The sequence below is a fragment of the Microvirga arsenatis genome, from assembly GCF_009910705.1.
GTDB classification, from domain to species: Bacteria; Pseudomonadota; Alphaproteobacteria; order Rhizobiales; family Beijerinckiaceae; genus Microvirga; species Microvirga arsenatis.
This window is the reverse complement of the sequence record NZ_JAAAXJ010000007.1, coordinates 111,521-222,600: the sequence shown is the minus strand read 5'-3', so window position 1 is coordinate 222,600 and position 111,080 is coordinate 111,521. Positions and strand designations below refer to the sequence as shown.

Genomic DNA, 111,080 nt, shown 5'->3' with positions numbered 1-111,080 from the left:
CGGACGGCACGGCTGAAGGCTTCTCCCTGGAACTGGTACTGGTCCAGGACCGGAAAATCGACAGCCTGTGCCGAGAGGCCGCCATGCTGGGAACCGTCATCCAGGAAGATGCGGGTCGGCCGATCCGGAGGCGCGTTGAAGGGGATCTCGATCTCGATCCTCCCCTTGGTTCCCAGGACCTGGACCCGCTGGAACGGAACCAACTGCGTGGAAACCGTGAACGTGAGTTGGCGCCCCCCGCCAAAGTCCATCAGGGCGCTCGTGGTGCGGTCGACTCCGAAGGAGGGATCGCGATCCACCAGCGAGACGACGCGCAGAGGCTCGGCCTCGAAGAGGTAGCGTCCTGCAACGACCGCATAGCATCCGATATCGAGGAGCCCTCCCCCGCCGATGTCAGGTCGGTTGCGGATATTGGCCGGGTCGACGTTGAAATACGAAAAGATCACCTGGATCGCCCGCGCCTCGCCGATCCGCCCTTCCCGAACGATCTCGCGGGCGCGGTGCCATTGCGGATGGTGGCGCACCATGAAGGCTTCGGCGATCAGCACCTGGGCTGAAGCCTGGGCGAGTTGCTCCGCCTCGTCGGCGGAGATGGCGATCGGCTTCTCGCACAGGACATGCTTGCCGGCCGCGGCCGCGGCAAGCGTCATGGGCACGTGCAGATGGTTCGGCAACGGGTTGTAGACGGCCTCGATCTCGGGATCGGCCAGCAGCGCCTCGTAGGATCCGTAGGCCTTGCGGATCCCAAGCTCGCCGGCCATGGCGCGCGCGGATGCCTCGTCCCGCGATGCAACGGCCACGACGTCGCAGAGCGGGCTTTTCATCATCCCCGGAACGACCTTGAACCGGCCGATCTTTGCGGTGCTCAACACTCCCCAGCGCACAGGCTTCATCGTGGTCTCCTCAAGACAGGAACGAGATTGAAAGATGCTGCGCCGTCACATCCTGGAGCGGCGCAGCGATGCAAAATCCTTGTGCAGGACCGGGCCCGTGGTGCCGCGCTCCAGCAGGGTCGGCTCCAGGCGGATGCTCCAATCCTCAGGCCTCATCTCGCCCCCGATCATCCTCATCAGCACATCCGCGCCGGTGCGACCCAGCTCGTAGAGGGGCTGCCGGAAGGTGGTGAGCGCGGGCTCGGTGTAATCGGCGAACTCGATGCCGTCGAACCCGATCACCGACACGTCCTGCGGCACGCGGATCCGCTCGGCTCGGACACGCTTGATGAAGCCGATCGCGCTTTCGTCGCAGGCGGCGAAGATGCCGGTCGGGCGTTCCTTCATCTGCAGGAACCCCTCGGCCGCCGCAACGCCCGTGGAGAAGACGAACGGCCCCTCCCACCGCACGAAGTCGGCTGCGCCCAGGCCTGCTTCCGCGATGCCTTCGCAGAATCCCGCGTAGCGCTCCGTCTCGATGATGGAGCCGATCGTGCCGGAGATGTAGCCCAGCCGCCGATGGCCGAGCCGCACCAGGTACTCCACAGCCCTGCGGGCGGATTCCCGGTCCTGGACGACGACGTTGGGAATCGACCTGTCGTCGATGGCGGCGCACATGCCGACGATGGGAAGCCCGGCCTCCTTCATGCTGCGACGCCCGTTTCCCGGAATGTAGCCTGTCAGGAGGAGCACCCCGTCCACCTGCCGGGACAGGGCCAGATCGACGTAGCGCGCCTCGCGCTCCCTGCGGTTGTCCAGGTTGCCGATGATGATGCCGTAGCCTGATTCGGTCAGCTCGTCGTCGACGCCGCGAAGCACCTCGGCAAAGACGGGATTGGTGAGCCGCGGCGCCACCACCAGCACGTTCATGGTGCGGCGGGTGCGCAGCTTCTGGGCCGTGCTGTTGGGGATATAGCCGCTGCGCCGCACCGCCTCCATCACGAGATCGTGGGTTTTCTTCCGGACCTTGTCCGGGTCGGAAAGGACGCGGCTGACCGTGGCCGTTGACACGCCTGCAAGTCGTGCGACGTCGGCAATGCGTATCTCCTTGACCGAACGCCATCTTTTCCGGCTCATGCAGGTTACCTCTAGGGTCCGGAGAAGATGTGTAACCTTCTCTCAGGACCAAAAACTTACATCAACTAGTCTCTTGACTAATCCAAAAACCGACTACAACCTATACCTCAAGATGTAATCGATTACAAAAATCGATAAAACGCTTCTGGGAGGAAGCCATGCGCCTGAAGACACGCGTTTCCGCGTATACCCTTTCTATTGCCCTCGTCTGGAGCTCTGGAGCTCTCGCACAGCAGATGAAGGCCGAGGTTCTCCACTGGTGGACGTCGGCCGGAGAGTCCGCGTCCGTGAAGGTCTTTGCGGACCAGTTCACCAAGGCCGGCGGCACCTGGGTCGACAATGCCATCGCCGGCGGCGCCAACGCCCGCACGGCCGGCATCAACAGGATCGTGGGCGGCAATCCCCCGACCATGATGCAGTTCAACACCGGCAAGCAGTTCGACGAACTGGTCAGCAACGACCTGGTGCGCGATGTCGATGCACAGGCGAAGGCCGGCAAGTGGCGCGAGCTCATGCCCAAGCCGATCGTCGACGCGACGGTGCGCCAAGGCAAGTTCTACGCCGTTCCGGTGAATATCCACGGCCAGAACTGGATGTTCTACAACACCAAGGTCTTTGCCGATGCTGGCCTCGAGCCCCCGAAGACCTTCCCTGAGCTGATCGCCAGCGGCGAGAAGCTGAAGGCCAAAGGCATCATCCCGCTGGCCCTCGGCGGCCAACCGACCTGGGAGCACAACCTCTTCCGGGCGGTCATGGTCGGCCACGGCGGCGCCGACATGTTCCGCCAGCTCTACGGCACCCGCAAGCCGGATGTCGTGAAGAACCCGAAGTTCAAGGAGACGGTGGAGATCTTCGGCAAGATGCGCGGCCTCGTCGACCCGGGCAGCCCCGGCCGCAACTGGAACGACGCGACAGCTCTGGTGATCACCAACAAGGCAGCCATGCACTTCAATGGCGACTGGGCCAAGGGCGAGTTCATCGCTGCGGGCCAGACGGCCGGCAAGGAATATGGCTGCACCGTCGTAGGCCAAGAGCCGAAGCTGGTCATCGGCGGCGACGTCTTCGTCTTCCCTCAGACCAAGGACAAGACGGCCCTGGCCACCCAGGACAAGCTGATCCAGGTTCTGACCGATCCCACCAGCCAAGTCGAGTTCAATAAGAAGAAGGGCTCGATCCCGGTGCGGATGGACGTTGACGTGTCCTCCATGGACGTCTGCGCTCAGAAGTCTCATTCCATCCTGAAGGATCCGGCGAACCAGGTGGAAAGCATGGAGATCCTGAGCCCGCCGAACTTCTCGGGCGCCATGCAGGATGCGGTCACGCAGTTCTGGAACAACCCGAACATGACGGCAGACGCCTTCATCGAGAAGATCGTCAACGCTATGCGCGACGCAGGCTAAATCCTTGCGGCTCGCCTCAGGGGCTGGGGCGAGCCGCCTTTTTTTCACGGCCAGTTCTCTCTCGACGGGATCTCCCGAATGGAAACCATCTCGATCCGCGCCCCAAGTGTCGCATCGAGCGGCACAAGAATCCGGCGCAGCGTGCGAACACGCCTGCCGGCAGCTTTCGCGCTCCTGCCGACCGCGCTCGTCGTTCTCGTCGTCTATATCGGCTGCATGCTCTGGACCGTGCGCCTGTCGTTCACTAGTTCCACGCTCCTGCCCAAGCTCGACTGGGTGGGTCTTGCGCAATACACCCGCCTCTTTGCCAATGACCGCTTTCTGACCTCGGCCTCGAACATCGTCATTTTCGGCACGCTCTTCATCTCCGGCTGTCTCATCATCGGCTTCCTGCTCGCCGTCTTCATCGACCAGAACGTGCGCGGCGAAGGCCTCTTCCGCACGGTCTTCCTTTACCCCTATTCCATGTCCTTCGTGGTCACGGGCGTGGCCTGGCAGTGGTTCCTCAATCCGGGGCTCGGCCTACAGAAGCTCGTCCGCGACATGGGCTTCGAGAGCTTCACCTTCGACTGGCTCGTAAACCAGAGGATGGCGATCTACACCATTGTGATCGCGGGGCTGTGGCACGGTGCGGGGCTGACCATGGCCATCCTGCTCGCAGGCCTGCGCGGCATCGACTCCGACCTGTGGAAGGCCGCCAGGGTCGACGGCATCCCCACCTGGCGCGTCTATACTTCCGTCGTTCTGCCTCTGCTGCGCCCGATGGTCATCACCGCGACCGTGCTTCTCGCCACCGGCGTGGTGAAGCTCTACGACCTCGTGGTGGCCATGACCCTCGGCGGGCCCGGCATTGCAACCGAAGTGCCGGCCAAGTTCGTGATGGACCATCTCTTCGAGCGCAACAACATCGCGCTCGGCACAGCCGCCGCCACCATCATGCTGATCACCGTCGTGAGCATCCTGGCTCCGTGGATCTACGTCCGCTACATCCGTCCGCAAGGGAGGCACGCATGAACGCCGTCGTGCCGCAGGGGCGACGCCCCCGCCATCTCACCGCCGGGCGCATCGGGATCTATGCCTTCCTGGCGACGGCCGCCCTGTTCTTCCTGCTGCCGCTCTGGATCATGGTCGTGACCTCCCTCAAGCCGATGGAGGAGATCCGGATGGGCAACATCCTGGCCCTGCCAGCGGCCATGACCTTCGAGGCCTGGACCAAGGCCTGGTCGTCCGCCTGCACCGGCCTCGAATGCAACGGCATCAGCGTCGGTTTCTGGAACTCGGTGCGCATTCTCGTGCCCTCGGTGATCCTGTCGATCATCGTGGGCGCCATCAACGGCTACGCCCTGTCGTTCTGGCGGGTCCGGGGAGCCAACGTCATGTTCGGCGTGCTCCTGCTCGGCGCCTTCATTCCCTATCAGGTCTTCCTCTACCCGCTGGTGCGCATCTTCTCGCTGACGGGGATCTACAACTCGCTCACCTGCATCGTGCTGGTGCATGTGATCTTCGGCCTTCCGACCATGACGCTGCTCTTCCGCAACTACTACGCGGGACTGCCGATCGAGCTGTTCAAGGCGGCTCGGATCGACGGCGGCGGCTTCTGGTCGATCTTCCTCCGGGTGATCCTGCCCATGTCGACGCCGATCCTGGTGGTCGCGACCATCCTTCAGGTCACGGGCATCTGGAACGACTTCATCTTCGGCCTCACCTTCGCGGGCCGGCAGAACCTGCCCATGACCGTGCAGCTCAACAACATCGTCAACTCGACGCAGGGCGAGCGGGCCTACAACGTCGACATGGCCGCCACCATGCTCGCGGCTCTCGTTCCGCTCGTCGTCTACTTCGTCTCCGGACGCTGGTTCGTCCGCGGCATCGCCGCCGGCGCTGTGAAGGGGTAAGGAATGTCGTCCGTTTCCGTTCGTGATGTGACCGTCGCCTTCGAAGCCGTCCAGGTTTTCGACGGCCTTTCCCTCGACATCCAGGAAGGCGAGTTCATCGTGCTGCTCGGCCCCTCGGGCTGCGGCAAGTCCACCCTGCTCAACGCCATCGCGGGGCTCCTCGACGTGGCCGAGGGGCAGATCTGGATCAACGGGAAGAACGTCACCTGGGAGGAGCCGAAAGACCGGGGCATCGCCATGGTGTTCCAGTCCTACGCGCTTTATCCGCGCATGAGCGTTCGCGAGAACATGTCCTTCGGCCTGAAGATGGCGAGAACGCCCAAGCCCGAGATCGAGAGGCGCGTCGCCAGGGCTGCGGAGCTGCTGCAGATCACTCCCCTCCTCGACCGGCGCCCCGACCAGCTCTCCGGCGGCCAGCGCCAGCGCGTCGCCATCGGCCGCGCCCTGGTGCGCGATGCCGCCGTGTTCCTCTTCGACGAGCCGTTGTCCAATCTCGATGCCAAGCTGCGCAACGAGCTGCGGGTCGAGATCAAGCGGCTGCATGCCCGCCTCGGCAAGACCACGATGGTCTACGTCACCCATGATCAGATCGAGGCCATGACGCTGGCCGACCGCATCGTGGTGATGAAGGAGCAGAAGATCCAGCAGATCGGCACGCCCGACGAGATCTACCACCGCCCGGCCAACCTCTTCGTCGCCGGCTTCGTCGGCTCGCCGCAGATGAACTTCATCAAGGGCAGGATCGAGAACACCGGAGAGGGCCTGAGCTTCCTTTCCGGCGAGCGCCGGCTGTCGCTCGCCGGCTACCAGTTTGCCGCCACCCCGTTGCCGGGCCGGGAGGTCGTGCTCGGCATCCGCCCGGAGCATCTGAAGATCTCAGGCGCCGGCACCTGGCCCGGTTTCAAGGTCGACATCGTCGAACCCATGGGCGCCGACACCGTGATCTGGTGCAGCGACGGCGCAGGCTCGGTCCAGGTTCGCATCGCCGGCTCCCGGCGCCCTGCGCCCGGCGAGAGCGTGACGCTCCATGTCGATCCCACAGAGGTTTCTCTCTTCGCCGCGGATTCCGGCGAGCGCCTCTGACACAACGTCCTGCAGCGGGTCCCTCCACGATCCGTCGCGCCCGTTTTTTCGAACCTCTGAGGGCCTTATGAGCGTCACGGACATCCTTTCGATTCAACTCTACACCCTGAGATCCCTCGAGGATCTCGACCTGATCCTCGACACCGTCGCCGATGCCGGCTACCGCTACGTGGAAGCGGTCGGCTCTCATCTCGACAAGGCTTCGGAGGTCCGGGCGAAGCTCGATGCGCGCGGCCTCAAGGCCTCGTCCAGCCATGTCAGCATGGCGGCCCTGCGCGAGAAGCCCGATGCCATCGTGGATGCGTGCAAGACATTGGGTTTCACGAACCTCTACATGCCGGCCGTGCCCCCGGAGGAGCGCGACATGGCGGCGGATGGCTGGCGCGCGCTCGGCCGTGAGCTCGGGCAGATCGCGGAACGCCTCCAGAAGGACGGCATTCGTCTCGGCTACCACAACCATCATTGGGAGCTGAAGCCGAAGGACGGGGCGAAGACAGCCCTCGAGCTGATCTTCGAGGCTGCCGGCTCGAGCCCCCTCGCCTGGCAGGTCGACGTGGCCTGGCTCGTGCGCGGCGAGGCGGATCCCAAGGACTGGATCGCCCGCTACCGCGACAGGATCACTGCGGCCCATGTGAAGGATATCGCCCCTGCGGGCCAGAACGAGGACCAGGACGGCTGGGCCGACGTGGGCTCCGGCACCCTGAACTGGCGCGAGCTCTGGCGCGTGTGTCGCAGCGCGGGCGCCGAATGGATGGTGGTCGAGCACGACAAACCGGCGGATCCGGCCCGAACGGCCCGCGCCAGCTTCGACTTCCTGCGCTCCATCGAGGATTAGCGATCATGAACTCCCTCAATGTCGGCATCATCGGATGCGGCAACATCTCCGGCATCTATCTCCAGAATATCCCCGCCTACCGCGGCCTCACCCTTCGGGCCTGTGCGGACATGCGGCCGGAGGTTGCTCAGGCCCAGGCGAGCCGCCATGGTGTCGAGGCGCTCACGGTAGATGAGCTTCTCGCCCGCGACGACATCGATCTTGTCGTCAACCTCACCGTGCCGGCGGCCCATTTCGGCGTGTCGCTGGCAGCCCTCAGCGCGGGCAAGCACGTGTTCTCCGAAAAGCCGCTCGCGGTCGATTTCGAGCAGGGGCGCAGGCTCGTGGACGAGGCGGAAGCCCGCGGGCTGCATCTCGGCTGCGCTCCCGATACGTTTCTCGGCGCCGGCGGGCGGCTCGCCCGCAAGCTGGTCGACGACGGCGCCATCGGCCGCATTCTGTCCGGAACGGCCTTCCTGATGTCGCACGGCATGGAGCACTGGCACCCGGACCCGGAGTTCTTCTTCAAGCCGGGCGGCGGCCCCATCCTCGACATGGCGCCCTATTATCTGAGCACCCTCGTCAACCTGATCGGGCCGGTGCAGCGTGTCGTCGCCATGTCCAGCATCGGTTTCCCCGAGCGTGTCGTCACCTCGGACTCGCCGCGCAAGGGACAGCGCATCGCGGTCGAGACACCGACCCACGTGATGGCCCTGCTCGAGTTCGCCTCCGGTGCGCAGGTCACCTTCTGCATGAGCTGGGACGTGTGGAAGCACGGCCACCCGGCCATCGAGATCTACGGCTCGGAAGGATCGCTGCGCGTGCCGGACCCCAACTTCTTCGGCGGCCAGGTGGAGCTCACCGAGCGCGGCGGCGATTGGCGCGCGGTCGATTCGGGCGAGATGCCGCTGGGCGCCCCCAACTGGCGCTCGCCGAACTGGGCCCCCGAGATGCCGAACAAGGCCAATTACCGGGCGCTCGGCCTCGCCGATCTCGCAAGCGCCGTTCTCGACGGCACGCCGCACCGCTCCAGCGGCCGGCTCGGCCTGCACGTTCTCGAGGTCATGCACTCCATTCTGGAAGGCGCGGCGACGGGGCAACCCAAGGCGATCACCACCACGCTCGAGCGCCCGGCCGTCCTGGATGACGCCGATGCGGCCAATCTCTGGAAGGGCCTGCCTCAGACGGCTTCCGCCGCCTGAGGTCCTTCATCGCCTGAGGGGAAGAACGCAACGATGCGGGAAGCGCTCATCGTATGGGGCGGCTGGCACGGCCACGAGCCGGAGCAATGTGCTTCGATCGTCGCCGGAATGCTGCAGGAAGAGGGATTCAAGGTCCACCTCGAACCCTCGACCGAGGCCTTCGCCAGCCCTCGGCTCCATACGATGAGCCTGATCGTGCCGATCTTCACCATGTCGAAGATCGAGAAGGACGAGGCCGCCAATCTCTCGCAGGCCGTTCGCGAAGGCACGGGACTCGCCGGCTACCATGGGGGCATGGGCGACGCCTTCCGCGAGGCGGTCGAGTACCAGTTCATGTGCGGCGGCCAATGGGTGGCGCATCCCGGCAACATCATCGACTACCGTGTGACGATCACCCGGCCCGACGATCCGGTGATGCAGGACATCCGGGATTTCGATTATCGCTCCGAGCAGTACTACATGCATGTTGACCCCTCGAACGAGGTCCTCGCGACGACCACCTTCTCGGGCGAGCACGCCTTCTGGATCGAAGGCGTTGTGATGCCCGTCGTCTGGAAGCGGCGCCACGGGCATGGCCGCGTCTTCTACAGCTCCCTCGGGCATGTGGCAAAAGAGTTCGAGGTACCGGAGATGCGTACCATCCTGCGGCGCGGAATGGTCTGGGCCGCTCGCGCCTGACGAGAACGTCAGGCCTGTCGCGGCCTGAGCGGCAGGACGTTCGAGCCGAATTCCGGCTGCGCAATGACGGCTTTCAAGGCGCGATGCAGCTCAGAGGGATGATACGGTTTCTTCAGGATCGGAAAGCCCTCCTTGACGGCCCGCTCGACGGATTCGCTGTAGCCGGTCGCGAGCAGGATCGGCATGGCAGGCCAGCGCTCGCGGATCACCCGCGCAAAATCCAAGCCGTCCATGCCGCCAGGCATGACCAGATCCGAGAAAACGACGTCGAAGGCGGAGTCCTGGTCCAGGACTCGGAGGGCATCGGGTGCCGATCCGCAATGAACCACGCCGTGCCCCTGTTCGTGAAGAAGCGCCATGGCGAGCTGGGCCACCTGCGCATTGTCCTCGACCAGCAGCACCCGGAGCGTCGCATGAGGGCCGGAGGGATTCGTCTCCTCGATCGGGTTCTGATCCTGACGGGAACCCCGGGCCCGCTCGAGGGTCAGGGTCACGCTCGTTCCTCGCCCGACTTCGCTCTTGATGTCGATCGTTCCCCCGGACTGCTGAACGAAGCCGTAGACCTGCGCGAGCCCCAGCCCTGTTCCGTGCCCGACAGGCTTCGTGGTGTAGAACGGCTCGAAGACACGCTGGAGAGCCTCGGGCGGAATGCCGGTTCCCGTGTCGCTCACCTCGATGGAAACCGTCTCGACCGTCCCGATGCTCTGCGAGACCGTGTTGCGCGCCGAGAGCGTGAAAAGGCCGCCCTTCGGCATGGCGTCGCGGGCGTTGGCCGCGAGATTGATCAGCGCCGCCTGAAGTTGCGCCACGTCGACCTCCACCGGCCAGAGGCCCTGCGGCAGGTCGATGTCGACAACGATGTCGTCGCGCAAGGATTGGCTGAGCATGTCGCGCATGCCGCCGATCATGGTGCCGAGGTCCACGATTTCGGGCTTCAGCGGCTGGCGGCGCGAGAAGGCGAGCAGTTGCGCCGTCAGCCGCCGTCCATGCTCGACCGCGCTCAAGGCGTTCTCGATCAGCAGTGGCACGCGTTCCGGCTTGGCGCGCTTGAGCAGGTCGAGATTGCCCATCACGACCGTGAGCAGGTTGTTGAAATCGTGAGCGATGCCGCCCGTCAATTGACCCACGGCCTCGAGGCGATGCGCTTGACGCAACCGCTCTTCCATGCGGCGCTGCTCCGTCAGGTCGATGGAGGTCACAAAGATCTTCGCAACGTGACCATCCGGATCCAGCAGCGGCACGAGAACCGTCCGCCGCGTAACCTCGCCGACCGGCACCTTGCCCGTCACCTCAAAATCCATGCTCGACTTTGTCGCAACGCAGGTCCGGTAATGGCTTTTCACGTAAGCCGCAGTCTCCGGCAGGAAGATCTCCTCGGGAGCCCGTCCGACGAACTGATCGCGGGCAAAGCCGAGCGACTCGAGCAGCGGAGGGTTCGCATCCTCGTAGACGAAGCGGTCGTTCGGATAGACTCCGATGACGGCGAGATTGAAGGGGGAGCGCTCGAAGAGCGTGCTGTAGCGATCCCGGCTCCTCCTCAGCTCGGCCTCCACGCTCCTTTCATGAGTGACGTCGCGCAGGGAGCCGAGAACCCGGGTGACCGGAATCCTGTCCTCGCGAATCGGGACGAGCGTCACCATCCAGGTGCCTTTCCGCGTCGGGAAGGTGTGTTCCTGCTCATAGACGATCGGATGGCCCGCCGTCAGGCACTCGCCTACCTTCGATTCGAGGAGGTGCCACTGGCCTGCGGGAAAAACTTCTCTCAGGGGTTTTCCGGTCGTCTCGGCAGCGGTCTTCCCGAGAAGATGCTCGATTGCGGGATTGCACGCCTCCACGGCGATGTTCCCGCTCGGGGCGGGTCTGAGCACCAGAAGCCCATCCGTGCTGAAGCGGAAGACGCCCGCATAAAGCGCCTCCCGCTCCGCGAGAGCCGACTGGCTTTCTCTGAGGCTGGCATTCGCCTGTTCGAGTTCCTGGGTGCGCTCTTCGACTCTGAGCTCCAGGCTTTCGTTCGTGGTTCTGAGGCTGTCGTGGGCCCGATCGCGCTCGGTCTCGCGCTGGCGCAGGATCTGCCGGGTCTCGTCGAAGGCCTGCCGGAGCGCCGCGGTCTCCCTGAACTCCCATTCGGATGCAAGAAGATCAGAAGGCGCGAAGGTGCCGCTCTGCATCGCCTGCACCTCGCTGACCAGCGTCTCTACGGGCCGCGTGATGCGACGTGCAAGATGAAAGGCCAGAGCTGCTCCCAAAGCGAGAAGGATGCTGCCCGTACCGGCGAGCGCCAGGGCAAGATCGCGCGCCCCGGCCGTGACCTCCGATTGCGGAACGGCAACGAGGGTGGACCACCCTGACGAGGGCGAACGGGAGAGAGCCATCACCGTCGGAGTCCCGTCCAGCGAAATGCCTTCGAACACACCCTGAGTCGTCCCGGCTTGCACGCGTTGCACCGTGCTTTCCGTTGCGGGCTTGCCGACGAACGCATCCGGATTGTGGGAACGGGCGACGACGGTGCCGTTCCGATCGAGAATGGCACCCGTCCAGGGCGCGGGCAGCCCCTGATCGGACAGGATGCGGCTGACGGCATCGGCCGGCATGAGCACCGACAGGTAATGAGGCGTGCCATCCTGACTGATCACAAGGGAATCGACGGCCACGGCTGGTGCCTTGGCAACCAGTCCGATGAAGAGATTGCTGACCCTGGCCTGACCGGGGGCAAGGCCGTTCCAGTGGGCCTGGGGGCTCAGTTTGGGCAGGATGGCGCCGGGCGGAAGGCGGGTGTTCACCACCTGCCGTCCGGGCTCCTCGACGAGAATCCATGCATCCGGCAGCCGGATAGCCTTGCGGGCAAAAGCATCGAAAGCATTGTAATCCCGTGCCTGGAGTTGGGGCGAAGCCGCCAGGGACCAGAGCAGCGCCTCCGCTTGGCCGAACTGGCGGTCCACGACAAGGGACAGGGCCCGTGCCGTCTCGAGCAGGTGGTTCTCCACCTTCTCCCGGTCATGCAGGTATCCGACATAGAGTATGAGGCCTGCAGCCAGGAAGGCCGGCGCCAGCAGCGCCACGACCATCAGGAGAAGGCGGGCGCGCAGGGATGGCAGGCGAAGCTCCACCTGACCTGTCCTCCCGTGGGATACCGGGCCTTGATCGTATTCCACGGACGCCCCGGCGGATTATCATGGTAATTATGTATTCTTAAGCGAAGCTTCTCCCTCCGTCGAGGCGGAAAGAGCCTGCCGGCGGCAAAGTTGAAGCGGGTTCGATTTGGGCTCGGGGCGGGCCTCTCGGCGAGGCCAGGATGCATCCGGCGCGGCTTTTGAAGCGATGGGCAAAGGCGAGCCAGCTTCAAATTGCGAGGAGCTTTGTTGGAACGCAGGAGAAATGGCTGGGGCGCCAGGATTCGAACCTGGGAATGGCGGTACCAAAAACCGCTGCCTTACCGCTTGGCGACGCCCCACCGGGTGTGGGCGTGTACATAATCGGCCGGGCGACCGCTGGCAACAGCGTTTTACGGGGCAGCCCAGATCCTCGAAAAGGCGCAATTCTCCCCTTGCGGCGCTCCCCCCTCGCCGCTATAAGACCGGCCTCCCGGGAATTTCTCGGTGTCGGAGTGTAGCGCAGTCTGGTAGCGCACCACGTTCGGGACGTGGGGGTCGCAGGTTCAAATCCTGCCACTCCGACCATTATTCTCCCGCACCTTGCCAAAGCATGACGACGCCCCTCTGCGACGGAGCGTCATTCGCTGTCCTCCCAGCGCCTCAATGGGTCGAGAAGCGCCCATCCTCCTGATAGGTCTCGTAATGGAGCGTCTGGGCCGGAATGGCCTCGAGTTGGCGCGGGGCTCTCGGCCAGTCCTGCGGGGCCTCGTTGACCTGGGGCATGTACCGGGGCCGGAAGCGCAGATCGACCAGACTGCGCAGTTCGGGCGCTGCCAGGTCGAGCACATTGGCATCCCGCCAGCGGCGGCGCAGCCTGGGCCTGCCGATCATGCGGCCCCAGAAGCCAGTCGCTTCCTCTTCCACCTGCAGGATGATGCGTCCTGTCCAAGTCTTGCGAAGGTTGAACCGTCCCGTCAGAGCCATCAGACGCTCCTCAATTCTTCATCTCTGTTCAAACGGCAGATGCTTAAGCTTTCGGCAGCCAGTTCCAAAGCTGGTCAGTTCTGAGCCGCAGCGCCTGCGCTGAATCCATTCCTTGAGCCAATGTCTTTGCCAGCCAAGGGTTCCAGAGTGCGTTCTTTGTGACCAGAGGGACCGAAGCTTGCAAGTGCGGCGAAACACAAGACAAGTCGAATGAAGAACATTCCGGCGTTGCAGAAAAGGGCAATGAAGAAAGATTACAGACGAAGAAGAAATAACCCGAACGCTCCCGATGCGCTTTGTCAGCAAAAAAGGCAATGCGAGCCATCAGCCTCGGCGCGGCTTCGTCGTGAGATCGATGGTGACAAGCTGCCCCGTCTTCGGATCGAGGATGGTCATGAAGGCCTCCCATTCTGTTGGCACAGGAGAAACGCCCAAGGAGACCGGAGGATCAAAGCGTCTTGGGAACGTGGTAAGCAATTCGTTACCGGGAAGCTGCGCCTTAGCCTCTGGGATAATCGGCATCGAGCCTGTATGAGGCCTCGCTCGCGAATGCGGCCTTGGAGCCGATCGCATGATCCCCAACCATCTGGAGAATTGCCGAATGAAGACCACTCAGCTCGAATCTGTCTGGGCTCCCCGCCTGCTCAGCGTCCTGCGCATCGTTGCGGCGCTGATCTTCATGGCCCATGGCACGCAGAAGCTGCTCGGGTTCCCGGCCTCTCCCAATCCTGCTCCTGCGGCCTTCAGCTTGCCCTGGATTGCAGGCGTGCTCGAACTCTTCGGCGGGGCGCTCCTCATCGTGGGCCTATTCACCCGGCCCGTGGCCTTCGTGCTGTCCGGCCTGATGGCGGCGGCCTACTGGATCGCCCACGCGCCGCGCAGCTTCTACCCGGTGCTGAACGGGGGCGACGCGGCCATCCTCTACTGCTTCGTCTTCCTCTACATCGTCGCCGCCGGCGGCGGGGCCTGGAGTCTCGACCGCCTCCTGCGCCGGAGCTGAGCCCTAATCCCAGGACGAGGGTCATTGAGGGGCCCCGTCCTGAACCCGACCGCTAATCGGTCGTGCCCGTCGGCCGGCGCAGGCGTTCGTCCTCGAGCTCCACATGGAGCGTGTGCCCGTCCTGATCGAGGGGAACCGGCATCAGGTCAGTGGTCAGGCCGGTGGTGGTGGACCCCGCAGCGCCGATGGGCGGCGCCGGAGCATCGTGCGGTTCCTTCTCCTGCGCGCCGGATTCGATCTCGCCCTCGTCGTCGAGGATGCTCACCACCCGGTCCATCTGGCTTTCGTCCACCTTCACGGTCACCAGCGCACCGCCGCGGCGCACACCTTCGGCATAGCCCTCGGCCTCCTCACGGCTGAGGCCCGCATCCGCCAGCGCCCCCGCAAGCCCTCCGATCGCGGCCCCGGTGCCGGCGCCGACAAGGGTCGAGACGATCCACCCCGCCGCAACCACGGGCCCGAAGCCGGGAATGGCCACCGTGCCGAGCCCCGCCAGAAGGCCTGCACCGGCCCCGGTCACCGTTCCCGCCGCCGCGGTGGCGCCGGCGAAGGGATGAGCCGTTTCCTCCCCGTCGAAGGAATGCGCCGCATGATGGGTGTAGGCATCGTTGAAGTTGTTGGAGATGAGGCTGATCTCGAAATCCGGCACCTGAGCAGCCTCGAGCCGCCGCACCGCCCGTGCGGCCTCGTCATAGGTGTCGAAGAAGGCAGTGATCCTGCGCTCCGCCATGCAGCCCTCCTGTTTTCGCCTGCTCCCGGGCTAATGAGCGGCCCGCGGAGGGGTTCCCTGCGCGTCCATGCCACCTTCCATGGCTGAGCATGCGCTGCTAGGGTCAGGCAAAAGGTGCCCGGAAAGGGCTGATTTGGGGGCTGCTTCCATGCGACACATCCATCTCGACGACGGGCTGAGACTGCGTTTTCCGGGCCGCAGCGAAGATTTCGACCAGGGAGTCGAGATCGGCATGATTGCTGTTTTGATGGATCAGGGCCTGACGGAATTCTCGCGCTGGATCGCCCGGTCGAATCTCGGCCAGGTTCAGGCGATCGCCAAGCAGATGGGCTACCGCATCGAAGAAGGCGGCGGCGACGAGGAGTGGGTGGACGTCACCTTCCTCCATGGCACCGTCAAGGCCAAGCCGAAGCTCAGGCTGGTTCACTCGGCCGGCTGACGCCCACGCCCGGCGCCTTTTGCGCCAACACCATTCCCGAAAAATGAAGAAGCCGCCCGAAGGCGGCTTCTTTAGATTCTAAGCTTGCCTATGGCCGATCACGCCTTGCCGCCGCGGCGGGTGACGGACCAGGCAGCCTGCATCAGGGCGACCGCCAGAGCGGTCTTGACCAGGGTCGCAGCCACGAACGGCGCGGCGCCGACGGTCCAGGCCTTGGCGAACGGCATCACCAGGGAGAGCTGCGCAAGGCCGAAGACGAAGATCAGCGCGTGGCCGATGCTCATCATCACGGTGACGCGCAGGAGCGAACGGTCCCAGCCCCGCTCGGCCATGAAGCCCATGACCAGGGCCGCAACCAGGAAGCCGATGAGGAAGCCGCCCGTCGGCCCCATCATATAGCCGATGCCGGCCGTGGGGCCCGCGAAGACGGGAAGGCCCATGGCGCCTTCGGCCAGGTAGAGGGCCACGGTCGCACCGCCGAGGCGCCAGCCATAGGAGGCGCCGATGATCAGCACGACGAGGGTCTGCAGGGTCATCGGCACGTAGGGCAGCGGCACCTGGACCTTGGCGGAGATGGTGAGCAGCGCCGTTCCGGCAACCATCAGCACAAGGGCGCGCAGCGCAGCGAAACGGGAATCGTCCCGGGACGGCCAGAGGAGGCCGACGAGGGTCGACGAGGGGGACAGCGAAGGGGCGCTGGTCGACATCAATGCAATCTCCAGGTCATTCCGCCTTCCGCGAGGCGGCTCACCAAGCCTTATAGGGACGTCGCGCCGATGCCTCAAGCCATCCGCTTCCGTCAATGCCGTCGATTGTGGACACCTTTGGTCGAACACGCCCGGCGAAAAAGCTTGCGGGTCCATTGTCCTCCGCTAGGAAGCGCCAGATGTTCCCGTTCCGCCTGGTGGAGCCCTTGCATGGCCGATGATCTCACCTTCGATACCCGCCCGCCCGCAGGGCCGGGGGAATGCGTGCGCGTGAGCCCGCTCATCCGGCGGATCGTTGCCGGAAACCCGGGGCCGATCACCTTCACGGGCACCTGCAGCTACATCGTCGGATCCGGCCAGGTGGCGATCATCGACCCGGGCCCCGACCTGCCGGAGCACGTCGAGGCTCTTCTCCATGCCGTGCGCGGCGAGACGGTGACCCATATCCTCGTCACCCACACGCACAAGGATCACTCGCCGGCCGCCGCCGCCATCAAGGCCGCCACGGGCGCCCCCATCGTCGGCTGCGCGCCCCATCACAGCGCCCGCCCCCTCTTCTCGGGAGAGGTCAACAGCCTCGAAGCCAGCTCCGACAAGGATTACGCGCCCGACCGGGAGCTGCGCGAGGGCGACGCCGTGGAAGGCCCCGGCTGGACGCTGGAGGCCCTTGCCACGCCCGGCCACATGGCGAACCACCTGGCCTTCGTGCTGCCCGAGGAGAAGGCCCTGTTCTCGGGCGACCACGTGATGGCCTGGTCGACCACCGTCGTCGCGCCGCCGGACGGCTCCATGAGCGAGTTCATGGCCTCCCTCGACAAATTGCGCGGCCGGCCGGAGAGCCTCTACTGGCCCGGCCACGGCGGTCCGGTGCAGGAGCCGCAGCGCTTCGTGCGCGCGCTCGTCCATCACCGCCGCCAGCGGGAGGCCTCGATCCTCAACCGCCTGAGGGAGGGCGACCGGACGATCCCCGAGATCGTGGCCGCCATCTACCAGGGCCTGAACCCCGCCCTCGTCGGCGCGGCAAGCCTCTCGGTCTTCGCGCATCTGGAGGATCTGGTGGCGAAGGGCCAGGCCATCGCAGAGGGAATTCCCGCTCTCGACAGCGAGTATCGCCCCGCCTGAGGGCGCCCGTCAGCGCACGGCGAGGGCGAGGTTGGAGGCCTCTTCGAGGAAATCGCGGATATGGGCCGCGTTGGCGCCGAGGTCGTGGCTGCCGAAGCGGGAGGCCGAGCGGATGTCGATGCGCGTGCCGTCGACCCGCGGCCGGACCCGCACGGTGATGTCGTAGGGCATCTTGAGGATGCGCGAGCGGTCGACAGCCTCCAGGCGCCCGAGCCCCACACGCCCGCCGGGCGGCACCGCCTCGACCACCTGCCAGCCCAGATTCTCCGCCGCCTTGCGCACGATGGCGAAGGCCTCGTCCGGACCGATGTCGAGGGTCAGCGGCGCGATTTGCACGTAGGAAGCCCGCTGCATCTCGCGCACCTCCGGCGGAACGTCCGGCGGCACGCGCCCGTCGCGGGCCTGGAGGGCGGCGCGGGAGCGGGAGAAGAGGGGCGGATCCTCCGTGTCGGTGCTGACGTCGCTGATCGGCGGGAGGGTCGCGGCCTTGAGCGCCATGAAGCCCGGATAGGCGAGAACGATCGTCGCGAGGATCAGGCCCCTGATCGCGCTTCCCAACCCGCGCCGCCCCTCCTGCCAGATGCGAATGAAGCCCATCAGGGACAGCACCACGGCCACGAGCGCGATGACCACACCGGCGCCGAGCACGGTGAAGCCGGACTGGTAGTCGATGCGGCCGAAGCGGATCAGCAGCACCGCGAGAATCGTCACCGCGAGAGCGAACCATGCCAGCTTGGGAGACCACTTCGCCGGGCGCGAGACCGGCTCTTCGATGATGAGGCGACGCATCAGGTGGTCTTACAAATCTCTTTGAGGGCGCGCCACTGCTCTTCGTCGAGAAGCGGGGCGCCTTGGCGGGGCGGCACCTGTTTTTCCAAAGCTTTCAGCCGTTGATCGGTGACCGGGTGGGTGGAGAGAAAAGCCGGGATGCCGGAATCGTTCCCATCCCCTCTCCCACCCCCACGGGCTATCCGGCCGCGACGACCTCATCGACCATCCTTTATCACGGCATAACTTTGTTGCGCCAAGACAGATAAACCTTTCCCAGCGCCAGATTTCAGAAATCTCCTGCGGACGGGCGCTGCCGCGGGGGATCGGTGGGGTGACGGCAGAGACGGTTTTTCTGTAAACTACCCAGCCTGCTCCAGGAGCCCAGATCCTTGTCGTCCTCCCCGCCCGTGCATTCCTCCACTGAGACTGTCGATCCGCTGCGGATCTGGTTTCGCTTCATCCGCCTGAACCGTCGGGCGACGAATGCCGTCGCGGGGGAGCTGAGAGCGCTGGGCCTGTCGATCCCTCAGTTCGACCTGCTCTCCACGCTCACGGAGCGCGAGGGCCTGAGCCAGCAGGAGCTGGCGGAGCGGCTCTACGTGACCAAGGGCAATGTCTCCGGCCTCCTCGACCGCATGGTCGAGGCCGGTCTCGTGGAGCGGCGCTCGATCCCGGGCGACCGGCGCTCCAACGCCCTGTATCTGACCGACAAGGGACGCGCCCTCGCCGACCAAGGCATCTCCGCCCAGCGCGCCTATGTCATGCGCACCCTGGGCACCCTTCCGGCCCAGGATCTCGCCGAGCTGGAACGCATCGTCCTCGCCTGGCGCGACCGGGCGCGGGCCGAGGAGGATGCGTCCTCGAGCCGGGATCGGTAAGCGCCGATGTTCGACGCGGTGGCCTTCGCCGGCGGCGGCAACCGCTGCTACTGGCAGGGCGGCTTCTGGGAGGCCGCGGCCCCGCTGCTGGGCCTGAAGCCGGAGATGGTGGTCGGCGTCAGCGCCGGCGCCTGGTCCGCCTGCTACAGCCTTCTCGGTCTCGGCCGGCGGGTCAACGGCATGGTGGCGGAGGGCTGCAGCCTCGGCCGCCGGAACTTCGAATGGAGCGCCTGGCGCCGCGAGGGGTCGCCCTGGCCCGTCGCCCTCATGTATCGCAGCCTGATCGAGGCGATCATCGACGAGGAGGCCCTGGAGCGCCTGAAGCAGGGCCCGAACGTCCTGATCGGGCTTGCCCGCAAGCCGCGGCGCCTGCCCCTCTCGCTCGCGATCCCGCTGGGCATCGCCACCTACCAGATCGAGAAGAAGTGGCGCGCGCCGGTCCACCCCCGAGGCGGTCGCGCCCTCGGGTTCCGGCCGGAATTCGTCCGGGTGCAGGACCTGTCCTCGCCGGCGGAGCTCTCGGCGGCGCTGATGGCGAGCGCGAGCGTGCCGCCCTTCATGCCGGTCGGCCGCATCGGCGGCATGGCGGCCCTCGACGGCGGGCTCGTGGACAACGTGCCCACGGAGCCCCTCCTGCCGGTGGAGGAGCGGGGCGGCAGGACGCTGGTCATCCTCTCGAGGCTCTACCGGACCTTTCCGGCGGTGCGGGGCCGCACCTATGTCCAGCCCTCGAAGCCGGTTCCCATCGGGCAGTTCGACATCACCAACCCCGCCGGCATCCGGCAGGCCTACGAGATGGGCCTGCGCGACGGGGAGGCCTTTGCGCGGCGGATCAGGACGGGGATTCTGTAACGCTGTTAAGCGGTCATTCACCTTGATCGGCTCATGTGCGGCCAAGCCAGCACATGATCACGGGTCTGCCCCAAAGCGGTCACAGCCCTGCGGATCATGGGGTCAGGTTGTCGAGACAGCCTGCCACTTTTTCAGAGAGGACCCATGAACCAGCATGCTTCGGACCGCGACGTCCGCCAACGCCAGCAGAACGCCGCCCCGTCGATCCCCGTCTTCAAGAACGTCGCCCTCCCCGCCCTCGCCGCAGCGGTCCGGGCGGCCAAGATGGAGCAGAAGCGCCCCAAGGTCTCCGACCTTCCGGCCTTCCTGCGCAAGGAAGGCATGCTGGGCTGACGGCCTGGACGAAGAGCGCCTCACGGGCGCTCTTTTCGCGAGGGGCCGTGCCGCCTCAGCGGACGATGACCTTCGTGTTGAGCGGCACGCGGTTGTAGAGGTCGATCACGTCGATGTTGCGCATCCGGATGCAGCCCGAGGACACCGCATAGCCGATCTTCTCCGGCTCGTTGGTGCCGTGAATGCGGTAGAGGGTGTCCCTGTTGCCCTCGTAGAGATAGAGCGCGCGGGCGCCGAGCGGGTTGTCGGGCCCGCCCTTCGTGTACTGCACGTGGGGCCAGCGGGCCTTCATCTCGGCCGGCGGGTTCCAGTCGGGCCATTCCGCCTTGCGCGCGATGGTGGCCGTTCCGGTCCAGCCATAGGCCTCGTCGCCCACGGCCACGCCGTAGCGGATCGCCTTCCTGTTGGGCTGAACGAGATAGAGCTGGCGCTCCTTGGTGTCGACCACGATGGTGCCCGGCGCCTCGCCGGTGGGGTCGTCGATCAGATAGCGCCCGAAGCGCGGGTCCTCTTCGGCCTTCGGAACCTTCGCCATCCACTCGGCGTCGCGGGCGGAGACCTGCGGGTCCGGAACGCCCTTGAAGTTGCAGCCCGCCAGGGCCGCGATCATTGCCAAAAGAAGGGGCAGACGGAAGAGACGCATCGTGCAAAGCTCTGAGACCTCGGCCAAGGCCGAGGCGCGGGAGGGGTCGGGCGGGTTTTAGACCGGCAGGTCACCGAGTCGAATCGAAACCCACCATGGCACGGCTTCGCCTTGAGATGTGTTGCATCGCAACAACATAGACAGGCCGATCTGACGCTGCGACACTGGCCCAGACCCATTGCAAGAAGACGCATGTCCACGCTCTACATCACCCACCCGGCCTGCCTCGACCACCAGACCCCGTTCGGCCATCCCGAACGGCCCGACCGGATCCGCGCCATCGAGCGCGCCCTCGAGAAGGAGCGCTTCATGCCGCTCATCCGGGAGCAGGCGCCGATGGCGGAGGTGGAGAGCCTCGCCCTCGCCCATCCGGAGGCGCATATCCTGCGCCTGCGCGATATCGGCCCGCGGGAAGGGCTCGTGCGGATCGACGACGACACCACCATGTCGCCGGGAACCTACGAGGCGGCACTGCGCAGCGCGGGCGGCGCCGTGCTGGCGGTGGACGAGGTGATGACCGGCAAGGTGAAGAACGCCTTCGTGGCCATGCGCCCGCCGGGCCACCATGCCGAGCGCACGCGGGCCATGGGCTTCTGCTTCTTCAACAATGCCGCCATCGCCGCCCGGCATGCGCAGGCACGCCACGGGGCCGAGCGCGTCGCGATCTTCGACTGGGACGTGCACCACGGCAACGGCACCCAGGACATCTTCTGGTCGGACAGGAGCGTGCTCTACTGCTCGACCCACGAGGCGCCGCTCTATCCCGGCACCGGCGCGCTGTTCGAGACCGGCGAGCACAACACCATCGTCAACGCTCCCCTGCGCTCGGGCTCCGGCAGCGACGCCTTCCGCGAGGCGGTGGAGACCGCGATCCTGCCGCGCATCGACGGCTTCGCGCCCGACCTCATCATCGTCTCCGCCGGCTTCGACGCCCATTGGCGCGACCCGCTCGCCAGCCTGAATCTCACGGAATCGGACTTCGCCTGGGCGACCCAGAAGCTGATGGACCTTGCCGACCGCCATTGCGGCCAGCGCATCGTCTCCGTGCTCGAGGGCGGCTACGATCTCGAAGGCCTCGCGAAGTCGGCGGCGTTCCATATCGACGCGCTCATGGGGCGGGAGATCGGCGCCTGACCACGACAACACGGAAGCGCTGCCCTCATCCTGAGGAGCAGCCGCGAGGCCGCGTCTCGAAGGAGCCTCCAGTGCTCTCCGGATCCTCCTTCGAGACGGTCGCTCGAGCGACCTCCTCAGGATGAGGTTGAGTGTGTGGGAGAGCGCCGAAATCCGATCACCCCTCGATCGATTCCTCGCTCAAGAGCTCGATGCCGAAGCCGGAGAGGCCGACATAGGAGCGGCTCGACGTGGCGAGGTTGCGGATGGAGACGACGCCGAGATCCTTCAGGATCTGGGCGCCGAGGCCGATCTCCCGCCACTGGCTGGAGCGCATGGCTTCCGATCCTGTCTCGTCGGTCTCCGTGAAGGACGTGGTGGGCACGCCCGCCGTGCCGTCCCGCAGGTAGACGAGGACGCCCCTGCCCTCCTTGACGAAGCGCTGCAGGGCCGCGTTCACGGTCTTGCCGCCCTCGAACACGTCGGTGAGCGCATTAGCCCGGTGCAGGCGCACGGGCAGGTTCGTGCCGTCGCCGATGCGGCCATGGACGAGGGCGATGTGCTGCACGCTGTCGAAGGGGGTCGAATAGGCATAGCCCGTGAACGAGCCCCATTGCGTCTCCACCGGGAAGGTGGCGATGCGCTCGACGAGCTTTTCCCGCGCCTGGCGGTAGGCGATGAGATCCGCGACCGAAATGCGCTTGAGGTTGTGCGTCTTGGCGAAGGCGTCGATCTGCGCGCCCTTCATCACCGTGCCGTCGTCGTTGGCGAGCTCGCAGATCACGCCCACGGGCGGGAGGTTCGCCAGCTTGCAGAGATCGACCGCCGCCTCCGTGTGGCCCGAGCGCATGAGCACGCCGCCATCCTTGGCGATGAGCGGGAAGATGTGCCCGGGACGCACGAAATCCGCCGCGCCCATGTTGTTGTTGGCGAGCGCCCGCACCGTGTTCGAGCGCTGCTCGGCCGAGATGCCGGTGGTCAGGCCGTGCCTGACGTCCACGGACACCGTGAAGGCGGTGCCGAGCGGCGCATCGTTCGAGGCCACCATCGGGTCGAGCCGCAGGCGGCGGGCCTCCGCGGCGGTGAGCGGCGCGCAGACGATGCCGCAGGTGTTGCGGATGATGAAGGCCATCTTCTCCGGCGTGCAGAGGGAGGCCGCGACGATGAGATCGCCCTCGTTCTCGCGGTCGTCGTCGTCGGTGACGATGACGATCTCGCCGCGGGCGAAAGCCTCGATGGCATCGGTGACGGAATGGGGCATCAGGGCCTCCTTGGCGGATGCGGGCAGGAAGTCGTTGGGGGTCACGGCCCCGCGGGTCTCACGGGCGATGAGTTCCGCCGTGTCGCGGGAGAGCCAGGCCTGTTCGGAGTTGCACATCTGGGTGATGGCGCCGGGAGTCACGCCGATGCGGCGCGCGAATTCCACGCGCGAGACGCCATTGCGGGTGAGCCACTCAGCCAGCTTCATGGCCGTGACTTAGCCGAAGGCAGGATTTTAGTAAAACTAAAATCTGCAATCGGGTGTTTGCATAAGATGCTGTCCTCATCCTGAGGAGCAGACGAAGTCTGCGTCTCGAAGGAGGATTCAGAGAGCACTGGAAGCATCCTTCGAGACGGCTCTTGCGCGCCTCCTCAGGATGAGGGCTGCGTGTGATTGTCTGCTAAAGCTTCAAGCCCCGAACGGCCAAGCCGCGCTCTGCCCCACCTGGCCCCGGTGGCGCAGGACGTGGTCGGCGAGCACGCAGGCCACCATCGCCTCCCCCACCGGCACGGCGCGGATGCCGACGCAGGGGTCGTGCCGGCCCTTGGTCATCACCTCGGCCTCGGCGCCGGAGCGGGTGACGCTGGCCCGCGGCGTGAGGATCGAGGAGGTCGGCTTCACGGCGAAGCGGCAGACCACGGGCTGGCCGGTGGAGATGCCCCCCAGGATGCCCCCGGCATGGTTCGACAGGAAGGTGGGCGCGCCGCCGTTGCCCGGGCGCATCTCGTCCGCGTTCTCCTCGCCGCGCAGGGCGGCCGCGGCGAAGCCGTCGCCGATCTCGACGCCCTTGACCGCATTGATCGACATGAGCGCGGCGGCGAGGTCGGAATCGAGCTTGCCGTAGATCGGGGCGCCGAGGCCCGGCGGCACGCCCTCCGCCACCACCTCGATGACTGCGCCGATGGAGGAGCCGGCCTTGCGCAGGCCGTCGAGATACTCCTCGTAGAAGGCGGCGGCCTTGGCGTCGGGGCAGAAGAACGGGTTGCGGGCGACCTCGTCCCAGTCCCAGTTGCCCCGGTCGATGGCGTGCGGCCCCATCTGCACCAGGGCGCCGCGGATCGTCACACCGGGCAGGATTTTTCGGGCGATGGCGCCGGCCGCGACGCGGGCCGCCGTCTCGCGCGCCGAGGAGCGGCCGCCGCCGCGATAGTCGCGGATGCCGTATTTCACGTCGTAGGTGAAGTCGGCATGGCCGGGCCGGTACGCGTTCTTGATCTCGGAGTAATCCTTGGAGCGCTGGTCCACGTTCTCGATCATCAGCGCGATGGGCGTGCCGGTCGTGACCTGCCGGCCCATGCGCTCGTCGGTGAAGACGCCGGAGAGGATCTTCACCTGGTCCGGCTCCTGGCGCTGGGTGGTGAAGCGCGACTGGCCCGGACGGCGCCGGTCGAGCTCGGCCTGGATCTCGGCGGCCTCCAGGGGAATCAGGGGCGGGCAGCCATCGACGACGCAGCCGAGCGCGGGCCCATGGCTCTCGCCGAAAGTGGTGACGCGGAACAGGTGACCGAAGGTGTTGTGGGACATGGCGCTTCTTCGACGTTCACGGCGTCTTAGAGCCAAAGCGCGCAGGTGTCACGCCTGCCCTGCGAATGGGACTTCTCAAAGATCCAGCGCCTTCGGGCCCGCAGCGTGAGCTGCGAGCCGTCAGGGTTGCTCGAGGGTGGCGCTTGGGGCAGCCCGGCTCGATGGATGATGGTGGTGAGTGTGAGAGCCGGACTGCCCGTCACGCGCGGTTCTTTTCAGGCGGACCTGGAACAAGCCAGGATCGGCCTCCCGCGACCACAGGATTGCGAGACCTGCGGCGGGACCGCGCCCCGTCCCGCATCTGCGACGCCTCGCGAGCGCGCCCCTCACCGGACGAGGATGTCTGTAGCTATAGCCGAGCTTGGAGCAACTGTCAAGAACAAAGTGAGAACGAGCCCTGCAACCTCCCCTCTCCCGGGCGGGAGAGGGGCAGGGGTGAGGGTATGACGCTTCATCAGCCAAGCGCCCTCGCCCACGCTGCAGCACGTCAGCCGTCACACCCTGTTCGGCACCGGCCTGCCCTCACCCCAACCCTCTCCCAAACGGGAGAGGGAGAGGCGCCTCCTGTGCTCTCTGGACCCTCCTTCGAGACGCCGCTTCGCGGCTCCTCAGGATGAGGGATGAGGGAAGACGCAGATGACCGCAACAAGTCCAGGATGGGAAGAGCGCCCGAACCGCTCACCGGTAGGGATAGCAGCGGCTCCGGTCGAGGGTGAGGCCGAAATGCTCGCCCAGCGCCTCGATGGCTTCCTCGTGCTCGGAATAAGGGTCGCGGTTCTCCGGGCCGACGACGATGATCCGGAAAGCCGGGTCGCGCCGTCCGCCCGGCGGCAGCATGGCCGTCGCGAGCGCCTGCCCCTCCGCATCGCGCAGGGTCAGGAACAGCGGCATGGTCCGCCGGATGTGGGCTTTCAGGCCGATATTCTGCTCGATCACCGGAATCGGCCCGGGCCGGTAGCTTGTCTGCGCGGCCTCCCAGGCCTGCCGAAAGTATTTCTCGACCGCATGGCCCATCGCATCCGATTCCAGCGCGGCCTCGCCCTCGGTCTCGATCCGGAACCAGGCTTTCGATCCGGGTGCGTCGCAGATGTATTGCATACGCATCAACGCGGGAACGCGGCGATGGTTGTCGATCCCGACCGCGCTTTGCGGGTGAAGCGGCCTTCTCGTCGGCACCGCCGTTGGCGGAGCCTGTGGACCGTCACTCCACCTTGATGCGGTAGGTGTAGGTCAGAATTGTCGCGCGGCCGCTGTCCGTGGAGTTCCACGGCACGTCGATGGCGACCTCGTCCGCTCCCTTAAAACCTTTGGCCGGCGTGTAGACATAGGCCAATCCGCGCACCTTTGTGCCCGGGCAGCGGGAATCCTTGCCCAGAACCTGCTCGTGGGGAACGACCCGGAGCGTGCCATGAGCGGGCGTCTGCCGGATCTTCACCTCGGGAACGTCGGACGGATAGCAGGTGTCGACCTCATAGCCGAGGAAGCCGCCGATGGCCGCTACCGTATTGGCCTTGACGGTCCGCTCCAGGGTCTCAGCATGGGCCGGGCTTGCCAGAAGGAGAATTCCTGCGAGAGCGGAAACGGCGCGAAACATCGTCAACTCCATCGCGAAACGATGTTCCATCATGAGCATAGTTTCTCACGAAGCTCAATCTCCGGTTCGCGGCTACACCCAGCGGTAGCTGCGCCCCTCGATCACGAGCACCCGCCCCTGCCAGATGTCGAGGCTCGCCGCCTGGCGGGCGTTGACGCCGCAGGCGATGGCGAGGAAGGCGCGGGCGACGCCGCCATGGGCCACCACCACCGCGTCGCGGGCGAGATCGTCCAGGAAGGGGCGGATGCGCTCGGTCAGCATGGCGTAGCTCTCGCCGCCGCCGGGGGGAGCATAGTGCCACTTGTCCTGCTCGCGGAGGGACGCGAGCTGGGGCTCCGCCTTGCGCACTTCCTTCCAGGTCATGCCCTCCCAGGAGCCGAAGGTCAGCTCCACCAGGCGGTCGTCGAGCCGGTAGGATTCCGGGTGCAGGCCCAGGGTGCGGCGCAGGATCTCCATGGTCTCGCGGGTGCGGGTCATGGGGCTCGCGATGTAAGCCAGGTCCTCGTAGTGCGGCACGAGGGAAGCCAGGCGCCGCGCCGCCTCCTCGGCCTGGACCCGGCCCACGTCGTTGAGCGGGATGTCCTTCTGCCCCTGGAGCCGCCCTTCGAGGTTCCAGTCCGTCTCGCCGTGGCGAATGAAGTAGATCGTGGGGCGGGACGGGGTCACGGCTCGAACTCGGTTACGCGGTACAGGCTTACTCTTTGTCGAGGGAGAGGTCCGGCGCTTCCGGGTTCTTCATGCCGACCACGTGGTAGCCGGCATCCACGTGCAGGATCTCGCCGGTCATGCCGCGGGCCATGTCGGAGACGAGATAGGCCGCCGTCTCGCCGACCTCCTCGATGGTGACCGTGCGGCGCAGCGGCGAGTTGTACTCGTTCCACTTCAGAATGTAGCGGAAGTCGCCGATGCCGGAGGCCGCGAGCGTCTTGATCGGGCCTGCCGAGATGGCGTTGACGCGGATGTTCTTGGGGCCGAGATCGGCGGCGAGATAGCGCACCGAGGCCTCGAGCGCGGCCTTGGCCACGCCCATGACGTTGTAGTGCGGCATCCACTTCTCGGCGCCGTAATAGGTGAGCGTGAGCAGGGAGCCGCCCTCGTTCATCAGCTTCTCGGCCCGCTGGGCGATGGCCGTGAAGGAGTAGCAGGAGATGAGCAGCGACTTGGTGAAGTTGCCCTCGGAGGTCTCCACATAGCGGCCGGTGAGCTCGTCCTTGTCCGAGAAGGCGATGCAATGGACCACGAAGTCGAGGGAGCCCCAGAGGCGCTTGACCTCCTCGAAGACGGCATCGATGGTGGCGCCGTCCGTCACGTCGCAATGGCCGACGACGGCGGCGTCGAGTTCCTTCGCCAGGGGCTCGACGCGCTTCTTCAGCGCCTCGCCCTGATACGTGAAGGCGAGCTCCGCCCCATGCTGGCGGGCTGCCTGCGCAATGCCCCAGGCGATGGAACGGTTGTTCGCCACGCCCATGATCAAGCCGCGCTTACCGGACAGGATGCCGGGGGCCTTCGTCTCCGCCATGATTCACCTAGATCGTCGCTGGACAGGTCAGTTGAGGAACGGCCTCTTTAGCCGACCCGGCGACCACGGGGAAGCCCTCTTGGCATGACGAAGCCTCGGACCCGGCGATGCACACCGCTTTTGGGGTCTGGTCCCTACTTCGCCTTGGCCGAGCGGCGCTGGCGGGCGTAGTCCATGAGGCTCTCGTCCACGACCTGCGGCAGCCTGATCTCCGTGGTCACGAAGAGGTCCCCGTGCCCGGTCTTGGTGGGCAGGCCCTTGCCGCGCAGGCGGAAGGTGCGGCCGGAATCGGTCATGGCCGGGATCTTCATCTCCACCGAGCCGGTCAGCGTCGGCACGCGCACGGCCCCGCCGAGGATCGCCTCCTCGATCTCGATGGGCAGTCGCAGGCGCAGGTCCGAGCCCTCCGCCGCGAAGCGCTCATGGGGCGCGAACTTGATGGTGAGCAGGGCATCGCCCGGATCGACGCCCGGAGCCCCCGCTCCTAAGCCGCGCAGGCGGATCACCTGGCCGTCGCTCACGCCCTTGGGAATCACCACGTCCACGTCGCGGCCGGTGGAGAGCCGGATGCGCTTCTTGGCCTCCTGGGCGACCTCCTCCAGGGTCACGGTGAGCGTGGCGGAAACGTCCTCGCCCTTGCGGGCCTGCGCACGGCCCTGGCGCGGGGTCTCGCCGGCCATGCGGAAGGCGTCGCCGAAGAACTGGGAGAAGATGTCGTCGCCGAGGTCCGCCCCGAAGCCGCCGCGGCCCGAGCGGCGCCCTCCCCCGCCGAAGCCGGCAAAGCCCGCGAAATCCTCCGCCCGCGCGCCGCCCCGGCCGCCGCCGAACCCCTCGAAGCCCTGGAAGCGCGGCTTGCCTTCGGCATCGATCTCGCCCCGGTCGAACTGGGCGCGCTTGCCCGCATCGCCCAGGATCTCGTAGGCCGCATTCACCTCCGCGAACTTGTCCTTGGCCTTGGGATCATCCTTGTTGCTGTCCGGATGATAGGTCTTGGCAAGCTTGCGAAAGGCCTTCTTGATCTCCGCCTCGCTCGCAGAGCGGGACACGCCGAGAACGTCGTAAGGGTTGCGCATCGTGGAATCCATGAACCGTCGGATTGGGAGCTGATGAGCTCAACGGGTCTGACGGTCATATGGGCAAGGTGTTGCCCGCTTGCAACGCCTGAGCCGCTGAACGCTAGACCTTGGCCGAGCCCTTCAGCGGCTTGACCTCCTTGAGCGCCCATTCGCCGCCGGAAGGCCGGCAGGCGGTGCCCTGCAGGGCGGAAGAGGAAGGCCCGCTCAACGAGGCCGAGAAGGCGCGGCAGATCTCGTCGTTCTTCACGAAGGGCGCCCCGGTGGGGGTGAAGGTGCCCTTGCGGCTCGTGGAGGGATTGTCCCAGGACACCTGGGTGCCGGGACCCTGCGGATCGAGGGCGACCGCGAGCGCCGCCTTGGCGCGGCGCCAGTCCTCCTCGTCGAGGTCGGGAGAGAGGGCGACGGCGGCCTTGGCGGCGATGGCGCCCGTGGCCTTCGGCTCCTCGTCCTCGAGGGCCGAGAGCCCGAGGGAGAAGCTGCAGGCGCTCGTGGACAGGGCGATCAGTCCCGCAGCCAGGATTTTCATGGCTTCGCTGGCGATGCCATCTGATCTATAACGGCGCGGATTGATCCACGTCACGCGTCGGGTCCCCCAGATCCCAAAGTCACAGAACGAGATAAAACCGTGAATCCGTTAACAACCGGTGACTTCACCGAGTCGGACGAGCCCTTCGCCCTGTTCCGGGAATGGCTGAAGGAGGCGGAGGCCTCGGAGCCCAACGACCCCAACGCCATGGCGCTCGCCACCGTGGACGAGACGGGCCTGCCCAACGTGCGCATGGTGCTCCTCAAGGGCTTCGACGAGAACGGCTTCGTGTTCTACACCAACACGGAATCCAACAAGGGCCGCGAGCTCCTGGGGCAGAAGAAGGCGGCCATCGTGCTGCACTGGAAGAGCCTGCGCCGGCAGGTGCGCGCCCGCGGCCCGGTGACGCTGGTGAGCGACGCGGAAGCCGACGCCTACTTCCAGAGCCGCCCCCGGGACAGCCGCATCGGCGCCTGGGCGAGCCAGCAATCCCGCCCCCTCGAGAGCCGCTTCGCGCTCGAGAAGGCGGTGGCCGTGCATGCCGCGAAATTCGCCGTCGGCGAGATCCCGCGCCCGCCCTACTGGACGGGCTTCCGCATCGCCCCCGTCTCCATCGAGTTCTGGCAGGACAAGCCGTTCCGGCTCCACGACCGGGTGGTCTTCACCCGCGAGGGCGAGGGCTGGCGGAAGGTGCGGTTGTATCCCTGACGTGGCCTCGGGCATGGACCCCGCCCCTGAACCGGGTTAAGGGTCTGCCCCGCTTGCGAGAGATCTCCCATGTCCTCCTCAGCCTCCCATTCCCGCCGCATCATGCTGCTCACCGGCGCCAGCCGCGGCATCGGCCATGCCACGGTCAAGCGCTTCTCCGCGGCCGGGTGGCGGGTCATCACCTGCTCGCGGCACGGCTTTCCCGAGAACTGTCCGTGGGAGATGGGTCCGGAGGATCACCTGCAGGTCGACCTGGCGAATGCGGAGGACACCCGCCGCGCCATCGGCGTGGTGAAGGAGCGGCTCGCCGCCGAGGGCGGCTGCCTGCATGCGCTCGTCAACAATGCGGGGATTTCCCCCAAGGGCGAAGGCGGCTCGCGGATGGGCACCCTCGACACCCGCTACGAGGACTGGCTGCGGGTGTTCCAGGTGAACTTCTTCGCCTCGATCATGCTCGCCCGCGGCCTGCAGGACGAGCTCACCAAGGCCAAGGGCTCGGTGGTGAACGTGACCTCCATCGCGGGCTCGCGCGTCCATCCCTTCGCCGGCGCGGCCTATGCCACCTCCAAGGCGGCGCTCGCCGCGCTGACCCGCGAGATGGCCGCCGATTTCGGGCCGCTGGGCGTGCGCGTGAACGCGATCTCGCCGGGCGAGATCGACACCTCGATCCTGTCGCCGGGCACGGAGAAGATCGTGGAGCAGATCCCCATGCGGCGCCTCGGCACCCCGGACGAGGTGGCCAAGGCCATCTACTTCCTCTGCACCGAGGCGAGCTCCTACGTGAACGGCGCGGAGCTGCACATCAACGGCGGGCAGCACGTTTGAACGGGTGCGCCATGGCCCTCCGGCTTTCCCGACGCCTCCCGCACATCCTCGCAGCCCTGCTGGCGATCGCCGCGGCGCCCGCCCTCGGCCAGGAAGAGCCCGAGAAGAACCCTTTTGCCGATCCGGACATGCAGCCCTCCTACCGGGCGCAATGCCATGAGGTGCGGGCGCTGACCAAGGACCGGGAGACGGGCATGGCGCGGGTCGACTTCAGCGTCACGGGTCCCCTCGCCCTCGTCCATTTCGACGGCACGCTCGCCTATCTCGGCCTGTGCGGCACGGCCCCCGACCCGAAGGTGCTCTGCATCACCTACCAGACCAACGACATGAAGGTCGGCGAGGTGGTGACGGTGGCCGGCGGCTACAGCCGGCCGAACCCGGACTTCATCGTCCTCGACCCGTGCCTCGCCACCCGGCCGGAGGAGCCGGCGCAGTAGATAGGCTCACGCCGCTCGCGGGCCGGGCCATGACGCATCACGACGGGAGGTCGTGACCACATTGACAGGCGAGAGCTTCAGCAGCGTTGTTAACATAAGCTATGATTTTGGCAGCGCGGCGCCTGGATGCCTCCTGACAATCAGCAATAGGCCTGTCCGGCAGGCATGGGACATTCCCTCACCTGATCCCATGAGACCGCGACGACCCTTCGGGACGATACCTCAGATGGGCACCTGCGATTAAGCCGCCGTTAATCGGATCAGGCGGAGACTCGGGTGTCATCTGGAGGAAACCAGAATGGTCTCCGCGTCCCGTTCCAAGGCTACGGTCCTTGTCGTCGAAGATGATGCGCTCACCCGCGAGTTCCTGACTCAACTGCTTCGTGCAGGTGGTTTTGATGTCATCGCCGTGCCTGCAGGAGATCGGGCCTTGCTGATCCTTTGCCGGCTGGGCGAAGAGATCGACTGGCTCGTGAGCAAGGTCAGCCTCCCGGGCCTCGTCTGCGGATGGATCCTCGCTGACGAGTACCACGAGCATCACCGCGGTCGGCCTGCGCTTCTGCTCTCAGATCTGGATCCGGCGGAGAAACGGTCTGCACATGCAGTCTTCATCCCGCCGCTGGCGCCCATGAGGGTCCTTGAGGTCCTGCAGGCTCTGAAGAGCCCTGAACCCGCTCAGGTGCTCCAGGTCCCGATCGCAAAGGCAGCATGACCTACTCCCGCGCACCGTCGCCATCCAGAGCTTACCGGCCAGCCATCACCCGGAATTCCCCTGTCACATCGCCAAGTTCGAATGTTAGGTTCGCCCGCAGGCTCCACATGCGGCGAGATCCAAAAGGCGGGATGATGAGCAACGGTTCGGGAGAAGGAGCGCTCGTCCGGCGCGCTGGCGAGGGCACCGGCAATCGGGCCTTCGATCTGCCCCGCACATTCATCGTTCGGTCCGACGAGGCAGGAGGCAGCTTCTCTCATTGGATCGAGAATGTCCCGGCCGGGGCCGGTCCGCCGATGCATGTGCATCACAGAGAGCAGGAGATGTTCCGCATCCTCTCCGGCCAATTCCGCTTCTGGTGCGCGGGAGAGGCTCAGGACCTGACCGACGGCGACACGGTCCTGATCCCGAAGGGCGCTCCGCATACCTTCAAGAATACAGGCTCCAGCGAGGGGCAACTGCTGATCACCCTGACCCCTGGCACTGGCGACGGCTTCTTCATCGAGGTCGAGAGGCTGGGCCTCCACCCGTCGCGGGATATGCCTCGGATCGTGGAGATCGCAGGACGCTACGGTCTCGAATTCGTCGGACCGCCTCCGGCGTGAGACAGGGGCAGGACGAGCCTATTCCACGCTCCTCGGAAAGATTCGTGCACCCTTTCATGCCTTAAGCCCCGGCATGACCTCCTCCAGCGACACACCAGCCGCGGAGAAGCTTCAGCGGCGCTGTTAACATAAGTTAAAATATGTGATGGCGAGGCTGGAACGAGCACCAGCCCGCGCAGTTTGCTTGCCAAGCGCCTCAAGGGGCCGGCTGGAGGAACCGCATGCAGGACTTAGGGAGTGAGGATTGGCAAGACGGCGATCTTGTCGTGGTTCCGCTCGCCTGGAGGGATTACGGGCTCTGGTCCCAGATCCAGTCAGCCGCTCAGGATCAGATCGGAATCAAACTTCGAACCATGTACAGCGAGTTGCTTCAGCAGCCTTTGTCACCGGGCCTCCTGGATGTGGCCCGCGAGGTCGAGCAGCGCCTGGCCGCTTCCTGAGCAGCGGACAAAGAAAGAGCGCCCGCGCGGGGCGCTCCGAAGGGCCTGTTCCGTAGGGGCAAAAATGGATCAGGGGATCTTCCACGTCGGCCGTGCCGTCCGGTTCCCACAGAATGACCAGATAATTTTCGAACCTCGGCCGCATTCCAGCCAAGGTTAACTTTACGTTAACTTCCACCCGTAGGGGCAACTATGGGCCGGGGGCCGCGCTCAGAGTTCAAGAGAACCTAGGCGCGGCCTTTTCTTCCTGCTCTCCTGACAAACCGCTCGGCCGGTCCGCCCGTCAGTGCTGGTGCTCAGGCGGTGCGAACAGGATCAGTTCGGCTCGTTCATCGCCTTCAACGTAAGCATCGTGACCCGGTGGGATCTCAAAGAAGTCGCCGGCGCCGATGTGTGTCTCGATGCCCGTATCGACCATGCGGACCACGAGCTTACCGCCGATACAATAGCCGGTGTGGCGCATCGGGCATGAATCGGGATGCCCGAGCAGCGGCTTCTCATCCGCCTCCCAGGTCCACCCTGGTTCGAAGACCGCGTGCATGCCAGCCGTTCCATCAGTCATCTTGATGATGGAAATTCGGCCATGATCCTTCATATCGAGAAGTTGATCGGGATGCTCGAAGCGCCTGATCTCGATTGCAGAGGTCATTTCAGATCCCTCCGTCATGGCTCATTGGATGAGCCACGGAGCACAGTATCTTGCAGTTCATGAAGCGGAACAAGCAATCTTCCGGGATAGGGGTCTCTTGGCCCGTCCCCGCTATACCCTGCCCATGGACTCCTCCCGCAGCACCACCGCCGTCTCCGAGTTCATCGGCCAGCCCGTCAGCACCTGGTCCGAGGAATGGCGGATCGAGCCCGAAACTTGGACCCTCCTGAAGATGTCCAAGGCCGAGCGGGACGCCTTCTTCAACGGCCGCAAAGACGAGGACGGGAAGACCATCGACCGGACCTGATCGGCATCCGAGGACGGAAGGCGGCCGAGGAGATCCGGGCGACCGGGGAGCACCTGCCCTGATCAGGCGTGGTTTGCCGGGAACGGCAGGTGAGCGACGGCATAGCCGTCCTGGTCATGAATGCTGACCTGCCAGCCCGACCAGTCGACCTGGGGCGGGGCTTTCTGCATCAGCTGCTGGGCCCGGCTCAAGGCCTCGGGCTCGAGTTCGCGCCTGGCTCTGGCCCGGCGCCCTTTCCGGTCCACGATAAGGTTCATCCCGTCCGTCATGTGGTAGAAGTAGCGGCGTCCCATCGCCAGCCTCCCCTTGCCATCACGCCCCTGCGTGAAATCAAACCTCCTGACCTGTGACAGGTTTTCCTTCCCAAAGGCGAAATTGCGGGTTGCTCCCGCTATCCACTGTCTCCACAGGGACTGAACTGCCTAGGCTCCCGTGACGGGGCGCCTCGACTCTTTCGCGAAGCAATAGGGCGCGGGTCTCACGCCGCCTCGGCGGGCCAGGCGCCCACATAGCGCGATTGCGGCCGGATGATGCGGCCGGTGCGGGTCTGCTCGATGGCATGGGCCACCCAGCCCGCCGTGCGGCCGGCCGCGAAGAGCGGGGTGAAGCCCTCGCGCGGGACGCCCAGCGCGTCGAGCAGGATCGCCGTGTAGAACTCCACATTGGTGTCGAGCCGGCGCCCCGGCTTGCGGCGCCCCAGCACCTTGAGGGCCGTGGCCTCGACCGCCTCCGCGAAGGCGATGCGGTTGCTCTTTCCCTTCAGCCGTCCGACCGCCGCCTTCAGCACATCCGCCCGCGGGTCGCGCACCTTGTAGATGCGGTGGCCGAAGCCCATGAGGCGCTCGCCCCGGGCCATGGCATCGTCGAGCCAGGGCTCCGCGTTCGCGAGGGTGCCGATGGCATCCAGCATGTCGAGCACCGGTCCCGGCGCCCCGCCGTGCAGCGGCCCCTTCAGGGCGCAGAGCCCAGCCACCACGGAGGACAGGATGCCAGCCTGGGTCGAGGCGACCACCCGCGCGGTGAAGGTGGAGGCGTTGAGACCGTGGTCGATCACCGTCACGAGATAGGTGTCGAGGGCCCGGGCCTCCTCCGCCGCGACGGGTGCGTCGCGCATCATGCGCAGGATGTCGGCCGCGTGGCTCGAGGATTCATCGGGCGCGACCGGCGCGAGGCCCTGCGCGCCCCGCACGGCCATGGCGGCGGCGACACCCGCCGCGCCGACCACGAGGGAGGGGTGGTCCTCCTCCGCATCGAGCAGGCTCGCGAGCAGCAGGCGCATCCCCTCCACGGGCGTGAGGCCGGCAAGCCGGGGGCCGAGCGGCGCGAGATGCGCGTAGGCCCTCGCCCGGGCCTGCCCGAGCAGCCCGGCCGGGTCGGAGGCTTCCGGCACGAGCCCCCGCCAGAGCAGGGCGACCGCATCCTCATAGGCCAGACGGCCGGCAAGCTCCTCCAGGTCGTGCCCGGCAATGATCAGGCGGCCTGCTTCCCCGTCCACATGGCTCAAGCCGGTCTCGGCAGCCACCACGTCGTCAAGTCCGATGGTCATGGGATCTCTCCTTCGTCGAGGAGAGCTTCGCGCCGGCCTTGCAGAAGCGTCAATCTTGAATCAACATATCAACATATGAGTGCCGCATCCCTCGATCTCGCCTCGGCCGAAGAAGCATCGTCCCGGCTCGGCATCAGCCGCGCCAGCCTCTATGCCTATGTGAGCCGGGGGCTGATCCGCTCCTTCTCCTCGCCGCACGATCCGCGCCAGCGGCTCTATGCCCTCGAGGACGTGGAGACCCTCGTCGAGCGCAAGGCGCGCTTCCGCCGCCCGGCGGCGGCGGCCGCCACCGCCCTCGACTGGGGCCTGCCGGTGCTGGAGACGAGCATCACCCAGATCCTCGACGGGCGGCTGCTCTACCGCGGCCATGACGCCCTCGCCCTGGCCCAGCGGGCGACCCTCGAGGAGGCTGCCTGCCTGCTGATCGGCGCCCTCGACGGGGAGGCTTTCCGCCGCCCCTCCCGGATCCCCGAGCCCCTCCCCGGCCCCGCCTTCGGCCCTCACGCCTTCACCGCCCAGGCCATCCGCCTCCTGTCGGAGCCGGCACCCCGGGAGGCCCGGGCGACGGAGGTGGCCGCGATCCTGCGTCTCGCGGCAGCCGCCGCCAGCGGCGCCGATCCGGGCACCGAGCCCCTCCACCGGCACCTGGCCCGCGCCTGGGGCGCTCCCGATGCGGCCGCCGAGGCGATCCGCCGGGCGCTCGTGCTCTGCGCGGATCATGAGCTCAGCTCCTCGGCCTTCGCGGTGAGGGTCACGGCCTCCACCGGCGCCTCCCTGCGCCATGCGGTGATCGCCGGCCTCGCCGCCCTGAGCGGCCCCTATCACGGGGGGATGACCGAGCGGGTCAGGGCCTTCCTGGAGGCTCCCGGATCCCTGCCCCGCCCGGGCTTCCGGCACCGCCTCTATCCGGCGGGAGACCCGCGGGCCGGAGCGCTCCTGGAGGGGGTGCCCCTCCTCGCCTCGGACAGCACCACCCTGCAGGCCGTGGCCGCCGCCTCCGGCGACAGGCCCAGCCTCGACGCGGCGCTCGTGATGATGGAGCGGGCCTATGGACTGCCGGTGGGCGCTGCCTATACGCTCTTCGCCATCGGACGCACGGCCGGGTGGCTCGCCCATGCCATCGAGCAGCGCAGCCAGGCGGCCCTCATCCGGCCGCGGGCGCGCTACGTTGCGGCCGCCCCTTCCTCCGACCCAGCCTCCTCATGAGCCGCAACCGATTCTATCCCGACCGCCCCGTCCTCGCCGCCTCGGTTGCCGTGATCCGCGACGGGCGCATCCTGCTTGCGGCGAGGGGCAAGCCGCCGAGCGAGGGGCTGTTCTCGCTGCCGGGCGGCATGGTGGAGGTGGGCGAGAGCCTAAGCGAGGCGGCCCTGCGGGAGCTGCGCGAGGAGGTGGGGGTCGAGGCCGAGATCATCGGCCTGATCGCCCCCGTCGAATTCATTGAAAGGGACGAGAAAGGCCATATAAAGCATCACGTCGTCATCGCCGCCCATGCCGCCCGCTGGGTTTCGGGCGAACCCCAGACAGGTCCGGAAGCAAAGGAAATCCGTTGGGTCACGGAACGGGACATCGCCGATCTGCCCATGACGGCAGGGCTCGACAGCATCCTGGAGCAGGCCTTCGGGATCGCCCGGCGGGATCCGGCCGCATGAGACGGGCGGGCCTTCTCCTCGTCCCGGTTCTGGCCCTGGCCTCCCCCCAGCCGGCCGCGGCCCAGGGCTTCTTCGAGCGCCTGTTCGGCCCTCCGCCGGGCCAGCAGCCGGGGGTTTCGCCGCAATACCGTCCGCCGCCGCAGTACCGCCCGCTGCCGCAGCCGCTCCCCCAGCCTCAGTACCGCCCGCCGCAGCCCGCACCCCAGACCCAGCCGCAGCGGCGGACCCAGCCGCCGCAATCGCAGCAGCGCCCGGCCGCGCCCCAGGCGCCGCAGCAGCAGGCGGAGCCCGCTCCCGTGGTCGAGCCGCCGCCCGCTCCCTACGAGAAGGAGCTGCTGCGGCTTGCCGAGATCATGGGATCGCTCGCCATGCTGCGCCCCCTCTGCAGCGCCCCCGACGGCTCCGAATGGAGCCGGCGCATGCAGGTCCTGCTCGAGGCGGAGGGCACCACGCCCGGCCGCCGGGAGCGGCTCGCCGGCGCCTACAACAAGGGCTACCAGGCCTATGCCCTCACCTACCGGGCCTGCACGCCCTCGGCGCAGGAGGCCTCCGTCCGCTTCCTCGCGGAAGGCGAGCAGCTCGCCCGCAACATCACCGGACGCTACGGCGGCTGATCGGGAGGCATGCCCCTCCGTCTGGAGGTGTTGCATCGGCGCCTCTTATCCACATTTTTCGGCCTCCCCCCTCTCGCGTTAACCTCCTTGCAAGGTGATGCTGGCGGCGGGTCGGCGCGATGTCTAAGAATGATTCAACCGAACTCGCGCGCCGCCCCTCAAAGGGGCCTGGATCATGAACGACAACGACGTGCCTCTCACCGAGCTGCCCGACCTCAGCGCCCTCAAGCAGGCGGCCCTGAGCTATGTGACCGAGGCCTTCGCCGAGGCCGAGCTCGACGGGCTCGACGCGGATTGCATGGCGCAGGCCGCCCTCTTCGCCGCCTTCACCGAACTCGTCGCCACCTATGGCGAGGAGGCCGTCGCGGAATACGCCGCCACCCTGCCGGACAAGATCCGCACGGGGGCGTTCTCCATGGCGATGTCGCTGAAGCATTGAGCTGACGCCGCCCTATGAGAAAGGACGCCGTCCTGCGAATCGCGCGGCCCACGGACCGACTGCACGAGGTCGTCCGCTTTTACCATGACGGGCTCGGCTTCGAGATCATTGCTGCCTTCGACGATCACGACGGCTTCGACGGCAGGATGCTGGGTCACCCGCACGCTCCCTGGCATCTGGAGTTCACGCAGCACAGAGACCATCGCGCCGGCCGCGCTCCGACGCAGGACAACCTGCTGGTTTTCTACCTGCCCGACCGTTCGGAATGGGAAGCAGCCGTGCAGCGCATGCGCGCCAACGGCTATTCGCCCGTTTCCTCCTTCAACCCCTACTGGGATCGGCAAGGCGTCACCTTCGAGGACCCGGACGGCTACCGGGTTGTTCTGCAGAATATGGCTTGGGTGAAGTAGCCTCTTCAAACAATATCTTTGAGGATTTCGAATAACGGCTTTTCAGCTCTCCATAGGACTGCTTTCCAGCCAGCAATCTTAGCCCCTTGAACATTCTCAACACTATCATCGATCAGAAGGATCTCGTCTGGCGAAAGACCAGTTCGCGATGCCGCAGTGCGGAAAAACTCCAACTCAGGTTTTTTGGCACCAATTTGAGCCGAATATTGAATGCTATCAAAATGAGCGGCTAAACCGAGTTCATCCCAAAGATATCTGGCCCTTAGGTGTTCCTGGTTAGTGGCAAGATGGAGCTGAAACCCAGAGGAACGGAGCTGTATGAGATCACGCAGTAATTTTTCGTCCAAGCATGCATCTGTTGCGAACCAGTAGCTGATCAACTGATCCGCAGTGAGATGAGGGGCGATCTTTTGCAGAACGGCTTGCAAGTGATCTCTCAACATGGCGCGGCCAGTTATGATCTCATTCCAATGCGAGTCGAAGAATTCCCGGCGAAGAGCTTCAGCAGATACTCCGAGATCTGCCTCAAGAGATGTCGACCAATGCCGCCCGTCCTCCAGTCTCCCATGGACGAGAACACCATCAACGTCCACCATGATGGCCTTGGTCAAAATGTTGCCTCTCTGCGCTTAAGCTGAAGTCAGCATCTACGGTTTCACCGTCTCCTCGAACCGCACCACCTCGCCCTGCGACGGCGTCTCGAGCGAACCGTCCCACATCACCACGTTCCCGCGCACGATCGTGCCGACAGGCCAGCCGGTGACCTTCTTGCCGTCATAGGGCGTCCACTGCGACTTCGAGGCGATCCAGTCATTCGTGATCGTCTCCATGCGCTTGAGATCGACCACGGTGAAATCCGCGTCGTAGCCCACGGCGATGCGGCCCTTGTTCGCGATGCCGAAGAGGCGCTTGGGGCCGGCGCTCGTCATGTCGACGAAGCGTTCGAGCGTGAGACGGCTCGCGTTCACGTGGTCGAGCATGATCGGCACGAGGGTCTGCACGCCGGTCATGCCGGAGGGCGTGTTGGGATAGCCCCTGTCCTTCTCCTCGCGCGTATGGGGCGCATGGTCCGAGCCAAGGATGTCGGCGATCCCCTCGTCGAGCCCCTGCCACAGGGCGGCGCGATGAAGCTCGTCGCGCACGGGCGGGTTCATCTGGATGTAGGTGCCGAGCCGCTCGTAATCCTCCGGACCCGCCAGCGTCAGGTGATGCGGGGTGACCTCCACCGAGACGAGATCCTTGTGGTCCTTGAGGAGCGCCATCTCCTCGGCGGTGGTGATGTGGAGCACGTGGATGCGCGCGCCGGTTTGCCGGGCGATGCGCACGAGGCGCTGCGTACAGGCGAGCGCCACCTCGGCCGATCGCCACACCGGATGCGAGCGCGGATCGCCCTCGACGCGAAGGCCTTTGCGCTCGCGCAGCATCGCCTCGTCCTCCGAGTGGAAGGCGGCGCGGCGGCGGGTGCGCCGCAGGATGTTGGCGATGCCCTCGTCGTCCTCGACCAGCAGCGACCCCGTGGACGAGCCCATGAACACCTTGATGCCGGCCGCGCCCGGCAGGCGCTCCAGCTCCGCCACGTCGGCGGCGTTCTCGTGCGTGCCCCCGACCCAGAAGGCGAAGTCGCAATGCATGCGGTGACGGCCGCGCCGCACCTTGTCGGCGAGCGCTTCCGCGCTGGTGGTCTGCGGGTCGGTGTTGGGCATCTCGAACACGGTCGTGACGCCGCCCATGACGGCGGCGCGGGAGCCCGATTCGAGATCCTCCTTGTGGTCGAGACCCGGCTCGCGGAAATGCACCTGCGTGTCGATGACGCCCGGCAGGATGTGCAGGCCCCGGCAGTCGATCTCCCGCCCGGCGGAGGCCCGGGACAGGTCCCCGATGGCGGCGATGCGCCCGCCTCGCACGCCGATGTCGCGCTCCACGCGCCCGTCGTGGTTCACGACGATGCCGCCTTTGAGGATCAGGTCGAAGGTCTGGGGCATGGCAATCTCATCCCTTGAGGCCGCTGCGGAAGGGGCATATGTCACGCTGGACGCAAAGAGCAACGGGAGCGGGGCACATGCCGTCTGTCCATCTGGCCGACCGGGGCGTGGTAAGGGTTTCGGGCGACGACGCCAAGACTTTTCTCGACAACCTCATCACCTGCGACCTCGACCGGATCACGCCGGAGGCCGCGCGGCTCGGCGCCCTTCTGACGCCCCAGGGCAAGATCCTGTTCGACTTCCTCGTGTTCCAGGCGCCGCAGGAGATCGGGGGCGCCTATTACCTGGACGTGCTCAAGGTCTTTGCGCCGGATCTGGCCAAGCGCCTCGGCTTCTACAGGCTGCGGGCGAAGGTGGCGATCGAGGATCTGTCAGACTCCCTTGCCGTCGTCGCCGGCTGGGACGCGCCGCGGCCGAGCGACGAGGCGGGCCTCGTGGCCGAGGACCCGCGCCTGCCGGCCCTCGGCTGGCGCGCCATCGTAGCGGCCGAGGATGCAGGGGAGTTCGCGAAGGACCCGGCCGAGGCCTACCATGCCCGCCGCATCGCGCTCGGCGTGCCGGAGGGCGGCCGCGACTTCCTGTTCGGCGACGCCTTCCCGCACGAGGCGCTGATGGACCAGCTTCAGGGGGTCGATTTCGACAAGGGCTGCTATGTGGGCCAGGAGGTGGTCTCGCGCATGCAGCACCGGGGCACCGCCCGCACCCGGATCGTTCCGGCCCGCTACGAAGGCGGCTTCGCGGCCGATCTCGGCGTCGAGGTGACGGCCGGCGGCAAGGTTCTGGGCAAGACGGGCACCGGCGCCAATGGCCGCGGGCTCCTGATGATCCGCCTCGACAGGGCGGAGGAAGCCCTGAAGGCGGGCGAGACGATCCGGGCCGGGGGCATCCCGGTCCGGCTCGAGAGGCCCGCCTGGATCCGCTTTCCCTTCCCGGGCGAGCCAAGCTCCGTTACGTAAAATAAAGCCAAGCTTCGACGGAACAACGCTCTCACGAAAACGTTACGCTTTGACGGCCTGACGACGGCGCCGCCTCAAAGAGCGCCTCCGTGGCCGCTGGGGAATTCTCGATGGGCGCAGTGCAAAGGACCGGGACGACGGCGCAGGAAGGGCGTTTTCAGCTTCTTGTCGATGCGGTCACCGACTATGCCATCTACATGCTCGACCCGACCGGCATCATCGCGAGCTGGAATGCCGGCGCTCAGCGCTTCAAGGGTTATTCGGAAAGCGAGATCCTCGGCGAACACTTCTCCCGCTTCTACACGGAGGAGGACCTCGCGACGAACCTGCCGCAGCGCGCCCTCGAGACGGCCGCCCGGGAGGGCAAGTTCGAGGCGGAGGGCTGGCGCAAGCGCAAGGACGGCACCCGCTTCTGGGCGCATGTGGTCATCGACCCGATCCGCGACTCCCGCGGCAACCTGCTCGGCTTCGCCAAGATCACCCGGGACCTGACGGAGCGCAAGAAGGCTCAGGAAGCCCTGCGCGAAAGCGAGGAGCGCTTCCGCCTGCTGGTCCAGGGCGTGACGGATTATGCGATCTACATGCTCGACCCGCAGGGCCGCGTGACCAACTGGAATTCCGGAGCGCAGCGGATCAAGGGCTATTCCGAGGAAGAGATCGTCGGAAAGCACTTCTCGCAGTTCTACACCGAGGAGGATCTGGCGACGAACCTGCCGAAGCGCGCCCTCGAGACGGCCGCCCGGGAGGGCAAGTTCGAGGCGGAGGGCTGGCGCAAGCGCAAGGACGGCACCCGCTTCTGGGCCAGCGTGGTGATCGACCCCATCCGCAACGAGATGGGAGAGCTCATCGGCTTCGCCAAGATCACCCGCGACATCACCGAGCGCCGGCAGGCCCAGGAGGCCCTGGCGCAGGCCCAGGCCGCCCTGTTCCAGTCCCAGAAGATGGAGGCGGTGGGCCAGCTCACGGGCGGCATCGCCCACGACTTCAACAACCTGCTGACGGTCATCGTCAACAATCTCGACCTCCTGACCCGCAACGCGAGAGATTCCCGCGACATGAGGCTGATCGAGAGCGCCCAGCGCGCCGCCGAGCGCGGCGCCAAGCTCACGCAGCAGCTGCTAGCCTTCTCGCGCCGCCAGCCGCTGCAGCCGGCGCTCCACGATCCGAACAAGCTCATCGAAGGCTTCGAGGCGATCCTGCGCCGGGCCTGCGGCGAGCTGATCCGGCTGCAGCTCGCGCTTGCTCCCGGCGTAAGGCCGATCTCCGTGGACGCGCCGCAATTCGAGGCGGCTCTCCTCAATCTGACGGTCAATGCCCGCGACGCCATGCCGGAGGGCGGAACGCTGCGGATCGCGACGGGCAACGTGACCCTGAGCGAGAAGGACGGCAACGCGGCCGGGCTGCAGCCGGGCCAGTACGTGTCGGTCACCGTGCAGGATTCGGGAATCGGCATGCCGCCCGAGGTGGTCAACCGCGTCTTCGAGCCCTTCTTCACCACGAAGGAGGTCGGCAAGGGCACGGGCCTCGGCCTCAGCCAGGTCTACGGCTTCGTCACGCAGTCGGGCGGGCACATCGCCATTGACAGCACCCCCGGCCAGGGTACCACGATAACCATGCTGCTGCCGGCCCAGGCGGGAGAGGGCGATGCCATGGAGAACGAGGACGCAACCGAACGACCGGCCCGCGACACCGCCGGCACCGTGCTCATCGTGGAGGACGAGCCCGCCGTCCTGGAGGTGGCCTGCGACATCTTCGAGAGCCTCGGCTACGACGTGCTGACGGCGACCGATGCCCATCAGGCGGTCTCGGTTCTGGAGCGCACGCCCTCCATCGACGTGCTGTTCAGCGACGTGGTGATGCCCAACGGCATGAACGGCGTGGAGCTCTCCCGCAAGGCCCGCGAGATGCGGCCCGACCTGAGGATCCTGCTCGCCTCTGGCTACCCCATGTCCGCCCTTCCGGCCGAGGGCTTCGGGGCGGGGATCTCCTTCATCAGCAAGCCCTACCGCTGGACGGAGCTGGCGGAGAAGCTGCGGGCGCTTCGTACCGGGGCGTGAACGGCCATCGCCCTGCGTGATGGGCGGCATCCGCATTTTTGATTGGTCCGCCCAACCGCTTGCCATTAGCATCCCGGCCCGACCAGACCGGGAATGCCATGTACCAGCCGCCGCACTTTCGCGAGGACAGCCTCGCGGTCCAGCACGCTCTCATGCGGGCCCATCCGCTCGGGCTTCTGGTGACGCTGGGCGGCAGCGGAATCGTGGCCAATCCCCTGCCCTTCGTGCTGGACGCCCAGGCATCGCCCAAGGGCACCCTCAAGGCCCATCTGTCGCGCGCCAACACCCAATGGCAGGATTTCGACCCGTCGCAGGAAGCCCTCGTGGTCTTCCAGGGGCCCGAGGCCTACATCACCCCGTCCTGGTACGCGGCCAAGCGTGAGCACGGCAAGGTGGTGCCGACCTGGAACTACGCCATCGTGCAGGCCTATGGCCGCATGCGCGTGATCGACGATCCGAGCTGGCTCCTGCAGCAGATCGCGGCCATGACCGATGTCCAGGAAGCCGCGCAACCCGAGCCATGGGCGGTGGACGATGCGCCGGCCCCCTTCGTCGCGGCGCAGCTCAAGGGCATCGTCGGCGTGGAGATCGAGATCACGCGGATCGAGGGCAAGTGGAAGGTGAGCCAGAACCGGTCCGAGGCCGACCGGCTCGGCGTGGCGGCGGGCCTGCGCCTCGCGCAGGACGAAACCTCCCGGCACATGGCCGACCTTGTGGATTCGCGGGGAGCGAGGTCCGGTGACTGACGTTCTCGAATGCCGCGTCGAGCCCTGCACGCTTCAGGCCGTCGAGGAATGGGTCGCCCTGCGGCACGCCCTCTGGCCGGAGGGCTCCGAACAGGAACACCGGGCCGAAGCGCAGGCCATGCTCTGGGAGCAGAAGGAGGCCATCGCGCTTCTCGTGCGCCTGCCCGACGGCACGGCGGCGGGTTTCGCCGAGGCGGCCCTGCGCCATGACTACGTGAACGGCTGCTCCACCTCGCCGGTGGCTTTTCTCGAAGGGATCTATGTGCGGCCCGAGCACCGCAGAAAAGGTCTCGCGCGCCTGCTGTGCAAGGCCGTCGAGGACTGGGCGAACCGCCTCGGCTGCCGCGAACTGGCCTCGGATGTCCTCATCCGCAACACCGCCTCGCAGAGCATGCACGAGGCCCTCGGCTTCGAGGAGACCGAGCGGGTCGTGTATTACCGCAAGCTCCTGTCATCGCCCTGAACACTCTGGCCCGCGAGCTGTGCTTTCACCCACCGACCTCATCCTGAGGAGCCTGCGCAGCAGGCGTCTCGAAGGAGCCTCCAGAGAGCACGGGATCCTCCTTCGAGACGCAGCCTGACGGCTGCTCCTCAGGATGAGGTCGGGGATTGATGAATCTGCTTCCTGACGTCAGGAGCCCGTCTTCCCGTTTCTCCGCAGGCCCGCTACACACGTTCCATGACCGACGGACTGATCCTGCACCCCGACAACAAGGCCCGCTGCTGGTGGCCCGGCACCGATCCCTTCTATGTGGAATACCACGACACCGAATGGGGCGTGCCGGAATTCGATGACCGCGCGCTGTTCGAGAAGCTCATTCTCGACGGCTTCCAGGCGGGCCTGTCCTGGATCACGATCCTGCGCAAGCGCGAGAACTTCCGCCGCGCCTTCGCGGGCTTCGATCCGGCGGTCATCGCCCGGTTCGATCAGGCGCAGGTGGAGACGCTGATGCTCGACCCCGGCATCGTGCGCAACCGCGCCAAGATCGAGGCGACGATCGCCGGCGCCCGCGCCTGGCTCGTCATCCAGGAGCGCGGCGGCTTCTCGCGCTTCCTGTGGGATTTCGTCGGCGGCCGGCCGGTTCAGCCGAACCTGAAGAGCCGCAGGGACGTGCCCACCGAGACCGAGATTTCGCGGAAGATCTCGAAGGTCCTGAAGGCGGAGGGCTTCAACTTCGTCGGCCCCACCATCGTCTATGCCTTCATGCAGGCGGTGGGCATGACCAACGATCACCTCACCGGCTGCTACCGCCACGCGGAATGCGCGGCGCTGGCGAAGGGCCTGTAGATGCCCAAGGAACCGCGCGTCTGGCAGCGGATGCTCTCCGGCCGCCGCCTCAACCTGCTCGACCCCTCGCCCCTCGACGTGGAGCTCGACGACATCGCCCACGGGCTCGCCCGCGTCGCCCGCTGGAACGGGCAGACCCTCGGCCCGCACATCTTCTCGGTCGCCCAGCACAGCCTGCTCGTGGAGGCGATCGCGAGCCACATCGATCCCGGCATGAACCGCGAGCGGCGCCTCGCCGTGCTGCTGCACGACGCACCGGAATACGTGATCGGCGACATCATCTCGCCCTTCAAGGCGGTGATCGGCGATGCCTACAAGGCCATCGAAGCGGGCCTGCTCGGGGCGATCCATCTCCATTTCGGCCTGCCCGCCCAGCCGGCCGCGGCCCTCAAGCGCTTCATCAAGCAGGCCGACCGGCAGGCGGCCTTCCTGGAGGCGACGCATCTCGCCGGCTTCTCCCGCGAGGAGGCGCTCAAGTATTTCGGGCGGCCCGAGCCCCTGCCCCGCACGGCGCTCGCCCTGCTGGAGCCCTGGCCGGTCTCGAAGGCCGAGGAGCGCTACCGGGACGCGGTGAATGCCGCTCTTTCGGCCTGAGGCCGCCATGCCGACCCTGCATGTCTGCCCCCTGTCCCGCCTGCACGAGACCGCCGCCGCGATCCGCCCCAGCCACCTGGTCAGCCTGATGGGCGCGGGCGCCCGGGTCGAGCGGCCCGCCGCCATCGCGGCGGAGCGCCATCTCGTCATCGGCGTCAGCGACATCGTGGAGCCTCTCGACGGGCATGTGCTGGCCGGTGCCGAGCACATGGAGCAGCTGCTCGCCTTCATCCGCGCCTGGGACCGCGAGGCTCCCCTCCTCTTCCATTGCTGGGCGGGAATCAGCCGCTCCACGGCCGCCGCCTATATCGCGGCCTGCGCCCTGGCCCCGGAGCGAAGCGAGGCCGAACTCGCCCAAGCCCTGCGCCGGGCCTCTCCCAGCGCCACCCCGAACGCCCGCTTCGTGTCCCTCGCCGACGGCCTCCTCGGCCGCCGGGGGCGGATGGTCGATGCGATCCGGAGCATCGGGCGCGGAGCCGAGGCTATGGAGGGCACGCCCTTCATGTTACAGCTTAACCGCCGCTAGCCGATTCCAGCCTGGACCGGCCGCGGCCCCGATGCATCTTCCGAGGCCGCCTCTTGGAAATTCCTCTGCTCGTTCTGCTGGCCCTCAGCATCCCCGTCTGCGCCATCGCAGGGCTGGTCCTCGGTCTTTCGGCACGCAACAGGCTCACCGCTCTGCAGCACCGCATCGGGGCTCTCGAAGGCGAGCTGCGGCAGCTCCGGACCGGGCCCGTTCCGACGGCCTCCGCGGCGGATCCCTTCGCGCAAGCCCCCGCGCCTGAAGCCCCGGTCGAGGAAGCACCTGCCGCCCCTCCGCCCGAGACGCCGGACAGCGAGGCTCCCCCCGCCGCCGGGACCGTCCCGTCCATCCCGCCGGCGATGCCGCCTTCACCGCCCCGGAATGCGGATCTCGAGGCGACGCTGGGCTCCCGCTGGGCCGTCTGGGTCGGCGGCGTGGCGCTGGCCCTCGGCGGGATCTTTCTCGTCCGCTATTCGATCGAGCAGAACCTGCTGAGCCCGGCCACGCGCATCGCCCTGGGCGGTTTGTTCGCCCTCGCCCTGACCGGGGCGGGCGAATGGCTGCGCCGCGGCGAGCGCAGCCTCGTCCTGCCCGGCATCCCGCACGCGAACGTGCCTGCGATCCTGACGGCGGCCGGGACCTGCAGCGCCTTTGCCTCGGCCTATGCGGCCTATGCCCTCTATGGACTGATCGGCCCTGCCGCGACCTTCGTGATCCTGGGCGCGATCGCGGCCCTGGCCCTGTTCGCCTCGACCCTGCACGGGCCGATCCTGGCTGCCCTCGGCCTGCTCGGCGCGATGGGAAGCCCGCTCCTCGTCTCCTCCGACAGGCCGCAGCCCTGGGCCCTGGTGATCTATCTCGCCTTCGTGGCGCTGCCCGCCTACGGGGTTGCGCGCCTGCGCCTCTGGCGCTGGCTCGCGCTGTCCGCCGCGGCCGGTGCGCTGGCCTGGACGCTGCCGGTCTTCCTCCTGGAGGCAACGGACGCCCTGCCGGCCATGGTCCATCTGGTCGTGCAGGGCGGCCTCGCCGCCTTCTTCCTCGTCGTCCTTCCCTATCGCTCCCTGGCGAACACGGATCTCGGGATCGACCATGCGGCCAGCATCGTCCTGCTGGCCTTCGCGCTGGCGGCGATCGCGATATCGGCTACGGTCGCGGCGGGAGACGGCCGTCCGGTCTTCGTCTCGGTCATGGCGCTGGTGCTTCTCGCCACGGGGTTCCGCTTCGCCGCCGCGGCCCCCGCCGTCGCCTGGGCGGGCCTCACCGTCTTCGGAGCCCTCCTGCTCTGGCCCATCGGGACCGAGCTCGGCACCGCGCCCGAGAGCCTGCTCTACCAGAGCGGCGATGTCTTCGCGGTGCGCCCGCATGCGGTGGAGGTTCATCTCGGGCTCGCCCTGCTCGCCCCCGCCGTCATCGCCGGCGCGTCCCTGGTCAGGCTGGCGCGCTCGCCCCATCTGCGCCTTTCCGTCGCGAGCTGGTACGCGGGAGCGGCCACGATCGGCCCGCTCCTCGCCCTCCTGGCCTCCTATTGGCGGGTGGCGGAGCTGGAGCGCAGCCTCTCCTTCGCCCTCGTTGCAGGCGGGCTCGCCCTGGCCTTCGTGGTTGCCTTCCAATGGCTCCTGCGCAACGGGCGCGAGGAGGGAACGGCCCTCAGCCTCGGCGCGGGCGCGACCGCCTCCGCAGCCCTGGCGGCCTTGGCGCTCGGGCTCGTCTTCGCCCTCGAGAAGGGCATGCTGACGGTGGCCTTCGCCCTCATGGCCCTCGGCACCGCCTGGGTCGCCGAGCGCATCGCCGTTCCGGCCCTGCGCCACGCCGTGGGGGCCATCGGCCTGATCGTCCTGGGGCGGCTCGTCTGGAATCCCACCATCGTGGACGGCAATCCCGGCCCGCTCCTGATCAACTGGCTGCTCTGGGGCTACGGCGTTCCGGCCGCAGCCTTCCTCGCCGCGAGCCGCCTGCTGGAGCGGACCGGCCGCGACCGGATCGCCCAGCTCACCGAGAGCCTCGGCATCGCCTTCGCGGCATTCCTGATCTTCTTCCAGATCCGCCATGCTCTCTATGCAGGCGATCCGCTGGCCCAGGATTTCAGCCTGATGGAGGCGGGCCTGGTTGCGACGGAAGCCCTGGTTTTCGCGGCCCTCCTGACCCGGCTCGATCTCGGGAAGGCCGATCCGGTCTACAGGTGGGGTTCGCTGATCTTCAAGGCGGTCTCGTTCGGCCTCTCCGCCATCGGGCTTCTGCTTGTCGAGAACCCGTTTTTCTCGGAGCGCGAGGTCTCCGGAGGGGTGTTCTTCAACAGCCTGATCCTGGCCTATCTCCTGCCAGGGATCCTGGCGGGGGTGCTGGCCCGGGTGGAGCAGCATGCCCGGCCCCGGGCCCATGCCCTGTCCTCGGCGATCCTGAGCCTCCTCCTCCTGAGCGCCTATATCGGCCTGGAAATCCGCCGGATCTTCATCGGACCTCAGCTGGCCGTCTGGAAGGGCTTCACCCAGGGCGAACAATGGAGCTATTCCGTCGCCCTTCTGGCGACCGGCATCCTGCTCCTCGCCCTGGGACTTCTCGGCAGCAACCGCTTCGCCCGCCTCGTTTCGGCGGGCTATCTGGTGCTGGCGGTGCTCAAGGTCTTCATCGTCGATCTGGCCAATCTGGAGGGCGTCATGCGCGCCGTGTCGTTTATCGGCCTCGGGCTTGTTCTCATCGGCATCGGTCTCGTCTATCAGAGACTCCTTGCTCACCGACCCAGCAATGCCGCAATCCCATCGTGACATTGCGCAACGACATTCATTCGACGGAAAGCCGCATGACCGACACCGCTTCCATCAAGTCCCTCCCCTTCGAGAAGGCCCTGGCCGAGCTCGAGGAGATCGTGCGGCGCCTCGAGCGCGGCGACGTGCCGCTGGAGGATTCGATCGCGATCTACGAGCGCGGCGAGGCCCTGAAGAAGCATTGCGAGCAGCTTCTCAAGAAGGCCGAGGCCCGCATCGAGAAGATCACCATCGGCCCCGACGGCGCAGCCTCCGGAACGACCCCGCTGGACGTGGCGGAATAGCCCTTGCGCCCGTTCGGCGGCTCCTAACCTGGTGCCGCCAAGAATGGGGATTCCGAACACGGGGCGGCTTGAGGCCCCCGGGCACCTGTGCCAACGTCACTGGGTTACAAGAGGGCGCACAATGACGGCTGCACAAGAAATCACCGCAACACAACCGTCCGAAGCCGATTCGGCATCCGGGTCCGACCGTCTCCTGGCCGCCTTCGTCGGCCCCAACCACGAGGTCTACCGCCGAGCCCTGGAAAAGATGCGGGCCAAGGATCCTGCTTTGCGAAAGCTGCCTTTGACGTGGTGCTGGCCCGCCTTCCTGATCACGCTCCCCTGGCTTCTCTATCGCAAGCTCTATGGCTGGGCTGCAGGCCTGATCGGAGCGGTCCTTGCTTTGTCCATCATCTTCCCATCGCTCTCGAGCACCGGCACCCTCGGTGCTTACGCCGGTCTCGCGATGATGGCGAAGCCCCTTTACGTGCAGTACGCCTTAAAGCGCATCGGAAAGTTGCGCAGCCGTGCCGCCAGCGAGGAAGAGCTAGAGGCCCTGGTTCAGAAGGCCGGGGGCGTTTCCGTGCCGGGGGCGGTGATCGGAACCTTATTGTTCATCGGCTTCAATGTACTCGCGTTCCTGGGCAGCCTCGCCGAGCGTGGCTGATGCCTGTGCCGGATGCTCTGCTGCGGTTGTCTGCTCTTCTCAGTGCCATCGCCCCTGCCATCTGGCTGGGCTTGCTGCTGGTCTATGCAGCCCGGAGACGCGTGACGGCGGAGGCTGTGAACATCGCCGTTGTAGGGGGCTCCCTGTCGGCCCTGACGGTCGCAATCTCCTTCCTTACGCTGTCTTCCGTTGCGGCAGGCAGTGATATCATCGGGATCAAGGGAGCTGTCGCCATCAGCTTCCTCAGCGCAGCCTTGCCTGAGGAGGCGGCCAAGCTCGCCGTTCTCCTAACTATTGTCTATCGACACGAAGACGTGCGGACACCTCTCGACCTCATCCTGACGGCTGGCTGGGTCGGCTTGGGATTTGCCGGGCTCGAAAATGTCTTCTACGTCCTGTCGGAGCTGGATGGAGATCGCCAGTGGCCGATCGTGGCCCTGGCACGGGCCGTTACAGCGGTCCCGAGCCATACGGTGATGGGACTGCTGATGGGCCTCCTGCTGGCGCGAGCCGCCGAGAAGGACACCCGGAAGGGGTGGTGGATCGCAGCCGCGTTTCTAGGCCCCTTCCTTCTCCATGGGATATACGACGTCTTCGTTCTCTCCCACCGCGATCAATCAAGCGGTTTGCAGGTTCTGCTGAAGCGGTGGGAGGTTGCGTTCGGCCTCGGCGTCGTCATAGCGACAGAGACTTGGCTCTTTGTTGCTCTCCTTCGCCAGGCTCGCGCACGATGGAGCGGTGACGCCGCTCCGTCCGCTCGATCCACGGGGGCCGGATGGACCAGGCTTTGGTTCGTGCTCGTCGTGTTTCCGACCGTTCTCGTCGCCCTCTGCATGACGGGTCTCGGCGGCTACGGGATCTGGACCCAGCACTCTCTGTCCAGCTTGATGGGGACCGGCATTGCTTGGCTCGGGATCGTTTTCGCCATGAGGATCCTGCGCCAACCCGCCGAAGGTGCAGTTTCGGGTTTGACCCCCTCGCCTCAAGTCCCTATTTCAAAGGATCTGGCCTCCGGCTGAAGCTTGGCGAGAACAACCTTGTCCACACCCCTCCTCGACACCATCAAGACCCCCGACGACCTGCGCCGGCTGCCCGAAAACCAGCTCAGGCAGGTGGCTGACGAGCTCCGCAGCGAGACCATCAGCGCCGTCTCGGTCACCGGCGGGCACCTGGGGGCGGGCCTGGGCGTGGTCGAGCTGACGGTGGCGCTGCACTACGTGTTCGACACCCCGCGCGACCGGCTGATCTGGGACGTGGGACATCAGGCCTATCCCCACAAGATCCTCACCGGCCGCCGGGACCGGATCCGCACCCTGCGCCAGGCGGGCGGCCTGTCGGGCTTCACCAAGCGCGCCGAGAGCGAGTACGACCCGTTCGGCGCGGCCCATTCCTCCACCTCCATCTCCGCCGGCCTCGGCATGGCCGTGGCGCGGGATCTGGAGGGTCGGCAGAACAACGTGATCGCGGTGATCGGCGACGGCGCCATGTCGGCGGGCATGGCCTACGAGGCCATGAACAACGCAGGCGCCATGCATTCGCGCCTGATCGTGATCCTCAACGACAACGACATGTCCATCGCGCCGCCCACCGGCGCCATGCGCTCCTATCTCGCCCGCCTCGTCTCGGGCGGCGCCTATCGCGGCCTGCGCGAGACGGCCAAGCAGCTGGCGAAGAAGCTGCCCAAGTTCTTCTACGAGAAGGCCCAGCGGGCCGAGGAATTCGCCCGCGGCTTCTGGACCGGCGGCACCCTCTTCGAGGAGCTCGGCTTCTACTATGTGGGGCCCATCGACGGGCACAACCTCGACCACCTCCTGCCGATCCTCAAGAACGTGCGCGATTCCGAGACCGGCCCGATCCTCGTCCATGTGGTGACGAAGAAAGGCAAGGGCTATGCGCCGGCCGAGGCCGCCGCCGACAAGTATCACGGCGTCGTCACCTTCGACGTGGTGACCGGCGCGCAGACCAAGGCGAAGGCGAACGCGCCTTCCTACACCAAGGTCTTCGGCGAGAGTCTGGTGAAGGAAGCGGCGAAGGACGACAAGATCGTCGCCATCACCGCCGCCATGCCCACGGGCACCGGCATCGACATCTTCGAGAAGGCCTTTCCCGATCGGACCTTCGATGTCGGCATCGCCGAGCAGCATGCGGTGACATTCGCCGCCGGCATGGCGACGGAGGGCTACAAGCCATTCTGCGCGATCTATTCCACCTTCCTGCAGCGCGCCTACGATCAGGTGGTGCACGACGTGGCGATCCAGAACCTGCCCGTGCGCTTCGCCCTCGACCGCGCCGGCCTCGTGGGCGCGGACGGCCCCACCCATGCGGGCTCCTTCGACATCGCCTATCTCGGCTGCATCCCGAACATGGTCGTGATGGCGGCCGCCGACGAGGCGGAACTCGTGCACATGGTAGCCACCGCCGCAGCCTATGACGACGGACCCGTCGCCTTCCGCTACCCGCGCGGCGAAGGCGTGGGCGTCGACATGCCCGAGCAGGGCGTACCGCTCGCCATCGGCAAGGGCCGCATCGTGAAGGAAGGCAGCCGCATCGCCATCCTGTCCCTGGGCACGCGCCTTGCCGAGGCGCTCAAGGCGGCGGAGGAGCTGGAGGCCCGCGGCCTCTCCACCACCGTGGCCGATGCCCGCTTCGCCAAGCCTCTCGACGAGGAGATGATCCTGAGGCTCGCCCGCGACCACGAGGTGCTCATCACCGTGGAGGAAGGCTCCGTCGGCGGCTTCGGCTCCTACGTCCTGCAGCTTCTCGCCGACAAGGGCGCGCTCGACCGGGGCGCCCTGAAGGTGCGCTCGATGGTGCTGCCCGACACCTATCTCGACCAGGACAAGCCGGAACGCATGTATGCCAAAGCCGGGCTCGACGCCCCAGGCATCGTCACCAAGGTGTTCGAGGCGCTGGGACACGAAGAGACCCGCAAGGCGCGAGCATAGGCTCCCGAGGCTTCCATGACCCGCAAACGCGCCGATGTGGCGCTCGTCGAGCGCGGCTTCTTCGCAAGCCGCGCCCGGGCGCAGGAAGCGATCGCGGCCGGTCTCGTCACGGTGAACGGTGCCGTCATTCGCAAGGCCTCCGACACGGTGCCGGAGGAGGCGACGATCACGGCCGAGCAGCCGCACCCTTACGTCTCCCGCGGCGGCGTGAAGCTCGCGGCGGCGCTCGATGCCTTCGCGATCGACCCGAAGGGCAAGGCCTGCCTCGACATCGGCGCCTCGACAGGCGGCTTCACGGAGGTTCTGCTCCAGCGCGGCGCAGATCATGTCTATACGGTGGATGTGGGCCATGGCCAGCTGCATCCCTCGATCCTCGGCAATGCCCGCGTGACCAATCTCGAAGGCACGGATGCGCGCGCCCTCACCGATGCGCTGATCCCTCACAAGGCCGATCTGCTCGTCTCCGACGTGAGCTTCATCTCGCTCAAGCTCGTGCTGCCGCCGGCCGTGGCCTTCCTGAAGCCCCGGGCCGAGCTCGCGGTTCTCGTGAAGCCGCAATTCGAGGCCGGGCGCGACCATGTGAAGAAGGGCATCGTGCGGGACGAGGCGGTGCATCGCGCCGTGTGCGAGGATCTTCAAGCCTTCGTTGCCTCGCTCGGCTTTGACGTCATCGGCCTCGTCCCCTCGCCCATCGAAGGCGGGGACGGCAATCGTGAGTTCTTATTGGGAGCCCGCCGTGGCTGAACAGGTCGTCATCAGGCGTCTCGGCGCGAAAGCCGACGGCATCGCGGAGGGCGCCTCCGGCGCGGTCTTCGTGCCGAAGGTGCTGCCGGGCGAAACGGTCACCGTCGAGCCGGATGGGACGCACGGGCGCCTCGTGAGCGTGGATGCGGCTTCCCCTGAACGCGAGACGCCGTTCTGCCCCTATTTCGATGCCTGCGGCGGCTGCGCGACGCAGCACATGAAGCACGGCTTCTACCAGACCTGGAAGCAGGACATTCTCGCGCATACCCTGCGCCAAGCGCGCATCGAAGCGCCCGTCGAGCCGCTGGTCGACGCCCATGGCGAGGGGCGGCGGCGCGTGACGCTCCATGTGCGCTTTCCGGATCGTGCCATGCATGTGGGCTACATGGCGCCGCGCAGCCACCAGATCGTCGAGATCGCCTTCTGCCCCATCGCGGTACCGGGCCTGAGGGAGGAGGCGCCCGCCATCGCGCGCGCCATCGGCGAGCATATGAAGGCCGCCCGCAAGCCGCTCGACATCCAGATCACGCAGACCGAGACCGGCTTCGACGTGGATGTGCGCGGGCATGGCCCGGTGAAGGATGCGGATCGCCTCGGCCTCATCGATCTCGCCGCAAGGCTCGATCTCTCGCGCCTGTCGCTGCATGGCGACGTGGTCGTGGAGCGCCGCCCGCCCGCGATCGCGATGGGCCGCACCGCAGTGGTTCCGCCGGCCGGCTCGTTCCTGCAGGCGACGCGGCTCGGCGAAGAGGTGCTTGCGGGCCTGGTCGTGGAGGCCTGCGCCAGGGCCAAGCGCGTGGCCGATCTCTTTGCCGGGTCGGGGCCGTTTTCCTTAAGGCTCGCGGAAAAGTCAGAAGTTCACGCGGTCGAGTTCGACAAGGGCTCCATGACAGCCCTCGACAAGGCCTTTCGCGCGACGCCGGGCCTGCGGCGCATCACGACGGAGGCGCGCGACCTCTTCCGCCGCCCGCTTCTCGCGCCAGAGCTCAACGCCTTCGATGCCGTCGTGCTCGATCCGCCGCGCGCCGGGGCGGAGGCGCAGGTGAAGCAGATCGCCGCCTCGAAGGTTCCGCTCGTGGTGAGCGTCTCCTGCGATCCCGCCACCTTCGCCCGCGACGCAGCCATCCTCATCAGCAGCGGCTACCGGCTGGAGCGCCTCGTTCCGGTCGACCAGTTCAAGCACTCGCCGCACCTGGAGGTGGTCGGCATCCTGCGCAAGGACGTGGCGAAGAAGAGGCGATGAAACGAATAGCGTCATCCCGGACGGAGCGCAGCCGATCCAAGATTGCTGAGCGAGCGTAGCGGGGGTATTCCCTCCCCCCTTGTGGGGGAGGGCTAGGGAGGGGGTACGGCGCCAGCGGAATGATCGATGCACCCGCTCGACCCGTTTGCACCCCCCTCTCCAACTCTCCCCCACAAGGGGGGAGAGGGCGGGTTGCGTCTCACGCGTCGGACGATCCCGGATCGGCTTCGCCGTCCGGGATGACTGCGCTTGAAAATCTAAAACAGGCTTCCCTGCTCGTCCTCGTCGCTGGAGAGCGGCTTCTTCGCCTTCGGCTTCCGCTCCTTGACCGGCGCAGGCTCAGGCTCGGCGAGAGGCTTCATCAGGTCTGGATCGTCGTTCTCGACCTTGTTCACGCGGCTCGAGACCGGGACCATGTCGAGCCACTCGTCGGGGCAGGGGCGCACGAGGCGCATCACGTCGGCGCGCTCGTCGCGCACGTCGAGCCAGGAACCGATGTCGTCGGGAGAGAGAATCACCGGCATGCGGTCGTGCACGGCCGAGAGCGTGCCGTTGGCGTCCGTCGTCACAATGGCGGCGGTGTCGATCTCGGCCCCGTCAGGGCTGCTGTAGGTTTCCCACAGGCCTGCAAGCGGCATGGGCTTGCGGTCGCGCGGGCGGATCAGGAACGGGGTCTTCTCGCGCCCGTCCCGCCGCCACTCGTAGAAGCCGTCGGCGAGAAAGATGCAGCGCCGGCGCTTCAGCGCCGCCTTGAAGGTGGGCTTCGTCTGCAGGGTCTCGCCCCGCGCGTTGATGACGAGGGGAAAATCCTTCGGGTCCTTTACCCAGGAGGGCAGGAAGCCCCAGCGCACCAGCATGAAGCGCCGCTCGCCCCGGTCCTCCAGCACGACGGGCACGGGCTGGGTCGGCGCCACGTTGTAGCGGGGAGGAAAGTTGGGCTGTTCGGAATAGCCGTAGAACTCCCGGTAGGTCTCGGGAGGAAGCGTGATCGCATAGCGTCCGCACATGGAGCTCTCCTAAAGCCACCTCTTCCAGCGGAAGAAGAGATAGGGCAGCACGGCGGCGAGGATGATGAGGGTGAGCGCCCACGGATAGCCGAGCTGCCATCTCAGTTCCGGCATGAACTCGAAGTTCATGCCATAGACGGACGAGACGAGGGTCGGCGGCAGGAAGATCACCGACATGACCGAGAAGATCTTGATGATGTCGTTCTGCTCGATGCTGACGAGGCCCAGCGTCGCATCGAGCAGGAACTGGATCTTGTTGGACAGGAACGTGGCGTGCTCCTCGATGGACTGCACGTCACGGAGCGCCGTTCGCCATTCCGACTGGTAGCCGGCCGTCTTCTGCGGGCGCGGCACGCTGGCCGACAGGAAGAGCAGCATGCGCTCCACCGATGCCATGCTTTGGCGCACGTTGGAGATGATGTCGCCCTTGCGCCCGATGGACTTGAGCGCGGCGCGGTAGGACGCAGCGCGCCGGGCGCCCTGCCGGTCGTTCTCGAAGATCGTCTGCGACAGACGGTCGATGCGCGATCCGATGGTTCCGAGGATTTCTGCGGCGCGGTCGATGATGGTCTCGATGAGGCCGTCGAGCACGGCCTCCGGCCGGTGCCGGCAGCCGCCGGGCTTGACCGCGCGGGCCATGAACATGCTGAAGGAGCGCGGCTCGCCGTAGCGCACGGTCACGAGCGCCCGCTCGGTGAGGATGAACGAGACATCGATGAGCCTGGGCGCATCGGTCTCGGAACTGCAAAGGACGCGCGCCGTCATGTAGCGCGCATTGTTCTCATGGTAGAGGATCTCGGAGGGCTCGATATCCGCCATCTCTTCCCGCGTCGGGATCTCGATGTCGAGATGGGCTTCGACGAGCCGGTCCTCCTCGCGGGTCGGCTCGATCAGGTCGATCCAGAGAGCATCGTCGGGAATGGGCTCTCCCGGCGACAGGACGAAGCGATCCAGGGACTCCCCCGCCGGCCCGCTCGTCCGTGCTGGCTTGTGAATCACAATCATACGCGTCCTCGCCCCTCAGCAATAAGCCTTCCCATCATAGGAGTCCCTTGTCATCCCCGGCTGGAGCGTAGCGAAGGGGAAGGGGATCCACAATCGCGCTCGGCGCTATGGATCCCCATCCCTCGCCTCCGGCTCGCCGGGGATGACAATGAAGCCTTACGCTTATCGCAAGGATGACAGGGGCGGCGTGTCGTCGGGCACGAAGAAATCCGGCGCGAGGGGTTTTGTGGGGTCGACCCGGTACTTCTCGAAATCCCTGACGCCCTCCCCGTGCAGGAACACGTCGTCGATGAGGAACTGGCCGGTGAAGCTCCTCGACGGCTTCCGGAAGATCGCATAGGCCGCATCGGCCAGGATCTCCGGCGTGCGGCTGGCCTGGACGAGGGCATCGCCGCCGAGAAGGTTCTTCACCGCAGCGGTCGCAATGGTGGTGCGCGGCCAGAGGGCGTTGACGGCAATGCCCCGCCCCCGCAATTCGCCCGCAAGCCCCAGCACGCACAGGCTCATGCCGTATTTTGCGATGCTGTAGGCCAGATGCGGAGCGAACCACTTCTCGCTCATGTCCAGCGGCGGCGAGAGCATGAGGATGTGCGGGTTCTCGGCCTTCTCCAGATGCGGGATCGCGTATTTCGAGACCATGTAGGTTCCGCGGGTGTTGATCTGGTGCATCAGGTCAAAGCGCTTCATCTCGGTCTGCGGCGTCGGCGTGAGGCTGATGGCGCTCGCGTTGTTGACCACGATGTCGAGGCTGCCGAAGGTCTCGACCGCTTTCCCGATCGCGCCCTTCACCGCCTCCTCGTCGCGCACGTCGACGACCAGCGGCAGCGCCTTGCCGCCCGCCGCCTCGATCTCCTCCGCGGCCGTGTAGATCGTGCCGGGCAGCTTCGCATGGGGCTCCGCGGTCTTGGCCGCGATGACCACGTTCGCGCCGTCCTTCGCCGCGCGCAGTCCGATGGCAAGGCCGATGCCGCGGGAGGCGCCGGTGATGAAGAGGGTCTTGTTCTTGAGGCTCATGATCTCAACTCGCGAGGGCCAGGGTTGCGTCCTGCAGGAAGCCTGCACCGTTCATCACCGTGTCTTCCAGCCCTTTCGCGCCCACCGCAATGTTCTCGGCGAAGAACCGGCAGAGCGCGATCCGGCCGGCATGGCCCGGGTCGCCGTCGCCTGCAGCCGCCTGCGCGTTCGCTGCAAGCGCCATCTCGGCAAGGGCGGCCCCGCCCTGCGCTAGCGCGAAGAGCCTCAAGTAAGGCGTCGCGCCCGCGAGCGCCTCGCCCTGCGCATTGGAGGAGACCGCCTGCAGCATGTAGCTCGTGGCGCGGTCGAGGCTTTCGATGGCATCGCGCAGGCGCGGCGCGGTGGCGCCGAAGGCGGGCTTTCCCTCTTTCAGCAGGCGCGCGACCGTGGCGCGCATGGCCGCGATCTGCGCCCGCACGGTCTCGCCGCCGGAGAGCGGCAGCTTGCGCACCACGAGGTCGATGGCCTGGATGCCGTTGGTGCCTTCGTAGATCGGCGCGATGCGCGCATCGCGGAAGTGCTGCGCCGCGCCCGTCTCCTCGATGAAGCCCATGCCGCCATGGATCTGCACGCCGAGGGAGGCCACCTCCACGCCGATATCGGTGGAGAAGGCCTTGGCCACGGGCGTGAGCAGGGAGGCGCGCTCATGCGCCTTCTTGCGGCGCGCGGGATCCTGTTCCAGATGCGCGCGGTCGATGGCCTCCGCGGTCATGTAGCAGATGGCGCGCGCCGCGGCGGTGAGCGCCTTCATGGTGAGCAGGTTGCGCTGCACGTCCGGATGCACCGCGATCGGGCTCATGCCCTCCGCGGCGCCGATGGCGCGGCCCTGCCTGCGCTCGTTGGCGTAGCCGAGGGCCTGCTGATAGGCGCGATCCGCGATCGCCACGCCCTGCAGGCCGACCGCGAGGCGGGCGTTGTTCATCATCGTGAACATGCAGTTGAGCCCGCGGTTCTCCTCGCCGACGAGCCAGCCGACGGCACCGCCGTTGTCGCCGAAGATCATGGTGCAGGTGGGCGAGGCATGGATGCCGAGCTTGTGCTCGATGGAATGGCAGCGCACGTCGTTGCGCGTGCCGTCGGGGAGGAATTTCGGCACGAGGAAGAGCGAGATGCCGCGGGTGCCGGCGGGCGCGTCGGGCAGGCGCGCGAGCACGAGGTGGACGATGTTGTCGGTGAGATCGTGCTCGCCGTAGGTGATGAAGATCTTTTGGCCCGTGATCCTGTAGGTGCCGTCGCCGGCGGGCTCGGCGCGGGAGCGCAGGGCTGCGAGGTCGGAGCCCGCCTGCGGCTCCGTGAGATTCATGGTGGCGGTCCACTCGCCCGAGACGAGCTTTTCGAGATAGCGGCTCTTGAGGTCCTCCGAGCCATGCCGGACCAGCGCCTCGATGGCGCCCATGGTGAGCACCGGCCCGATGCCGAAGGCCATGGAGGCGGCGTTCCACATCTCGACGCAGGCCGAATTCAGCAGCGTCGGCAGCCCCTGCCCGCCGTACTCCACCGGGCCGGGCAGCGCGTTCCATCCCGCCTCGGTCCAGGCCCTGTAGGCCTCCTTCCAGCCGGGTGCCGTGGTCACGGCGCCATCCTTCAGGGTCACGCCGTGCCGGTCGCCCTCGCGGTTCAGGGGTGCGATCACGTCGTTGGCGAAGCGGCCCGCCTCCTCCAGGACGGTCTGGGCGAGATCCGCCGAGAGGTCGCCATAGATCCCGTCGGCCACCGCCCGGTCGAAACCTGCCGCGTGTCGCATGGTGAAGACGATGTCCGGCACGGGCGCGCGGTAGGTCATGGCGATTCCTCTTGAGGCCTATGGGCTTTTGATGTTGACGCGGATCGGGGCGCCGTTAAACCCCCCAGGAGGTTCAAGGCTCCTCGGGCAGGGAATAGTTTAGACGTGAACGATCCTGGGTCAATGCTCCAAACGGCGCGGCTTCGGGCCGATGCGGCGGGTCTGGCCCGGGCGGCGGACATTCTGCGGCGCGGCGGCCTCGTGGCGTTTCCGACGGAGACGGTCTACGGCCTCGGCGCGGATGCCACGGACCCGCAGGCGGTGGCCCGCATCTATGCCGCCAAGGAGCGCCCGAGCTTCAATCCGCTCATCGCCCACCTCGACAGCTTGGAATCGGCGCAGCGACAGGGCGTGTTCGACGAGACCGCCCGGCGTCTGGCGGAAGCCTTCTGGCCCGGCCCCCTGACCCTGGTGGTGCCGGTGGCGCCCACCTGCACGGTCTCCCACTTGGCGCGGGCTGGCCTCGACAGCGTGGGCCTGCGCGTGCCGGCGCATCCCCTCGCCCATGCGCTCCTGCAGGCGACCGGCCGCCCGGTCGCCGCGCCCTCGGCCAACCGCTCGGGCCGGGTGAGCCCCACCGATGCGGAGCACGTGCTGGGCGACCTCGACGGGCGTATCGACGCGGTGCTCGACGGGGGAGCCTCCCAGGTCGGGGTCGAATCGACCATCGTCGCCTGCCTCGAGGGCCCGCCGCGCCTGCTGCGCCCCGGCGGCGTGCCGCGCGAGGCCATCGAGACGCTGATCGGGACGAGGCTGGAAAGCGGGGCGGAGGGCGGCAGAAGCCCGCTTGCCCCCGGCATGCTCGCCTCCCACTACGCGCCGCGGGCGCGGGTGCGCCTGAACGCGACGCATGTCGAGGCGGGCGAGGCCGTCCTGCTGTTCGGCCCTGACGCTCCGAAGGGCGCGAAAACCGCGCGCATGACCCTGAACCTCAGCGAAAACGGCGACCTCATGGAGGCCGCCGCTCATCTGTTTTCGTATCTGAGGCAGCTCGACGCCTCCGGCGCCGCGACGATCGCCGTGAGCCCGATCCCGGAGACGGGCCTGGGCGAGGCCATCAACGACCGCCTGAGGCGCGCCGCCGCGGAACGGTGATCGGCTCCGCCCCTTATGGCCGCTTACTTCGCCGCCAGCTTCGCCGCGATCTGCGCCACGTGACGGCCCTGGAAGCGGGCGCCCTCCAGGTCGATCTCGCTCGGCTGGCGCGAGCCGTCGCCACCTGCCACCGTCGAAGCGCCGTAGGGCGAGCCGCCGCGGATCTGGTCGACGCCCGACTGGCCCTGGAACGAGTAAGGCAGGCCGACGACCACCATGCCGTGGTGCAGGAGCACCGGCAGCGTGGTGAGGATGGTGGCCTCCTGGCCGCCGTGCTGGGTGGCGGTGGAGGTGAACACGGAGCCGACCTTCCCGATGAGCGCGCCCTTGGCCCAGAGACTGCCGGTCTGGTCGAGGAAGTTCTTCATCTGCGCCGTCATGGTGCCGTAGCGGGTGGGCGTGCCGATGATGATGGCGTCGTAGTCCGGCAGCTCCTCGACGGTGGCGATGGGCGCCTTCTGGTCGGTCTTGTAATGGGCGGCCTGGGCGATCTCGGCCGGCACGAGCTCGGGCACGCGCTTCACGACCACCTCGGCACCCGCCTCGCGGGCGCCCTCGGCCGCGGCATAGGCCATCTGCTCGATATGCCCCCAGGACGAATAATAGAGAACCAGAACCTTGGTCATGCGAACCTCAATGGTTGGGATGGAGCGCAGCCCGGCCGCCCTTCAGCCCCTCTCGGCGAGGGTTGAAGGCGCACCGCTCTGCAAGGACGTGACACCCAAAAGGATAAGCTTTCCGACCTGCAAAACCAGTGGTACAGATGCAGGGTCCCTCTTGCGTGAATGCAAAAAGATGGCCAAGCAGCAACAGCTCGACTGGGATGACTTCCGGCTCGTGAAGATCATCGCCGAGGCGAACGGCCTTGCGGGTGCCGCGGAGCGGCTCGGGGTCAACCATTCCACGGTGTTCCGGCGCCTCGGCCAGATGGAAGAGAACCTGGGGGTCAAGCTCTTCGAGCGGCACCGGACCGGCTATGTGCTCACCACCGCGGGCGAGGAGATGACGGCCCTCGCCGAGCAGATGGAGGAGAACGTCACCTCCTTCACCCGCAAGCTCGCAGGCCAGGCCGTCGCGCCCGCCGGCGAACTGCGGGTCACCACCAACGATACGCTGCTCGTCCATCTGCTGACGCCGATCTTCGCCCGCTTCATCAAGGCCTGCCCGGAGATGCGGCTCGACGTGGTTCTCGCCAACCAGGCGCTCAACCTGTCGAAGCGCGATGCGGACGTGGCGATCCGCGCCACGGACGACCCGCCGGAAACGCTGGTGGGCCGGCGGGTGGCGACCATCGCCTGGGCGATCTACGGGCGGGCGCAGGACTTCCCCGGCATCCGGGGCCCGGAGGACGTGAGCATCGCGGCTCTCTTCGACCGGCACTGGCTCGCGCTGGGGGACAACCTGGCCCAGCTCAAGGCCGCCCGCTACGTGCGCGAGCACGTGGCGCCGGAGAACATCGTCTACAAGGTGAACACGGTGCTCGGCCTCGCCGAGGCGGTGGAGGCCGGCATCGGCATCGGCCCCCTGCCCTGCTTCATCGCCGACGAGAGCCCCAACCTCGTCCGGCTGTCGGACCTCAATGCCGACTTCTCGGCGGGGCTCTGGCTCCTGACGCATCCGGACCTGCGCCAATCCGCCCGGGTGCGGGCCTTCATGGACTTCATGGCAGCCGAGATCGCCAAGCAGAAGCGGCGGATCGAGGGGGCCGGGGCACGCGCGCCCAGCCTCGTCTCGGCAGGCTAGAGCTGTTTCCATTGGCATGGAAACAGCTCTATTGTGCTTGCCGCATTTTTTGACGGCGAACCGGATCCACTTCGCCGAAGAATGCTCTAGCCGATCTCCACCACCACCCGGCCCTTGATCCGGCCGGCGACGATCTCCCGGCCCGCTTCCAGCACGCCGTCGAGGGGGATCGTGGAGGTCATCGCGGCGAGCTTGCCGTGATCGAGCTCGCGGGCGATCCGATTCCAGGCCTCGAGCCGCAGCGCCCTGGGCGCCATCACCGAATCGACGCCCAGCAGCGCCACGTTGCGCAGGATGAAGGGGGCGACGGTCGCCGGCAGGTCCATGCCGCCCGCAAGGCCGCAAGCCGCGATGGCGCCGCCGTACCTGGTCATGGACAGGGCATTGGCGAGGGTGGTGGAGCCGACCGTGTCGACGCCGGCCGCCCAGCGCTCCTTGGCAAGCGGACGGCCGGGGCCGGCGAGTTCGCTCCGGTCGAGGATCTCGGCCGCTCCGAGTCCTTTCAGGTAGTCGGCCTCCTCGGGCCGGCCGGTGGAGGCGATCACGTGCCAGCCGGCCTTGGCGAGCAGCGCCACCGCAACGGAGCCCACGCCGCCGACGGCGCCCGTGACGACGGCCGGTCCGCGATCCGGGCCAAGGCCGTGGCGCTCCAGCGCCATGAGACAGAGCATCGCCGTGTAGCCCGCCGTGCCCACCGCCATGGCCTGAAGCGGCGTGAGGCCTGCCGGGAGCGGGATGAGCCAGTCGCCCTTGACCCGCACCTTCTCCGCATAGGCGCCCAGATGCGTCTCGCCCAGGCCCCAGCCGTTGAGGATTACGGCGTCGCCGGGCTTGAATTCGGGATTCGAGGAGGCCTCGACGGTGCCGGCGAGGTCGACGCCGGGGATCATCGGGAAGCGGCGCACCACCGGCGCCTTGCCGGTGAGCGCCAGCCCGTCCTTGTAGTTGAGGGTCGAAAGGGACACGCGGACGGTCACGTCCCCGTCCATGAGATCCGCCTCGTCGAACGCGCGGATCCCGACATTCTGCCCGGCTTCGGACTTGTCGATGACGACGGCCTTGAAGGTGCTCATCCCGATTCCTCCCCGCACCCATTTGTGGCGCGTAAGGAGGCAAGAGCAAGCGCCTCCGGCTTAGCCCTTCGCAGCAGAGACGGGGTTACTCCGCCGGCTGCAGGGCGGGCTCGCGCACGACCGGCTGCTCCTTGATCGGCAGGTTGATCAGGGCGGAGGCGAGGCCGAGCAGGACCGAGAGCCACCAGACCATGCCGTAGCTGCCGTTGATCTCGTAGAGCACGCCGCCGAGCCACACGCCGAGGAAGCCGCCGACCTGGTGCGAGAAGAACGCAAAGCCGTAGAGCATGGCCATGTAGCGGGTGCCGAACATCAGCATCACCAGGGAGGATGTGGGCGGCACGGTGGAGAGCCAGAGCAGGCCGATGGAGATGCCGAACAGGATCGAGGTGACGGGCGTGGCCGGAATCAGGATGAAGGCCGCGATCGCCACCGAGCGCCCGAGATAGATCCAGGCCAGCAGCCAGCGCTTCGACATGCGGGTGGAGAGCCAGCCCGAGCCGAGGGAGCCGACCGCGTTGGCGAGGCCGATGACGGCGAGCGTCCAGCCGCCGACCGCGGCCGAGAGGCCCGCATCCTTCAGGTAGGCCGGAAGATGCACGGTGATGAAGGCGAGCTGGAAGCCGCAGGTGAAGAAGCCGAGCACGAGCAGCACGTAGGAGCGGTGCTGGAAGGCTTCCGAGAGAGCCTGGCGGATCGACTGGTTCGGAGCCGCAGCCGGCCCGGACTGAGCCGTATCGCCTGTCGGCCGGGTCGCGAGCGCCAGGGCCAGGGGCATGACGAGGAGGACGCTGGCCGCAAAGACCAGAAGCGCCTGCTGCCAGCCGAGGGAATCGATCAGCACGTTGCCGATGGGCGGGAACAGGAACTGGCCGAACGAGCCTGCCGCCGTGCCGGCGCCGAAGGCCATGGGGCGCCACTTCTCCGGCAGGAGCTTGCCGAAGGCGCCGAGCACGAGGTTGAAGGAGCAGCCGGAGAGGCCGAAGCCGATCAGGACGCCGGCGCCGAGATGCAGGAGGCCCGGCGTGCTGGCATAGGCCATGACCACGAGGCCCAGCGCATAGAGAAGGGCGCCCGCGCAGAGCACCCGCAGGGCTCCGAACCGGTCGGCCACGGCCCCGGCAAAGGGCTGCCCCACGCCCCAGAGAAGGTTCTGGACCGCGATGGCGAAGCCGAAGGTGTCGCGCCCCCAGCCGTATTCCGTGATCATCGGCAGCTGGAACAGCCCCGAGGAGGCCCGCGGCCCGAAGGTGATCAGGGCGATGAGGCAGCCGCAGACGACGATGATTTCCGGAGAGACGCGGGAGCGGGCGGGCGAAGCGGACATGATCACGGCCTCAAGGCGAGAAGCAGGGTGCGCACCCTAGCTCAAGTCGCGGATCGGCAGAATTGAAAGTTTGTCGCCTTTGGCATGATGAAACGTGATGGGTGCGGCGTTCCCGCCGCTCTCCGAGCGTCGCGCTCAGACCACGAAGAACTCCTGGTGGGTCATCTTGAGGCCCTTCGCGAGGGCGGCGATCTCCACCGGCTTGTATTTGGAGCCGGTGCCGTCGGCATCGTAGGAGAGCACGCCCTTCTTAGCATCGTAGATGATCCGGTCTTCCCGGTCCTGCGCCCGGGACGCCTTCACGAACATGTCGGAGCCCAGCGTCTTCGGGCTGCCGTAGCTGCCCTTGCCCAGCTTGAAGGCCTGGTTGTCGAGCCAGATGGAGTCCAGCGATATGCTGTAATCGGCGATCCTGTCCTTGTTCGTGACCGTGTTCGGCCTCGCATCGAACACGAAGGTATCCCGGCCGGTGCCGCCATAGAGCACATCGTTGCCCGCGTCGCCCCAGAGGGTGTCGTTGCCGCCCCCACCTTTCAGGACGTTCGCGGCGCCGTTGCCGATCAGGTCGTCGCTCCGGCTGCCGCCGGTGGCGTTCTCGATCGTCACGCCCTTGGCGATGGTGAAGCCGCCGGCCACGAAATGCTCGGACGAGATGAAGCCGCCGGCGTTGGGATCGCCGTTGCGCAGCGTCGCGGGGCGCAGGTCGATGGTCACGCCCGCTGCACCCGTTGCCGCCTTGATCGTATCGTTCCCACCGGCATCCCAGATGCAGAACCAGCCGCCGTAGCCGGCCGCATTCGGCAGTTCGTAGGTGTCGTCGCCTGTAGCCGCGGCATAGTTGACGCCATAGAGGGCCTGGAGCGCCGCGATGTCGAAGGCGCCGAGGCCTGCCTGGTTCCCATAAGCTAGATTGTAGCCGGCCCCGTCCCACCCGGTGTTGTAGGACATGACGGTCCAGACGCCCTGGTTCAGGCCGTGAGAGCCGATCGAGGACGAGCCGTAGACGCCGGGGAAGGTCGATGCGTCCCATTCCATCCCGCCGTCATGCGGATGGGCGAGCCCAAGGCCGTGACCGATTTCGTGCAGGACGGTGTTGAGGCCGTCGCCGCCGAAATGCATGTTCGCCCAAGACTCCGAGGTGGGATTGAAGTAGCCCCAGACCTGTCCGTCATAAGGCGTCTCGTGAACGCCGAGATCGCCGTCGCCCAGAGGTGTCTTCCACCAGACGATGTCGGCGTCTGTGACGTCGGCGGCGTAGGTGAAGGTCAGGCCGCAGACGCTCTGGTAGAGATTAAGGGCATAGACGAAGGCAGAGGCTTCGGCGGGCGTCCACTCATCCGTGGCGCTGTTTTCGTGCAGATATTCTGTCCCGCCATGCACAGATAGGGCCGGGTCGAGGTCCGTCAGACCGCCGAACCAGATCTTGATCGGGCCGGCAGCCGGATCCCAGGCTGTGGAACCCCAGACCAGGGAGTCCACGTAAACGCTCCCATAGCCGGAGCCCGGCACAAAATTTCTGACCCCGCCCATGATCCCCCCAGCGGATTAGCAGGACTCGTTATAGCAATTCCGCTCCGCCATTCGTAGTGCCGCAACGCACATGAACGGGTGATGCTTAAGTCTGCCCCGGCTTGAGCTTATAGAAGATGTGGCGGCCGATCACGTCCATCTTCTTCAGGCGACGCGACCAGGAGGGCCGGACGTAGTCCGCGTGGTAGTGGGTCGCCCCGCCGACATCGGCGAGATAGGTCTTGCCCTCCAGCACGGCGCTCGCCACGCGCTTCGCCCGCTCCCAGGACTCGCTGTCGCGGATGCGCAGGGCCTTGCCCTCGCAGGCGAAAGTGAACTGGCAGGCCAGATGGCGGTGGCGGTTCTGGTAGACCACCCCGCAGATGCTGGAGGGGTAAAGCCCGCTCTTCACCCGGTTGAGCACCACCTGGGCCACGGCGGCCTGCCCCTCGAGCGGCTCGCTGCGGGCTTCGAAATAGACGGCCTCCGCCAGGCAGCGCTGCTCCTTGCCCAGGTCGTCCGGGTCGATCAGGTCGGCATAGCGCGGGCGATCCGGATCCTCGCTCTTCGGCAGGATCGTGACCTCGCCCCGGTCCAGGCGCGGCGACTGCAGGGATACCGGGGCGGCCGCGATCTCGATGGGCGTGGAGTCGATCGGAGCCGGGGTGGTCGAGGACAAGGCGACGGCACGCTTGACCATGGGCGTGGTGGGGCTCGCGGCCGCACCCGTCGATCCCGCAGCCGCCGCGGCCGGAGACTGGACCGAGGTCGCCTGATGGGTCGTGGTGTATTCGGGCACCTGCCAGGGCTCGAAAGCCTGCTCCGTCTCCGGCGCCTCGAGCTGGCCCTCCATGAGGACGGTGGGCGGCAGGAGCCGCTCGTCGTGGCTGTAGAGCAGCCGGGCGCTGCCCACCTGGTTGAGAACCGGGCGCAGCTGCCGGGCGCGGCGGGAGAGCGTGACCTGCGGCGCCACCAGCGGGTTGCCCTTGAGCGAGCGGTCGACGACGGCATCCGCGCCCGCCTCGGCCTTGCGGTCGGCCTTGAGGGGCTCGGAGGCGGCCTCATCCGGCAGGTCGTAGCGCGGCAGGGAGCGGAGGATGTCGCGCTCGATCCCGAGCCTGCCCCCGGCCAGGGCGGCGCCGGTCGGCGGGACGAGGGCCGTGTCGACGATGCGGGCGGTGGGGCTGCGCGGGGCGAAGCTGACGCCCGAATGGAGATCGTTGCTGGCCGAGGCGGTGAACGAGATCAGCAGGCCCGTGGCCAGCGCCCAGGGGGCGGTGGTGGCGCAGATCCATTTCACCCGAGATCGACGATACGGAAGACGCACGCGCTACACCCTGCAACACTCGAACCACCCGGAGCATCCGGCAGGAGGGCTCCGAGGCTTGAAGTTATCGCGGGTTAAGGTTGATGGCTGGTTAAGGCGGGCTCGGGCCTACCGGGCACCGCCTGCGTCAGGCTGCCGCTTCCCGGCCATGCGGCGCAGGGCACCGGCGGTTTCCGGATCGGCCGGAAAGAAGGCTTCGATGGCAAGCTCCGACAGGGTCACGTCGACGGGCGTGCCGAAGATCGTGGTCGTGCTGAAGAGAGTCAGGATCCCCTCCCCGGTCGTGAGCTGGAGCGGCACGACGATGCCGGCGTAGTCAGGGCTCGCCTTCGGACCGCGTGCCGCCGCATCGGGGATCGGATACGAGCGCAGTTCCTCGACCAGCTGTGCGAGCGTCGCATCGCCCGTGGCATCGACCTGCTTGAGCAGGCGATGGACCAGGTGGCTTCGCCATTCGGTGAAGTTCACGATCCGCCGCGCGAGGCCGGCGGGATGAACGCTCAGGCGCAGCACGTTGACCGGGGGCTTCATCAGGGCCGGATCCACCTCGCCGATCAGGGACACGAGCGCCTCGTTGGCCGAGACCAGCGACCAGTGCCGGTCGACGGCGAGCGCCGGATAGGGATCGTGCCCCTTGAGCACCAGATCGACCGCCTGGCGCATGCTTGCCAGCGCCGGATCGTCGAGGGAGCGCTCGGAATAGACCGGCGCGTATCCGGCTGAAACCAGCATGATGTTGCGCTCCCGCAGGGGCATGTCGAGTTTCTCCGCGAGCAGCAGCACCATCTCGCGGCTCGGCTGCGAACGGCCCGTTTCCAGAAAGCTCAGGTGCCGCGTGGAGATCTCGGCCTCGAGGGCAAGGTCCATCTGGCTCATGCGCCGGCGCTGGCGCCACTCGCGCAGGTAATCGCCCACAGGCAGGGTGCTGTTCACAGGTGTCCTCGCGGTTTTCATGAGCGGACCATAACGCGGGGCGAATGCATCTTCCATGACCTCGGAGGTAATCGACGGCATGTCCGGCTTCCGCGATCCTGCCATCACGGTTGAGGCCCTCAGCCGCCGAACACAGGAGAGAACCATGATGACGATCCATTCCTCCCCGCTCCTTCGCCAGGCTCTCGTGGCCGATGCCACCACCAGCGCCGCCTTCGGCCTGCTGATGCTGATCGGCGCCGGACCGGTGAGCGGCATCCTGGGGCTGCCGGAGATGCTCCTGCGCATCTCGGGCCTCGTGCTTCTGCCCTATGCCGGCTTCATCGGCTGGCTCGGCGTGCGCGAGACGATCGGCAAGCCCATCGCCTGGGCGGTGGTGCTGGGCAACGCCCTCTGGGCGGCGGACAGCATCCTGCTTCTCGTGAGCGGCTGGGTCGCGCCGACAAGCGCGGGCACGGCCTTCGTCGTCGGCCAGGCGCTGGTGGTGCTGATGTACGCGGAGTTCCAGTATGTGGGGCTGCGGCGCTCCGCGGAAGCGATGGCGTGAAATGCCGAGTAAGCACTCGTCATCCCGGACGGCGACAGCCGATCCGGGATCGCTTGCAGGATATGGCGCGTACTCCCTCTCCCAGAGGGAGAGGGTTGGGGTGAGGGGTTACAGGTCTATCCGGACAGGACACCAACCCCTCACCCGGACCTTGCGGTCCGACCTCTCCCACTGGGAGAGGTGTTCCCGCGCTTCACTTGTCCCACGATCCCGGATCCCCGCTGCGCTTTGTCCGGAATGACAGCGTGAACTAACCCCTCGCGTCCCGCCCGTTGAACGGCACCGGCTTGATGTCCGAGAGGTCCACCGTCTCCAGGCAGCGCACATTGATGGCGGCCATCGCTTCCCCCGTCGGCTGCTTGCCTTCGCCGAAGGTGGCCGTGCCGCAGGTCGAGCAGAAGCGGTGACGGATCGTGTGCGTGTTGAAGGTGTAGGTGGCGAGATCCTCCTCGCCGCGGATCACGTTGAGCGCGCTGCGCGGCACAAAGGTCAAAAGATAACCCTTGCGCCGGCAGATCGAGCAGTTGCACTCGATCACCTGCGCGAGATCCGTCTCGACCTCGTAGGCAACCTTGCCGCAATGGCACGAACCTTTATGAAGCCCCATCCTCCCCCTCCCTGTCAGGCTGCGTAGGCCACCATTCCCGTGACGATGAGGCCGGCGCCGAGCACGGCGACGAAGCGGTCGCCCATGGTGAGCGGCTCCGTCCTGCCCTGCGCCGCCATCTGGCCGATCGCGAGATCGAGCACAAGCGACACGGCGAAGGGCCAGGCGGCGGGCGGCACCGCCAACTGCTGCAGCGCAGGGTTTCGTGCCGCGATGAAGCCGATCACGATGCCGGAGACCAGCACCGCGCCGATGTAGAGCAGGCGTGCGCGCGACAGAGCCATGCGGATTTACGCCTGGCTCGCGGCTTTGCTGCCGAGCGCCGCCTGCGCGGCGGCAAGGCGGGCGATCGGCACGCGGTAGGGCGAGCAGGACACGTAGTCGAGCCCGGTTGCTTCGCAGAAATGGATCGAGGCCGGATCGCCGCCGTGCTCGCCGCAGATCCCGAGCTTGATGTTGCCCCGCGTCTTCCTGCCGCGCTCCACCGCGAGCTTCACCAATTCGCCCACGCCCTCCTGATCGATGGTCACGAACGGATCGGCGGGCAGCAGGCCCTTCTGCGTATAGGGGCCGAGGAACGAGGCTGCGTCGTCGCGGGAGATGCCGAGCGTCGTCTGGGTCAGATCGTTGGTGCCGAAGGAGAAGAACTCCGCCGATTCCGCGATCTCGGCCGCGCGCAAGGCGGCGCGCGGCAGCTCGATCATCGTGCCGACCTGGTACTCGATGGCAGCGCCGCTCTCCTTCTTGACGGCTTCCGCCATGGCGACGATGCGCTCCTTCACGAGGTCGAGCTCCGGCTTCGTCATGACGAGCGGCACCATGATCTCCGGAACCACCGGCTGGCCGGTGTTCTTGGCGGCCTCCACGGCCGCCTCGAAGATGGCGCGCGCCTGCATCTCGGCGATCTCGGGGTAGGCGACCGCAAGGCGGCAGCCGCGGAAGCCGAGCATCGGGTTGAACTCGTGCAGCTCGCGGGCGCGGTGCCTGAGCTTGTCGACGGAGGCGCCCATGGCCTTCGCCACCTCCTCCATCTCCTCCTCCGAGTGCGGCAGGAACTCGTGCAGCGGCGGGTCGAGCAGGCGGATCGTGACGGGCAGGCCGCTCATGATCGTGAACAGCTCCACGAAATCGGCCCGCTGCATGGGCAGCAGCTTGGCGAGCGCAGCCCTGCGGCCCGCCTCGTCGTCGGAGAGGATCATCTCGCGCACCGCCACGATGCGGTCGCCCTCGAAGAACATGTGCTCCGTGCGGCAGAGCCCGATGCCCTCCGCGCCGAAATTGCGCGCGGTCTTTGCGTCGAGCGGCGTCTCCGCATTGGCCCGCACCTTCATGCGGCGCACCTTGTCGGCCCAGCCCATGAGCGTGGCGAACTCGCCCGACAATTCGGGCTCCAGCATCTTCACCTGGCCCAGCAGCACCTGGCCGTTGGAGCCGTCGATGGTGATGATGTCGCCCTTCCTCAGGGTCTGTCCCGCCACCGTGAGCGTCTGCGAGGCATAATCCACGCGGATCGAGCCCGCGCCCGACACGCAGGGCTTGCCCATGCCGCGGGCGACCACCGCCGCGTGCGAGGTCATGCCGCCGCGGGTGGTGAGGATGCCCTCGGCCGCATGCATGCCGTGGATGTCCTCAGGCGAGGTCTCGACGCGCACGAGGATGACCTTGTGCCCGGCCTTCTTGGCCGCTTCCGCGTCGTCGGAGTTGAACACGATCTCGCCCGACGCCGCGCCGGGAGAGGCCGGCAGCCCCGTGGCCAGGATCTTGCGCTCGGCTTTCGGGTCGATGGTGGGATGCAGGAGCTGGTCGAGGGCCGCCGGCTCCACGCGGGTGACGGCCTCCTCCTGCGTGATCAGGCCCTCGCTCGCCAGCTCCACCGCGATGCGGAGCGCCGCTTTCGCCGTGCGCTTGCCGTTGCGGGTCTGGAGCATCCAGAGCTTGCCCTTCTCCACCGTGAATTCCATGTCCTGCATGTCACGGTAGTGCTTCTCGAGGATGCCGTAGATGCGCACCAGCTCGGTGTAGGCCTCGGGCATGGCCCGTTCCATGGAGGGCTTGTCGGAGCCCGAGGCGATACGTGCCTTCTCGGTGATGTCCTGCGGGGTGCGGATGCCCGCCACCACGTCCTCGCCCTGGGCGTTGATGAGGAACTCGCCGTAGAGCTCCTTCTCGCCGGTGGAGGGGTTGCGGGTGAAGGCGACGCCCGTGGCGGAGGTCTCGCCCATGTTGCCGAACACCATGGCCTGCACGTTCACCGCCGTGCCCCAGCTCGCCGGAATGCCGTGCAGCTCGCGGTACTTGATGGCGCGGCTGTTCATCCAGGAGCCGAACACGGCGCCGATGGCGCCCCAGAGCTGCTCCTGCGGATCCTGCGGGAAGGGTTTTCCCAGCTCCTTCTCCACCAGCGCCTTGTAGCGCGGGATCAGGCTCTTCCAATCGGCGGCGGAGAGATCGGTGTCGAGGCTGAAGCCCTTGCGGTCCTTGAACTCGTCGAGGATCTCCTCGAAATGGTGATGGCCGATATCGAGCACCACGTTGGAATACATGGTGATGAAGCGGCGGTAGGAATCGTAGGCGAAGCGCTCGTCGCCCGCGCCCCTGGCCAGCGCCTCGACGGTCACGTCGTTGAGGCCGAGATTGAGCACCGTGTCCATCATGCCGGGCATGGAGGCCCGGGCGCCGGAGCGGACGGAAACCAGAAGCGGATTCTCCGCATCGCCGAAGGTGCGGCCCGTGAGCCTGCCGACGAAGTCCAGGGCCTTCTCGACCTGGCCTTTCAGCTCCTCCGGATAGGAGCGGCCGTGATCGTAGTAATAGGTGCAGACCTCGGTGGTGATGGTGAAGCCCGGCGGCACCGGCAATCCCAAGTTGGACATCTCGGCGAGATTCGCCCCCTTGCCGCCCAGCAGGTTCTTCATCCCCGCCTGGCCCTCGGCCCTACCGTCTCCGAAGGTATAGACCCACTGCGTCATCACTCGATCCCTTGGCTGAAGAAACGCCCTGCTGCAGCGCAGGTGTTGGCTTGAAACATTTGGAACCCAAACGCAAGGTGAACAGCCAAGGTTCCTTCGCCGAAAGGAGGTGGGCGACATCGCCTTAGTCCTCATCGGCGCGGCTCCAGGGCTGCGGCCGATCATAAGAGAACCTGCCGCCTTGCTGCCAGCACCTGCAGCGCGCCAATCCCAACGCCCCGGCCCCGATGCCCGTAACCACAAATATCCGGAAGGGTTCGCCGAATACCCGGTCGCCGGCCTCGTGAACCCGGCAGGCATGAGGCACACTCAATTCCGCTCAGGAATCGAAGCCCTGTCGCTATGGGGAGACGACCATGGCCGTGTTCACCGTCACCGTGACCAATCCCGCAGGCGTGGATCTGTCGCTGTTCTTTCCCGGTCTGTCTGCGACGCGGTGGAGCTCGGCCGGATACAATCCCAGCAGCGGCAATGTGAGCTACGAGCTCATCACCAATGGCATCACCGACAACTCGCAATACTATAGCATCGACTCGCTCGGAAAGGACTATTCCTTTCCGAAGGGCGACGGCGGCCTCGCCGGAACGATCACGTCGGCCACCCTGTCCGTGACGCCGACGGGCGGAACCAAGGCCCAGCTCGCCACCCTTTCCATCGACCTCGGCACCAACATGGCCACCCTCGGCGGCGTGCCGATCCCTTCCATGATGGACATGACCCCCAGCTCCATGATGCGCCTGGCGGCCCGGTTCGATCCCGACGGGGCAAAGCTGATCCTGAGAGGCGCCGACGGCAACGACAGGCTGCCGGGCAGCCAATGGGGCGACACCCTCGACGGCGGGCGGGGGATCGACTGGCTCGCGGGCGCGGGAGGCGACGATCTCTACTACGTGGACAACCAAGGCGATACGGTCAGGGAGGACGGCGGAGGGGGCCTCGACACGATCCTGTCGACCGTGAGCTACCGTCTCGCGGAAGGAAGTTCGGTCGAGATCCTGCAGGCCTTTCCCAGCGCCGGCCGCATCGGCCTGACCGGCAATTCCTTCTCCAACCAGCTCTTCGGGAACGAGAGCGCGAACCGCCTCGACGGCGGCGCGGGAAACGACGCCCTCACCGGCGGCCTGGGCAAGGATGTCTTCCTCTTCACGACCAAGCTCAGCAGGACGGCCAATGTCGACCAGATTCTCGATTTCAGGGTCGTCGACGACAGCATCTGGCTCGAGAACGGCATCTTCAAGGGCCTGGGCAAGGCCGGCTCCCTCACCAAGCCCGCCAAGCTCGACACCGATGCCTTCGTGACGGGCAGCCGCGCCCAGGACAGGGAGGATCGCATCATCTACAGCAAGACGACTGGCGCCTTGAGCTACGACCCCGACGGGACGGGCTCGGCATCCCAGGTCAAATTCGCCCAGCTCGCCAAGGGGCTGACCATCAAGGCCTCCGATTTCTTCGCGGTCTGACGGGAGAACAAAAAGGAGCGGCCGGGACTGAGCCCGGCCGCCGATGATCTCCGCTCCCCGATCCGAAGATCAGACCCGGTACCGTCCGTTGCGCTTCACATAAACGGTGGTGCCCACCGGCACGCGCTCGTAGAGGTCGGCCACGTCCTCGTTGAGCATGCGCACGCAGCCGGAGGAGACCTGCTCGCCGATGCTCCAGGGCTCGTTGGTGCCGTGGATGCGGAAGAGGGTGTCGGCGCCGTTCTGGTGCAGGTAGAGGGCGCGGGCGCCGAGCGGGTTGTCGAGGCCGGCCTCCACGTAGCGCGGCAGATCCGGCTTGATGCCGACCATGGTCTTGGTGGGCGACCAGTTCGGCCACACCGCCTTGCGGCCGATCGTGGCGACGCCCCGCCAGGAGAAGCCCTGCTTGCCGACGCCGACGCCGTAGCGGATCGCCTTGCCCTCGGGCTGGACGAGGTAGAGCATGCGCTCGTCGATATCGACCACGATGGAGCCCGGCTTCTCGGGACCTTTGTACTCCACCGTCTGGCGGGCGTATTTCGGGTCCATCTTGCGCCGGTCGACCAGCGGGATGTTGTGCGGCTGATCCGGAATCGAGCCCACATACCAGTTGTCGTCGTCCATCGAGGCGACGGGCTGTTGCTGGGCGGTCTGGCAGGCAGCGAGCGGCGCGCCCAGAAGAGCGGCGATCAGGAGGCGTCGAATCATCGTCGGACTTCTGAAGTGAATCGGTTGCCGCCTAGGTAGAGCCTGAGAGGGCGATTGGCTGTGCCTCTCAGGCAACACCTTAACCTGAATTAACCGTTGAGGGCCGTCCCATGCACCGGGCGCAACCCTCAGGACTGGCCGAACCCTGATTACCCCTCGATGCGGGAGAAGTCGGCCACCGTGCGGGTCGCCTCGCGGATGCTGTTGAGGAGCCGCAGGCGGTTGGCCCGGAGCGCCGGGTCTTCCGCGTTGACGGTCACCTTGTCGAAGAACGCATCCACCGGCTGGCGCAGGCGGGAGAGAGCCCGCATCGCGCCCTCGAAATCCTCCGCCTCGACGGCCGCCGCCGCCTCGCGCTTGGCCCCGTCGAGGGCCACCACCAGGGCCTTCTCCTCGATCTGCCCCTGGGCGTTCACGATTTCGAGATCGGGCGCCTCGCCGTAGGAGCGCCCGTCCTTCTTCTCCTCGATGCGCAGGATGTTGGCCGCGCGGCGATAGCCGGCGAGCAGGTTCCTGCCGTCCTCGGTATCGAGGAAGCGGCCCAGCGCCTCCACGCGGCGGACGATCATGAGCAGGTCTGATGAACCGCTGAGAGAAAGTACAGCATCAATTAGATCGTGCCGCGCCCCTTGATCACGCAGGGCAACTTTCAACCTATCTGCAAAGAATTCCAGCAGGTCCTGAGTTTTGAAATACGAGAGATCAGGCTTTTCGGCCGGATCATCAATCTCCGCGAGCTTTGCCTGCGCAGCTTCGAGAGATTTTGGGTCAACAACGAAGATAGCTTCGAGCTTTTGCAGAGCGTTGTAGATAACACTGCGCAATTGCAGGTTCTTCTTGTTCTCAAGCAAAAGCCTGATCACACCCAAAGCAGCACGGCGCAGCGCATAAGGATCTTTCGATCCCGTCGGCTTCTCGTCGATAGCCCAGAAGCCCACAAGGGTATCGATCTTGTCGGCGAGCGCCACGGCGACCGAGACCGGATCGGTCGGCACGCGGTCCGATGGGCCGAGGGGCTTGTAGTGCTCCTCGATGGCGGCGGCGACGGAGGCGTGCTCGCCCTGCAGCGTCGCATAGTAGCGGCCCATGAGGCCCTGCAACTCGGGGAACTCGCCCACCATCTCGGTGACGAGATCGGCCTTGGCGAGGCGCGCTGCGCGCTCGGCCAAGGCAGGATCGGCGCCGACGATGGGAGCAAGCTCCTTCGCCAAGGCAGCGATGCGCTCCACGCGCTCGTATTGTGTGCCGAGCTTCTCGTGGAACACGATGCTTTTCAGCTTCTCCAGCCGGTCCTCCAGCTTCACCTTCTGGTCCGTCTCCCAGAAGAACTTTGCGTCGGAGAGACGCGCGCGCACCACGCGCTCGTTGCCGGCCACGATCGTCCTGCCGCCGTCGCTGGCGACGAGGTTGGAGACGAGGATGAACTTGTTGGCGAGCCTGCCCGTGCCGGGATCGCGCAGCACGAAGCATTTCTGGTTCGCGCGGATCGTGGTGCGGATCACCTCCGGGGGGATGTCCAAAAAGGCTTCGTCGAAGGAGCCCATGAGCACCACAGGCCATTCCACGAGGCCGGCGACCTCTTCGAGCAGGCCCTCGTCCTCGACGAGCTCGAGGCCCTGCGCGAAGGCGAGGTCGCGCGCGTCGTGCAGGATCATGTCCTTGCGCCGGTCCGTGTCGATCACGACCTTGGCGCGCTCCAGCGCCGGCGCGTAATCGTCAAACCGCTTCACGCGGATCTCGCCCGGCGCGAGGAACCGGTGGCCCTTCGTGACGTCGCCCGAGGCGATGCCGTCCACGTTGAAGCGCACCACCTCCGGATCCTCGGTCTCGGGGCCGAAGGTGCAGACGATGGAATGGAGCGGACGCACCCAGCGAAGCGAGCCGGGCTCGCGCGAGGCCGCGCCCCAGCGCATGGATTTCGGCCAGGGGAACGTCTTGATGATGGCGGGCAGGATCTCCGCCAGCACGTCCGGCGTCGAGCGGCCGGGCTTCTCGATCACGGCGACGTAGAACTCGCCCTTCTTCGGGTCGCTCTCGATCCTCGCCTGCTCGATGGAGGAAAGCCCCGCCCCCTTCAGGAAGCCCTGGATCGCCGCATCGGGCGAGCCGACGCGCGGGCCTTTGCGCTCCTCGCGCACGTCCTGCCCCTTCACGGGCAGGCCCGCGATGTGCAGCGCCAGCCGCCGCGGCGTCGCGAAGGCCTTGGCGCCCTCGTAGAGGAAGCCGCGCTCCACGAGCGCATCGGTGACGAGCTTCTTCAGATCCTCCGCCGCACGGCGCTGCATGCGGGCGGGGATTTCTTCGGAAAAGAGTTCGAGGAGAAGATCGGGCATGGGGAGCTTCGAGATTGGAGTGAGGGAACGGGTTGGGAGCAGCGGTCAGGCCGCCACGCCTCCGCCCTCGGTCTTCAGCCATGCGGCGCCGCAGGCCTTGGCCAGTTCGCGGACGCGCAGGATGTAGCTCTGGCGCTCGGTGACGGAGATCACGCCGCGGGCGTCGAGCAGGTTGAACATGTGACTGGCCTTGATGCACTGGTCGTAGGCCGGCAGCGCCATGAGATGGCGGCTGTCGTTGGAACCCGCTTTCGGCTCGCCCGCCTCCAGATACCTGCGGCAGGCGGCCTCCGCGTCGCGGAAGTGCCGGAACAGCATCTCCGTGTCGGCATGCTCGAAGTTGTGGCGCGAATATTCCTGCTCGGCCTGCAGGAACACGTCGCCGTAGGTGACCTTCTCGACGCCCTCGAGGCCGTTGAAGTTGAGGTCGTAGATCGACTCCACGCCCTGCAGGTACATGGCGAGACGCTCGAGCCCGTAGGTGAGCTCGCCCGCGACGGGCGAGCACTCGAAGCCCGCCACCTGCTGGAAGTAGGTGAACTGCGACACCTCCATGCCGTCGCACCAGCACTCCCATCCGAGGCCCCAGGCGCCCAGCGTCGGGCTCTCCCAGTCGTCCTCCACGAAGCGGATGTCGTGAACCGAGGCGTCGATGCCGATGGCTTCGAGCGAGCCGAGATAGAGTTCCTGCAGGTTCGGCGGGTTCGGCTTCAGGATCACCTGGAACTGGTAGTAGTGCTGGAGCCGGTTCGGGTTCTCGCCGTAGCGCCCGTCCTTGGGGCGGCGGGAGGGTTGCACATAGGCCGCGCGCCAGGATTTCGGGCCCAGAGCCCTCAAGGTCGTGGCCGGATGGAAGGTGCCGGCGCCCACCTCCATGTCGTAGGGCTGGAGGATGACGCAGCCCTGTTCGGCCCAGTAGCGCTGGAGCGTGAGAATCAGGCCCTGGAAAGAGCGCGCAGGGTTCATGTGCGCGGGTTCGCTCGTCATGTCGGCGTCCGGTTCGTCTCGAAAATGTCCGGCGAACCCTTGGGATGACGGGGGGCGCAAGTCAAGCGCCGAGCCTGTGAGTGGGCCCCTTCCCGGCCTCACGGCCACTGGGGATGACACCGGCGCTTCAGAGCCCCAGCCTCGCCCAGGCGGATCTCTCCTCCAGGGCGCCCAGAACCTCCTGGGGGTCGATCAGTCTGCCCTCCACCAGCGGGCGGCGGCCGAGGAGGCGGCCGAGCAGCGGCGGGCGCGCGGGCTCGATCATGCGGAACTGCACCTTCTCCCCGAAGCGCTGGCGCATGACCGTGCGGATGTCGCCCAGCCCGTCCACGAGGCCGAGATCCACCGCCTCCGCCCCGACCCAGAAGGCACCGGAGAAGAGATCGTCATAGGAATCGTTGAGCTTTTCGCCCCGGCGGGTGCGCACGAGATCGACGAAGATGTCGTGGATCTTCACCTGAAGGCCCTTCAGGCGCACCACGTCGTCCGGGTTCTCGGGCCGGAACGGGTCGAGCATGGCCTTGCTCTTGCCGGCCGTGTGGACCCGCCGCTCGATGCCGAGGCGCTCGATGAGCTCGTGGAAGCCGAAGCTCGCGGAGACCACCCCGATGGAACCGACGATGGAGGCGGGATCGGCATAGATCTCATCCGCCGCGCAGGCGATCATGTAGCCGCCGGAGGCCGCCGCGTCCTCCACGAAGGCGATGACCGGCAGCTTCTTCTCCTCGGCGAAGGCGCGGATGCGCTTGTAGATCAGGTGCGACTGCGCCGCCGAGCCGCCCGGCGAGTTGATGACGAGCGCCACCGCCTTCGCCCCCGGGACGGAGAAGGCGCGCTCCAGCAGGGGGGCCACGTTCTGCATGGCGAGGCCCTGCCGCAGGGGCACGACGGCGCCGATGGCGCCCGACAGGCGCACCACGGGCACGATGGGGTGCGGGTACGCACGATACTTGGCGGGAAGAAGGAACTGCAGGCGCGCCGGGAGCATGGAGGGAGCGGATGTTGAGGCCATGCCCCCTATGTAGGGTGCACGGCCCGGCTTCCCAAGATGAACATACCGTTAGGGAGGCTGTCGGCCTCCGTTCAGTTACGCCGGTTTAAACAAACGGCATGAAGAACAGCCTTGTCCCGATTCCGGATGACCCGGCTTTCGGACGTAAGGCAAGGGAGAACTTGAATGCGTAAGGTGATATTCGGTCTTCTTGGTTTTGCGGCTCTCGGCTTCGGCGCCTTCTCGACGCAGCCGGCCCAGGCCCAGCCGTATTATCGGGATTGGGATTATGGCTACCGCCCCGTGGTCGAACGCCGCTATGTCCGTCCTCGCCCGGTCATCAGCGTCCAGATCGGCACCCCCTACCGCTCCTACCGCCCCTATCGGGTCTATCGTCCGGCGCCGATCTACCGCCCGGTCCGCACGGTCCGGCGCTGCTGGGTGGAGCCGCGGCGGGTCTGGAACGGCTACCGCTGGGTCCGGCGTGGGGTGGAGGTCTGCCGGGTGGTGCGCAGGCCCGGCTATCGCTGGTAAGTCAGGAAAGGGCGCCGGAAGGCGCCCTTCTCATGTCAGGGTCGCGTCACCCCGGTGCAGCGCCTCCGCCTCGGGCGTGAAGCGCCCGTCGGGGCCGTTCAGGACCACGGGCGGCAGGATGCCCAAGGGAGCCCGGCTCCCCTTGATCCCCGACAGCAGCAGGCGGATCGCCGGCCGGTTCGCCGCAGGATGCACGAAGCGCAGCTCCAGCGCGCCCAGGCGCCCGTTCAGTATCTCAAGGCATTCCGCCAGCCGGTCAGCCCGGTGAATCAGCACGAGCCGTCCCTTGGGCTTGAGCAGGGCCGCACAGGCCTTCAGCCAGCCCTCGAGCCCTCCCGCCGGCAGGGCATGAGCGGCCGCCCGGCCCGGATCGGGGGAGGTGCGGGACTGCCCCTCCTCCAGGAAGGGCGGGTTGGTGAGCACGAGGTCGGCGCTCTCCGGCCCGAGGCCGGCGGCCTCCCGCGAGGCCCTGTCCAGCACGTCGGCGACCGCAATCTCTCCCTGGACCCCGTTGTCGCGGCAGTTCTGCCGGCAGAGATCGGCGAGGGCCGGGTCCCGCTCCACGAAGACGAAACGTCCGGCCCGCACCCGGGCGGCGGCCATCAGCCCGACCGCTCCCGTGGCGGCGCCCACATCCACCACCACGTCGCCCGGCCGGACGGGTGCGGCGGCCGCCAGCAGCACCGCGTCGGTGCCGGCCCGGTGCCCCCTGGCCGGCTGGATCAGGCGCACGCGCCCCCCGAGCAGGAGATCCTCGGTGATCTCAGGCATCGCGGAGCTCGGCGCCGTAGCCGACCTCCCCGATGAGGCGGCGGGCCTGCGCCGCGTGGTCCTCCGGAACCAGGATCCTGGCCGGGAAGGCACCGATCATGGGCTCCAGGGCGCTCATGTGCCTGTCGGCCACGAGAACGGGGATGTTGGCGTTCTCCAGCAGGGATTGTAGGAAGCCGATCAGAACGAGATCGTTGCTCCGGACGATTTCGATCATCGGCTTGTGACCCTTCCCTTGCGGTAAGCGTTTGCATTGCAGCATGGAAAGTGCCATGCCAGTTCATATTCCTACCGGCCGTCCCGGCCGGCAACCCGGGTGGTAGCACGTGGGCGTGGTCGTTCCGTTCGAAGACAAGCATCCCGAGAAGAATGCGAGCATCGAGAGGCTCGTGTCCCTTGTGGCGTCCGACATGGAACGGGTCAATGCGATGATCCTGTCGCGCACGGGCTCCGAGGTCACCATGATCCCGGAGGTGGCCAACCACCTCATCTCCTCCGGCGGCAAGCGCCTTCGCCCCATGCTGACCCTCGCCACCGCCGGCCTCTCCGGCTACCAGGGCGACGGGCACGTGAAGCTCGCGGCCTCCGTGGAGTTCATGCACACGGCCACCCTCCTCCACGACGACGTGGTGGACGAGAGCGACATGCGCCGGGGCAAGGTCGCCGCCCGAATCAAGTGGGGCAACGAGGCAAGCGTGCTGGTCGGCGACTTCCTCCTCGGCCAGGCGTTCCGCATGATGGTGGAGGTGGGCTCGCTCCGGGCGCTGGACATCCTCTCCGCCGCCGCCACCGTGATCGCCGAGGGCGAGGTGATGCAGCTCGCCGCCGCCAAGAACACGGAAACCACCGAGGACGAATATCTTGCCGTCATCCGCGGCAAGACGGCGGAGCTCTTCGCCGCCGCCTGCGAGGTCGGGCCCGTGATCGCCGGCCGCCCCAAGGCCGAGCAGGCCGCCTGCCGCTCCTACGGTATGAATCTCGGCATCGCCTTCCAGCTCGTGGACGACGCCCTGGACTACGGCGGAAAGGCCGCGACGCTGGGCAAGAACGTGGGCGACGATTTCCGGGAGGGGAAGATCACCCTCCCCGTCGTCCTCTCCTTCCGCCGCGGAACGGGCGAGGAGCGCGCCTTCTGGAAGCGGGTGCTGGAGCAGGGCCAGATCGAGGATTCCGACCTGGAGCAGGCCATCGCCATCATGCGCCGCCACCGGGCGCTCGAGGACACGGTCGAACGCGCCCGCCATTACGGCGCCATGGCCCGCGATGCGCTGGCCCTCTTCCCGTCGAGCCCCATGAAGCAGGCGCTGCTCGATGCCGTCGACTTCTGCATTGCCCGTGCTCACTGAGCATAGCAGCCCTGTTCTTTATACAGAACGAAACGGTTGACATAAAAACCACCCGGTTTAAAACAGCCCCGTTCCGAGGCGGCCTCAACCCCTCTCGGAACCGCGGTGATTTGAGACGAGCAGCTTGCGCCGCGTGATCAAACGCTAAAGCGCCACGGGCGAATCCGCCTCGTGGTTCACGAGGATCGACGCGTCATGATGCGCATGTGGCCCATCTCTGTCCGATGTTCGCAACGGCGTGCACCGCTCGGCATGAGCCATCACATCACCGCCTGAAATCCTAAGCACCAGCTCGAGCAACCTGTCCGGCTTCGTCTTGAAGCCGCGACGAACTTTGTCCGAAAGAGACCTCCCATGTCCGTTTTCACCCGTCGCACCCTCCTGGCCACCCTCGCGCTCGGCACGGCCCTGGCCGCCCTACCTGCCGCGGCCCAGCAAAAGAGCATCAAGGTCGGCGTCATGTCCGGCGCCGAGGAGGAGGTGGCGCAGGTCGTCAAGAAGGTCGCGGCCGGCAAGGGCCTGAACGTCCAGCTCGTGCCGTTCTCCGACTACGCCCTCGTCAACGAGGCCCTGGAGCGCAAGGACCTCGACGCCAACGCCTTCCAGCACAAGCCGTACCTCGACGCCCAGATCGCTGCGCGGGGCTACAGGATCGTGCCCGTCGGCCTCACCTTCGTGCAGCCAATCGGCCTCTATTCCACCAAGGTGAAGTCCGTCGCGGACCTGCCCAAGGGCGCCAAGATCGGCATTCCGAACGACCCGAGCAACGGCGGTCGCGCGCTCAACCTGCTGGCCGCCCAAGACGTGATCAAGATCAAGGAAGGCAAGGGCCTGTCGCCGAGCCTCCTCGACATCGCCGAGAACCCGAAGGGCGTGAAATTCTCCGAGCTCGACGCGGCGCAGCTGCCCCGCGCCCTGCCCGATCTCGATGCGGCGGTGATCAACACTGACCACGCGCTCAATGCCGGCCTCGACATCCGCAAGGACACGATCGCGGTCGAGAAGCGCGAGGGCAACCCCTACGCCAATTTCGTCGCCGCCCGCCAGGGCGAGGAGAGCCGCCCGGAGATCAAGACCTTCGTGGAATCCTACCAGTCTCCCGAGGTCGCGAAGTTCCTGGAAGAGCGCTTCAAGGGCGCCATCATCCCGGCGTGGTAAAGATACTCGATAAGGAACTCTCCTCTCCCACAAGCCTCGGGCTTGCCTGAAACTTGTCTTTGGTGAGGTGGGGGTGTGAGCGATCACCTCAGAAGCTCTGGCGCCGTTTCACCTCTCCCTCAGGGAGAGGTCGACGCGCGTCAGCGCGGCGGGTGAGGGGTTACAGCCCTCTCCGGAGACCGCTCTCCCCCTCACCCTCGCTGCGCTCGACCTCTCCCCGCCGGGGAGAGGTGAACCTGCGCCACGCTTGTCCAGGTCAGCGCCGACACCCCCACCCTTGATCCGTCCCCACAAGGGGCAGGAAAAAACGCCCGAACTACCGCACGCTCGTCGCCTTCACCCACCAGTCCGGCCGCAGGCGGCGGATTTGCTTTCCCGCTTCGGCAGCCGCTTCGCAATCGTCGTAGAGCCCGAACACCGTCGCACCCGATCCTGACATGCGGGCGAGACGACAGCTCGGCGCCTCCCGCAGCAGGCCAAGCGCCTCCCCGATCAGCGGCTGGATGCGACGCGCCGGCGGTTCGAGGTCGTTGCGGGCTTGCTTCAGGGCGGCGACGAGCGCACCCGGCGAAGAAGCCTCCGCCGCGGGATGAGCGCCGCCCGGCAATTGCTGGCCCGGCTGCAGGCCGAGGGCCTTGAACACGGCCGGGGTCTCCACCGGCACGCGCGGGTTCACGAGCACGGCGAAGAGGCGCGGCAGGCTCAGCGCAGGCCCCAGTTCCTCCCCTGCTCCCCGCATCATGCGGGCCCTCGGCTCCAGGCAGACCGGGACATCGGCTCCCGCGAGCCGGGCCGCTTCGCGCAGGGCCGGATGCGAAAGGGAGAGACCATTGAGCCGCGCCAGCAACCGCAGGGCCGCGGCGGCATCCGAGGACCCGCCGCCGATTCCGGCCGCCACCGGCAGGCGTTTCGTCAGATGGAAGGCGCCGACCTTCAGCCCCTCCACGCGCTCACGGAGCAACCGCGCCGCCTTCACCACGAGGTTGTCGGCCCCATCCCCGGCCAGGGGGGCTGTCGGGCCATCGACATGGAGGGCCAGCGCCCCGCCGGGCTCGAGCCTGAGATCGTCCCCCGTGCTGGCAAAGGCCACGAGGCTTTCCAGGTCGTGATACCCGTCCGCCCTGCGCCCGAGCACATGGAGCGTCAGGTTGATCTTGGCGGGAGCGCGGGTGGCGAGCGGCTGAGGCATGGCGCTTCCATGCCCGAGAGCGGGAGGGATGGGAAGAGCTGGGCCCAGCACCCTCCAAACGGAAATGGCCGGGACGAGCCCGGCCATCACATGGGAAACGACGATCCCGGAGCGGCCTAGCCGCCGTTCTGCTTCGACGCCTCCGGCTGGGGCGCGGGGGTGTTCTCGGCGGCGGCGGGCTTGGGCTCCTCCTCGAGACCGTTGTCGATCTTCTTGAGGATCTTCACGAGTTCCTCGTGCTCCGGGTCCGAGTTCTTGGCATGGTCCCACTGGAACTTCGCCTCGAGCTTGCGGCCGACCTTCCAGTAGGCATCGCCCAGGTGGTCGTTGATCGTCGCGTCGCCGGGCTTCAGCTCCACCGCCTTCTCGAGCTCGCGCACGGCATCCTCGTAGCGGCCCATGCGGTAATAGGCCCAGCCCAGGGAATCGATGATCATGCCGTCGCGGGGCGCCAGCTCGACGGCCTTCGTCAGCATCTTGAAGGCCTCGTTGATGTTCATGTTCTGGTCGACCCAGGAATAGGCGAGGTAGTTCATCACCTGGGCCCGAGCCGCCGGCAGCCCCTCGGGGACCAGCTCCAGCGCCTTCTTCAGGTCGGGCTCCGCCTTGGCCCACTGCTTCGCGCGCTCATAGGACGTGCCGCGGTAGAAGTAGAGGATCCAGTGGCCGCGCTGGGGCTGGCCGATCTTGTCGATGGCCTTGGAATAGGTCTCGGCGGCTTCCGCGAACTTCTTGCGCGAGCGCTGCACGTTGCCCAGCGCCATGATGACTTCCACGTCGTCCGGGCGCTCCTTCAGGAGCTTCTCGAGATGCGCGATGGCATCCTCGCTGCGGCCCATCAGCTCGTAGTTGTGGCCGATGGAGATGTCGGCGCTCGTGCGGATCGGCGAATCCTTCGGGATCCGCTCGAAGATGGCGTTCGCCTTGTCGTACTGCTTCAGGCGCTCGTAGACGTCGCCCAGGGTGACGAGGGCGAGCGGATGGTCCGGCTTCAGGTCGAGCCCGAGGCGCAGGTAGATGATCGCGGTCAGCTCGTCGCCCTGCGTGTTGCCGACGACTCCGAGGCCGTAGAGCAGCTCGGCCGCGCCCTCCTGCGCGTTGGTCACGAGCGGCGCCAGGGGCTTGCCCTCCTCGAGCGCCTGCACGGCGGCGCGGACGATGGGGTGGCGCGGAGCCACCTCCTCGAAGGCCTTGTAGACCTTCAGGGCCTCGTCCTTGCGGCCGCGCTTGGCGAGGAACCGGCCATAGGCGTCGACCACCTGCAGGGTGTTGCGCTCGCCCTCGTAGGCCGCCTTGAAGCGCTTTTCCGCCTCGGCCGGGTTGCCGGTCACGTCCGCGATGAGAGCGGCGTGGTACTCCCGGAACTGGTCGAAGGCGCGCTCGTTCTTGAGCTTGTCGACGGTGGCGAGGGCCTGCTTGCCGTCCTTGGAGCCGGCATAGGTCCAGGCGGTCAGGAGGGTTGCGGTGAGATCCGCCTGGCGGCCGCGGGTGCCGTTCGAGAGGCGGGTGCGGGCATCGGCATATTTCTGGTTCTTGATGGCGCGGACGCTCAGCGCGAACTGGGCCAGGTTGTTCGTGCGGTCCTGCGTGGAGAGGCGCTCCGCGGCGCGGATGGCGTCGGCCATGGAGCCGTTGGCGAGAAAGGCCACGAAGGCGCGCTCCAGCAACTCCTGGTTGCGGGGATCCTCCTGGATGGCTTCCCGGAAGAAGACGGTCGCCGCCTCGGTGTCCCGCGCGGAGCCTGCCACATACGCCGAGAGGAAGTTGCCCTCGAGGCTCTGGGCGGGCCTCAGGATCTCGTTTTCGGTGTTCGCCGCAACGGCGGGCGCGGCCAGCAGGCCGGCAGCCATCAGCATCAGGGCGGGCAGGCCCTTGCGGGCCTTAAGGTTCTTCAAGGTGGGCACGAAGCGCGGCTCCAATCATCGCGACATCTCAGAAAGGGAGGCGAGATGTGCACCAAATCAGGCCGGAGAATGGCGTCTCCCTCCCGGAGCCGCAAGGGGACAATTGCCGCTGGCGCGTAAAAGGCGCGTGAGAGGGTGAGATGAGCGGCCAAGGACGAGGCGTCATCCCGGGCTGCGGAGCAGAAGCCGGGATCGCTTTCAGAATAGAACGCAACCAGCCCTCTCCCCCCTTGTGGGGGAGAGTTGGAGAGGGGGGTGTGAGCGATAGCCCATGAAGGTCTGGCGCCGACCCCCACCCTGGCCCTCCCCACAAGGGGGAGGGAAATACGAGCCGTATCCTGCACCCGATCCCGGATCTTCGCTGCGCTTCGTCCGGGATGACCGCTCACGTCACATATTGACGTAGTTCGGCCCGCCGCCGCCCTCGGGCGTGACCCAGTTGATGTTCTGGTTCGGGTCCTTGATGTCGCAGGTCTTGCAGTGGACGCAGTTCTGGGCGTTGATCTGGTAGCGCACGCCCCCCTCGCCCTCGACCCATTCATAGACGCCCGCCGGGCAGTAGCGCTGCGAGGGGCCGCCGTAGACGTCGTGCTCGGAGCCCTTCTGCAGGCCCATGTCCTTGACCTTGAGATGGACCGGCTGGTCCTCCTCGTGGTTGGTGTTGGACAGGAACACCGAGGACAGCCTGTCGAAGGTGAGCACCCCGTCGGGCTTGTCGTACTTGATCGGCTTCACCTGATCGAGCGGCAGCAGACACTCGTGGTCCGGCTTGCCGTGGCTCATGGTGCCGAAGGGCGACCAGTTGAAGAGCTCGGTGAGCCACATGTCGAGGCCGCCCAGCGCCACGCCGGCCGCCGTGCCGTATTTCGACCAGAGCGGCTTCACGTTGCGCACGCGCTTGAGGTCGTAGCCGATGGGCGACGAGCGCCAGGCCTCCTCGTAGGAAGATACCTCGTCATTGGCGCGACCTTCCTGCAGCGCCGCGAAGACGTGGTCGGCGCAGAGCATGCCGGAGAGGATCGCGTTGTGGCTGCCCTTGATGCGCGGCACGTTCACGAAGCCTGCGGAATCGCCCACAAGGCAGCCGCCCGGGAACGAGAGGCGCGGCACCGACTGCCAGCCGCCCTCCATGATGGCGCGCGCGCCGTAGCCGATCCGCTTTGCGCCCTCGAACACGTCGCGCACCATGGGGTGCGTCTTGAAGCGCTGGAACTCGTCGAAGGGCGACAGGGTCGGGTTCTTGTAGTTGAGGTGCACCACGAAGCCGACGGACACGAGGTTGTCGTCGAAGTGGTAGAGCCAGGAGCCGCCGCCGGCGTTGTTCGGCAGGGGCCAGCCCATGGAATGGCGCACGAGGCCCGGCTGGAACCTGTCGGGCTGCACCTGCCACAGCTCCTTGATGCCGATGCCGTATTTCTGGTGATCGCGGCCCTGGTTGAGGCCGTAACGCTCGATCATCTGCTTGGTGAGGGAGCCCCGAGCCCCCTCGCCGAAGATGGTGTACTTGGCGCGCAGCTCCATGCCGCGGGTGAAGTTGGCATTGGGCTCGCCGTTGCGGCCTATACCTAAGTCGCCGGTGGCGACGCCCACCACCTTGCCGTCCTCGATCAGCACTTCCGCCGCCGGGAAGCCGGGATAGATCTCGACGCCGAGCTCCTCCGCCTTGCGGCCGAGATAGCGGGCGACGTTGCCGAGCGAGCCGACGAAGTTGCCGTGATTGTTCATGAGCTTGGGCATGAACACGTTGGGCAGGCGGATGCCGCCGGCATGACCCAGATACATGAACTCGTCGGCGGTCACCTCCGTCTTCAGCGGCCGGTCCGGGTCGGAGCGCCATTCAGGGAGCAGACCGTCGAGGCCGATCGGGTCGATCACCGCGCCGGAGAGGATATGCGCGCCCACCTCGGAGCCCTTCTCCACCACGACCACGGAAATGTCAGTGCCTGCCTCGGCCGCCTTCTGCTTGAGGCGGATGGCCGTCGCCAGGCCTGCGGGACCCGCGCCCACGACGACGACATCGAACTCCATCGATTCACGGGCGGGCAGATCGGCCATGGGCTTCCTCCTGATACGCGGTTGCAGCGCTTGAGCTGACAGATGGTTTACATATGAACAATCTATCGGATTTCTCAAGTCATTCTAATCAAGGCATCTTCCTAGCGCCCTTGAGGCCACGCTGAAAGTTCCCTTTGCGCATAAGATCATGCCGAAATCCGATGATCGCCGGCCGACCTCGAGGGAAATCCCTCGGCTCGACCGCGCATGGCTATCGTCGCTCCGGAAACGCCTGTCCTGAGTTGTTTGCCGGCGCCGGGAGGCGTACAAATGGGCATGCAGGATCATCCGTCCACCCACGCGGCATTCTACACGCTGTTCGAGACCGCCATCGGCCTCTGCGGGCTGGCTTGGAACGAGCGCGGCGTGATCGGCTTCCAGCTGCCGGAAGATGACCGATCCAGGCTCTGCGCCCGTATCGCGAAGCGCTTTCCCGGGATCGTGGAAGCTGCGCCCACGCCTTCTATTCAGGACATCATCGCGGAGGTGGTGGCCCTGCTGAGGGGCGAGGCGCGGGATCTGTCCGCCGTCCCCCTCGACATGGAGCGCGTGCCGGATTTCGACCGCCGTGTCTACGAGGTTGCCCGCAGCATTCCGCCGGGCCGTGTGCTGACCTATGGCGAGGTCGCTGCCCGGCTCGGAATCGACAATGCCCGGGCGATCGGCCAGGCGCTCGGGCGCAACCCGTTCGCCATCATCGTGCCCTGCCACCGGGTCGTTGCGGCGGGCGGCAAGCTCGGGGGCTTCTCGGCCCATGGCGGCTCCATGACCAAGCGCCGCCTCCTGGCCATCGAAGGCGCCAGACGGGACGAGAGCCCGACGCTCTTCGACCTTGTACCGTAGGAGCTTGTCTCAAAATCTCTGCCCTCATCCTGAGGAGCCGCGAAGCGGCGTCTCGAAGGAGGGTCCAGAGAGCACTGGAGACGCCCTCGTCCTTCGAGACGGCCTGACGGCCTCCTCAGGATGAGGGCTCAGGGCGAGCTGAAGATTGAGCTGGTTTCTAAGGAAGATACCCATCGCGCTCTTAGCGGGCCTGAGTTGTCCACAGCCCTTGGAATGCTTACATAAGCTCTATGCAGGATCTCCCCTCCGACCGCGATGCTCTCCAGGCGCTGCTCGACTTCCATGTCGAGGCGGGGGTCGATCTCGCGCTCGACGAGACGCCGCACAACCGCTTCGCCGAGCCGAAGGCGGAACCGGTGAAGCAGGCTCCCGCCCCGAAGGCCAGCCCTGCCCCGCCCGCTCCCGCCCCCCGCACCCTGCCCAGGGCGGCGGCCAGCGCTCCCGAGGAAGTGGCGAGCCTTGCCCGCGAGCAGGCGCGCCATGCCCGATCCCTTGAAGAGCTCGAGGCGATCCTCGCGGGCTTCGACGGCTGCGCCCTGAAGTTCTCGGCCAAGAATCTCGCCTTCGCGGACGGCAACCCGGAAGGCCGGGTGATGCTGGTGGGCGAGGCTCCCGGCGCGGACGAGGACCGGATCGGCAAGCCCTTCATGGGCCGTTCCGGACAGCTCCTCGACCGGATGCTCGCCACCATCGGGCTCGACCGCAGCCAGGTCTATGTCGCCAACATCGTGCCCTGGCGCCCGCCGGGCAACCGCACCCCGACCCCGCAGGAAATCGCCATCTGCAAGCCGTTCATCGCGCGGCAGATCGAATTGGCGAGCCCCGAATTCCTGCTCTGCCTCGGCGGGCCGGCCGCCCAGAACCTGCTCGGGGTCAAGGACGGGATCCTGCGCACCCGCGGGCGCTGGTTCACCTACAGGACCGAGGACGGGCGGGAGATTCGCGCCCTTCCGACCCTGCATCCGGCCTACCTGCTGCGCCAGCCGCTCCAGAAGCGCCTCGGCTGGCGCGACTTCCAGGCCCTGCGGCGGGCGCTGGACGGGCGGGAGTAAGGCCCCCTTTCGGAACCGGTCCATATGCTTACGCCTTAAGCTCCTGCGGCATCCCGTATCGCTGCTTGCAGGTGAATCATGCGCTGGGAAGACTTTCGAACCTCGTCCAATGTGGAAGACCGCCGCGGCATGGGCATGGGCGGCGCGGGCGGCCTCGGCATCGGCACGATGGTGATCCTCGGCCTCGTCGGCTGGGCCCTCGGCATCGATCCCCGCATCCTGATCGGCGGCGCCGAGATGATCGCCGGCGGCGGATCGGGCTACCAGCAGCAACAGCAGGGCAGACAGGGCGCGCCGCAGGACGAGGCCGGGCGCTTCGCCGCCGCGATCCTCGGCAACACGGAGGACGTGTGGAACACGGTGCTGCCCCAGCAGGCGAACCGTCCCTACCGGGCGCCGAAGCTGGTGCTGTTCTCCGGCGCCACCCGCTCGGGCTGCGGCGGGGCGCAATCGGCCATGGGGCCGTTCTACTGCCCGCTCGACCAGACGGTTTACATCGATCTCACCTTCTTCGAGGAAATGCAGCGCCGCTTCCGCGCCGGCGGCGACTTCGCCTATGCCTATGTGCTGGCGCACGAGGTCGGCCATCACGTGGAGAACGTGCTCGGCATCCTGCCCCGCGTGCAGGAGCGCCAGCAGCAGGTGGGGCGCGCGGAAGCCAACCAGCTTTCCGTGCGCGTCGAGCTGATGGCCGACTGCCTCGCCGGCGTCTGGGCCCATCATTCCAACCAGCGCTGGAAGTCGCTCGAGCAGGGCGACATCGAGGAGGCGATCCGCGCGGCGGAGGCCATCGGCGACGACCGCCTGCAGAAGCAATCGGGCGGCCGCGTGGTTCCCGACAGCTTCACCCACGGCTCTTCCGAACAGCGCATGCGCTGGCTCACCACGGGATTGAAGACCGGACAGGTCCAGGCCTGCGACACGTTCCGGGCGAGCAGGCTTTAAGAGCACTGGACGAGCTTCCGCGAACAAAGCAAGAGCCGCGAGCGCGATGTGCGGATCGCCCTCCAGGATGTTTTCTTGAACAACGCGCCTCAGTGAAGGTGAGCCGGTGATGAGAACGGCTTGGTGGCGTCCACCACGAACAGCGCGAACTCCTTCAATTCGGACGAGCCGCTGCTCAACACTTCCATCGGCACGTCGCCTGCATGACCAACCAGGGTCTGGCCGGCAGAGACGCGTGCCACACCCTGCGGGGTCCTTTGAGTCAGTTCTCCGGCGAGCACGTAAAACGCCTCCGACCCTGGATGGGTATGCACGGGTGTGACACTGCCCGGAGGACCACCTGCCTCGTTGATGCGGAGAAGATACTGCGATGCGTTCACCTTCGGGAGCGGCCCGATCTCGGCGACTCGCTTGCCGCCTTTCGAAGCTTCGCCTGCTCGGCCAAGCTCGAAGAGCCAAACCTTGCCTTCGTACTCGGCCACCAATCCTAGGGGACCTGCAGCCGCTTGCGCCTGTTCCTTGCTATCGAAAGTCTCGATCCGCCAGAACAGGTCGCCTGCCGGCAGCTCCGTCACTTTCTTCTCGACCAGCGGCTTGACGGAGAAGGTTTGCTGCGCGGTTGCCAGGGAGGGCAGGACCAACAACCCTGAGACCAATGCTGCGATGAGCTTGCGTTTCATCATACAACCCTTCCAAGATTGGACGTGCTGCGGCACGCGTTCACGGACGTCCGTTAGGAACCCGATCAACAAAGTTGTACGCACTCATCCCGGTCGCATTTCAACGGCGACCTGACGATCTTCACGATGCGCCTTTTGAGCCGCAAAATCCAGGTGAAATACGGGGCGACAGGCCCTAGGTTCTTGCGCTGCTGACGCCGAATGCCCCCGAAGAACAGGCCCCTTCCCATGCCCGGTATCGACGATACTCTCCCTTTCGTTCCTCTCAGCATCGCCGTGCTGACGGTCTCCGACACGCGCTCGCTCGATGAGGACAAGTCCGGCGCCACCCTGGCCGAACGGCTGACGAAGGCGGGCCACCGCCTCGCCGACCGGGCCGTCGTGACGGACGACGTGGAGGCGATCCGCGGCAGGGTGCAGGGCTGGGTCGCCGATCCCGCCATCGACGTGGTCATCACCACCGGCGGCACGGGCTTCACCGGCCGGGACGTGACGCCGGAAGCCCTCGAGCCCCTGTTCGACAAGCGGATGGAGGGTTTCTCCGCCGTCTTCCACCGCATCTCCTACGACAAGATCGGCACCTCCACGATCCAGTCGCGGGCCACCGCCGGCGTGATCGGCACCACCTTCGTCTTCGTGCTGCCGGGCTCGCCCGGCGCCTGCAAGGATGCCTGGGACGGCATCCTGCAGAACCAGCTCGACTACCGGCACCGCCCCTGCAACTTCGTGGAGATCATGCCGCGCCTCGACGAGCACCTGAAACGCGGCAAGCTGAAGGCCTGATCCGGCAAGGCCGCGGCCTCACGCCAACGGCACCGACGCGACAACCGTGGAATCCAGAACCAGGTCGTCCCGCGCCCCCGTGAGCCACAGGCGATCGACGGTGAAGCGCAGGATGCTCCGGCTCCACCAGCGCTCGATCAGGGATGCGAGGGCAGCCGCCTCGCCCGCATCGAGATCGTCGGTCATGTTGTAGAGGCCGACGACGTAAAGATCCGTCTCGCGGCAGCCCAGGCTGCGCTGGATCCGGCGAAAGACATTCTCCCCGTTCCGGCTTTCGGGATAGGCACGCAGATACAGGCGGCCCCGGTTCACGCTGCCCGAAAACAGGCCCCGCAGCTCGACCCTGACCGGCCCCAGCCCTCTCAACGCCTGAAGCCGCTTGGGATCGAGAAGCGGCGGCGCGCCCGTGGAGAGGGAGCCGCAGATCGTGGCGTGCAGCTTGTCCCGGCGCCTCTCCACGACATCCCAGGCGATCTTTCCGGCAAACGGCGCTGCCCGCATCTCCCGGTCCAGCTCGCGATAGGCCAGCGACTGGAACAGGAGGTCGGCGAAGATCGGCAGCACGAGGGAAAACACCGGCTCATGCCGGCCCATGTCGTAGGATGTGCCCTCCCGCGTCCGGATCACCCGCGGATGGGCGGGGGCGACCAGCGGCAGGTGGGCGAGCCGGTAGGTCTCGTCGAGGGCGAGCCCCTCCCCGGCCTGGAACCGGGTCCGGCTGCGCTCGTAGCCGAGTTCGGAATCCGCGCAGAATCGAACGGCCGAGAGGAGGTCGCTCATGACGTTCCTCTCAACCGAAGACGGGGTCGCGTTCGACGGCGGCGGAGAGCCGCATCGGCGCGCGCGATCGCACCTCGTTCAGCAGGACCCGGCGATGGACGAGATCGCCGCTGCGCACCCGCCGCGAGCCCCAGAGCAGGCCGGTGAGCGCACGCATCGCGCTTTGCCGCCGCCGCATCCGCGCGAAGCCCTGCTCGGGCCCCGCCGAGGTCACGAAGCGCTCGAGCACCCGGATCCAGCCCTCCTGCGGGACGTCGCCGTCGTCGAGGCACAACAGCCAGTCGCGCCGCGCCACCCTCGCCCCCTCCTTCCAGCAGTCCCGCCCGAGCGGAAGAAGGGTTGCGCCCGCGGCATCGGCTACTTGGGCCAGAGCGTCGTCCTGCCTGCCGGCCAGAATCACGGCATCGCCGACGAGCCCGGCGGCAACGGCGGGAACGAAGGCGCTCAAGGTGGCTGCCAGGGCCTCCGGCCCATGGGTGACGCGAACGAGAAGAGTGATCATGGGAACAGCATAACCCCTCAGGCTCATCGGCTGCCATCTTGATTTTGTTCCCTTTTTGTTCTTAAGCTTGCGGCCTCCGATGCTCAGATTCGCTTGAGGCTGCCATGAGTGCCCGCGCCAAGGATTTCGCCCGCGATGCGCTTTCGCCGAGGAATGTGAAGCGAACGCCCCTGGAAGCGGCGGAAGCCGCGCGGCGCCGCATGGACGACCCGGCCTACCGGGTCGAGATGGAGCGCCGCCGCGGCCGCGGCGCTGCCGCCAACCCGTCGGGGCGCTACGAACCGGCGCAGCGCGAGGCCTTCGACGACGGCTGGAGCATCGAGGAGGAGCTGCCGCCGCTTCCCACCGAGGTGATCGTCGAGAAGCCGCGCACGATCGTCACCCGCAACGATTCGCCGGATATCCTCTTCGAGAAGTCGATCAACCCCTATCGCGGCTGCGAACACGGCTGCTCCTACTGCTTCGCGCGGCCCACGCACGCCTACCAGGGCCTGTCCTCCGGGCTCGACTTCGAGACCAAGATCTTCGCCAAGCCCAACGCGGCCGAACTGCTGGAAAAGGAGCTCAGGGCCCCGAAGTACCAGCCGAGCCCCATCGCGCTGGGCTCCAACACCGACCCCTACCAGCCGGTGGAGCGGCGCTTCCGGATCACGCGCTCCGTTCTCGAGGTGCTGAGCCGGATGAACCATCCGGTGGCCATCGTGACGAAGTCCGCCCTCGTCACCCGCGACATCGACCTCCTGGCTCCCATGGCCGAGCGGGGGCTTGCGAAGGTGGCGATCTCCGTGACCACCCTCGACCCGAAGCTCGCCCGCCGCATGGAGCCCCGCGCGGCCACCCCGGCCAAGCGCCTCGAGACGATCCGCAGGCTCGCCGAGGCCGGCATCCCCGTGACCGTGCTCGTCGCCCCGATCATTCCGGCGATCAACGACCACGAGATCGAGACCATCCTGAAGGCCTGCGCGGAGGCCGGTGTGCAGGAGGCCGGCTACGTGCTCCTGCGCCTGCCGCACGACCTGAAGGACCTGATGCGCGACTGGCTCGTCGACCATTACCCGGACAAGCTCAAGCACGTCTTCACGCTGCTGCAGGAGGCGCGCGGCGGCAAGGACTACGACGCGAACTGGAGCACCCGCCAGTCCGGCATCGGCCCCTATGCCTGGATGCTCGGCCGGCGCTTCGAGACCGCCTGCGAGCGGCTCGGCCTCAACAAGCGCAACCTGCGCCTGCGCACGGACCTCTTCACGGTGCCGCCGAAGGAGACGGGGCAGCTGAGCTTGTTTTAAGATTATCTCGCCGACTGCAAAATGCTGAGCAAATCTATGCCTGCATATTTCAGCACAAGCACGATGCATATAAGAAATATTGTATAAGATAGAGCAGCAACGAACCCCCCTGGTATCTGTTGATACCAAGCTAATGCTTGCTCAATTCGACCAGCTATTGCTGCCTTCTGAATTTCAGGTGCAGCGCTCTTCACGACTTCATCTGCATATGCACCAAGGATAGCCTCAGCCTGCTGACGATAATCATTTAGACGAGAAGATGTGGTCTCACCAATAAGATAGCTATTCTCTTCATCCTTGTTGGGAGCCCGCCCCTTTTGGGCTTTGAAGTCAACAATCCATGATCTCTTACGCTGCTTATAGAGTGCGTAAGAGATAAGCCCAACCAAATCATCTTCTCGAAGAACGAGTTTCTCGTAAACTGTGTTGTAGGAAGGATCTGCAGCGGCAGTCATTTTTTACGCGCATTGTTCCGCAATGTGGTTTCAGCCGCTCGCAAAGCATCTTCATACACATCGTTTCGGATCGTCCGGCTTGTTATCCGGCCTGGATAATCTCTGGTGGTCACTACAGCTGTAGAACCGTTAATAGCCATACCAGACCTGCCGTCTCGGCGGATCCAACCCTTCACATCTGCAGGATCAATCCAAGGGCGTTTCGTAACCCTTCTAAGCCAAGACATTCATCTCTCCCAATCTCGTATCTAATTTGATACTCCCTTCTAGCATTGGCAATAGTAGATTGTAACAAATGCCAGTTATGAACATTGACCGCGAGCTTTCCGCCCGCGCACAGGGCTATACCTGCATTGCCGGCCTCGACGAGGTCGGGCGCGGGCCGCTGGCGGGGCCGGTGGTGTCGGCGGCGGTGGTGCTCGATCTCGACCGCGTTCCTCAAGGGCTCGCCGATTCGAAGGCGCTCTCGGCGGCCAGGCGCGAGGCGCTCTTTGCCGAGATCCTGGCGACGGCGCATGTCGGCATCGCCTCGGTGTCCCATCGGGAGATCGACAGCATCAACATCAGGCAGGCGTCGCTGCTCGCCATGTGCCGCGCGCTCGCGGCGCTGCCCTGCGCGCCGGACATGGCCTTCGTCGACGGCAACGACCCGCCGGATCTTCCCTGCGCGACGCAAGCCATCGTCAAGGGTGATTCGCACATCGCATCGATTGCGGCGGCCTCCATCGTCGCGAAGGTGGTCCGCGACCGCATGATGGCGAGGCTCGGGCAGGCTTTTCCGGCCTATGGTTTTGCCAGCAACGCAGGCTACAGCACCAAGGCGCACCTTTCGGCGGTGGCGAGCGAGGGTCCCTGCCCCTTCCACCGGATGAGTTTCGCGCCTTTGCGCCAAGGGTTACTGGACCTGTAACCGAGCTTAACGGCGGTTAACTAAAAATCTCAATCTTTTCAATGGGTCGGCAGGAATTGCCGACCCAAAATATCACGCATTTTTTCTGGCTTGGAAACCACATCTTTACCCTGACCCACCATGATCCGAGGTGTCAGTTGCGTAACCGGTGATCACCCATGGGTACCTTGCGTACCGGGGTTGCCGGCGCCGCCTCCCGGATCCATGTCTCGCGTACCGGGCGGTCTGCGCCGGCTCCTCGGACGGGGCGTAAAGCCCCCCTGTCCGTTCTGCCGCAGCCTCTTCCTCTCAACGAGATTCTTCTCGGCGACTGCATCGCCAATCTCGAGAAGCTTCCCCCTGAGAGCGTGGACGTGGTCTTCGCGGATCCGCCTTACAATCTCCAGCTCGAACAGGCGCTCACGCGCCCGGACCAGAGCCTCGTCGACGCGGTCGACGACGACTGGGACAAGTTCGCGAGCTTTGCCGATTACGACGCGTTCACCCGCGCCTGGCTCCTGGCCGTGCGCCGCGTGATGAAGAAGAACGCGACGCTGTGGGTCATCGGCTCCTATCACAACATCTTCCGCGTGGGCGCGGCGCTGCAGGATCTGAACTTCTGGATCCTGAACGACATCGTGTGGCGCAAGGCCAACCCGATGCCGAACTTCAAGGGCCGCCGCTTCACCAACGCGCACGAGACCATGATCTGGGCCTCGAAGAGCCCGGAGGCGAAGGGCTACACCTTCCATTACGATGCGCTGAAAGCCGGCAACGAAGACGTGCAGATGCGTTCGGACTGGTTCATCCCGATCTGCACCGGCGAGGAGCGCCTGAAGGACGCGCAGGGGCGCAAGGTGCACCCGACGCAGAAGCCCGAGGCGCTGCTCGCCCGCGTGCTGCTCTCCTCCTCCAATCCCGGCGACGTGGTGCTCGATCCCTTCTTCGGCTCCGGCACCACGGGTGCGGTGGCCAAGATGCTCGGCCGCAACTTCATCGGCCTCGAGCGGGATTCGACCTATGCCAAGGCGGCGCGCAAGCGCATCGATGCGGTCGTGCCGCTCTCGGACATCTCGATCGCCGCCGCCCCCGAGAAGCGCACGGAAGTGCGCGTGCCCTTCCTCTCCCTCATCGAGGCAGGCCATGTGAAGGCCGGCGAGACCCTGGTGGACGAGCGCCGCCGCCACAAGGCGGTGGTGCGCGCCGACGGCACGCTCGCGCTCGGCGCCATCGTCGGCTCGATCCACAAGATCGGGGCGCTCACGCAGGGCTTCCCCTCGTGCAACGGCTGGACCTTCTGGCATGTGGAGCGCGCGGGGAAACTCGTCTGCATCGACGAGTTCCGCGCCAAGGTGCGGGCGGAGATGGCGGCCTGACGGCTTGCATCCGGATCGCAAATCCGTGAAAGGGCTGGCCATGTGCTGGCCCTTTTCGTTTTCCGCGCTAAGCTTTTCGTCACAGAGGCGTCATCCAAGACCGCTAGCGCGGGGAAGCCTTACCTGAAGAGAGGGATTGCCCCGTGCCCATGAAGCGGATTCTTCTTCCCCTGCTCGCCGCCCTCGTGCCTGCCTTCGCGCAGGCACAAGGCATCTCCGGAAACCTCGTTCTCTATACGAGCCAGCCCAACACCGACGCGCAGCAGACCGTCGACGCCTTCAAGGCGAAGCACCCGGGGGTGAACGTCACCTTCGTGCGCGACGGCACGCCGAAGATCCTCGCCAAGCTCAGCGCCGAATTCGAGGCGGGCCAGCCGCAGGCGGACGTGCTGCTGATCGCCGACAGCGTGACCATGGAGGGCCTCAAGAAGGAGGGCCGCCTGCTGGCGCACGAGAAGGCGGACGTCTCCGCCTATCCGCCCGGCACGCACGACGCGCAGAAATTCTGGTTCGCCACCAAGCTGATCACCACGGGCATCGCCTACAACACGAAGGCCGGCTTCAAGCCAGCCTCCTGGCTCGATCTTACGAAGCCCGAGGTCAAGGGGCAGCTCGTCATGCCGAGCCCGCTGACCTCGGGCGCGGCCCTCATCCACGCCGCGACGCTCACCGGCAACCTCGAGGGCGGCTGGAAATACTACGAGGCACTGAAGGACAACGACGCGGTGGCGGGCGGCGGCAACGGCGACGTGCTCAAGCAGGTCGCCGGCGGCCAGAAGCTCTACGGCGTCATCGTCGACTACATGCCGATCCGCGAGAAGGCCAAGGGCGCGCCGATCGAGTTCGTGTTCCCGAAGGAGGGCGTCTCCGCCGTGTCGGAGCCGGTCGCCATCCTCAAGACCACCAAGAATCCGGACGCCGCCCGCGTCTTCGTCGACTTCCTCCTGTCGAAGGAGGGGCAGGAACTGGCCCTGAAGCAGGGCTATATCGCGGCTCACCCGGCGGTCGCGCTCCCGGCCGGCTATCCGTCGCGCGAGCAGATCAAGGTCATGGGCTTCGATGCCGCCAAGGCGCTCGCCGATGAGGCCAGGAACAAGGCGACCTTCGCCGATATCTTCGGCCAGTGAGAGAGCGCGCGCACGCCACGTCATTCCTGGAGCGGGGAGGTTTCGGCCTCCTCGCTCTTGTTGCTTTGTTCATCGTTGCCTTCGACGTGCTTCCTGCCGCACGGCTGCTTCTGGCAGCCCTCGCGCCCGGCGGCGCCTTCGATCCGGACAAGGCCCTCTCCGCCCTCGCCAGTCGCTCGGCCCTGCGCGCCGCGCAGGCAACCCTCGAGACCGCGCTGCTTTCGAGCCTGCTGGCATTGCCGCTCGGCACCGCCATGGCGCTGCTCCTCGGCATCACCGACATGCGCGGGCGCCGGATCGCCTCGTTCCTGTTCGTCCTGTCGGTGATGATCTCGCCCCAGGTGATCGCCCTCGCCTTCCTCCATCTCGCGGGTCCCGCTTCGCCGATCCTCAATGCTCTGGGCCTCGCGCCTGAAGCGGGCACCGCCAACCCGATGCTCGGGCGCGGCGGCATCGTTGTGGTGCTGGGGCTGCATCATGCCCCCCTCGTCTACGTGGTGATGAGCGCCGGCCTCAAACGCATTCCGCTCGCCGTCGTCGAGGCGGCGCGCATGGACGGCGCGCGGCCCCTGCGGATCGTCACCGACCACCTGCTGCCGCTGCTGCGCCCTCATCTCATGGGCGCTGCCCTGCTCGCCTTCGTGGCGGGCATCGGGAATTTCGGCATTCCCGCCCTGCTCGGCGCGCCGGTGAACTATCTCACCCTTCCGGTTCTGATCTATCGCCGCCTGTCGAGCTTCGGCACGGGCATTCTCGGCGACGTGGCGGCGCTCGGCCTGCTGGTTGCCGCTATCGCCGTCGTGTGCGTGGCGGCGAGCCAATGGCTGACGCGGCGGGGCGAGGTCCACCTGGAGGAGGATGCGCCTCTTCAGCCGTTCTGGCATCTTGGCCGGGGCAGCATCCTGGCCGAGGGCTTCGCGGCCTTCGTGATCGGCGCCACCCTCGTCCTGCCGATGCTGTCGTTGCTCGCGGCCGCGCTGGTCCCGTCCTACGGCATGCCACTCACCGTCGCGACCGTGACGCTGGACCACTTCGTCGAGGTGCTGGCGCGGCAGGACGTGACCATGCGCGCCTTCGTGAATTCGCTTCTCTACGCCGGCGGCGCGGCAGGCCTGTTGGCCTTCCTCACCATTCCCTTGGCCTACGGGCTGGTGCGGTTCATGGGGCCGGCGCGCATTCCGGCCATGGCCCTGCTCGAGATCCCCTACGTGCTGCCCGGCATCGTGCTCGCCATCGCCTGCATCCTCCTGTTCCTGAAGCCCCTGCCGCTCATCGGCGTCTCGCTCTATGCCACGCCGTGGATCATCGTCTTCGCCTATCTCGCCCGCTTCCTGTCGGTGGCGATGAAACCGGTGCTCGCAGGAATGATGCAGGTGGACATGGCGCAGGAGGAGGCTGCGGCGCTCGACGGCGCCCGCCTGATGCGGCGCCTTGCCGACATCGTCCTGCCCTCCCTGCTCCCGGCGGCGGCGGCGGGCGGCCTGATGGCCTTCCTGCTCGCCTTCAGCGAGCTCACCGTCTCGGCCCTGCTCTGGTCCGCCGGCACGGAGACCATCGGGGTGGTGCTCTACAACCTCGAAGAGGCAGGGCTTGCGAGCCAGGCCTCGGCCGTCGCCGTCGTGATCGTGGCGGTCGTCACCCTCGCCATGCTCGCGCTCGATGCCCTAGGCCGACACCTGCCGGCAGGCACCCTGCCCTGGCATTGCGAGGCGGATGCAATGGTAAGGGCGGAAGGGAAACCCCATCGAACGTGCGTCGGCATCGAAAAGGTTGCTGAAGGGCTCAAGCCGATTCCGGCGCTCGAGGCCTAGGGCATCTTATTGCGCCTCCAGACAAGCCCGGATCAGCTCCGCTACATGCTGCACGGCGACGTCGCTGTCGCGGCGCTTGTGCCAGGCAATGTGAAGCGGAAAACCCTCCACCGGAATCGGCGGCTCGAACACGGCGAGGCTGCTCCCATGATCGACCGGCAGGCAGTGCCGCGGCAGGAGCGCGATCATGTCCGAGGATTCGAGCGTGGGCGGCACCATCAAAAAGCTCGGCATCACAAGGCCTACCCGGCGTGAACGGCCGAAGGTGGCGAGCGCCTCATCGAGCGTTCCACGCGTGTCTCCACGACCCGAGACGAGGATGTGCGGATAGGAAAGCCAGGCATCGAGGCTGAAAACATCCGCGGCCGGATGTCCCTTGCGCATGGCCACGACATAGGTCTCGTGCAGGAGTTCGATGCGATGGAACTGCGAGCCCAGCGGCGGCAGGACGGACACCGCGAGATCGACATCCCCGCGGGCCAACCGCTCCGTCACGTCGGCAGCTCCATGCCAGGGCATGATCACGAGATCGATTCCAGGCGCAGTCTTGCTCAAGGTGCCGAAGAGCGTGCGGGTCACGATGACGGCCGGATGGTCGGCCATGACGATGCGCACCGATTGCTTGATGTCTGCCAAGGCGATCTGGGGCGGATCCAGGATGGTGGCCACTGACGCGAGGGCCTGCTTCAGGGGCTCGCGCAGGGTTCTCGCCTTCGGGGTCAGGCGCATCCCACCCCGGCCCCGCTCCAGCAGCGGATCGTTGAAAAGATGGCGACAGCGGTCCAGCGCGCTGGAGGTTGCCGGCTGGGAAAGCCTGAGTCGGGCAGCGGCACGACTCACATGGGCCTCGTCCAGCAAGGCATCCAGAATAACGAGTAGGTTGAGGTCGATACCACGTAAATTCATGAAACGAATAATACCATATATCTTCTATCCATTGGAATGATTATGCCAGCAGGCCCAAATTCCTTCCTGTCACCAACAGGAGGCACTGATGCCCAAGACCCTCATCCTCGTCGCTCATCCCCAGATGGATGCGTCACGCGCCAACAAGGCGCTTCTCGCCGCCGTCTGGAGGCGTCCTGGCATAGAGATCGTCGATCTCTATGACGCATCCCCTGACGGGCAGATCGATGTGGAAGCTCAGGTTCGGCTTCTCCTCGACGCCGACCGGATCGTGCTGCAGTTTCCCATGCAGTGGTACTCCACCCCTCCGCTCCTGAAGGAGTGGCAGGATCAGGTTCTGACACGCATGATCTATCTCGCCTTCGAGCGTGAGGGCAGGCTGCTCGAGGGCAAGCCGATTCTGGTGGCCGTCACGGCTGGAGCGCCCGAACGGGCCTACGCGCCGGACGGCTCGAACCGCTTCTCTGTGGCGGAACTGCTCAAGCCTCTGGAGGCGACGGCGCATCGCTGCGGTCTGCAATGGCAGGAGCCTTTCGTGCTCTACGATTCGCGGGATGCAAGCGATGAGGCCTTGAGGCTATCAGGCGAGCGTTATGCAGGCCGCCTCTGCGATCTCAGCCTCACCCTGGCCGCTTGAAAGGAGGCGTCCCATGCAAACCCTTGCTCATCGAAGCCGGCCCGGACTGTTCCCGGTCGTCGTGTTCGGCATCACGTCGATCATCCCGCTCCTCATCGTCACGCAGTTCTTCTTGGTCGGCCTCGGCATCTTCGTGGATGGGGCCATGTGGGAGCTTCACGGAGCCCTGGGCGGGTTCATCGCTCTGCCGGTCGGGACCATGCTGCTGATCGCGCTTTTCAGTACGAACATGCGCAGGCTGCGCGGCCTTAGCCTCCTCGTCTTCCTGCTTTACGCACTTCAGATCGCCTGGCTCGTCATCGGCGAGGCAACCGGCATCGGAGCCCTGAGGGCCGCCCACGCTGCGAATGCCGCCCTCCTTCTGCTGGCCAGCGCAATGCTCGCCTATCGAAGCAGCAAAATCTGAGCGCATCCAGCATCAGACTATAAACTAAACCCAATACGATGATGATCTGCCCACGTTATGGCTGGGCAAGACCGGCCATAACGTCTTCCTGGGAAGGCCTCTGCCCCTTCAAAACTGAAGAGGTCTCCAATGTGCCTGTCAGGCTGCGTGGCAGCGGTTCCTGAGCGAAGGTCCGTCTTGTCCCCAGAGCGGAACACCCCCTATGCCGAACCCGGTTCAGCGCTTTAGCATTCTCGCATGGCTCCTTCGTCTCTCGATCCCTTCCGTCTCGCCCTCGCCGAACCGTCCTGGGACGACCTTCGGATCTTTCTCGCCGTGGTGGCTCATGGATCGATGAACAGCGCCGCCAAGGCGCTGGGCCAGAGCCAGCCCACCATCGCGCGGCGCATCAAGGTGCTGGAGGAGACGCTCGGGCTCACCCTCTTCCAGCGCGGTCCCAACAATCTCGAGCTGACGGAGGCCGGCAGGGCTGTTCTGGAGGCGGCCGCTCCCATGGGCGAGGCCGCTGCCATCGTGTCCCGCACGGCCGCCGCCTACCGGCCCGATCCCGACGCTCCCGTGCGGGTGACGGCCACCGCCTCGGTCACCCTGTTCCTCTCGCTCCATGCGGCGGAACTGCACGAGGCCGCCGCCCCCGTGGAGATCGCCTATATCCCGACCAGGCAGCGGCTCGATCTCGCCTCGGGCGAGGCCGATATCGGCCTGCGCATGCGCTCCCTCCCCGAGGGGACGGAGGACCTCGTCGCCCGCAGGATCGGCCAGATCGCCTTCGCCATCTATGCCCGTGACGAGAACCCCAGAGCCGTCATCGCGCCCCCGGAGGACCCGACGCTCTCCCGGCAGGCGGCCTACGTCGCCGAGTTTGCGCAAGGCCGTACCATCGCAGCCCGCATCGGCGACATGCCGATCCGCTACCAGGCCGCGAAGGCCGGCCTCGGCGCCGCCTTCCTTCCCTGCTGGCTCGGCGACTCGGACCCGGATCTCGTCCAGGTGGTGAAGCCCGAGGGCGACCTGATCGAGGACGTCTTCCTCGTCATGCACCGCCGCAGCCGCAACCGCCCCAACGTGACGCGGGTGGCGAATGCGCTGGCGACCCTGTTCAAGCGCAACAAGAAGGCGCTGGTGGGAGGGTGAGGGGGCTTCTTCCCTCCCCCTTGAGGGGAGGGATCGAGGGTGGGGGTCGGAATGTCAGAGCGCTTCGTCGATGAAGAAAGCGCGCGATCACTACAGTGCTTGGCTGGCTTAGCCTTTCACCCGGCCACACCACCCCCACCCCTGCCCCTCCCCGCAAGGGGGAGGGGGACCGAGGCGGGTCAATATCAGAAGGTTCACGCGCTCTTCGCCTGCTTCTTCCCCTTCGCGCCCGGCAGCTCGCCCAGTGCATGCACCAGCACCTTCTTCATGGCGCCGGGCAGCGCTTCTTCATGAAGCTGAAGGCGCGGGGTCCAGCGCATGTCGTCCGGTGCGGGCGTTCCCTTGGCGACCTTGGCGAAGAGCACCGTCAGTTCCAGGGGGAAGTGGGTGAAGACGTGGCGGACCGTGCCGGGCAGGCGCTGCCAGCGCGCCTCGATGGGGGCGTCGAGCACGGCGCGGGAGGGCTCGTAATCGGGCGCCCATTCGCTCGTCGGCGGCTCGACCATGCCGCCGAGCAGGCCTGTCGGCGGGCGGGTGCGCAGCAGGATGGTGTCGTCGGCCCGCAGCACCACGAAGGCCGCGCCCCTGCGCAGCTGCCCGGCCTCCTTCTTCTGCTTGCGCGGGAAGGTCTCCTGCAGGCCTTCGGCGCGGGCGCGGCAGGGCCTCATCCAGGGGCACAGCGCGCAGGCGGGGCGTTTGGGCGTGCAGAGGGTGGCGCCGAGATCCATCACGGCTTGGGCGAAGTCGCCGGGGCGGTCCTCCGGCACAAGCTCCTCGGTTAGGCTCCGGATCAGGGGCTTGGCCTTCGGCAGCGGCTCCTCGACCATGAAGATGCGGGACATGACCCGCTCCACGTTGCCGTCCACCGCCGCAGCCTTCTGGTTGAAGGCGATGGCGGCCACGGCCGCTGCGGTGTAGGCCCCGATGCCGGGAAGCTTCAGCAGCTCCGCCTCCGTCTCCGGAAAGCGCCCGCCGTGCCTGTCCACGACCGCCTTGGCGCAGGCATGGAGGTTGCGGGCGCGGGAATAATAGCCGAGGCCGGCCCAGGCCTGCATCACCGCCTCGGACGGGGCTTCGGCCAGGGCCTCGACGGTCGGAAAGCGATCCAGGAAATTCAGGTAATAGGGTTTGACCGCCGCCACCGTGGTCTGCTGGAGCATGATCTCGGAAAGCCAGACGCGATAAGGGTTTGCGGTCTCTCCCGGCTTGGCGCGCCACGGCAGGTCGCGCCGGTGACGGTCGTACCAGGCGAGAAGATCCTGCGGGTCGGGCTTGGTTGCGCTCGAGGCGGACGTTAACATGTTCGTGGAATAACGGTGCCGGCCGGATATTCCAACGCGGCTTTTGGACATTCAACATGAGACGAATGCGGCCTCTCGCCCGCCCCCTCGCCGAGCTTCTCGACGCCTGCCTGACCCCCAGCCTGGCGGCGCAGGGCTTTGCGACGTCCGACGTGATCATGGCCTGGCCCGAGATCGTCGGAGAACGGCTTGCCGCATTCACCCAGCCGCTCAAGATCGAGTGGAAGCGCAAAAGCCCCCATGCGGATCCGGAAGCCCGACCGGAGCCCGCGACCCTCGTGATCCGGGTCGAGAGCGCCTTCGCCCTCGAGCTCCAGCACATGGCGCCCACCATCATCGACCGGGTGAACACCTATTACGGCTGGCGCTGCATCGGAAAGATCGTCTTGAAACAAGGACCCGTGCGGCGGGTTGAGAAGAAGCAGCCGGCGCCGCCCGCCCTCACCCCGGCGGACCGGGAGAAGGTCGACAGGGCCGTCCAGCCCATCGAGGAAGAATCCTTGAAGGCGGCCCTCGACCGGCTGGGCCAGGCCATCGTCAGCTCCGGTTCACGCACGAAAGCGTGAGATAGGGGCCGCTTGCCTCAGGGCCCAAGGCATTCTACCGCAGGACGAAATCTCTTCAGGAGCCTTCCCACGATGATCACCCGGCGTCAGACGCTTCAGCTTCTCGGAACCGCAGCCGCGGCCGCCTATCTCGCCACGAGCTTGCCTGCCTTCGCCCAGAACGTGTCGGTGCAGGACCTCGCGGTCCAGGGCCCCCTCGGCGACGTGGCCCTCGGCCCAGAGAACGCCAAGGTGACGATCATCGAGTACGCCTCGCTCACCTGCTCCCACTGCGCCAATTTCCACAAGAATACCTGGCCGGAGCTGAAGAAGCGCTACATCGACACCGGCAAGGTCCGCTTCGTCCTGCGCGAGTTCCCCCTCGACCCGCTCGCCACGGCCGGTTTCATGCTCGCCCGCTGCGACGGCAACGACAAATACTACCCGATCACCGACCTCCTGTTCGAGCAGCAGCGGAACTGGGCCTTTGTGGACAAGCCGCTCGACGCCCTGCGCTCCCTCATGCGCCAGGCCGGTTTTTCACAGGAAAAATTTGAGGCTTGCCTCAAGGACCAGAAACTATATGACGCAGTCAACGCGGTGAAGAACCGGGGTATGGAGCAGTTCCGTGTAGACTCCACGCCGACCTTCTTCATCAATGGTCAGCGTCATCCTGGAAGCCTGTCGATCGATGAGATTGAAAAGGTCATCAAGCCGATGCTTGGAGAATAAGCTCCATCACCCCGCCCTCGCTGGGCGGGACGGGAAGGCGCGTCCATGAAGCTGACGCGCCTTCGCATTGCAGGCTTCAAGACCTTCGTTGAGCCCACCGACTTCCTGATCGAGCCCGGTCTGACCGGCGTGGTGGGCCCCAACGGCTGCGGCAAGTCCAACCTCGTCGAGGCCCTGCGCTGGGTCATGGGAGAGAACTCCCACAAGAACATGCGCGCCACGGGGATGGACGACGTCATCTTCTCCGGCTCCGGCAGCCGCCCCGCCCGCAACTGGGCCGAGGTGATGCTCACCATCGACAATGCCGAGCGCACCGCTCCGGCCGCCTTCAACGACGCGGACATCCTCGAGATCTCCCGCAAGATCGAGCGCGAGGAAGGTTCCACCTACCGGGTGAACGGCAAGGAGGTGCGCGCCCGCGACGTGCAGATCCTGTTCGCCGACGCGGCCACCGGCGCCCGCTCGCCGGCCCTCGTGCGCCAGGGCCAGATCAGCGAGATCATCTCCGCCAAGCCCCAGGCCCGCCGCCGCATCCTGGAAGACGCCGCCGGCATCGCGGGCCTTCATGCCCGCCGCCACGAGGCGGAGCTGCGGCTGAAAGCCGCCGAGGACAACCTGGTCCGCGTCGAGGACGTGATCCGGGAGCTGGAAAGCCAGATCGAGAGCCTGAAGCGCCAGGGTCGCCAGGCCTCCCGCTACAAGAATCTTTCAGCCGAGATCCGCCGGTTGGAGGCCCTGCTCTACGCCATCAGCTTCGCCGAGGCGCGGGAGCAGGCCGCCAGTGCCGAGCGCCAGGTGGCCGAGGACCTCAAGGCCGTGGCCGATGCCACCGAGGAGCAGACCCGGGCTGCCACCGCCCAGGCGGTCGCCGCCCATGCGCTGCCCGCCCTGCGCCAGGAGGAGGCCGCCGCCGCGGCCGCCCTGCAGCGCCTGACCCATGCCCGCAACGAGCTCGAATCGGAGGAGCGCCGCTCCAAGGAGCGCGTGACGGAGCTCGAGCGCCACATCGGCGACCTCAACCGCGACATCGCCCGCGAGGCGGCCCAGCGCACGGATGCCGAGGCCACCATCGAGCGCCTCCAGGCCGAGGCCGCCGAGATCGCGCTCACCACCGACGGGGCGGATGATGCCCGCGCGGAGGCCGAGGAGCGCCTGCATGCGGCCGAGGCGGAGCTGCACGAGGCCGAAGCCTCCTTGAGCGCCCTTCAGGCCCAGACCTCGGATCTCAATGCCCGCCGCGCCGCCCTGGAGCGCGCCGCGCGCGAGGAAATGGAGCGCGCCGCCCGGTTCCGGTCCGAGAAGGAGCGGCTGGAGCGCGAGATCGCGGCCCTCTCCGCCTCGCCCGAGGACGGCCCGTCCCTGGACGATCTGCGCGAGGAGATGGCCATCGCCGAGGAGAGCGCCCGATCGGCCGAGGAGGCCGTGATCGAGGCGCGTGAGACCCTGGCCGCCGCCCGCGAGGCGGAAAACCGCCTGCGCCAGCCCCTTACCGAGGCGGAGCGCAAGGCGCAGCGGCTGGAGACCGAGGCGCGCACGCTCGCCAAGCTCGTCACCTCCGCCACCGGCGACCTCTGGCCCCCGGCCGTCGACCAGATCACGGTGCAGAAGGGCTACGAGACGGCGCTCGGCGCGGCGCTGGGCGACGATCTCGAAGCCTCGGTCAACCCATCCGCGCCTCACCACTGGGCCGAAACCGGCACCGGTGACGGCGATCCGGCCCTGCCGGAGGGCGTCCGTTCCCTGGCGGATCTCGCCCAGGCGCCCGCTGCCCTTCAGCGCCGCCTGCGCCAGATCGGCGTGGTGAGCCGGGCCGACGGGCTTCGCCTGCGCGCCCTGCTCAAGCCCGGCCAGCGGCTGGTCTCCCAGGAGGGCGACCTGTGGCGCTGGGACGGCTTCACCGCCGCAGCCGAAGCGCCCTCCCCGGCCGCCCGGCGTCTCGCCGAGAAGAACCGCCTCGGCGACCTGGAGCGCGAGGCGGCCGAGGCCCGCGAGCAGGCCGAGCACCTGCGCCACGAGGCGGAAGCGGCTCTCGAAGCCGTCCGGCGCGCCGCTTCTCACGAGATGCAGGCCATCGAGGCCGCCCGCCAGGCCCGCCAGGCCCTCGATGCCGCCCGCATGCGGCTCGGCGCAGCCGAACGCAGGGAGGCCGAGCTCGGCCAGCGCCGCTCCGCCCTGCAGGAAGGCCTGGCCCGCCTCTCCGAGAGCGAGGCGGAGGCCCTGGAGCGGGTCGAGGATGCCCAGAGCGCCCTTCAGGACCTCGCCCCGGCTCCCGATCTCGAAAGCCGCCTGCTGGAGGAGCGCACCCGCGTGGCCGAGCGCCGCGCTGCCGCCTCCGAGGCGCGCGCCGCCCTGCAGTCGCTCATGCACGAGGCCGAGCTGCGCCGCCGCCGGCAGGAGGCCCTCGCCGCCGATATCCGCCTCTGGACCGAGCGGGCCGCCCGGGCTGCCCGGGCCTTCGAGGATCTCGGCGAGCGCCTGGAGCGCGCCCAGGACGAGCATCAGCGTCTGCTGGACGCTCCCGACACCTATCTCCAGCGCCGCCGCGCCCTGATCGCCGAGGTCGAGGAGGCCGAAGCCAAGCGCCAGGAAGCCGCCGATCGCCTCGCCGATGCGGAGACGCATCTCGCCGAGACCGACCGCGCCGCCCGCGCCGCTCTCGAAGCCCTCTCGGCCGCCCGCGAGGCCCGCGCCGGGTCCCAGGCCCGCCATGAGGCCGCCGTGGCGCGCCTCGCCGAGATCACCCGCGCCATCGCGGAGAACCTCGAGACGACTCCCGCCGGACTCATCGAGCTCGCCGGGCTGAAGGAGGCCACCGAGCTCCCCTCCCATGCCGAGATCGAGGGGAAGCTCCACTCCCTCAAGAGCGACCGGGAGCGCCTCGGCGCCGTGAACCTGCGCGCCGACGAGGAACTCTCCGAGCTCGAAGCCAAGTACAACGGCATCGCCACCGAGCGGGACGACCTCGTCGAGGCCATCAAGCGCCTGCGCCAAGCCATCGGCAGCCTCAACCGCGAGGGCCGGGAGCGGCTGCTCGCCGCCTTCGACGTGGTGAACAACCACTTCAAGCGCCTCTTCTCCACCCTCTTCGGCGGCGGCACGGCCGAGCTAACCCTGGTCGATTCGGACGACCCTCTGGAGGCCGGCCTCGAAATCCTCGCCCGCCCGCCGGGCAAGAAGCCCCAGAGCATGACCCTGCTCTCGGGCGGCGAGCAGGCGCTCACCGCCACGGCGCTGATCTTCGCCGTGTTCCTCACCAATCCCTCGCCGATCTGCGTGCTGGACGAGGTGGACGCGCCCCTCGACGACGCCAACGTGGAGCGCTACTGCGCCCTTCTGGAAGACATGGCCCGGCAGACGGAGACCCGGTTCGTGGTCATCACCCACAACCCCATCACCATGGCCCGCATGGACCGCCTGTTCGGCGTCACCATGGCCGAGCGGGGCGTGTCCCAACTGGTCTCCGTCGACCTGCAGAGCGCCGAGCGCATTCTTGAGGTGGCCTAAGGCTTTGAAGCCTCCGCCATGCTTCAGCCCCAAAAACATGTGCGCTTTCCGCTCGGACCAGCCCAAAAACAGCGTTCCTGGAACAATATCAAGGACTTAGTTCTTTTCAGACGGTCCTTGACAGGGGGGACCCCCGCTCATATGGTGCGCCCGGCTTTCGGGGCTGAGCTTCCAGGCATTTTCCCGCAACGCTTGACAGGAGATCGCGATGGCGGACCCTCATGAGCGGAACGGCGAGGATGAACGGAAGACGGGCAGCACCGACGATGCCGACCTGTCAGCGAGACTGAAGTCGCTCGACGCGCGGATCTCCCAAGCATCCGCTCATCGGGCCGAGTCGGAACCTCGCGCCCGCCCGACGTCCAATTCCAGCGCCATCGGCCAGGCCTTCAGGCTCTCGGCCGAATTCGTTGCAGGGGTTGCGGCCGGCGGGATCCTGGGTTGGATCGTCGACTATCTGCTCGGATCTTCCCCTTGGGGTCTGATCGTTTGTCTCATACTCGGCTTCTGCGCCGGGATGCTCAATCTGATGCGAGCGGCCGGGGTGGTGAAGCCCGCCCGGTATGACGACAAGCGCTGACGGACCAGGCTTACGAACGCCGCACGGCATTGGACAACAGCGAACTTTTGAGAGCGGATCATGGCGAGCCCG

At 66.8% G+C, this 111,080-nt stretch carries 114 protein-coding genes and 2 tRNA genes (2 of these 116 running past the window's edge); 65 read left to right on the top strand and 51 right to left on the bottom strand.

All coding sequences use genetic code 11. The features are described from left to right. On the bottom strand, positions 1-893 hold the 5' portion of the coding sequence (locus GR303_RS15145) for a Gfo/Idh/MocA family protein (protein WP_161723078.1). The gene continues 106 nt to the left of window position 1, outside the view; only the first 893 of its 999 coding nucleotides appear in the window; its start codon is at positions 891-893; its stop codon lies beyond the left edge, outside the window. A gap of 45 nt (positions 894-938) precedes the next feature. Continuing rightward, positions 939-2,009, bottom strand: coding sequence for a LacI family DNA-binding transcriptional regulator (locus GR303_RS15140; RefSeq protein WP_161723077.1), 1,071 nt, complete (start codon positions 2,007-2,009; stop codon positions 939-941). Between the two features lie 158 nt (positions 2,010-2,167). On the opposite strand from GR303_RS15140, the gene GR303_RS15135 reads away from it, so the two are divergent. The 7 genes from GR303_RS15135 (at position 2,168) to GR303_RS15105 (ending at position 9,081) form a co-directional block, all read left to right on the top strand. Further along, positions 2,168-3,409: an ABC transporter substrate-binding protein gene (locus GR303_RS15135; RefSeq protein ID WP_161723076.1), complete on the top strand. Its 1,242-nt coding sequence runs from the start codon at positions 2,168-2,170 to the stop codon at positions 3,407-3,409. A gap of 78 nt (positions 3,410-3,487) precedes the next feature. Continuing rightward, positions 3,488-4,423, top strand: a complete 936-nt coding sequence (locus tag GR303_RS15130; RefSeq protein WP_161723075.1) for a carbohydrate ABC transporter permease — start codon at positions 3,488-3,490, stop codon at positions 4,421-4,423. Then, positions 4,420-5,304: a carbohydrate ABC transporter permease gene (locus GR303_RS15125; protein WP_161723074.1), complete on the top strand. Its 885-nt coding sequence runs from the start codon at positions 4,420-4,422 to the stop codon at positions 5,302-5,304. Before GR303_RS15130 ends, GR303_RS15125 begins: the two co-directional genes overlap by 4 nt. Before the next feature lie 3 nt (positions 5,305-5,307). Further along, the gene (locus tag GR303_RS15120; RefSeq protein ID WP_161723073.1) at positions 5,308-6,387 is read left to right on the top strand and encodes an ABC transporter ATP-binding protein; all 1,080 of its coding nucleotides are present in this window, start codon (positions 5,308-5,310) and stop codon (positions 6,385-6,387) included. A 67-nt stretch (positions 6,388-6,454) separates the two neighbouring features. Continuing rightward, a complete protein-coding gene (locus tag GR303_RS15115) occupies positions 6,455-7,222 on the top strand; it encodes a sugar phosphate isomerase/epimerase family protein (protein ID WP_161723072.1) in 768 nt (255 codons plus the stop codon). Positions 7,223-7,227: 5 nt separating this feature from the next. Next, a complete protein-coding gene (locus GR303_RS15110) occupies positions 7,228-8,403 on the top strand; it encodes a Gfo/Idh/MocA family protein (RefSeq protein WP_161723071.1) in 1,176 nt (391 codons plus the stop codon). 33 nt (positions 8,404-8,436) lie between these two features. Then, positions 8,437-9,081 carry a ThuA domain-containing protein gene (locus GR303_RS15105; protein WP_161723070.1) on the top strand — a complete coding sequence of 215 codons (645 nt, stop codon included), beginning with the start codon at positions 8,437-8,439 and terminating at the stop codon, positions 9,079-9,081. A gap of 8 nt (positions 9,082-9,089) precedes the next feature. On the opposite strand, the gene GR303_RS15100 is transcribed toward GR303_RS15105, so the two are convergent. Further along, the gene (locus tag GR303_RS15100; RefSeq protein ID WP_161723069.1) at positions 9,090-12,188 is read right to left on the bottom strand and encodes a PAS domain-containing protein; all 3,099 of its coding nucleotides are present in this window, start codon (positions 12,186-12,188) and stop codon (positions 9,090-9,092) included. 269 nt (positions 12,189-12,457) lie between these two features. Beyond that, a tRNA-Gln gene (locus GR303_RS15095) sits at positions 12,458-12,532 on the bottom strand. 149 nt (positions 12,533-12,681) lie between these two features. Between GR303_RS15095 and GR303_RS15090 the strand changes: the two genes are divergently transcribed. Further along, a tRNA-Pro gene (locus GR303_RS15090) sits at positions 12,682-12,758 on the top strand. 75 nt (positions 12,759-12,833) lie between these two features. Here GR303_RS15090 and GR303_RS15085 read toward each other — a convergent pair. After that, positions 12,834-13,157, bottom strand: coding sequence for a hypothetical protein (locus GR303_RS15085; protein WP_161723068.1), 324 nt, complete (start codon positions 13,155-13,157; stop codon positions 12,834-12,836). A gap of 43 nt (positions 13,158-13,200) precedes the next feature. Then, positions 13,201-13,482, bottom strand: a complete 282-nt coding sequence (locus GR303_RS15080) for a hypothetical protein (protein ID WP_161723067.1) — start codon at positions 13,480-13,482, stop codon at positions 13,201-13,203. Between the two features lie 276 nt (positions 13,483-13,758). On the opposite strand from GR303_RS15080, the gene GR303_RS15075 reads away from it, so the two are divergent. Beyond that, positions 13,759-14,157 (top strand): DoxX family protein, encoded by a 399-nt coding sequence (locus tag GR303_RS15075; protein ID WP_161723066.1) that lies wholly within the window; start codon positions 13,759-13,761, stop codon positions 14,155-14,157. Between the two features lie 52 nt (positions 14,158-14,209). On the opposite strand, the gene GR303_RS15070 is transcribed toward GR303_RS15075, so the two are convergent. Then, the gene (locus GR303_RS15070) at positions 14,210-14,887 is read right to left on the bottom strand and encodes a hypothetical protein (RefSeq protein WP_161723065.1); all 678 of its coding nucleotides are present in this window, start codon (positions 14,885-14,887) and stop codon (positions 14,210-14,212) included. 148 nt (positions 14,888-15,035) lie between these two features. Between GR303_RS15070 and GR303_RS15065 the strand changes: the two genes are divergently transcribed. Continuing rightward, positions 15,036-15,326: a hypothetical protein gene (locus GR303_RS15065; RefSeq protein WP_161723115.1), complete on the top strand. Its 291-nt coding sequence runs from the start codon at positions 15,036-15,038 to the stop codon at positions 15,324-15,326. A gap of 98 nt (positions 15,327-15,424) precedes the next feature. Here the strand turns inward: GR303_RS15065 and GR303_RS15060 are convergent, their stop codons facing one another. Then, positions 15,425-16,033 carry a biotin transporter BioY gene (locus GR303_RS15060; protein ID WP_161723064.1) on the bottom strand — a complete coding sequence of 203 codons (609 nt, stop codon included), beginning with the start codon at positions 16,031-16,033 and terminating at the stop codon, positions 15,425-15,427. Between the two features lie 210 nt (positions 16,034-16,243). On the opposite strand from GR303_RS15060, the gene GR303_RS15055 reads away from it, so the two are divergent. After that, positions 16,244-17,155, top strand: coding sequence for an MBL fold metallo-hydrolase (locus tag GR303_RS15055; RefSeq protein ID WP_161723063.1), 912 nt, complete (start codon positions 16,244-16,246; stop codon positions 17,153-17,155). A 9-nt stretch (positions 17,156-17,164) separates the two neighbouring features. Here GR303_RS15055 and GR303_RS15050 read toward each other — a convergent pair whose 3' ends face one another. Next, complete coding sequence (locus GR303_RS15050) at positions 17,165-17,944, bottom strand: DUF1499 domain-containing protein (protein ID WP_161723062.1); 780 nt, start codon at positions 17,942-17,944, stop codon at positions 17,165-17,167. A gap of 371 nt (positions 17,945-18,315) precedes the next feature. Here GR303_RS15050 and GR303_RS15045 point away from each other — a divergent pair, with 371 nt between their 5' ends. The 3 genes from GR303_RS15045 to GR303_RS15035 all read left to right on the top strand — a co-directional run bounded on the left by GR303_RS15045 (position 18,316) and on the right by GR303_RS15035 (position 19,989). Further along, positions 18,316-18,804 (top strand): MarR family winged helix-turn-helix transcriptional regulator, encoded by a 489-nt coding sequence (locus GR303_RS15045; protein ID WP_161723061.1) that lies wholly within the window; start codon positions 18,316-18,318, stop codon positions 18,802-18,804. A gap of 6 nt (positions 18,805-18,810) precedes the next feature. After that, the gene (locus GR303_RS15040) at positions 18,811-19,656 is read left to right on the top strand and encodes a patatin-like phospholipase family protein (protein ID WP_161723060.1); all 846 of its coding nucleotides are present in this window, start codon (positions 18,811-18,813) and stop codon (positions 19,654-19,656) included. A gap of 144 nt (positions 19,657-19,800) precedes the next feature. Further along, a complete protein-coding gene (locus tag GR303_RS15035) occupies positions 19,801-19,989 on the top strand; it encodes a hypothetical protein (RefSeq protein WP_161723059.1) in 189 nt (62 codons plus the stop codon). Positions 19,990-20,044: 55 nt separating this feature from the next. Here GR303_RS15035 and GR303_RS15030 read toward each other — a convergent pair whose 3' ends face one another. Then, entirely contained in the window at positions 20,045-20,632 is a 588-nt protein-coding gene (locus tag GR303_RS15030) for a L,D-transpeptidase (protein ID WP_201752068.1), read from the bottom strand. 192 nt (positions 20,633-20,824) lie between these two features. Here GR303_RS15030 and GR303_RS15025 point away from each other — a divergent pair, with 192 nt between their 5' ends. Further along, entirely contained in the window at positions 20,825-21,766 is a 942-nt protein-coding gene (locus GR303_RS15025) for a histone deacetylase family protein (protein WP_161723058.1), read from the top strand. Between the two features lie 157 nt (positions 21,767-21,923). On the opposite strand, the gene ribB is transcribed toward GR303_RS15025, so the two are convergent. From ribB to GR303_RS14985, 8 genes are all read right to left on the bottom strand, one after another. Continuing rightward, positions 21,924-23,213 (bottom strand): 3,4-dihydroxy-2-butanone-4-phosphate synthase, encoded by a 1,290-nt coding sequence (gene ribB, locus GR303_RS15020; RefSeq protein WP_161723057.1) that lies wholly within the window; start codon positions 23,211-23,213, stop codon positions 21,924-21,926. Positions 23,214-23,414: 201 nt separating this feature from the next. Continuing rightward, a complete protein-coding gene (aroC, locus tag GR303_RS15015; protein WP_161723056.1) occupies positions 23,415-24,530 on the bottom strand; it encodes a chorismate synthase in 1,116 nt (371 codons plus the stop codon). 678 nt (positions 24,531-25,208) lie between these two features. Beyond that, a complete protein-coding gene (locus GR303_RS15010) occupies positions 25,209-25,628 on the bottom strand; it encodes a hypothetical protein (protein WP_161723055.1) in 420 nt (139 codons plus the stop codon). A 103-nt stretch (positions 25,629-25,731) separates the two neighbouring features. Then, the gene (locus tag GR303_RS15005) at positions 25,732-26,124 is read right to left on the bottom strand and encodes a hypothetical protein (protein ID WP_161723054.1); all 393 of its coding nucleotides are present in this window, start codon (positions 26,122-26,124) and stop codon (positions 25,732-25,734) included. Between the two features lie 72 nt (positions 26,125-26,196). Next, the gene (locus GR303_RS15000) at positions 26,197-26,790 is read right to left on the bottom strand and encodes a histidine phosphatase family protein (RefSeq protein WP_161723053.1); all 594 of its coding nucleotides are present in this window, start codon (positions 26,788-26,790) and stop codon (positions 26,197-26,199) included. A gap of 28 nt (positions 26,791-26,818) precedes the next feature. Then, complete coding sequence (gene fabI, locus GR303_RS14995; RefSeq protein ID WP_161723052.1) at positions 26,819-27,643, bottom strand: enoyl-ACP reductase FabI; 825 nt, start codon at positions 27,641-27,643, stop codon at positions 26,819-26,821. A gap of 134 nt (positions 27,644-27,777) precedes the next feature. Continuing rightward, positions 27,778-28,716, bottom strand: coding sequence for a DnaJ C-terminal domain-containing protein (locus GR303_RS14990; RefSeq protein WP_161723051.1), 939 nt, complete (start codon positions 28,714-28,716; stop codon positions 27,778-27,780). 103 nt (positions 28,717-28,819) lie between these two features. Next, the gene (locus GR303_RS14985; protein WP_161723050.1) at positions 28,820-29,245 is read right to left on the bottom strand and encodes an RT0821/Lpp0805 family surface protein; all 426 of its coding nucleotides are present in this window, start codon (positions 29,243-29,245) and stop codon (positions 28,820-28,822) included. 99 nt (positions 29,246-29,344) lie between these two features. Between GR303_RS14985 and pdxH the strand changes: the two genes are divergently transcribed. The 6 genes from pdxH (at position 29,345) to GR303_RS14955 (ending at position 32,972) form a co-directional block, all read left to right on the top strand. After that, positions 29,345-29,953, top strand: coding sequence for a pyridoxamine 5'-phosphate oxidase (pdxH, locus tag GR303_RS14980; RefSeq protein WP_161723049.1), 609 nt, complete (start codon positions 29,345-29,347; stop codon positions 29,951-29,953). A 102-nt stretch (positions 29,954-30,055) separates the two neighbouring features. Continuing rightward, entirely contained in the window at positions 30,056-30,778 is a 723-nt protein-coding gene (locus tag GR303_RS14975; protein ID WP_161723113.1) for an SDR family NAD(P)-dependent oxidoreductase, read from the top strand. Positions 30,779-30,789: 11 nt separating this feature from the next. Next, on the top strand, positions 30,790-31,215 hold the full coding sequence (locus GR303_RS14970; protein ID WP_161723048.1) for a hypothetical protein: 426 nt from the start codon (positions 30,790-30,792) through the stop codon (positions 31,213-31,215). 298 nt (positions 31,216-31,513) lie between these two features. Further along, complete coding sequence (locus tag GR303_RS14965; protein ID WP_161723047.1) at positions 31,514-31,927, top strand: response regulator; 414 nt, start codon at positions 31,514-31,516, stop codon at positions 31,925-31,927. A 134-nt stretch (positions 31,928-32,061) separates the two neighbouring features. After that, the gene (locus GR303_RS14960; protein ID WP_210254031.1) at positions 32,062-32,532 is read left to right on the top strand and encodes a cupin domain-containing protein; all 471 of its coding nucleotides are present in this window, start codon (positions 32,062-32,064) and stop codon (positions 32,530-32,532) included. Positions 32,533-32,753: 221 nt separating this feature from the next. Beyond that, the gene (locus GR303_RS14955) at positions 32,754-32,972 is read left to right on the top strand and encodes a hypothetical protein (protein ID WP_161723045.1); all 219 of its coding nucleotides are present in this window, start codon (positions 32,754-32,756) and stop codon (positions 32,970-32,972) included. A 283-nt stretch (positions 32,973-33,255) separates the two neighbouring features. Here the strand turns inward: GR303_RS14955 and GR303_RS14950 are convergent, their stop codons facing one another. Further along, complete coding sequence (locus GR303_RS14950) at positions 33,256-33,621, bottom strand: cupin domain-containing protein (protein ID WP_161723044.1); 366 nt, start codon at positions 33,619-33,621, stop codon at positions 33,256-33,258. A 97-nt stretch (positions 33,622-33,718) separates the two neighbouring features. Between GR303_RS14950 and GR303_RS14945 the strand changes: the two genes are divergently transcribed. After that, positions 33,719-33,928, top strand: coding sequence for a DUF7696 family protein (locus tag GR303_RS14945; protein WP_246205556.1), 210 nt, complete (start codon positions 33,719-33,721; stop codon positions 33,926-33,928). A 62-nt stretch (positions 33,929-33,990) separates the two neighbouring features. Here GR303_RS14945 and GR303_RS14940 read toward each other — a convergent pair whose 3' ends face one another. Both GR303_RS14940 and GR303_RS14935 read right to left on the bottom strand, forming a co-directional pair. Beyond that, positions 33,991-34,221, bottom strand: a complete 231-nt coding sequence (locus GR303_RS14940) for a DUF6894 family protein (protein WP_161723043.1) — start codon at positions 34,219-34,221, stop codon at positions 33,991-33,993. A gap of 185 nt (positions 34,222-34,406) precedes the next feature. Continuing rightward, positions 34,407-35,474 carry a citrate synthase/methylcitrate synthase gene (locus tag GR303_RS14935; RefSeq protein ID WP_161723042.1) on the bottom strand — a complete coding sequence of 356 codons (1,068 nt, stop codon included), beginning with the start codon at positions 35,472-35,474 and terminating at the stop codon, positions 34,407-34,409. 75 nt (positions 35,475-35,549) lie between these two features. Here GR303_RS14935 and GR303_RS14930 point away from each other — a divergent pair, with 75 nt between their 5' ends. From GR303_RS14930 to GR303_RS14910, 5 genes are all read left to right on the top strand, one after another. Then, positions 35,550-36,680, top strand: a complete 1,131-nt coding sequence (locus tag GR303_RS14930; protein ID WP_161723041.1) for a citrate synthase family protein — start codon at positions 35,550-35,552, stop codon at positions 36,678-36,680. After that, on the top strand, positions 36,677-37,126 hold the full coding sequence (locus GR303_RS14925) for an NUDIX hydrolase (protein ID WP_161723040.1): 450 nt from the start codon (positions 36,677-36,679) through the stop codon (positions 37,124-37,126). The genes GR303_RS14930 and GR303_RS14925 overlap by 4 nt, the downstream gene beginning before the upstream one ends. Continuing rightward, on the top strand, positions 37,123-37,740 hold the full coding sequence (locus tag GR303_RS14920; RefSeq protein WP_161723039.1) for a TIGR02301 family protein: 618 nt from the start codon (positions 37,123-37,125) through the stop codon (positions 37,738-37,740). The genes GR303_RS14925 and GR303_RS14920 overlap by 4 nt, the downstream gene beginning before the upstream one ends. A 175-nt stretch (positions 37,741-37,915) precedes the next feature. Beyond that, complete coding sequence (locus GR303_RS14915) at positions 37,916-38,179, top strand: hypothetical protein (RefSeq protein ID WP_161723038.1); 264 nt, start codon at positions 37,916-37,918, stop codon at positions 38,177-38,179. Between the two features lie 14 nt (positions 38,180-38,193). Beyond that, on the top strand, positions 38,194-38,589 hold the full coding sequence (locus tag GR303_RS14910) for a VOC family protein (protein WP_161723037.1): 396 nt from the start codon (positions 38,194-38,196) through the stop codon (positions 38,587-38,589). Between the two features lie 5 nt (positions 38,590-38,594). Here GR303_RS14910 and GR303_RS14905 read toward each other — a convergent pair whose 3' ends face one another. Both GR303_RS14905 and GR303_RS14900 read right to left on the bottom strand, forming a co-directional pair. Continuing rightward, positions 38,595-39,185, bottom strand: coding sequence for an HAD-IA family hydrolase (locus tag GR303_RS14905; RefSeq protein WP_161723111.1), 591 nt, complete (start codon positions 39,183-39,185; stop codon positions 38,595-38,597). Between the two features lie 51 nt (positions 39,186-39,236). Beyond that, complete coding sequence (locus tag GR303_RS14900) at positions 39,237-40,571, bottom strand: dihydroorotase (protein ID WP_161723036.1); 1,335 nt, start codon at positions 40,569-40,571, stop codon at positions 39,237-39,239. A gap of 77 nt (positions 40,572-40,648) precedes the next feature. On the opposite strand from GR303_RS14900, the gene ygfZ reads away from it, so the two are divergent. The 14 genes from ygfZ (at position 40,649) to GR303_RS14830 (ending at position 55,359) form a co-directional block, all read left to right on the top strand. Then, complete coding sequence (ygfZ, locus tag GR303_RS14895) at positions 40,649-41,527, top strand: CAF17-like 4Fe-4S cluster assembly/insertion protein YgfZ (protein WP_161723035.1); 879 nt, start codon at positions 40,649-40,651, stop codon at positions 41,525-41,527. Between the two features lie 110 nt (positions 41,528-41,637). Then, entirely contained in the window at positions 41,638-43,584 is a 1,947-nt protein-coding gene (locus GR303_RS14890; protein ID WP_161723034.1) for a hybrid sensor histidine kinase/response regulator, read from the top strand. 98 nt (positions 43,585-43,682) lie between these two features. Continuing rightward, a complete protein-coding gene (locus GR303_RS14885) occupies positions 43,683-44,330 on the top strand; it encodes an FMN-binding negative transcriptional regulator (protein WP_161723033.1) in 648 nt (215 codons plus the stop codon). Continuing rightward, positions 44,323-44,793, top strand: coding sequence for an aminoglycoside 6'-N-acetyltransferase (gene aac(6'), locus GR303_RS14880; protein WP_161723032.1), 471 nt, complete (start codon positions 44,323-44,325; stop codon positions 44,791-44,793). Before GR303_RS14885 ends, aac(6') begins: the two co-directional genes overlap by 8 nt. Positions 44,794-45,009: 216 nt before the next feature. After that, the gene (locus tag GR303_RS14875) at positions 45,010-45,618 is read left to right on the top strand and encodes a DNA-3-methyladenine glycosylase I (protein WP_161723031.1); all 609 of its coding nucleotides are present in this window, start codon (positions 45,010-45,012) and stop codon (positions 45,616-45,618) included. Beyond that, positions 45,619-46,212, top strand: a complete 594-nt coding sequence (locus GR303_RS14870; protein ID WP_161723030.1) for an HD domain-containing protein — start codon at positions 45,619-45,621, stop codon at positions 46,210-46,212. A 7-nt stretch (positions 46,213-46,219) separates the two neighbouring features. Continuing rightward, complete coding sequence (locus GR303_RS14865) at positions 46,220-46,738, top strand: tyrosine phosphatase family protein (RefSeq protein WP_161723029.1); 519 nt, start codon at positions 46,220-46,222, stop codon at positions 46,736-46,738. A gap of 53 nt (positions 46,739-46,791) precedes the next feature. Next, a complete protein-coding gene (locus tag GR303_RS14860) occupies positions 46,792-49,497 on the top strand; it encodes a DUF2339 domain-containing protein (RefSeq protein ID WP_161723028.1) in 2,706 nt (901 codons plus the stop codon). Positions 49,498-49,532: 35 nt separating this feature from the next. Then, a complete protein-coding gene (locus tag GR303_RS14855; RefSeq protein WP_161723027.1) occupies positions 49,533-49,781 on the top strand; it encodes an exodeoxyribonuclease VII small subunit in 249 nt (82 codons plus the stop codon). Positions 49,782-49,824: 43 nt separating this feature from the next. Further along, positions 49,825-50,427 (top strand): DUF2628 domain-containing protein, encoded by a 603-nt coding sequence (locus GR303_RS14850; RefSeq protein WP_161723026.1) that lies wholly within the window; start codon positions 49,825-49,827, stop codon positions 50,425-50,427. Continuing rightward, positions 50,427-51,446 carry a PrsW family glutamic-type intramembrane protease gene (locus GR303_RS14845; RefSeq protein ID WP_161723025.1) on the top strand — a complete coding sequence of 340 codons (1,020 nt, stop codon included), beginning with the start codon at positions 50,427-50,429 and terminating at the stop codon, positions 51,444-51,446. The genes GR303_RS14850 and GR303_RS14845 overlap by 1 nt, the downstream gene beginning before the upstream one ends. Before the next feature lie 18 nt (positions 51,447-51,464). After that, positions 51,465-53,372, top strand: coding sequence for a 1-deoxy-D-xylulose-5-phosphate synthase (gene dxs, locus GR303_RS14840; RefSeq protein WP_161723024.1), 1,908 nt, complete (start codon positions 51,465-51,467; stop codon positions 53,370-53,372). A 15-nt stretch (positions 53,373-53,387) separates the two neighbouring features. Beyond that, entirely contained in the window at positions 53,388-54,116 is a 729-nt protein-coding gene (locus GR303_RS14835) for a TlyA family RNA methyltransferase (RefSeq protein ID WP_161723023.1), read from the top strand. Then, the gene (locus tag GR303_RS14830) at positions 54,109-55,359 is read left to right on the top strand and encodes a class I SAM-dependent RNA methyltransferase (protein ID WP_161723022.1); all 1,251 of its coding nucleotides are present in this window, start codon (positions 54,109-54,111) and stop codon (positions 55,357-55,359) included. Before GR303_RS14835 ends, GR303_RS14830 begins: the two co-directional genes overlap by 8 nt. Positions 55,360-55,616: 257 nt before the next feature. On the opposite strand, the gene GR303_RS14825 is transcribed toward GR303_RS14830, so the two are convergent. The 4 genes from GR303_RS14825 to GR303_RS14810 all read right to left on the bottom strand — a co-directional run bounded on the left by GR303_RS14825 (position 55,617) and on the right by GR303_RS14810 (position 60,168). Continuing rightward, complete coding sequence (locus tag GR303_RS14825; protein ID WP_161723021.1) at positions 55,617-56,366, bottom strand: SOS response-associated peptidase; 750 nt, start codon at positions 56,364-56,366, stop codon at positions 55,617-55,619. Between the two features lie 9 nt (positions 56,367-56,375). Next, the gene (locus GR303_RS14820; protein ID WP_161723020.1) at positions 56,376-57,371 is read right to left on the bottom strand and encodes a magnesium transporter CorA family protein; all 996 of its coding nucleotides are present in this window, start codon (positions 57,369-57,371) and stop codon (positions 56,376-56,378) included. 162 nt (positions 57,372-57,533) lie between these two features. Beyond that, positions 57,534-58,385, bottom strand: a complete 852-nt coding sequence (locus tag GR303_RS14815) for an SDR family oxidoreductase (protein WP_161723019.1) — start codon at positions 58,383-58,385, stop codon at positions 57,534-57,536. A gap of 4 nt (positions 58,386-58,389) precedes the next feature. Then, the gene (locus tag GR303_RS14810; RefSeq protein ID WP_161723018.1) at positions 58,390-60,168 is read right to left on the bottom strand and encodes an acyl-CoA dehydrogenase; all 1,779 of its coding nucleotides are present in this window, start codon (positions 60,166-60,168) and stop codon (positions 58,390-58,392) included. A 105-nt stretch (positions 60,169-60,273) separates the two neighbouring features. On the opposite strand from GR303_RS14810, the gene GR303_RS14805 reads away from it, so the two are divergent. After that, positions 60,274-61,263 carry an L-threonylcarbamoyladenylate synthase gene (locus tag GR303_RS14805; RefSeq protein ID WP_161723017.1) on the top strand — a complete coding sequence of 330 codons (990 nt, stop codon included), beginning with the start codon at positions 60,274-60,276 and terminating at the stop codon, positions 61,261-61,263. Between the two features lie 23 nt (positions 61,264-61,286). Here the strand turns inward: GR303_RS14805 and wrbA are convergent, their stop codons facing one another. Next, the gene (gene wrbA / locus GR303_RS14800; protein ID WP_161723016.1) at positions 61,287-61,889 is read right to left on the bottom strand and encodes an NAD(P)H:quinone oxidoreductase; all 603 of its coding nucleotides are present in this window, start codon (positions 61,887-61,889) and stop codon (positions 61,287-61,289) included. A 169-nt stretch (positions 61,890-62,058) separates the two neighbouring features. On the opposite strand from wrbA, the gene GR303_RS14795 reads away from it, so the two are divergent. Beyond that, complete coding sequence (locus tag GR303_RS14795; RefSeq protein ID WP_161723015.1) at positions 62,059-63,006, top strand: LysR family transcriptional regulator; 948 nt, start codon at positions 62,059-62,061, stop codon at positions 63,004-63,006. An 86-nt stretch (positions 63,007-63,092) separates the two neighbouring features. Here the strand turns inward: GR303_RS14795 and acuI are convergent, their stop codons facing one another. The 5 genes from acuI to GR303_RS14770 form a co-directional block, all read right to left on the bottom strand. Next, on the bottom strand, positions 63,093-64,079 hold the full coding sequence (acuI, locus tag GR303_RS14790; RefSeq protein WP_161723014.1) for an acrylyl-CoA reductase (NADPH): 987 nt from the start codon (positions 64,077-64,079) through the stop codon (positions 63,093-63,095). Positions 64,080-64,164: 85 nt separating this feature from the next. Continuing rightward, positions 64,165-65,406 carry an MFS transporter gene (locus GR303_RS14785; RefSeq protein WP_161723013.1) on the bottom strand — a complete coding sequence of 414 codons (1,242 nt, stop codon included), beginning with the start codon at positions 65,404-65,406 and terminating at the stop codon, positions 64,165-64,167. A gap of 135 nt (positions 65,407-65,541) precedes the next feature. Beyond that, positions 65,542-66,885 (bottom strand): M10 family metallopeptidase C-terminal domain-containing protein, encoded by a 1,344-nt coding sequence (locus GR303_RS25160; RefSeq protein ID WP_161723012.1) that lies wholly within the window; start codon positions 66,883-66,885, stop codon positions 65,542-65,544. A 136-nt stretch (positions 66,886-67,021) separates the two neighbouring features. Then, complete coding sequence (locus GR303_RS24360; RefSeq protein ID WP_343038439.1) at positions 67,022-68,215, bottom strand: cell wall hydrolase; 1,194 nt, start codon at positions 68,213-68,215, stop codon at positions 67,022-67,024. Between the two features lie 135 nt (positions 68,216-68,350). Next, positions 68,351-69,196: a helix-turn-helix domain-containing protein gene (locus tag GR303_RS14770; RefSeq protein WP_161723109.1), complete on the bottom strand. Its 846-nt coding sequence runs from the start codon at positions 69,194-69,196 to the stop codon at positions 68,351-68,353. Between the two features lie 34 nt (positions 69,197-69,230). Between GR303_RS14770 and GR303_RS14765 the strand changes: the two genes are divergently transcribed. After that, on the top strand, positions 69,231-69,722 hold the full coding sequence (locus GR303_RS14765) for a hypothetical protein (RefSeq protein ID WP_246205553.1): 492 nt from the start codon (positions 69,231-69,233) through the stop codon (positions 69,720-69,722). A 250-nt stretch (positions 69,723-69,972) separates the two neighbouring features. Here the strand turns inward: GR303_RS14765 and GR303_RS14760 are convergent, their stop codons facing one another. The 3 genes from GR303_RS14760 to ppdK are packed head-to-tail and all read right to left on the bottom strand — an operon-like array spanning position 69,973 to position 73,298. Next, the gene (locus tag GR303_RS14760) at positions 69,973-70,329 is read right to left on the bottom strand and encodes a GFA family protein (protein ID WP_161723010.1); all 357 of its coding nucleotides are present in this window, start codon (positions 70,327-70,329) and stop codon (positions 69,973-69,975) included. Between the two features lie 14 nt (positions 70,330-70,343). Beyond that, positions 70,344-70,613, bottom strand: coding sequence for a hypothetical protein (locus tag GR303_RS14755; protein WP_161723009.1), 270 nt, complete (start codon positions 70,611-70,613; stop codon positions 70,344-70,346). 6 nt (positions 70,614-70,619) lie between these two features. Next, positions 70,620-73,298, bottom strand: coding sequence for a pyruvate, phosphate dikinase (ppdK, locus tag GR303_RS14750; RefSeq protein ID WP_161723008.1), 2,679 nt, complete (start codon positions 73,296-73,298; stop codon positions 70,620-70,622). Between the two features lie 356 nt (positions 73,299-73,654). Between ppdK and GR303_RS14745 the strand changes: the two genes are divergently transcribed. Next, the gene (locus GR303_RS14745; RefSeq protein ID WP_161723007.1) at positions 73,655-74,758 is read left to right on the top strand and encodes a calcium-binding protein; all 1,104 of its coding nucleotides are present in this window, start codon (positions 73,655-73,657) and stop codon (positions 74,756-74,758) included. Positions 74,759-74,827: 69 nt separating this feature from the next. Here the strand turns inward: GR303_RS14745 and GR303_RS14740 are convergent, their stop codons facing one another. The 4 genes from GR303_RS14740 to GR303_RS14725 form a co-directional block, all read right to left on the bottom strand. Then, the gene (locus GR303_RS14740; RefSeq protein WP_161723006.1) at positions 74,828-75,466 is read right to left on the bottom strand and encodes a L,D-transpeptidase; all 639 of its coding nucleotides are present in this window, start codon (positions 75,464-75,466) and stop codon (positions 74,828-74,830) included. A gap of 149 nt (positions 75,467-75,615) precedes the next feature. After that, a complete protein-coding gene (gene glyS, locus GR303_RS14735; RefSeq protein WP_161723005.1) occupies positions 75,616-77,799 on the bottom strand; it encodes a glycine--tRNA ligase subunit beta in 2,184 nt (727 codons plus the stop codon). Between the two features lie 45 nt (positions 77,800-77,844). Then, positions 77,845-78,786, bottom strand: coding sequence for a glycine--tRNA ligase subunit alpha (locus GR303_RS14730; protein ID WP_161723004.1), 942 nt, complete (start codon positions 78,784-78,786; stop codon positions 77,845-77,847). A gap of 127 nt (positions 78,787-78,913) precedes the next feature. Next, positions 78,914-79,798 (bottom strand): S49 family peptidase, encoded by an 885-nt coding sequence (locus GR303_RS14725; RefSeq protein ID WP_246205552.1) that lies wholly within the window; start codon positions 79,796-79,798, stop codon positions 78,914-78,916. A gap of 165 nt (positions 79,799-79,963) precedes the next feature. On the opposite strand from GR303_RS14725, the gene GR303_RS14720 reads away from it, so the two are divergent. Beyond that, positions 79,964-80,311, top strand: a complete 348-nt coding sequence (locus tag GR303_RS14720; protein ID WP_161723003.1) for a hypothetical protein — start codon at positions 79,964-79,966, stop codon at positions 80,309-80,311. Between the two features lie 30 nt (positions 80,312-80,341). On the opposite strand, the gene GR303_RS14715 is transcribed toward GR303_RS14720, so the two are convergent. Both GR303_RS14715 and GR303_RS14710 read right to left on the bottom strand, forming a co-directional pair. Continuing rightward, complete coding sequence (locus GR303_RS14715) at positions 80,342-81,082, bottom strand: tRNA1(Val) (adenine(37)-N6)-methyltransferase (protein WP_161723002.1); 741 nt, start codon at positions 81,080-81,082, stop codon at positions 80,342-80,344. Further along, positions 81,075-81,299, bottom strand: coding sequence for a putative signal transducing protein (locus tag GR303_RS14710; protein WP_161723001.1), 225 nt, complete (start codon positions 81,297-81,299; stop codon positions 81,075-81,077). Before GR303_RS14710 ends, GR303_RS14715 begins: the two co-directional genes overlap by 8 nt. 109 nt (positions 81,300-81,408) lie before the next feature. On the opposite strand from GR303_RS14710, the gene GR303_RS14705 reads away from it, so the two are divergent. Both GR303_RS14705 and GR303_RS14700 read left to right on the top strand, forming a co-directional pair. Beyond that, positions 81,409-82,428 (top strand): polyprenyl synthetase family protein, encoded by a 1,020-nt coding sequence (locus tag GR303_RS14705; protein WP_161723000.1) that lies wholly within the window; start codon positions 81,409-81,411, stop codon positions 82,426-82,428. A gap of 354 nt (positions 82,429-82,782) precedes the next feature. Continuing rightward, the gene (locus GR303_RS14700; RefSeq protein WP_161722999.1) at positions 82,783-83,586 is read left to right on the top strand and encodes a MetQ/NlpA family ABC transporter substrate-binding protein; all 804 of its coding nucleotides are present in this window, start codon (positions 82,783-82,785) and stop codon (positions 83,584-83,586) included. Positions 83,587-83,902: 316 nt separating this feature from the next. On the opposite strand, the gene GR303_RS14695 is transcribed toward GR303_RS14700, so the two are convergent. The 3 genes from GR303_RS14695 to GR303_RS14685 form a co-directional block, all read right to left on the bottom strand. Next, a complete protein-coding gene (locus tag GR303_RS14695; RefSeq protein WP_161722998.1) occupies positions 83,903-84,775 on the bottom strand; it encodes a 4-(cytidine 5'-diphospho)-2-C-methyl-D-erythritol kinase in 873 nt (290 codons plus the stop codon). A gap of 116 nt (positions 84,776-84,891) precedes the next feature. Further along, entirely contained in the window at positions 84,892-86,679 is a 1,788-nt protein-coding gene (locus tag GR303_RS14690) for a tetratricopeptide repeat protein (protein ID WP_343038438.1), read from the bottom strand. Positions 86,680-87,069: 390 nt separating this feature from the next. Next, positions 87,070-88,734, bottom strand: a complete 1,665-nt coding sequence (locus GR303_RS14685) for an electron transfer flavoprotein-ubiquinone oxidoreductase (protein WP_161722997.1) — start codon at positions 88,732-88,734, stop codon at positions 87,070-87,072. A gap of 276 nt (positions 88,735-89,010) precedes the next feature. Between GR303_RS14685 and GR303_RS14680 the strand changes: the two genes are divergently transcribed. The 3 genes from GR303_RS14680 to ypfJ all read left to right on the top strand — a co-directional run bounded on the left by GR303_RS14680 (position 89,011) and on the right by ypfJ (position 91,574). After that, complete coding sequence (locus GR303_RS14680; RefSeq protein WP_161723106.1) at positions 89,011-89,577, top strand: methylated-DNA--[protein]-cysteine S-methyltransferase; 567 nt, start codon at positions 89,011-89,013, stop codon at positions 89,575-89,577. Positions 89,578-89,807: 230 nt separating this feature from the next. After that, entirely contained in the window at positions 89,808-90,629 is an 822-nt protein-coding gene (locus GR303_RS14675; RefSeq protein WP_161722996.1) for a uracil-DNA glycosylase, read from the top strand. 78 nt (positions 90,630-90,707) lie between these two features. Next, positions 90,708-91,574, top strand: coding sequence for a KPN_02809 family neutral zinc metallopeptidase (gene ypfJ / locus GR303_RS14670; RefSeq protein WP_161722995.1), 867 nt, complete (start codon positions 90,708-90,710; stop codon positions 91,572-91,574). 89 nt (positions 91,575-91,663) lie between these two features. Here the strand turns inward: ypfJ and GR303_RS14665 are convergent, their stop codons facing one another. Then, positions 91,664-92,254 carry a cupin domain-containing protein gene (locus GR303_RS14665; protein ID WP_246726447.1) on the bottom strand — a complete coding sequence of 197 codons (591 nt, stop codon included), beginning with the start codon at positions 92,252-92,254 and terminating at the stop codon, positions 91,664-91,666. Between the two features lie 228 nt (positions 92,255-92,482). Between GR303_RS14665 and moaB the strand changes: the two genes are divergently transcribed. Continuing rightward, complete coding sequence (moaB, locus tag GR303_RS14660; RefSeq protein ID WP_161722993.1) at positions 92,483-93,037, top strand: molybdenum cofactor biosynthesis protein B; 555 nt, start codon at positions 92,483-92,485, stop codon at positions 93,035-93,037. Between the two features lie 18 nt (positions 93,038-93,055). Here moaB and GR303_RS14655 read toward each other — a convergent pair whose 3' ends face one another. Together GR303_RS14655 and GR303_RS14650 are read right to left on the bottom strand one after the other, a co-directional pair. After that, positions 93,056-93,817: a hypothetical protein gene (locus GR303_RS14655; RefSeq protein ID WP_161722992.1), complete on the bottom strand. Its 762-nt coding sequence runs from the start codon at positions 93,815-93,817 to the stop codon at positions 93,056-93,058. 10 nt (positions 93,818-93,827) lie between these two features. Further along, positions 93,828-94,319, bottom strand: coding sequence for a hypothetical protein (locus GR303_RS14650; protein WP_161722991.1), 492 nt, complete (start codon positions 94,317-94,319; stop codon positions 93,828-93,830). Between the two features lie 104 nt (positions 94,320-94,423). Between GR303_RS14650 and GR303_RS14645 the strand changes: the two genes are divergently transcribed. Next, a complete protein-coding gene (locus GR303_RS14645; RefSeq protein ID WP_161722990.1) occupies positions 94,424-95,605 on the top strand; it encodes a PA0069 family radical SAM protein in 1,182 nt (393 codons plus the stop codon). A 2-nt stretch (positions 95,606-95,607) separates the two neighbouring features. Here the strand turns inward: GR303_RS14645 and GR303_RS14640 are convergent, their stop codons facing one another. Beyond that, entirely contained in the window at positions 95,608-96,060 is a 453-nt protein-coding gene (locus GR303_RS14640; RefSeq protein ID WP_161722989.1) for a hypothetical protein, read from the bottom strand. A 295-nt stretch (positions 96,061-96,355) separates the two neighbouring features. Between GR303_RS14640 and GR303_RS14635 the strand changes: the two genes are divergently transcribed. The 4 genes from GR303_RS14635 to GR303_RS14620 all read left to right on the top strand — a co-directional run bounded on the left by GR303_RS14635 (position 96,356) and on the right by GR303_RS14620 (position 101,263). Further along, positions 96,356-96,970 carry a ribonuclease HII gene (locus GR303_RS14635; protein WP_161722988.1) on the top strand — a complete coding sequence of 205 codons (615 nt, stop codon included), beginning with the start codon at positions 96,356-96,358 and terminating at the stop codon, positions 96,968-96,970. Between the two features lie 158 nt (positions 96,971-97,128). Beyond that, positions 97,129-98,325 (top strand): site-specific DNA-methyltransferase, encoded by a 1,197-nt coding sequence (locus GR303_RS14630; protein ID WP_246205551.1) that lies wholly within the window; start codon positions 97,129-97,131, stop codon positions 98,323-98,325. Between the two features lie 149 nt (positions 98,326-98,474). Continuing rightward, on the top strand, positions 98,475-99,452 hold the full coding sequence (locus tag GR303_RS14625; RefSeq protein WP_201752065.1) for an ABC transporter substrate-binding protein: 978 nt from the start codon (positions 98,475-98,477) through the stop codon (positions 99,450-99,452). Next, positions 99,449-101,263 (top strand): ABC transporter permease subunit, encoded by a 1,815-nt coding sequence (locus tag GR303_RS14620; protein ID WP_161722986.1) that lies wholly within the window; start codon positions 99,449-99,451, stop codon positions 101,261-101,263. The genes GR303_RS14625 and GR303_RS14620 overlap by 4 nt, the downstream gene beginning before the upstream one ends. A gap of 6 nt (positions 101,264-101,269) precedes the next feature. Here GR303_RS14620 and GR303_RS14615 read toward each other — a convergent pair whose 3' ends face one another. Then, positions 101,270-102,169 (bottom strand): LysR family transcriptional regulator, encoded by a 900-nt coding sequence (locus tag GR303_RS14615; protein WP_161722985.1) that lies wholly within the window; start codon positions 102,167-102,169, stop codon positions 101,270-101,272. Positions 102,170-102,257: 88 nt separating this feature from the next. Here GR303_RS14615 and GR303_RS14610 point away from each other — a divergent pair, with 88 nt between their 5' ends. The 3 genes from GR303_RS14610 to GR303_RS14600 all read left to right on the top strand — a co-directional run bounded on the left by GR303_RS14610 (position 102,258) and on the right by GR303_RS14600 (position 104,346). Then, positions 102,258-102,806 carry an NAD(P)H-dependent oxidoreductase gene (locus GR303_RS14610; RefSeq protein ID WP_161722984.1) on the top strand — a complete coding sequence of 183 codons (549 nt, stop codon included), beginning with the start codon at positions 102,258-102,260 and terminating at the stop codon, positions 102,804-102,806. Between the two features lie 13 nt (positions 102,807-102,819). Continuing rightward, positions 102,820-103,212 (top strand): DUF6220 domain-containing protein, encoded by a 393-nt coding sequence (locus tag GR303_RS14605; protein ID WP_161722983.1) that lies wholly within the window; start codon positions 102,820-102,822, stop codon positions 103,210-103,212. Between the two features lie 237 nt (positions 103,213-103,449). Next, positions 103,450-104,346 carry a LysR family transcriptional regulator gene (locus GR303_RS14600; RefSeq protein ID WP_161722982.1) on the top strand — a complete coding sequence of 299 codons (897 nt, stop codon included), beginning with the start codon at positions 103,450-103,452 and terminating at the stop codon, positions 104,344-104,346. A gap of 194 nt (positions 104,347-104,540) precedes the next feature. Here GR303_RS14600 and mutY read toward each other — a convergent pair whose 3' ends face one another. Next, entirely contained in the window at positions 104,541-105,647 is a 1,107-nt protein-coding gene (gene mutY, locus GR303_RS14595) for an A/G-specific adenine glycosylase (RefSeq protein ID WP_161722981.1), read from the bottom strand. Positions 105,648-105,703: 56 nt separating this feature from the next. Here mutY and GR303_RS14590 point away from each other — a divergent pair, with 56 nt between their 5' ends. The 5 genes from GR303_RS14590 to GR303_RS14570 all read left to right on the top strand — a co-directional run. After that, the gene (locus GR303_RS14590) at positions 105,704-106,213 is read left to right on the top strand and encodes a DUF721 domain-containing protein (protein WP_161722980.1); all 510 of its coding nucleotides are present in this window, start codon (positions 105,704-105,706) and stop codon (positions 106,211-106,213) included. A gap of 72 nt (positions 106,214-106,285) precedes the next feature. Further along, complete coding sequence (locus tag GR303_RS14585) at positions 106,286-106,924, top strand: DsbA family protein (RefSeq protein WP_161722979.1); 639 nt, start codon at positions 106,286-106,288, stop codon at positions 106,922-106,924. A gap of 45 nt (positions 106,925-106,969) precedes the next feature. Then, positions 106,970-110,428 carry a chromosome segregation SMC family protein gene (locus GR303_RS14580; protein WP_161722978.1) on the top strand — a complete coding sequence of 1,153 codons (3,459 nt, stop codon included), beginning with the start codon at positions 106,970-106,972 and terminating at the stop codon, positions 110,426-110,428. Positions 110,429-110,636: 208 nt separating this feature from the next. After that, entirely contained in the window at positions 110,637-111,008 is a 372-nt protein-coding gene (locus tag GR303_RS14575) for an AtpZ/AtpI family protein (RefSeq protein ID WP_161722977.1), read from the top strand. A 60-nt stretch (positions 111,009-111,068) separates the two neighbouring features. Beyond that, positions 111,069-111,080, top strand: partial view of a F0F1 ATP synthase subunit A gene (locus GR303_RS14570; protein ID WP_161722976.1) — the beginning only. 717 nt of this gene lie beyond the right edge of the window; only the first 12 of its 729 coding nucleotides appear in the window; its start codon is at positions 111,069-111,071; the stop codon falls past the right edge of the window.

Coding starts and splice junctions, on each gene's coding strand:
- GR303_RS15140 (WP_161723077.1), bottom strand. CDS start 2,009: ATGAGCCGGAAAAGATGGCGTTCGGTCAAGGAGATACGCATTGCCGAC.
- GR303_RS15135 (WP_161723076.1), top strand. CDS start 2,168: ATGCGCCTGAAGACACGCGTTTCCGCGTATACCCTTTCTATTGCCCTC.
- GR303_RS15130 (WP_161723075.1), top strand. CDS start 3,488: ATGGAAACCATCTCGATCCGCGCCCCAAGTGTCGCATCGAGCGGCACA.
- GR303_RS15125 (WP_161723074.1), top strand. CDS start 4,420: ATGAACGCCGTCGTGCCGCAGGGGCGACGCCCCCGCCATCTCACCGCC.
- GR303_RS15120 (WP_161723073.1), top strand. CDS start 5,308: ATGTCGTCCGTTTCCGTTCGTGATGTGACCGTCGCCTTCGAAGCCGTC.
- GR303_RS15115 (WP_161723072.1), top strand. CDS start 6,455: ATGAGCGTCACGGACATCCTTTCGATTCAACTCTACACCCTGAGATCC.
- GR303_RS15110 (WP_161723071.1), top strand. CDS start 7,228: ATGAACTCCCTCAATGTCGGCATCATCGGATGCGGCAACATCTCCGGC.
- GR303_RS15105 (WP_161723070.1), top strand. CDS start 8,437: ATGCGGGAAGCGCTCATCGTATGGGGCGGCTGGCACGGCCACGAGCCG.
- GR303_RS15085 (WP_161723068.1), bottom strand. CDS start 13,157: ATGGCTCTGACGGGACGGTTCAACCTTCGCAAGACTTGGACAGGACGC.
- GR303_RS15080 (WP_161723067.1), bottom strand. CDS start 13,482: ATGGCTCGCATTGCCTTTTTTGCTGACAAAGCGCATCGGGAGCGTTCG.
- GR303_RS15075 (WP_161723066.1), top strand. CDS start 13,759: ATGAAGACCACTCAGCTCGAATCTGTCTGGGCTCCCCGCCTGCTCAGC.
- GR303_RS15070 (WP_161723065.1), bottom strand. CDS start 14,887: ATGGCGGAGCGCAGGATCACTGCCTTCTTCGACACCTATGACGAGGCC.
- GR303_RS15065 (WP_161723115.1), top strand. CDS start 15,036: ATGCGACACATCCATCTCGACGACGGGCTGAGACTGCGTTTTCCGGGC.
- GR303_RS15060 (WP_161723064.1), bottom strand. CDS start 16,033: ATGTCGACCAGCGCCCCTTCGCTGTCCCCCTCGTCGACCCTCGTCGGC.
- GR303_RS15055 (WP_161723063.1), top strand. CDS start 16,244: ATGGCCGATGATCTCACCTTCGATACCCGCCCGCCCGCAGGGCCGGGG.
- GR303_RS15050 (WP_161723062.1), bottom strand. CDS start 17,944: ATGCGTCGCCTCATCATCGAAGAGCCGGTCTCGCGCCCGGCGAAGTGG.
- GR303_RS15040 (WP_161723060.1), top strand. CDS start 18,811: ATGTTCGACGCGGTGGCCTTCGCCGGCGGCGGCAACCGCTGCTACTGG.
- GR303_RS15035 (WP_161723059.1), top strand. CDS start 19,801: ATGAACCAGCATGCTTCGGACCGCGACGTCCGCCAACGCCAGCAGAAC.
- GR303_RS15030 (WP_201752068.1), bottom strand. CDS start 20,632: ATGCGTCTCTTCCGTCTGCCCCTTCTTTTGGCAATGATCGCGGCCCTG.
- GR303_RS15025 (WP_161723058.1), top strand. CDS start 20,825: ATGTCCACGCTCTACATCACCCACCCGGCCTGCCTCGACCACCAGACC.
- ribB (WP_161723057.1), bottom strand. CDS start 23,213: ATGAAGCTGGCTGAGTGGCTCACCCGCAATGGCGTCTCGCGCGTGGAA.
- aroC (WP_161723056.1), bottom strand. CDS start 24,530: ATGTCCCACAACACCTTCGGTCACCTGTTCCGCGTCACCACTTTCGGC.
- GR303_RS15010 (WP_161723055.1), bottom strand. CDS start 25,628: ATGCAATACATCTGCGACGCACCCGGATCGAAAGCCTGGTTCCGGATC.
- GR303_RS15005 (WP_161723054.1), bottom strand. CDS start 26,124: ATGTTTCGCGCCGTTTCCGCTCTCGCAGGAATTCTCCTTCTGGCAAGC.
- fabI (WP_161723052.1), bottom strand. CDS start 27,643: ATGGCGGAGACGAAGGCCCCCGGCATCCTGTCCGGTAAGCGCGGCTTG.
- GR303_RS14990 (WP_161723051.1), bottom strand. CDS start 28,716: ATGCGCAACCCTTACGACGTTCTCGGCGTGTCCCGCTCTGCGAGCGAG.
- GR303_RS14985 (WP_161723050.1), bottom strand. CDS start 29,245: ATGAAAATCCTGGCTGCGGGACTGATCGCCCTGTCCACGAGCGCCTGC.
- GR303_RS14975 (WP_161723113.1), top strand. CDS start 30,056: ATGCTGCTCACCGGCGCCAGCCGCGGCATCGGCCATGCCACGGTCAAG.
- GR303_RS14970 (WP_161723048.1), top strand. CDS start 30,790: ATGGCCCTCCGGCTTTCCCGACGCCTCCCGCACATCCTCGCAGCCCTG.
- GR303_RS14965 (WP_161723047.1), top strand. CDS start 31,514: ATGGTCTCCGCGTCCCGTTCCAAGGCTACGGTCCTTGTCGTCGAAGAT.
- GR303_RS14960 (WP_210254031.1), top strand. CDS start 32,062: ATGAGCAACGGTTCGGGAGAAGGAGCGCTCGTCCGGCGCGCTGGCGAG.
- GR303_RS14955 (WP_161723045.1), top strand. CDS start 32,754: ATGCAGGACTTAGGGAGTGAGGATTGGCAAGACGGCGATCTTGTCGTG.
- GR303_RS14950 (WP_161723044.1), bottom strand. CDS start 33,621: ATGACCTCTGCAATCGAGATCAGGCGCTTCGAGCATCCCGATCAACTT.
- GR303_RS14940 (WP_161723043.1), bottom strand. CDS start 34,221: ATGGGACGCCGCTACTTCTACCACATGACGGACGGGATGAACCTTATC.
- GR303_RS14935 (WP_161723042.1), bottom strand. CDS start 35,474: ATGACCATCGGACTTGACGACGTGGTGGCTGCCGAGACCGGCTTGAGC.
- GR303_RS14930 (WP_161723041.1), top strand. CDS start 35,550: ATGAGTGCCGCATCCCTCGATCTCGCCTCGGCCGAAGAAGCATCGTCC.
- GR303_RS14925 (WP_161723040.1), top strand. CDS start 36,677: ATGAGCCGCAACCGATTCTATCCCGACCGCCCCGTCCTCGCCGCCTCG.
- GR303_RS14920 (WP_161723039.1), top strand. CDS start 37,123: ATGAGACGGGCGGGCCTTCTCCTCGTCCCGGTTCTGGCCCTGGCCTCC.
- GR303_RS14915 (WP_161723038.1), top strand. CDS start 37,916: ATGAACGACAACGACGTGCCTCTCACCGAGCTGCCCGACCTCAGCGCC.
- GR303_RS14910 (WP_161723037.1), top strand. CDS start 38,194: ATGAGAAAGGACGCCGTCCTGCGAATCGCGCGGCCCACGGACCGACTG.
- GR303_RS14905 (WP_161723111.1), bottom strand. CDS start 39,185: ATGGTGGACGTTGATGGTGTTCTCGTCCATGGGAGACTGGAGGACGGG.
- GR303_RS14900 (WP_161723036.1), bottom strand. CDS start 40,571: ATGCCCCAGACCTTCGACCTGATCCTCAAAGGCGGCATCGTCGTGAAC.
- ygfZ (WP_161723035.1), top strand. CDS start 40,649: ATGCCGTCTGTCCATCTGGCCGACCGGGGCGTGGTAAGGGTTTCGGGC.
- GR303_RS14890 (WP_161723034.1), top strand. CDS start 41,638: ATGGGCGCAGTGCAAAGGACCGGGACGACGGCGCAGGAAGGGCGTTTT.
- GR303_RS14885 (WP_161723033.1), top strand. CDS start 43,683: ATGTACCAGCCGCCGCACTTTCGCGAGGACAGCCTCGCGGTCCAGCAC.
- GR303_RS14875 (WP_161723031.1), top strand. CDS start 45,010: ATGACCGACGGACTGATCCTGCACCCCGACAACAAGGCCCGCTGCTGG.
- GR303_RS14870 (WP_161723030.1), top strand. CDS start 45,619: ATGCCCAAGGAACCGCGCGTCTGGCAGCGGATGCTCTCCGGCCGCCGC.
- GR303_RS14865 (WP_161723029.1), top strand. CDS start 46,220: ATGCCGACCCTGCATGTCTGCCCCCTGTCCCGCCTGCACGAGACCGCC.
- GR303_RS14855 (WP_161723027.1), top strand. CDS start 49,533: ATGACCGACACCGCTTCCATCAAGTCCCTCCCCTTCGAGAAGGCCCTG.
- GR303_RS14850 (WP_161723026.1), top strand. CDS start 49,825: ATGGGGATTCCGAACACGGGGCGGCTTGAGGCCCCCGGGCACCTGTGC.
- GR303_RS14845 (WP_161723025.1), top strand. CDS start 50,427: ATGCCTGTGCCGGATGCTCTGCTGCGGTTGTCTGCTCTTCTCAGTGCC.
- GR303_RS14835 (WP_161723023.1), top strand. CDS start 53,388: ATGACCCGCAAACGCGCCGATGTGGCGCTCGTCGAGCGCGGCTTCTTC.
- GR303_RS14825 (WP_161723021.1), bottom strand. CDS start 56,366: ATGTGCGGACGCTATGCGATCACGCTTCCTCCCGAGACCTACCGGGAG.
- GR303_RS14820 (WP_161723020.1), bottom strand. CDS start 57,371: ATGATTGTGATTCACAAGCCAGCACGGACGAGCGGGCCGGCGGGGGAG.
- GR303_RS14815 (WP_161723019.1), bottom strand. CDS start 58,385: ATGAGCCTCAAGAACAAGACCCTCTTCATCACCGGCGCCTCCCGCGGC.
- GR303_RS14810 (WP_161723018.1), bottom strand. CDS start 60,168: ATGACCTACCGCGCGCCCGTGCCGGACATCGTCTTCACCATGCGACAC.
- wrbA (WP_161723016.1), bottom strand. CDS start 61,889: ATGACCAAGGTTCTGGTTCTCTATTATTCGTCCTGGGGGCATATCGAG.
- GR303_RS14795 (WP_161723015.1), top strand. CDS start 62,059: ATGGCCAAGCAGCAACAGCTCGACTGGGATGACTTCCGGCTCGTGAAG.
- acuI (WP_161723014.1), bottom strand. CDS start 64,079: ATGAGCACCTTCAAGGCCGTCGTCATCGACAAGTCCGAAGCCGGGCAG.
- GR303_RS14785 (WP_161723013.1), bottom strand. CDS start 65,406: ATGTCCGCTTCGCCCGCCCGCTCCCGCGTCTCTCCGGAAATCATCGTC.
- GR303_RS14770 (WP_161723109.1), bottom strand. CDS start 69,196: ATGAAAACCGCGAGGACACCTGTGAACAGCACCCTGCCTGTGGGCGAT.
- GR303_RS14765 (WP_246205553.1), top strand. CDS start 69,231: ATGACCTCGGAGGTAATCGACGGCATGTCCGGCTTCCGCGATCCTGCC.
- GR303_RS14760 (WP_161723010.1), bottom strand. CDS start 70,329: ATGGGGCTTCATAAAGGTTCGTGCCATTGCGGCAAGGTTGCCTACGAG.
- GR303_RS14755 (WP_161723009.1), bottom strand. CDS start 70,613: ATGGCTCTGTCGCGCGCACGCCTGCTCTACATCGGCGCGGTGCTGGTC.
- ppdK (WP_161723008.1), bottom strand. CDS start 73,298: ATGACGCAGTGGGTCTATACCTTCGGAGACGGTAGGGCCGAGGGCCAG.
- GR303_RS14745 (WP_161723007.1), top strand. CDS start 73,655: ATGGCCGTGTTCACCGTCACCGTGACCAATCCCGCAGGCGTGGATCTG.
- GR303_RS14740 (WP_161723006.1), bottom strand. CDS start 75,466: ATGATTCGACGCCTCCTGATCGCCGCTCTTCTGGGCGCGCCGCTCGCT.
- glyS (WP_161723005.1), bottom strand. CDS start 77,799: ATGCCCGATCTTCTCCTCGAACTCTTTTCCGAAGAAATCCCCGCCCGC.
- GR303_RS14730 (WP_161723004.1), bottom strand. CDS start 78,786: ATGACGAGCGAACCCGCGCACATGAACCCTGCGCGCTCTTTCCAGGGC.
- GR303_RS14725 (WP_246205552.1), bottom strand. CDS start 79,798: ATGGCCTCAACATCCGCTCCCTCCATGCTCCCGGCGCGCCTGCAGTTC.
- GR303_RS14720 (WP_161723003.1), top strand. CDS start 79,964: ATGCGTAAGGTGATATTCGGTCTTCTTGGTTTTGCGGCTCTCGGCTTC.
- GR303_RS14715 (WP_161723002.1), bottom strand. CDS start 81,082: ATGCCTGAGATCACCGAGGATCTCCTGCTCGGGGGGCGCGTGCGCCTG.
- GR303_RS14710 (WP_161723001.1), bottom strand. CDS start 81,299: ATGATCGAAATCGTCCGGAGCAACGATCTCGTTCTGATCGGCTTCCTA.
- GR303_RS14700 (WP_161722999.1), top strand. CDS start 82,783: ATGTCCGTTTTCACCCGTCGCACCCTCCTGGCCACCCTCGCGCTCGGC.
- GR303_RS14695 (WP_161722998.1), bottom strand. CDS start 84,775: ATGCCTCAGCCGCTCGCCACCCGCGCTCCCGCCAAGATCAACCTGACG.
- GR303_RS14685 (WP_161722997.1), bottom strand. CDS start 88,734: ATGGCCGATCTGCCCGCCCGTGAATCGATGGAGTTCGATGTCGTCGTC.
- GR303_RS14680 (WP_161723106.1), top strand. CDS start 89,011: ATGCAGGATCATCCGTCCACCCACGCGGCATTCTACACGCTGTTCGAG.
- GR303_RS14675 (WP_161722996.1), top strand. CDS start 89,808: ATGCAGGATCTCCCCTCCGACCGCGATGCTCTCCAGGCGCTGCTCGAC.
- ypfJ (WP_161722995.1), top strand. CDS start 90,708: ATGCGCTGGGAAGACTTTCGAACCTCGTCCAATGTGGAAGACCGCCGC.
- GR303_RS14665 (WP_246726447.1), bottom strand. CDS start 92,254: ATGAAACGCAAGCTCATCGCAGCATTGGTCTCAGGGTTGTTGGTCCTG.
- moaB (WP_161722993.1), top strand. CDS start 92,483: ATGCCCGGTATCGACGATACTCTCCCTTTCGTTCCTCTCAGCATCGCC.
- GR303_RS14655 (WP_161722992.1), bottom strand. CDS start 93,817: ATGAGCGACCTCCTCTCGGCCGTTCGATTCTGCGCGGATTCCGAACTC.
- GR303_RS14650 (WP_161722991.1), bottom strand. CDS start 94,319: ATGATCACTCTTCTCGTTCGCGTCACCCATGGGCCGGAGGCCCTGGCA.
- GR303_RS14645 (WP_161722990.1), top strand. CDS start 94,424: ATGAGTGCCCGCGCCAAGGATTTCGCCCGCGATGCGCTTTCGCCGAGG.
- GR303_RS14640 (WP_161722989.1), bottom strand. CDS start 96,060: ATGACTGCCGCTGCAGATCCTTCCTACAACACAGTTTACGAGAAACTC.
- GR303_RS14635 (WP_161722988.1), top strand. CDS start 96,356: ATGCCAGTTATGAACATTGACCGCGAGCTTTCCGCCCGCGCACAGGGC.
- GR303_RS14630 (WP_246205551.1), top strand. CDS start 97,129: ATGGGTACCTTGCGTACCGGGGTTGCCGGCGCCGCCTCCCGGATCCAT.
- GR303_RS14625 (WP_201752065.1), top strand. CDS start 98,475: ATGAAGCGGATTCTTCTTCCCCTGCTCGCCGCCCTCGTGCCTGCCTTC.
- GR303_RS14615 (WP_161722985.1), bottom strand. CDS start 102,169: ATGAATTTACGTGGTATCGACCTCAACCTACTCGTTATTCTGGATGCC.
- GR303_RS14610 (WP_161722984.1), top strand. CDS start 102,258: ATGCCCAAGACCCTCATCCTCGTCGCTCATCCCCAGATGGATGCGTCA.
- GR303_RS14605 (WP_161722983.1), top strand. CDS start 102,820: ATGCAAACCCTTGCTCATCGAAGCCGGCCCGGACTGTTCCCGGTCGTC.
- GR303_RS14600 (WP_161722982.1), top strand. CDS start 103,450: ATGGCTCCTTCGTCTCTCGATCCCTTCCGTCTCGCCCTCGCCGAACCG.
- mutY (WP_161722981.1), bottom strand. CDS start 105,647: ATGTTAACGTCCGCCTCGAGCGCAACCAAGCCCGACCCGCAGGATCTT.
- GR303_RS14590 (WP_161722980.1), top strand. CDS start 105,704: ATGAGACGAATGCGGCCTCTCGCCCGCCCCCTCGCCGAGCTTCTCGAC.
- GR303_RS14585 (WP_161722979.1), top strand. CDS start 106,286: ATGATCACCCGGCGTCAGACGCTTCAGCTTCTCGGAACCGCAGCCGCG.
- GR303_RS14580 (WP_161722978.1), top strand. CDS start 106,970: ATGAAGCTGACGCGCCTTCGCATTGCAGGCTTCAAGACCTTCGTTGAG.
- GR303_RS14575 (WP_161722977.1), top strand. CDS start 110,637: ATGGCGGACCCTCATGAGCGGAACGGCGAGGATGAACGGAAGACGGGC.